This window comes from Pannus brasiliensis CCIBt3594 (assembly GCF_036688125.1).
GTDB lineage: Bacteria > Cyanobacteriota > Cyanobacteriia > Cyanobacteriales > Microcystaceae > Pannus > Pannus brasiliensis.
The window spans coordinates 1-115343 of record NZ_JBAFSM010000004.1; the positions used below are offsets into that span (position 1 = coordinate 1).

The window sequence follows — 115343 nt, forward strand, 5'->3', positions numbered from 1 at the left end:
TCTCCTGTCTCCTGTCTCCTGTCTCCTGTCTCCTGTCTCCTGTCTCCTGTCTCCTATCTCCCTGACCGAAGATCAGCGTCTTCGATTCCCCCTCGCGAAACCGCTCCATCGCATCGGTCGCGATCGCGACTGGGCGGATCTGGTCGTTCCCGATACCGGCTGGGAGGTGATATCGGGCCGTCACGCGGTTGTCCGTCGCGAGGGCGATCGCTATGTTTTGTACGATGGGGACGGCGAGGGAAATCCCAGTCGGAACGGGATCTTTACCGGACACACCCGCGTCAAAACGAACCTCGGCCACGAACTGAACCCGCGAGAGATCTTGAAAATCGGACAAGATCCGAAGAATTTAATCTATCTCATGTATCGAAACGGTTCCGAGTCGCCGAATTCCCCTCTTCCGAGTCGATACCGCCTCGATCTATCCAGTTTGAGCGAGTGGCCGGTGACGATCGGCCGGGAGCGAAGCGAGAGGTACGGTTCTTTCCTTCTCGACGCGCCGACGGTTTCCCGTCTCCACGCGACGATCGAGCGGGAGGGAAACGATTACCTACTCCACGATCGCGGTACGAACGGAACCTTCATTAACAAACAACGCCAGACCCACCCGCACCGTCTGCGAGAGGGCGATATCGTGCAGATCGGGCCGTTCACCCTGTTATTCCGTCAGAACGGCTTAGAACTCTTCGATAGTGGTGATTCGATCCGTCTGGACGTTCAGAACCTCGTCCGCGAGGTGCGGTACGCGTCGGCGAAACGAACGATTCTCAATAATGTCTCGCTGGCGATCGAACCGGGGCAGTTAGTGGCGATCGTCGGCGGCAGTGGCGCGGGCAAATCCACGCTCTTAAAAACCCTCGTCGGGATAGAACCGCTCACGAACGGCGCGGTTTTCCTCAACGGGGATAATCTACGGCAGAATTTCGCGCTATACCGCTCGGAAATCGGCTACGTTCCCCAAGACGACATCGTACACGAACAGTTAACGATCGAGGAAGTGCTGACCCAGGCGATCCGACTGCGGCTTCCCCCGGACGCGGACATCGCGACCACGATCGAGCGCGCGTTAGAACAGGTGAAGTTAACCCACGTCCAGAAAACGCGGGTACAGAACCTGAGCGGCGGCCAGCGTAAGCGAGTGAGTATCGCGGTCGAACTCATCGCCGATCCCAAGTTATTTTTCCTCGATGAACCGACTTCCGGACTCGATCCCGGTTTGGATCGAAAGATGATGCAACTTCTCCGGGAACTGGCCGACCGGGGACGGACGGTGATTCTCGTGACCCACGCGACCTCGAATCTGGATGTGTGCGATCGACTGGTGTTCATGGCGGCCGGCGGGAGGTTATGTTATTTCGGTCCCCCGCGGGAGGCGATGACTTTCTTCGCGATGCCCTCGTCGGATTTTCAATATTTCGCCGATATCTATATCGAACTCGATCGGGGGGAGACGGATAGCGAGAGACAGCGGAATGTCTCGGAGTGGGCGGAAAAATTCGAGCGATCGGATGTCTATCGCGCCTATATCACCAACGCTTTGGGTAAAGGGGTATCTTTCGTCCGTCCGACGGGAAAAAAGCCTCTTCGCGGATTCTCTTCGATCGCCCGGCAATGGTGGGTTCTAACGAGACGGGCGCTAACGCTAACGCTGAGGGATCGTTTCAATCTAGCCTTAATGTTATTGACCGCCCCGATCGGCATCGCCCTGATCGCCTTCGCGGTACAGGCAGAAACTCCCCTGGCGAAACTAGAAACCCCCGACCTAGCCCAGCCCCGATTGGCGTTGAGTGTTTTATTCGTCTTTACCTGCGCTCAATTGTGGGTGGGACTCTCGGAAACGGCGCAATCGATCGTCAAAGAAAGTAGTATTTACGCGCGCGAACGGCTGGCGGATCTAGGGCTTTTGCCCTATCTCGCCTCGAAATTCTCGCTCTACTCGGGTCTCGCCCTGATTCAATCCCTGTTAATTACCGTGGCGATCGTCCTCGGCTTCGCGCCACCACCCGAAAATTTAATCGCTTGGGATCTCGGAGTGACGATCACGAATTTTCTCACCGTAACGGCGAGTTTTTGTTGGGGATTAATGCTCTCCTCTTTCGCTCGCAACTCGAATCAGGCGAATAGCGCTTTACCGCTCATCCTGATCCCGCAAATTATTTTTTCCGGGGTTCTCTTCGAGTTAACGGGAGTGGCTAAATATCTCTCTTGGTTAACGATCGGTCGGTGGTCGATCGGCGCTTACGGGTCCCTCGTCAACATTAATAACATGATCCCCGCAGGACAGGGGGTGGAAGGAATGTTTACCTCGAACCCCAGTTATACGGCATCCTGGCAGAATTTAAGCTTGAACTGGCAAATACTATGCCTACACGGTCTTGTTTACCTGATCGTGACTTTCTGCCAACAGAAGCGTAAAGATCCCGTGTGATTTCGAGAGTCACGTCCGGCGATCGAGGGAGATACATTCTCGACAATCCGCTCCCTCGATCGAGTCCCCTTACCCCGGCGATAACCCGTCCCGCCATCTCGAAAATCGGCCGGACGAGAGACGAGATTCCCGCGCCGACCCGATAGCATGATCGCGAGGGATTCCCCCGGTAATCACCCATTGAAAAACCCCAGGAGGCTCGATCGATGGAAGCGCGCGAACGGTACTTACGGATCGCCCTGATCGTTGTCGGAATCGCTTTTCTCCTGATCTATCCGTTGATGAAGATCTGGCCGTCGGGTTGGGTATGGCTACCCCGTCAACCCGAATACGAACTGATGATCGTCGGCGTTTACGCGACACTCGGAATCTTCCTACTACTCGCCTCCCGAAACCCGTCCGCTCACACCAGCCTGATCGGGTTCACCGTCTGGTCGAGTGTCGTTCACGGCCTGATCATGGCGGTACAAGCCCTACTCGATCCCACCGAAAGCGGACATTTTCTCGGTGATATTCCCGCTTTACTCTTGGCGGCGATCGCTCTCGGTGTACTAGCCCCCCGAGAAACCGTACCCGACGCGGGAACGAGCGCGGTAGAAACCCCCGCTATCTCTAGCCGTTAACCGCGTCCCGGACTCGAAAGCTCGCTCGATCGGGGGTTCCTACGAGGTCGGTTTTTCCTCTTCCCGTAGAAGAAGGTTTCCCAAAGAAAACCGGAAGAGAATCGGGAAACTCTCTTCCGGTTTTCATCGTTGATTTTTTGGTAGCGATCGGGGCGGGTTTCAACCCTTCCAGATCAGATTTCGTCCCATCCCGTCAGCCCGGAGGACATGACATAACTCGTCACCGTCGCCTCGAAGAAATTCGCTTTCGTGTGTCCTTCTTTCTTGGTGTCCGAGAAGCGTTCTAGATGGGTGTAGGGACTCTTATTATACCGATCTTCGGGATAGAGGGGTTCGAGTCCGATCGCCTTCAGACGGATATTCGCGAGATATTTGGTGTACTGTTCCGTACTCCCCTCGGTAATACCGAGAATGTTGTTACCGACAATATGATCCGTCCAGCGACACTCGTGCTTCACCGCGGTATCGAACATTTCATAGATCTGTTCGACGGAATGGGGGAAGGTTTGCATCGCTTCCGGAATCAATTTCTGATACAAGCGAACGTGGCTTAACTCGTCGCGATTGATCATTTTGAAAATATCCGCGGAACCCGGCATGAGCATTCGCGAGGCGAGATTATAGAAGTAGATAACGCTGATACCCATCCTTTCAGTAGGGGCTAGAACATACCATCATCTTTGTGCCGCTTTGCGCCCTTTACGAGAGTCAACCGATCGGATCGGGTAACACTCTTTAGGCAGTGGGCTAACAGAATAAGTCCCGTTATTAATTTTTCTCAAAACAGCCTCACTAGACCATCCTAGTTTTTGGGCCATCTCACTAAAAGATAGAGAGGGATCGCGAAGCATCTTGTAAATTTCGTGAATATCATCCGTGGAAAGCTGTTTTCTTTTAACGGTTTGCTTTCTCAGAGGATATTCAAGAGATTCATCTAACCAAGATCTTCCTAGGTTTATATCGGCGATCGCATCAGAGGAGACACCGTACAGATTGGCTATTTCCGCGAATTTAAGTCTAGTTGTCATAAGCAAATCTCTGATTTCCCAGACAATCGACTCTGTTAGTTTTTCATTCCCGCTGACGATGACTTGATTGTATCCGATCATCGAAGAATTAAAATACCGAATCCAATAAGACTCACGTTCTCTTAAATTAGATATCGGAATTTCATTTTCAATTATTTGGAAAGAAAAACTTTTGATGTCCAAATTCATCTCATCGTATAAAGGAGATCTGACGACTCCTACACTACGAAGATGCTGTGATATTCTTACACCAAAATTTGCCGCCGTACAGCCGATATAAACTTTACTGTTTTTGAGGTTTTTAATCTGATAGACTAATCCTACTTTGTCCATTGTCAAGGCTGATTCCGTTTTGGACATTCCGATTATAGAACAAAAAAACTTACTTGACAATGTGGTCGTAGTCAAAGATGCCCCCCGTCTGTTCGTTGAACGTTTCTCTCGATGGCTGAAAGCGAGCCGAAGGCGATCGAGAGACTTCGATGCTGATGACCCATTGTAAAGAGCGACTGCCTTACGGCTTTCACTCAATCCTTTAACTTTTTTCCGCTCTCGCTCCTTTACGTTTGTCATTTCTAACTCCGCTTTGGCATAAAGGCTTTAGGGCTTTCCAGCAATTTGAGGGGTGTTCGCTGACATCTCACGATGCCAGAGGGCTATCAGTTTAACCCGTTATAAAAATACAGTCCTTCTAGCAAATAATCCGCCAATAACGCCACGAAATAATTCTCGACGCTATCGTTATCGATATACTGTTGATACAGTCCCGCGATAAATTCACAGCGATCTTTCAGCACTTTATCGGTACGCCAGAAGTCATAAACCTCGCTTCTTTTTTCGGGTGGAATAATCGTTTCGATCAGGTATTGATAACTTTGATTGTGCATCGCTTCCTGAGAGATCTGTTCCGCCATACAGAGGCTGATTTCCGGGGCGGTTACGCTCGTTTTCAGGTGGGGAATATTACAGGTCTGGACAGAATCTAGGAAGGTAAGATAGGAAAGAATGCCATCGTAGGCGTATCTTTCTTCGTCGGTAAGGTTCCAGTAATCGGTTACATCCTGGGTAACATCCAGACGCTCCGGAATCCAGAAGTTTTCCCGCATCTGTTTATACAAACCTACCGCCCAAGTGTAGCGAACGTCGTTGAGTTGCATTAGGTTGGTGGTATTGCCGAACCAGATGGAACGGTTTTCGATGGTGTCGTCTCCCGCGGGATTGAAGATCGGGGAAACGGGCATCGATCGAGCTTTGTCAGTAAAGTTTAAGACCATAGGAATGGCTCTAATCAATAGAAAATTGCGTGACTATCTAGTTTAACGTATTTTCCGAAAGATTTCAATTTAAACTTTATTCTTTAATATTTTTAGGATAATGAAATTCTCGCCTCTTGAAAACAATTGTCAAAAATTTCGATGAGGTAAGATTTTAAGCTCGGGCTATCCGCCAGAAGTCTTTTGATCGATCGACGGCAATTCCGAACTTCATTTCTCCATCCTCTTTCATTATACGCTAACTCGAATTTCCAGTATTGTAGCTTTAATAAACGCTCGAAAAGCTTGAGCGAATAGCTTTCTAAACTTCGTCGATCGCTTTTGCCGATACTCCCGATCTCTTCAATTAAATTTTCGATATCCAAATCGGAAAATTGACGTTTTTCTAAAAGGGAAACGTTTTTTTCTATCCAGAGATTAAAATCTCGATCGTATAAGCTTTGATTAGTCATAGAATACCTCGTGACGATCGCTCGCGTCGGAACCGATATTTTCATCGGGAAAATATTCAGCGTCTAATACTTCTTCCTCCGTGAAAAGAGAATTAATCGAAAAAGTTTCTATTTCTAAATTCGTTTCCGCTGTCGCTAATTCTCTAGCATCTTGATAGGATAGGGAAAAAATCTCCCGATAATAATTTTTAAGACTGGGGCTATCCTCGAAACTGTCGCGGATTTGCTTTCTAGGTTCGATCATCGAGGAACGCCAACTCTTCGATCGCTTATTCGCTCGATATTTCCATTTCAGTAAATACAGTAATAAAACCCTAAGATTACTTTTTAACGCCTGACGTTGCGTTCTAAACATTCCTTGGGATTCTGCCAATAAATTCTCGATATCGAGTTCGCTAACCTTCCCCTTTTCTAAAAGATCGGCGGTTTCCTGTAACCAAAGATAATAGTCCTTCTCGTATAAAGCACTATTCATAAGCGAGGACTTTACAATAGAAACGCTACCGTCTATTCTAAAGCCCTCGCCGGGAAAAAACAATTACACTTCTAATTCGCGCAACTGGAACAAGCGTCGTCGGACTCTTTAAAATTGTCCTTCTGGACGGTACGGATATAATAAATCGCCTTACAGCCCGATTCCCACGCCAGGATCAGGGTATCGAAGATATCCTTGGCGGTTAAAGCGCGATTCGGTTGTTCGGGATAGTACACGCCCTCGTTGAGGTTGAATAGCAGTTCCATCGAGATACCGGTATCGATCCATTCTTGCATCGTCGCGATCGCTTTCACCACTTTCTTCTGATCGAGGTTCTTATTCTCCGGGTAGTACCAGAAAGCCTCGTTAATGAAAGGAGGAGCGATCGGAACCGTCCCTTTCGCCCATTTATCGTAGAAAAAGCGGCTATACACCGGCAGAACGCTGGCGGTACACCCTTGAACGAGACTGGAGGAGGTATTCGGGGCGATCGCTGTAATATGGGAGTTACGGATACCGTAGCGTTGAATATCTTCGGCTAACGTCACCCAGCGTTCTTTTTCCCGCGCGTTCTCTAAAAACCACTCCACCGGTTTCGCGCCGATCAATTTTCCCCGACTCCACTCGCTCCCGGGGAAAGCCTCGTAAGCGCCCCGATCCTTGGCGAGATCCATCGAGGCGTAGGTACACCAGTAGCCGATTTCCTCGAATAAATGACCGATTTCCGTTAAATTTTCGTAGGATAGCTGATGCTTCGCCAACCAGTCCGCCAATCCCATACAGCCCACGCCGATCGTCCGGTATCTATCATTATGGGCTTTCGCGTTCTCGAAGGGCGGGAAGGTAATATCGATCGTGTTGTCGAGAATTCTCACCGCGATTCGACTGTTGACCTCGATTTCATCAAGGTCGAGATTCGCCAGGTTCAGCGAGACGAGATTACAGCAATGCGCGGTTTGATTGGGGGTAACGTTGCTAAAAGACTCCGTGCAAAGGTTCACACCCGGAATGTATCCATCGTGTTGGTTGGGATTGGCGCGGTTAATCGTGTCCTTGAAAGCGAGGTAGGGCATTCCCGTTTCTACTTGGGAACGCATGATCGTTTTAAATAATTCTCGCGCGTTGACTCGCTTGTACAGGACGATGCGCTTATCTAAATTCTCTTCTACCAGTTTATAGGCCCGATCGAACTCCTCGCCCCAGAGTTCCGCGAGTTCGATGCCCAGTTTCTCCCGGATTTCGTAGGGATCTACTAGCGTCCAGTCCGATTTACTCACCACGCGCCGCATGAATTCATCGGTAATCACGAGTTGTGGGAAAATATCGTAAGCTTTACGACGTTGATCGCCGTTTTCCGTCTGCATTTCCAGAAATTCGGGAACATCCAAATGCCAAACGTCCACCCCGACGGTAACGGCGCCGGCGCGTCTCCCGCCCTGATTGACGGCGATCGCTGTATCATTGAGGAGTTTAATCCAGGGAATCACGCCGCCGGACGCGTTCGCTTTGCCCATCACCCAGCTACCGGTAGCCCGAATCCGGCTAACATTCACGCCGACACCGCCACCGTTTTTAGAAATCCGCGCCGCGTTGGTGAGTTCGCCGAATATACTCTCTAGACTGTCATCGATCGAAAGGATGAAACAACTGGTTAACGAACCGTTGGGAACGCGTAAATTCGCCAGAATCGGCGTTGCTAGAGAGATTTTCCGCCGCGCGATCGCCTCGTAGAACTTTCTCGCCCAATACAGCCGGTTTTCTGGTTTTTCCACCGACGCGAGCAGGAGGGAACAGGTTAACAGCGCCTCCTGGGGTAACTCGTCGCGCAGTAGGTAGCGGCTGGTGAGTAACACCGCGCCCGCGTAATCGTAATCGGTATCCCAGTCGGAATTTATCCACGAACCCGCTTCTTTGAGTTCCTCCGGGGAGTAAGTCAGAATTCTCTCGTCGTATTGTCCGGACTCTACTTTTGTTTTTACCGCTCTCTCGTATTCTCCGTACTGATAGCCGCGAGCAACGAGGGTATCTTTCCACAAGCTCCAAATATGTAGTCTTCCCGCCACGTAGCGCCAATCCGGTTCTTCCGGACTACACATTTCTAGGGCGCAATTGATCAGGTTGTCTTGAATCTCCCGCGTGGTGATGCCGTCGCGCAGACGAGTGGTTAAGCCCGCTTCCAGGGCGATCGGGTTGACTTCCTTTCCCTCGCAAGCCCAATCGACAACCGCCCGAATCTTGCCGATATTTAAAGAGGTGGGCGATCCGTCGCGCCGGATAACCTTGATCGTGTGACTGCCCATCGCGGTTAAAGGGGTGGATCGAAACGGGGAGATCCCGCTATTTTTGCGAGTTGGTAGAGCTTGAGTCATGGAGAAAATTCTGGCGTTTTTACGAGTACAAATGTTTGACAAACTGACACTTTTGTACTAAGGCAATGTACCATATTTTTCCGTTCAGCACAAGATGTAGTGTGAAGGATTTTGATAACTCTATATATAGTCAGAGAGACGCGCCGTCGTCGGATCGATGCTGTCATGGAGACTACAGAAATCGCCCCCTATCCAATCTCAAGATAAAAGATTTTTTTAAGAACGATCGCTTCGGAGATCGGGACAAAATAGTTCAGGTGAATGCTTGACAGGGACCGCGAGGATTAAGCGGGTCGTTAACTGTTTGATAACCCGAGAGCGGGTTAGGTTCCCGCGGGATTTCCGGACGCGATCCCGCTTCGCCGGAGAAATTGACTTTTCTCTATTTAGCGTTCTAGAGCTAGAATGAATGGTCTAAAACGCTATATATAGTGTCTAGCGTCCGGGAGGAAGAGATGGATTATCTGGGAGAATGGCGGGAGAGCAAGGTGGACGATCGACTGATCGGCCTGAATGTCATTCCTTTGCGGGGATCTTCCCCCACGGAGTACCTACTGTACTCGGACGAACTGCCGCGACGCAACGACGGACGGGTGAAAGGCGATATTCTGAAGCGGTACGAACACACGACGCTAGGGGGCTGGTGGTGTTCGGGAATCGACCTGTTAACGGGCGATAATGACCTTTGGGGCTGTTTTAAACCGAATTTCCCGCGTTCGAGCGCCGAGAGAGGGAAACCGATTAAATACGAGCATCCGCCGAAAGCGCCGACGGGGGTTTTCGCGTTGCGCGTCCCGCGGGTTCTCTGGGAGAAGATCGCCGAGCGCCTGAAGACTCCCATTGTACCGCGCCCGATCGAGACGGATCAAACGACGGAAACGCCCGGCGATGACGGTTTTTGGCAGTGGGTGATCGATAATCCCTCGATTCCGGTCTGTATCACGGAGGGAGCGAAAAAAGCCGGCGCGTTACTCACCGCGGGCTACGTGGCGATCGCCCTTCCGGGGATTCATAACGGTTATCGTACCCCGAAGGATGAATCGGGACAACGGATCGGGAAATCTCGACTGATCCCGCAACTACAAAAATTAGCGGTTCCCGGACGGGAGATCTATTTCGTGTTCGATCGGGAAACGCGACCGAAAACCCTACAAGCGGTGAATCTCGCTATCCAGAAAACGGGGCCTTTATTCGCCCGATCGGGATGTACGGTAAAGGTGGTCACTTGGAATCCCCGCGACGGTAAGGGAGTCGATGATTTTATCGCCAATAAAGGAACGGGGGAATTCGAGATCGCCTATCAACAGGCGGTATCGTTAGAAGTGTGGAAAGCGCGGGAATTAACCCGATTAACCCACGCGCCGGCGATCGAGATCTATCTTCGCTATCTGGGCGCTCTGGAAATTCCCGAAACGGCGCGATTGATCGGTATTAAATCCCCCAAGGGAACGGGGAAAAGTGAATTTCTCGCGAAAGTGGTACGACGGGCGATCGAGAACGGGCAGGAAGTTTTAGTCATCGGCCACCGGGTAAAATTGGTCGAGGAGTTATGTCAGCGTTTCGGGTTGAAATATATCACCGAAGTAATCGGCGATGCGAGCGAAGAAGTGATCGGCTACGGGCTATGTATCGATTCTCTCCACGAGCGATCGAGGGCGAAATTCAACCCCGATCGATGGAGTAATGCCCTCGTCATTATCGATGAAGTGGAACAGGTTCTCTGGCACGCGTTGAACGGCGATACCTGTAAGACGAATCGGGTAGCGATTTTAAAGTCCTTAAAAACCCTCGTACAGAACGCGATCGAGGGCGAGGGAAAAATCTATATTTCCGATGCCGACTTAAGCGATATTTCCCTAAATTACTTAATCTCTCTTTCGGGGATCGATCTGAATCCCTATATCATCGTTAACAACTGGAAACCAACTTACCAAGAGGCTTGGCGAGTTTATAGTTATTCCGAGAACACCCCGAAAGAACTGGTAAACGATCTCGTTAAACATATCCAAGAAGGCGGTAAACCTTTCGTCTGTCTCTCCGCGCAAAAGCTAAAAAGTCAGTGGGGAACCCGTACCCTGGAGAGTTATCTAAAGAGACAATTTCCGCTCGCGAGAATCCTGCGACTCGACTCGGAATCGTTAAACGAAGTAGGACATCCCGCCTATCAATGTATCGGGAATTTAAATTCGTTATTACGGAATTACGATATCGTTCTCGCGAGTCCGGCGATCGAGACGGGAGTGAGTATCGATATTAAAGGACATTTCTCCTCGGTCTGGTGTATCGCCCAAGGCGTTCAAACTCCCACGTCTATCTGTCAATTTCTCGGCAGAATTCGCGATAATGTTCCCCGCTATCTTTGGGCGGCCGGGTACGGATTCAATCAGATCGGTAACGGTTCGACTTCCATTCCCGATCTCCTAACTTCCGGGCATCGATTAACCGAAGTCAATATCCGTTTACTGCAACAATCCGATCTGGAATCGCTCGACGATCTCGATACGGGATTTCAAGCGGAATCGCTGTTATGTTGGGCGAGAATGGCGGTTCGGGTGAACGCTTCCATGTTGAACTATCGCGATTCTATTCTCGGAATTCTCTTAGAGGAAGGACATCGGATCAAGGATCGGAAAGATTCGGGAGAGGACGAAAATAGCGATCGATTAACCGAAGCGATCGAGGAAATCCGGGAGGAGAATTATCGGGGTGAGTGCGAGGCGATCGCCACCGCGAGAGACATCACCGATGAAGAATACCGCTATCTGAAAAAACAGATTATCAAATCCGTTACCGAAAAGCGAATTCTACGGAAATACGACCTACAAAAACGCTACGGGATCGAAGTAACCCCGCGGTTAGTCGTGAAAGATGATGAGGGTTGGTATCAAGAATTACGCTTACATTATTTCCTAACGATCGGACGACAATTTTTATGCGATCGAGACGCGTTAATCGCCCGAAAACTAATCGAATCCGGTCACGGTAGTTTATTTATTCCCGACTTTAACGGCAGTCAGTTAGGGATCATTATCGGCACGATGGAAGTGTTAGGAATCCCGGTGCTTTTAGCGCATCCCGATCGAGAATTACGCAATACCGACACCGATCTGCGAAAGATGGCCGAAATCGCCATCGCCAACCGTTCCGAGATTAAAACGATCGCGCGGATCGGTATCGCGGCCAACTCCAGCCCCATCACCATCGTCCGACGTTTTCTCGATTTACTCGGTTACGGTTTACAGGGCGATCGAAGCGAGAGAATTAATAAAAAAACCGTCAAGGTCTATCGAATAATACCCCCGATAGATGACCGAGATCGAGTTTTCCAGCAATGGTTATTTAGAGACGAACGACAGGCCGGAAGTTCGGAAGTCTGGTACGAGGATTATCTCCTCGCGGTCAATCCGAAACCGAACCCCGAAACCGAGAACGATTCGTACATCCAGTTAAGTTTGGAATTCGGCAATTAAAGCGAGCGAGACAATGCGGATCGGGATTCTCCCGATCGATCGCTCACCGAACCGCCTCGGGAGACTCGACAATTACCTCGCCCGATCGAACCCGAGAGAACGTGATCTGTTGATAGAGAAATATCTTTCGCCGCAGTTGTTCCGGTGTGGTGATCCCGCGCTGAAAAACCGTGTATTGAATCATTTCCCACTCGATCCGGCTCAAAACGCCATCTTCTAACACCTTCTCGATGATCCCGCGGAGATGCGCGAGTTCGGCCGCTTCTTCCCGCGTCGGTTCGCGTTCATTCGGATATTCGGCTTGCATAATTTATCCCTCCCTAGAGAGGCTTATTTCATTCTAGAAATACCTCGATCGAGAGAGGATTTTTTTCGTAAACTTTAACAGTCAGTAAATGTTCAACGCGCTTACTGGGGCGGTTCGGCGAAAATTTCTCCCGTCCCCAGTTTGTCCGCGACCAACTGCCGGTATAGCGAGATCTCCCGGTTCAGTTGGGATGCCGAGATGATTCCCTGACGGAAAATACTCCCTTTAATCGTCTCGAATTCCGCGCGGGTGATCACGCCATCCTCGATCGCTCTCTCGATCGTTTTTTTCAAATGTTCCAGTTCCTTGGCTTCCGCCTCGGTAATCGGTAGTTCGTTCGGGTGTTCCACTTTCATCGTCCTTTTCTCCTAAAAATGACCCCTTTTATTTTATAAACCCATCTCCGAGAAGGGGATTTTTTTTGTCAAACTTTAACACTCGACTCTGATGGAGGACACAGAGGCTGAAAGCTTTGCAAAATAACGGAAGATAATGGTGCGAGGGGTCAAAGGAAGGCAATACGACCCGGGAACGGGAGCTTTATCGATCGCTTTCGCGGATCAGATCGTGTAGAGAAATTAATAGCTCCCCCGCGGTATAAGGCTTGGATAAAAACACGTTCGCACCGGCCGAGATCGCCGGCTCTCGATTGGTGGACAAGCCACTAACGGCAATCATCAACAGCCGGGGATCGAGGGTTCCGAGGGTTTGTAGGGTCGTTAAACCGTCCGGCCCGGGCATCATCATATCGACGAGCGCGACCCGAATTTCCGAGCGGTATCGTTCGTAAAGAGCGAGCGCCTCGTCGCCATCCCTCGCGACCAGAGTTTTATAGTTATGGGATTCGAGGATGATTTTCATCGCTTGTAGGACAGAGGGTTCGTCATCGACGATCATCACGGATTCCCCGTGACCGAAAGGTAGTTTTTCGATCGTTCCGCCCCCGGTCGCGCTCTCTTCAACGGCCGGTAAATACACCTGAAATCGAGATCCCTCGCCTATCTTACTATCCACTTCGATAAAGCCACCGTGATTTTTGACCACGCTAAAAACGGTTGAAAGTCCGAGTCCGGTTCCCCGTCCGGGTTCTTTCGCGCTAAAGAACGGCTCGAAGATCCGCTCGATCAGATCGGGAGGAATCCCGTTTCCGGTATCGGCAACCGCGATCGCGACGTAGTTACCGGCGGGCGCGTACGAGTTCATCCGGGACGGGCTCGGGTCGAGATAGCGATTTTCCAGTGAAAAAGTCAGCTTTCCGCCGTCGGGCATCGCGTCGCGGGCGTTGACGCAGAGGTTCATCAACACCTGATGGAGTCCGGAGGGGTCGGCGGAAACCCAAAATTGGGTTCGGCTCGGAATTTCGGTTCGGATCTCGATCGATTTCGGGAATGTCTGTTGTAGGATGCGGGCGACTTCCGCTATCACCGGCCCTACCGCTAGGGGGACACGCTCGCCACTAGAGCCGCGGGCGAAGGTCACGACCTGTTTCACTAGCTCGGCGCCGCGTTTGGCACTATCGACGATTACCGGTAATATCTCCCGCGATGCCTCGTTTAAACCGTTGGAACGATCGAACAGGAGCAGTTGAGCGATCGCCAGAATCGGGGTTAAAACGTTATTGAGATCGTGAGCGATGCCGCTGGCGAGGGTTCCCAAGCTTTCCATCCGTTGGGCGCGATAGAATCGCGCCTCTAACTGTTTTCTCTCGGTAATATCGGTATTGACCACTAAAATCGACTTCGGTTCGCCCGATCCGTCGCGGATCGATGTCCAACGGCTGGCGACGACGATCGCTCTGCCGGAGCGCGTCACCTGCGTTAATTCATCCTGCCAGTAGCCCCGCTCGATCGTTTGCCGGAAAGCCTCTTCCAATAGAGAAGGCTCCCCGTACAGGAGATCCCCGACTCTCGCGCCCGGTACCTCCTCCGCCGTCCAACCGTATAACCGCTCCGCCCCCTTACTCCAGAATCGAAGGCGATGGTCTAAATCCTGTACGAAAATCGCGTCCGTGGCGATGTCGATCAGTTCGGCTTGCTCGCGGATCTTCTGTTCCGCTCGTTGATGTTCCTCGATCTTGTTCCGTAGCCGCTCGGTGGTCGCGGACAACTCGAGGGTACGTTCTTCCACCCGTTCTTCTAGTCGCTCGTTGGCCGAGCGCAACTCTTGTTCCATCTGTACGCGTCCGGTGATATCCTTCAGCGACCACAGAAGCGCTTTCTCCCCCGCGCGTTCCCCCTCGATCTCGGTAACGGCGATCGCCACCACTCGCGTCTCTCCCGCGCGGGTCACGAGGGACATTTCCCATTCTCGCTCCCGGTGCAAATTCGCCAGTCGAGCCGGGAAGAACGCCCGATCGGGTTCATCGATCAAGACCAGTAAAGGTTTGTCGATCAGATATTCTCCGGGGATCGAGAACAGGCACTCGACGGCTCGATTCGCCTCGCGGATTTTTCCCGCTCGATCGGTCACGAGATACCCGTCCGGTGCCAGTTCAAATAAAGCTCGATACCGTTGACGCTCCCGTTCGACGGTCCCTCGGGTCGCGCTCAGTTCTCGATTCTGGCGGCGTAGCTCTTCTTGAGAGAGTTGCAATTCTTCGAGAACGAAGAGCAGTTCTTTCAACGCGTCTTCTAGCAAATCCGCTCGCGCCGGCGACTCGGTGGCGCGCCCGCGCAGGATCAAAGATCGTTGATAGACGGCTTCGATTTCTAAAGATAGATCCATTTTTTTTTCTCTCACCGCCCGGATGAATCGGGCCGTATCAACTATCGCTCGCTGAAATACTCGATCGGTCTCTCCCCGCCGCTACCCGATCGTTAGAAAACGGGAGAGATGAATGTTCCCCTCTATTATCATTCAAAAATTCGCGAAAAAAAAAATATTATTGATGCCCCGATCTTTCCCTCGGTCAAAACTTCAAAAATCGCGGGATAATACAGACTTATACCAAATCCAGTTATCACGGTATAGTTCTCGGGGGTCTCTAATCCCCCTATAGCGGGAAAGCCATAAATTTGTTAAAAGCGGATTTGGTATTATAACCCTAGGAGGGATGATTTTCGAGATACGAAAGCCCCACCCTCCGGGCGATCCGCTTGTCGCCTTGAAGAGAGTTAGCCCCGATCGATCCCGTCCGCGATCGCGGGTCGGTCGCGGATCTCCTCGATCGCCAGTAAGATCAATTGTCTCCCTTCTACTAGGGGCATCCCGCGGGCGTTGAGCGACATCTTTTTCCGTCCGACACGCTCGAAATCGTACTCGACTTCAAAATTTTGAATCTGGCCGTTTCGCGCCAGGAGATCCTCGAAAAGCGATCGCAGGGCGGGAAGATTCCATTGACCGTTCCCCAGGTCAAAAAAACGGCAATGTTCGGTTTCGAGCGGCGATACCCGAAAAGTTTCATAAAACGCGCGATTCGCCGTCACCACCTCGAAATTCGCGTTCAGCACCACCAGCGATTCCCGTACCGTTTCGACGATCGCCTCCGCGTAGTCCCGCGCGTCCCTCAACTGTTCGCTAACTCGTTTAAGGATATCGATATCGACGAGCACCACCACGGCTCCATCGATCAGGTTATCCAGGGTGCGATAGGGGCGAATCCGCAAATCGTACCAGTGTCCGTCTAGAGTTTGAATTTCCCGACTGTTCGGTTCGAGGGTATCGATGACCGCTAAAATCTGTTGTTCTAAATTATCGATCTGCAAATTATGTTTGATATCGCTGAGGGGACGACCGATATCGGTGGAAATCAGGTTAAAGAGGGGGGCGGCGGTGGCGGTAAAGCGGCGAATTCGCAGATCGCCCTCGAGCATCAAGATCGGAATATGGATACTTCCCAGTAAATTTTGAAAATCGTTACTGATTTTCGAGGTTTCGGCATTCCGGCGGTATAGCTCGTCGTTAATCGTCCCCAACTCTTCATTAGTGGCTTGAATCTCTTCTTTAGCGGTTTGCAGTTCCTCGTTGGTACTTTGGAGTTCTTCATTGCTCGACAGGATCTCCTCGTTGGCGGCCCGGAGATCTTGATTGGTCGATCGCTGTTCCTCGATAATCGACTGGAGATAGGCTTTCGTCGTGCCGAGTTCCCGCTGGAGTTGTTGAATTCTCGATCGATCCGCGTCGGTTCGCTCTTTCGCGGGGCGACGGCGGCGATCGCCCGCGGTTTCATCCGCGGCCGTTACCGGCGAGGACAGATCGGCGAACAAGACCAGAAAGTAATCTTCCCCGGTCTCGGTCGGCTTGAAGGGAATCACATCGATGCGAACCCGACGCGGGGGAACCGATCGCTCGGGGTGGGTAGAATTCGAGTTTCCCGTCGCGATCACCTCCCGGTGAACGACTTGCCCTTCTTGTTTAGCCTGGTGAAAAGCGGTCAGCAATTCCATCCGCAATTCTTCCCGGGCCATATTGAGCAGGTTCAAACTGGCCCGTCCGGGGGATGGCTCTAGATAAGCTCCCGTTTGTCCCCGGAATTGCAGGATTTCCATGTCCGCGTTGACGATCGCGCCGACAGGAGCGTACTGCTGTAAAACAATTCGATCGGCCGCGGTGTGGAGTTCTAATTCGTCATGGCTCACCTCGCCAGCCACGGACCGATCGCCGGCGATCGGCGCGGGATAATTACCCGCGAGTAGATCTAGATTCAATCGCCCGGAGACGGGGTTTTTACTGTAGATCTTGTATTTTCGATCGATCGGGGTAAATAGATCGGGGGTTTCTCCCGCGCTCTCGGAAGTCCCCAAGAGCAAAAACCCCTCCGGAACCAAACCGTAATGAAACAGGGACAATACCTTTTTCTGCAAGGAAGCGCCGAAATAGATAAAAACATTGCGGCAACTAATCAGATCCAGCCGGGAGAAAGGGGGATCGCCGATCAGGTTCTGACGCGCGAAAATACACAACTCGCGCACGGACTTGTTGATCTGGTAATTGCCATCGACCCGGGTGAAAAAACGCTGGAGTCGGCCGGGGGAAACATCCGCGACTTGATTCGGGGAATAGATGCCCAGACGGGCTTTCTCGATCGCGTCCTCGCTCACATCGGTAGCGAAAATCTGGATCGGGGGTTTGCGGGGTTGACGGGCCAGAAACTCTAACAGACAGATAGCGATCGAGTAGGCTTCTTCCCCCGTCGAGCAACCGGCCACCCAGATCCGGAGCGGGAATTCCGGGGAGCGCCCGCGGGTGAGCGCGGGAAAGACTTTCTGTTTTAACGCGCTAAAGGCTCCGGCATCCCGGAAAAAACTGGTAACGTTAATCAGGATCTCTTGATAGAGGGCCCGTACTTCCGCCGGATTTTCTTGTAGGTAGCGAACGTAATCCTCCAATCGTTCTTGGCGATACAGTGCCATGCGCCGGAAAATCCGCCGCTTGAGCGTGGTGTGTTTATAGTGGGTAAAATCGACTCTCGTGGCCGCCCTCAGCAGGCCGAAAATGGTCGCGAGGGGATCTTTGCCATCCGGGGACTCGGCGGGCGGAACGGCCGAGATCGGGCTGGTGACATAGGGATGGCGGCTAATAATAGCTAGTTTTTCGGCGATTTCGGCGGGAGGGAGAATAAAATCCACATGACCCGTGGCGATCGCCGTATTGGGCATACTACTGACTCGCGCCGAGTCTTCCGATTGGGCGAAGGTGATCCCCCCCGCGGCCTTGATCGCGTCCAGTCCTCTCGATCCATCGCTGTCCGCGCCGGACAGGATCACCCCGATCGCCCGATCCCCGCGATCGGCCGCCAACGAACTCAGAAATATATCGACGCTCATGCTGATCCGACGGTTCTCGCGGGGTCTGAGGTGTAGTACCCCGGACTCGATCGTCATGACGGTATTGGAGGGGATCGCGTAAACCCGATCGGGTTCTACGGTCATGCCGTCTTCTACCTCTCGGACGGGTAATCGGGTCGATCGGGACAGGATTTCGCTTAATAGACTTTTCTGGTCGGGATCTAGATGCTGGACGAGGACGAAGGCCATTCCCGTATCGAGCGGTAGGTGACTCAACAATTCGGTAAAGGCTTCCAACCCTCCCGCCGACGCGCCGATCCCCACGATCGGGAATAGTTTATCCCGCTCGGGAGTCCGGGATGGATGTCGTTTAGAAGTCCGCTTCGAGTTCATATAGGGATCGATCGAGAGTCGGGGGAGAGGATCGCGAGAAATTTCGCGGATTTCAGTCTATCCCCCTATTTATACTTATAGCGGTTCTCGATCGATCTCGTTCGCTCACACCTTAACCGCCGGCGGTTTCAGCGATTCGATCGACTTCGACGGAAAATCGAGATCCATATTGGGCAGACTTTCCCCGGTGATCAAACGGGCGCCGCGGCCGCGGGTGAAATAATTCCATCCCCACTGCACCATGACCACCAATTTATTATCGAACTCGATCAGATAGTAAATATGCGCCCAGATCCAGATAAACCAAGCCAATAAACCCGATAATTTCAGGAATTTCAGATCCACCACCGCCGAATTCTGGCCGATCACCGCCAGACTCCCCCGATCGATATACTGGAAAGGTTCGATCGATCCCCCGTTCAACCGGGAAACGATCGCTTTCGCCAGATATTCCCCCTCCTGCATCGCCACCGGCGCGACTCCGGGTAACGGTTTATCCCCCTGGTGGGAGAAATTAGCCAGATCGCCGATGACGAAAATATCCCGGTATCCGGCGATACTCAGATCCGGTTCGACCATAACCCGGCCGACTCGATCGAGTTCTACCCCCGTTCGATCCGAGAGAATCCGCCCCATTTTCGACGCTTTCACCCCGGCCGCCCATAAAACCGTTCTCGTCTCGATCTGATTCGTATTCTCTCCCTGCCGCACGCTCACGCGACCCTCTTCGATATTCGTAACGATACTTTTCGTCTGTACCGTCACCCCCAACCGCGTTAACGATTCCTCCGCTTTCGCCGACAGGGAAGGATCGTAGGGAGGCAAAACGCGATCGAGACCTTCTAAAAGGATAATTTTCGCCTCGGACGGGTCGATACGCTGGAATTCGCCCTTTAACGCGGTATGGGCGATCTCGGCGATCGCTCCCGCGAGTTCCACCCCCGTCGGCCCACCCCCGACAATCACGAAAGTTAACCAGGCTTTCCGTTTTTCCGGATCGGTTTCCTTCTCCGCTTCCTCGAACGCGAGAAAGATACGGCGACGGGTTTCCAGCGCGTCCTCGATCGTTTTCAGCCCCGGCGCGTGGGGTTTCCAGTGATCGTTACCGAAATAGTGGTGACTGACTCCCGTGGCGATGACCAGCGTATCGTACTCGATCGGTTCGTGGTCGATCAAGCTCACCTGTTTGGCGATCGGATCGATATCCACCACTTCATCGAGAAAAACCCGCGTGTTCCGATGTCCCCGCAGTACCAAGCGCAGGGGAGACGAAATATCGGCCGGAGATAACGCCCCCGTGGCCACCTGATAGAGTAAAGGCTGGAAAAGATGGAAATTCCGTTTATCGATTAGCGTTACCTCGACGGGCGCGTTTTTCAGGGCTTTAGCGGTATATAACCCCGCGAACCCCCCACCGACGATCACGACACGCGGTTTCTGCTGACTCATCGCTTAACAATTCTTCATACATTTTTTATTAGTGTAAACTGGATCTCCCTCCGGAAGTGGTGGCGATCGTTACATAAGGGGAGATGGGGAGATGATAAATGTTATTACTTTCCTGCTCTCAACTTCCAAAAATAGTTTTTTCCAGCCTTTTAAAGCAATATTTCAATTATTTACGGGATTACGCCGTATCTCTTGAATTTTGACAGTAAAAGCACAGCCCCATTCATGGCTGAATAGGGCTATAATAAATCAGCCCCCTTGCATTAACAAACAGGAGGTGAAGAGAGAATGATGACTATGCACAACATAGTGGTAGTTGTAGGAATCATCTACCACATCTTAGAGATCGTCGAACTTCTAAGTCGGTCTCTATAATTGCCACTTTTTTTTACCTCGTGACCATGCTGTCAACATGGTCTTTTTTTGCTATAGGCGTATTTGCCACCATCAATCGAGTTTCCAAAATTAAGGATTCTCTAATCCTGATGTGCGTCGCACGTTATTCTCGCCTACGCATAAACATACTAACATATTTGGCAAAAGTTATAGTGCGGTTTTGCGAACTTTTGATATTTCTGGTGGTAGGTGCCACGATCCTTGCCCTGTAAGGCTTCTAATCCAAGAACCCGCTCGTCCACCACCGCTCCGCCCCGCGAAAATTATTTCCCCCCGACAAAGTTATTGTTTTTTTGGCGAACGATTTTTGTATTTCGCAAAATTTTTGTATATCTGTCGGCAAATATCACGATCCTTGCCCTATAAGGCTTCTAGCCCAAGACCCCGCCCGCGTACCACCGCTCCGCCCCGCGAAAATTATTTTTTTCCCGACAAGTTATTGTTGTATTTCGCAAAATTTTTGTATACCTGTCGGCAAATATCACGATCCTTGCCCTGTAAGGCTTCTAGCCTAAGACCCCGCTCGCGTACCACCGCTCCACCCCGAAAAAATTATTTTTCCCCCGACAAAGTTTTCGTTTTTGAGGATTTAAAAACCTTAAAAACTATAATCATACAATATAAATGGCTTTTCTTGTCGATTTTTGAATACAATACTTTGTATAAGTCTTCTTATCTCCTGAATTTTACTTCCTGCCCTCCACGATGAACTTCACCTACTCCAGCCTGATTAACGCCCCGATCGAGAAAGTCTGGCAATTTCACGAACGCGAGGACATCTTGCAGATCCTCACCCCCCCGTGGCAACCTGTCGAGATCGTCCGGCGCGAGGGGGGATTAGAAGTCGGCGCGGTGTCGGAATTCCGGATCTGGATCGGGGTGATTCCCGTGACCTGGATCGCCCGTCATATCGAGTGTGAACCCTATCATGTTTTCGTCGATCGCCAGGAAAGCGGCCCCCTCCACTCCTGGATTCATCGCCACGAATTCCGCTCGGAATCCGAAAAAACACGGTTGACAGATTCCATTGAATATGCAGTAACGGATAACGAGAGCGTGAATTCCCTCTTGAACGGGTGGGTGAACGCTCGGTTAACCGATATGTTTCGCTATCGTCATCGAGTCACCGAACAAGCTCTCGAAAGGTGAGCGTTGCCTTATTTTACATTTTGCTCCCCGTCGCCCACAGATGTCCCCCGCGACTGATATAAGTAGAGAAACGGATGTATTTCCCGATCGCTTCATCGGTCAGTGATAGCTTTTCGTTTCTCTAGGAGGGTAGATATGGAGACAGGAACGGAGATAGGAACTCAATTAATCTGGGAAGGACTCGGTTTAAGCGCGTTGTTCGGCACTTTATTAATTTGGTCGCGGAGCGGACAGGCCAAGAAAAACGCGACCCTATTAGCCGAACGGGAAGATTTGAACCAAGCCAGAGAAGAGATAACGAAGAAACTGACCGAGAGCGAGAAGACACGGGATAGTTTAACGGCGGAAAACCAAGAATTAAGGGGGAAAAAAGTTAATTTAGAGCAGGATAACGCCCGCTTACAGTCCAGAATTAGCGAGATCGAGAATTCCGTCCGATCGGGCCAACAGCAGTTACAGACCCGTCAGGGAGAGATCGATCGCCTGCAAGAACGGGTGAGAACGTTAGAAACGGAGCGATCGAACGCCGAGGAAGAAGCGAAACGGGAACGGGAACAATTAACCCCCCTACAAGCCCGTATCCAGGAACTAGAACAGAAAAACGGCGAGATCGATCGACAGTTCGAGCTAACCAAAAAACAATCCGTCAGCCAGCAAGCGCGGGTTCAAGAACTAGAGCGGGAAAAAGCCTCTCTCCAGCAACAGATCGAGAGCTATCGGGAGTTAGAAGCGAAAATCGCCGGCTTAGAGCGGAGTAATCAAGAACTGACCGCCCGAGTAAACGAGATCCCCGCACTGCAAACCCGGATCGATAGTCTGGAGAAACAGAAGGAAGAGCTTACCGAACAATATAATCGGGCCGGACAGGAAGCGATCGCTCTCGGCACCCGCATTAGCGAACTAGAGCGGGAAAAAAAGTCCTTGAGCGAGGAACTAGCGGAAATTCAAGCCACGGCGACCGCTCTAGCCACCGAACGGGAAACCCTCCGCGGGCAACTGCAAGACGCGCTCGATCGGGCCGCGGCGTTAGAATCCGAGAAAGAAACCCTCGACACGAGACTCGCGGAAACCGACACCCTCGCGCGGACGCTAGAACGGGAAAAAATCGCGCTCGATCGACAGCTAGACACCGCGACCGCGACCGCTTCTAACCTAGAAACCCGATTACAGGAAGTTAACAGCGAGAAAGAAGCGTTAGAAGGCTTGATTCAAAGCCAGAACGAACGGATCGCCGGTTTAGAAGCCTCGATCGCCGCTAACGAGGGAGTAGCCGAACGGAACCAACAGTTAGCGCGGGAACTGGAAAACCAGAACCAACGGATCGCGGGACTGGAAACCGAAAAAGCGCGTCTGGAAGAATCGATCGCCAAGAGCGCGCTGGCCGCGAACGATCGGGACGAAGAGTTATCCGGACGAAATCAACAACTATCGCGAGAGTTAGAAAGTCAAGCCGAACGACTCGCCGCTTTGGAACAGGAAAATTCCGGGCTTAAAGAGCGATCGGAAAGCGATCGCGCGGAAAATGCCCGACTAGAAAGCCAGATTAACGCCTTACAACAGGAAAAAGAAGCTCTCGCGCGGCAGTTAGCCGAAAATGCCCGACTAGAAAGCCAGATTAACGCCTTACAGCAGGAGAAAGAAGCTCTCGCGCGACAGTTAACGGAAGCCCGATCGATTCCCGCGACCCCCCCCGAACCGGAACCGATCGAGACCCCGGCCGCTACCTTAGAAACTCCCGAACCGGAACCGATCGAGACTCCGGCCGCTACCGTAGAAACCCCTGCGCCCGAACCCGAACCCGTCATCCCCCCGGCGACAGAGATAGAATCGCCCGCGCCCGAACCGGTAACGGCGATCGAACCGAAAGAAGAAACCGGGGCGCTCGACAATCCCTTTACGGGAAAAAGCTTCGTGATTCTCGGAACCTTCGGGAAATTTAACCGGGATGAGGCGAAATCGCGGATTACCGACGCGGGAGGTACGGTAAGCGGTTCCCCCAGCGCCAAAACCGACTATATCCTACTGGGCAAATCCCCCGGCGATAAATACAAAAAAGCCCAAAAACTCGGCATAAAAACGCTTTCCGAAGCCCAATTCCTACAAATGATAGAATCGATCGGGATTACCCCGTAAATCGTTCCATGAGTAAACAGATCGCCTTTCTCGGATTGGGAGTGATGGGAGCGCCCATGACCGCCAATCTCGTCCGTCACGGATTCGCCGTTCGCGCTTGGAATCGTACCCCCACCGCGCCGGGAGTAGCGATCGCCCGAACGGCCGGCGCGACCATTACCGACACCCTACAGGACGCGGTAGCCAACGCCGACATCATATTCACCTGTGTCGGCGATGTCCCGGACGTGGAAACGGTGATCCTCGGGGACACCGGCGCGATCCGGTACGCTCGATCGAACGCCCTGATCGTCGATATGAGTACCATCGGTTCGGTAGCCGCGCGGGCGATCGCCACCGAACTCCGCGAACGCGATCTGCGTTTCCTCGACGCGCCGGTATCCGGGGGAGATATCGGCGCGAAAAACGGAACCCTAACCATTATGGTCGGGGGTGAGGAACAGGATTTCGCCGAATGTCTACCCTGTTTCGAGGCGATGGGGAAAACGATCCGACTCTGCGGGCCCGCCGGCAGTGGTCAGGCGGTGAAACTCTGTAATCAAGTCCTCGGCGCGATTCACATGGTCGCGCTGTGCGAGGCGTTGAAAATGGCCGAAATTCAGGGACTAGACCCGAATCTCGTCATCGAAGTCTGTAAAACGGGAGCGGCTGGCTCGTGGGCGCTGGAAAATCTCGGGCCGAAAATTCTCGCGGGACGATTAGAACCCGCCTTCATGATCGAGCATATCCTGAAGGATTTACGTCTGGTGAAAGAAACCGCGACCCCATCGGAAATAACTTTACCCGGAACCGATCTCGCGGAACGTCTCTTTCAAGTCGTCGCCGAACTCGACGGCGGAGAGGGCGGAAAGCAGGGAACGCAAGCGATGATCCGGGCTTACTCGCCGTAGCGATCGAATCCGGCGCGTCGGTAGAGCAAACTTCCCGTCAAAATTGCCGATCTCTCGTCTAATACGACCCGTGAACGTCAAAAGACAATTACTGATCTTCACCCGCTATCCCGAACCGGGAAAGACGAAAACCCGGATGATCCCCGCGCTGGGAGAAAAAGGAGCGGCCGAATTACATCGACTCCTCGCGGAACACGCCATCCGCACCGTCAAAGATTGCCTCGATTTTCTCTCTCCCGTTATCTACTATCGCGGGGGAACCGAGGAAAAAATCCGCTCGTGGTTGGGCGATCGATTCTCCTATCGATCGCAGAGAGGAAGCGACCTCGGCGAAATTATGCGAAACGCGTTCGAGGAGGGATTCGCCACCGGGGCCGGGGAAATCGTCGCCATCGGTACGGATTGCCCCGATCTCACCCCCCCTCTCCTCCAAGAAGCGTTCGATCGATTACGAGGCCGCGATCTCGTTCTCGGCCCCGCGGGGGATGGCGGATATTATTTAATCGGACTGAAACGGGTATACCCGGAACTGTTCGAGTCGATCGATTGGGGAACCGCGACGGTTCTAGCGACGACTAAGGAAAAAGCGACGCGACTCGGTTTATCGGTAGCCTACCTCGCCGAATTGAACGATATCGATCGACCGGAAGATCTGCCCGAGATCGATCGATTCCCCGACTTACGGTTGCACGATTACCGGGGTTCCCATCTGGACGAGATCGAATAATACTTTCACGTCGCTGTTCCGCATCCGCACACAACCGTGGGACGCGGCCTTACCCAAAGAATTAACGGTCGGGGTTCCGTGAAACCCGATCGAGTTTTTGCCGTCCGTCCAGAAGCCGATCCAACGTTCTCCCAAGGCGCTATTCGGCCCCGGCGGGGTTGTCTGACCCGTCCACGGGTTTGTCCACACGGGATTCCGGACCAACTCCCGCACTTGAAATTTTCCCGTCGGCGTTTCCCAACCTTTTTTACCGACCGCGACCGTGAATTTGTGCAGAACTTTATCGTCCCGATACACGTAAACTTTTCGCTCTTTCAGTTTCAAGATGAGATGGGTGGCCAGATTGTTCGTCTCGGCCGGTGTCGGAGCAATCGTCGTCATCTCGTCGGCCGTTCCCGCGAGCGGTACGGCGAAGATCGGCAGAACACATCCCCAACCCACCGCTAACAACGTGAAAACCCGTTTCGACAGCATAAATTCCCGTCACTCCTAACACTCGAAATACGTCTTTAAGCATAGCGAATTTAAGAGCGATCGGGAGCGTGGACGGATAAAAACGCGGCCACCCGACTCGCCCGATTCTCGTATCGCGAGCAAGATTCGCAGGGGCCGTCCGGATTGACGGCACAACGCAGGTAGGGGGAAAGAGCGTTATAAAAACAGGTTCGATCGCCGATAAAGGGAGGTCTCTCCGAACTATCGAGCGCCATCGACAACGAATCGCCGACGGCTACCGGATCGAACCTCGATCGCTCGCGTATCCTCGTTAATCTCTCCTGAAATCTCCGCCGTGATGCTTGAATCAGCCAGAGACCGATCAGGGAAGGCACGACGGCGAGGAAAGCAATAACGGCTATCGCGAACACGAGTTTAGATCCGGTAATCGTCAGCGATCGAAGTAAGATATTGACGATTTTAGCTCGTTTTTTTCGGGCGTGGCTAAACGAATCCCTACGCCAGCGCCAGAGCGGGAGTGTTCAATTCCTCTACTTCCTGGCCCGAGGGGAATCCGCGGGTGAGTTCCCGAACTTGTATCTTCCCGGCCTGTAGAGAAGTCGTTAAAATTTCCATCGCGACGGCCGGTTTCCCGCTACCGCAGAAGAAAAGATCGGCGGCGAAATAGCCGTGTTCAGGCCAGGTGTGGATCGCGATGTGGGATTCAGCTAAAGTCGCCGTCGCGGTAACTCCGTGGGGACTGAACTGGTGGACACACAAATCGATTAGCGTTGCTTCTCCCGCCGTGATCCCGTCTAAAAGAGCGCGACGAATGCGATCGGGATCGTTAAGAAGATCGGCGGGGACTTGCCAAGCATCGACAATCAAATGGGTTCCCAGTTTGGTCATTTCTTTCTTACTACTCCGTAATTGAAAACCTTCACAGACTTCTAAGCATAACACGATCCTCCCGATCTTTGCCAAGAAAATCGGGATATCGGCTAGAAGCCTTGGTAAATCTACCGACGGGAATCGCTAGGGGATCGGGTGACCGAGACTGCCGTTCGGTAGGATGGTTTCGTCGAGGGAGGCGGAGAAAAGATTGGTTTCCGCCAGGATCGCCCCGATCAGGTTAGCCTGTTTCAGATTCGCCCGTTTTAAGTTAGTCCCGATCAGGTGGCTCAGTAATAATCCCGCCTGATGCAGATCCGCCCCGGACAGATTCGCGTCGGAGAGATCCGCGCCGAGCAGATTACAGCCGGAGAGGTTCGCCCGGTGGAAATTCGCCCCCCGCGCGTCGGCTTTGCTCAGGTTGGCTCCCGTTAAATTCGCCCCTTCTAAATCGGCGTTCTGCAAATTCGCCCCCGTTAGATCGGCTCCTTCCAGGTTAACGTCGCGCAGGCTCGCCCCCCGCCAGTCGGTCGATCGAGCGTCGGTATAACTCAGATCCGCGCCCTCCCAATTCCCGCCCGCGAGGTTCGCCCCGTTGAGGTACGCCCCGATCCCGATCGCCCCCTTGCCGTTCGCGTCCGTTAGATCGGCGGAACCGAGGATGGCGCGGGTGAACACGGCCCGTTTCAGGCTCGCTTTCCCGAGATCGGCGCTCGCTAACGTCGCCCCGGTGAGGTTCGCCCCGTCTAAACAGGCTTTGAACAGTCGGGCGCCGGGTAAACTGCTTTGAATCAGGCTGGCCCGACTCAAATCGGCTTTTTTCAAGTTCGCGCCCGTTAACATCGCCCCGCTCAAGTCACTATCGTTGAGGAAGGCGCGGGAGAGGTCGGCCCGCGAAAAGATCGCGCCGATCGAACGAGCTTTCGTCAAGTCCGCTTCTCGAAGGTCGGCAGAACTAAAATTCGCGTTAATTAAGGAAGATTCCGAGAGATTGACCCGATATAATTGCCCGTGGCTTAGGTTCACCCGATTCAGTAGGGCTTTTTTGAAGTTAACTCTCGCGAGCGAGACTTCGGGAAAGTTCCGTTCTCCCTGAAGATAGCGATGCAGAAAAAGATCTCGATTTAATACGACATTTGTACTCATAAAAAGGGGGAATAAATCCGAGAAATCACTTTCCGGTGTTGTCGTGTCGATCGTTCCGAGTCAGTGGGGGGGAGGGAATCCGGCGAATCCCGCGGTTCGCGATCGACGCGGCGCTCGCGGTTGGATTTCCGAGAATAAACGTTAATTATCCCGATCGTGGATGGGATTCAAAAATATAGGTCGATCGAGCGTCTTTTAGCGAACGCCCGTTTCCAGACCCGCGTTTATCCGCCAACCAGGTCTGGGCATCATATTCGAGAAATCTAACGCGTCAGTTTGCCTGACGGAATCTACTGCCTCGCCGATGTCTTTGCTCGGTATCATACAGTTAGGGTTGCGATCGGTTTTTGGGGCCGGAAGGTGGCGATCGGTTCTCGCGACCAGATTTCAGTGGCTTTTAACCTAGATCGACGCGAAACTTTAAAAAAGTTAATCCCTACAGGGAGATTAATTTCCCAAGTCTATCAGCCTGAAATCTTGGTACTTACCGTTATCATAAGGGGTTCGTCGGGGATTTGGCAAGGGGAACCCGAACCGAACGCGACGTGACGAACGGGAAGGATATCCGGTCGCGATCGACCCCGGACGGCGTACACTAGAACGATCGATTGTTATTTATCCCGCCGGAGAGTTCGCGACGTGACCGGAGAGACCGCCAGACTAGAAACCACCCTACCGCGCCCCTGGCTCGATCGACTGCGGGCGATCGCCCGAGAGCGGGGACAATCCATCGAGGAGGTCACACGGCAAGCGATCGCCGCCTATCTCGGTATCTCGCCGATCGAGATGGAAATCGCCACTCTCCGACTGGAAATCGGTGAAATCTCGAAATTATCCACCCAGATCGCCGCTCTACACGCGCGATTATCCCTGTTAGAAGGTCGAGCCTTAATGCGAACGCCATCGACAGCGGTAGAGAGCGGGGAAGAAGACGACTACGAGGACGAACCCGACGAGATTTTAAACGATTTCCTGCCGGGTTAACTTCCTGGGCGCTCCATAACCCGGCGGAGTAGGTCGGCGAGTCGATCGGCGCTGTCGATAACCGCCAGTTTGCCCGCGTTGTCGGCCATTTCCGCCAGTCGATCGGGCGATCGCAGTAATTCCGCCACCGCGTCGATCAACTGCTCCGGGGTTAACTTCTCCTGACGGTAGAGATAGGCCGCGTCCGCGAGCGCGAAAACTTTGGCGTTATAAAACTGATGGTCTTCCGCGGCGTGGGGATAGGGGACGAGAATCGAGGGGGTACGGGTGATCGCCAACTCGGTCAAGGTTCCCGCGCCCGATCGACTGACCGCCAGATCCGCCCTCTGCCAGAGTCCCGCCATATTGTCGGAGAAGGGTAGGGGGAAATAATGCGGGTGCTGTAAACGGTCGGCGTGGCGATCATTCTCCCCCGTTAGATGGATGACATAAGCTCCCATCTCCATCCAACGCGGCGCGGCGGCGCGGACTAACTCGTTCAAAGCCACCGCGCCCTGGGAGCCACCGGCCACGACGATCAACGGTACGGAATCGGGAATCGGTAGATCGATCGGCCGCGGCGAGTGAAACTGTTCCCGCACCGGGGTACTCACCCAGAGGGTGCGCGCGCCTTTGAGGTAATCGGCCGTTCCTGCGAAGCCGAGAGCTACCGTATCGCAGAAACGACTCAAAAAACGGGTGACTTTGCCCGGAATGTAATTCGATTCGTGGAGGATGACCGGGATTCCCCGCAGACGGGCGGCGAGAATGGCCGGCCCCGCGATATAGCCTCCCGTGGTAAAAACCGCCCCGATCTGGCGTTGTTTCAGGAGATTGTAAACTTGAAAGATCGCCCGGATCTGGCGGAAGAAAATTTTTAGGGTTGTCAGCCCGGGACGGCCTTGAAATCCCTCGATCCGGACGGTGTGGAGCGGGTAGGTCTTGGGAACCAAGGTCTGCTCCAGGCGGTCTGGAACCCCTAACCATTCGATCTCGCGATCCGGCAGACGTTCGGCCACCGCTAGGGCGGGGAACAAATGACCGCCGGTTCCACTAGCGGCGATCAAGAGGCGGTTCGAGGTTCGTGTCATGGGTCGGGAGAGGGGAGTTTCAGCCCTAGAATGGAGTAATCTACGGAAGTCATCGATCGATTCTTATTCAACCTATCACTGATGCGTAACTTCATAACACTCCGAGCTACTTTTTTCCGTCCCTCGCTCGCTTTTCTGTTGGGGATCGGTTTAACGCTGGGGACGGCCGCCGCTCTCCGGGCCGAGAAACCCGAAACGGCTCCCGCCGCTTTAAAAACGACGATCGCGGCGATCGAGACCGCGGCGAACCAGCGCGATCTCCCAAAAGTAATGACTTTTTATAGTCCCGATTTCACCAATTCCGACGGCTTGAACCGGGCGACGATGGAAAAGGCGTTAACGCGTCTGTGGGAACGTTATAACAATCTCCGGTACACGACCACTTTACTCTCGTGGAATCGATCGGGCGGGAAACTGGTCGCGGAAACGATGACCAAAATCGAGGGAACGGGCAAAGTAAAAGGCCGGGCGGTGAGAATCAACGCCGCGATCCGTTCCCGCCAGCAATTTCAAGGCAATAAACTGATCGCCCAAGAAATTCTGAGCGAGCGGGTCGAACTTAGCGCGGGCAAAACCCCCCCGAGTATTCAGGTCAAAATTCCCGATCGGGTGAAGGTGGGTCAGGAATTCGATTTCGACGTGATTGTCAGCGAACCGTTAGGGGACGATCTTCTCGCCGGGGTGGCGATCGATGAGAAAGTGGATATCGATCGCTATCTCAACACGAAAGCGCTCGATTTAGAGTTACTTCAGGCGGGAGGGCTTTTCAAACGGGTTAAAGCCCCTGCTAATCCTGAAAATCGCTGGTTATCGGCGGTCTTGATTCAAGGGGACGGCATGACCGTCGTTACTCAACGGGTACGAGTGGAAAAATAAGGGGACGGATCGGGGGAACCGTCTCTAGGCAACGTTTCTAGCGCGGTCTCGCTTTCAAGGCCAGGCCCGCTACACCGCCAAAAAGGAGACTCAGAATGTTAAAGCCCCGCTCGGGAATTTCTAACGGCGTGTCGGAGGTTTCATAGATCACGGTTAGCCGGGTGGTAGCGGAAAGAAGAATACTCTGAGTGTTACGGATCGGGGGAATGAAACTCGCGTTCGAGTTCAACACTAGAGCGGCGTTGATCGGAAAATCGAGCGTTCCCGTTCCTTGGTAGAGAGAGAAATCCGAGGTCGGGATAGATAATTGTTTGTTGTCACTTCCGTCTAATAATAAAACTCGGAAATTATTGGGTTGCACGACGATTCCCGAGAAGTTCGTCACGGGAACCGGGGTTAACTCGATCGTCGTGGGCGAGGTAGAGGGAACCGAGATCGGCGTGCTCGCCCCGATTTGCAAGCTGTTAAAGGTGATCCTTCCTCCCTGATTGATAATGCTAAAGCTCCCCGTCGTGATTCCCTCGGCCTGGAGGGTGATCGATTTCAGCGGAAGCCATCCACTAGCGGCGAGATTATATTTCGGTAACTGGATAACGTCCGAGTCGGGCGCGGGTTGGTTACTGTTGAGTACGAATTCCACCTCTTGCGAATATCTAAAGATCGCGGCGTTTGCGGCCGACGCGTACAGCGCCAGGATTCCCGTTGCTAGAACGACGCGAGATAACATTTTTTTCATAGCCAGGATTCCGAAGGTGTTCGAGAACGAAAAGAAAAGGCCTTTTCCCTATAACTTCTAACGCTCTTACTCGTAGCTAGAACCCTATTTTTGACAAAAACCAACGAATCGAAATCAATCTCCATCGATACCTGGAGATTTTTAAAGTCTTTTATTCGAGTTTTACAAAATCCTTCTTTCTGTATCGTTCTTCCGGTTGTTTTGTGGCGATATTTTACGTTTTTTTGAGAAAATAATAAATATTCGCGAACGGAAAACTATCTTTACATTGGACGCGTTAGACCTCGGGGCGCGATTCCTGTCTGACGCTCTAAAAATCTAGAAAATTAGGGTTTTCGAGGATAAACAGTCTTTTTTCGCGAGAAGATTTTAGCCTCGATCGCCCTACGAGGTAAGGTTAGGACGATTCCGAGAGCGGGAAACCGACTCACGGCTTACTATCGTCTATCGTCTATCGCCTTCTGCCTAGGCGTGAAGCTACACTCGAAAAATTCTGTTTCCCGCGAGAGTTCTCGGTCTCCTGCCGGCACGAAAAAAGGAGAAGCGATCGCCTCTCCTTCGGACATCTTTACCTTGACTTTTCCTCTCTAGCTGGCCACGATGTATTCCTTAACGTTCGCGCGCCGTCTCCGCAGTTGGGTGAGCGCTTGATGCTCTAGCTGTCGGACGCGCTCGCGGCTGATATTCATTCTCTGCCCGATCTTGGCTAGAGATAACTCTTTACCGTCCCGGAGACCGAAGCGCAGGGAAATCACCTCGCGCTGTTGGGGGGTCAATTCCGCCATGAGATTTTCGAGATCCTGACGGAGTAATTCCTGGGTGATGAAGGTGTCGGGAGAGGTTCCGTCGTCTTCGAGGAGTTCCGACAGTTCCGTGTCCTGGTTATCCCCCACGCGCACGTCCAGGGAGATGGGTTGACGCGCCATGCTGAGATATTCCCGGATCTGCGCCGGTTCGATCTCTAGTTCGCGGGCGATCTCGGCGGGGGTGGCACTTCGTCCCAGTTGTTGGGCGAGTTCCCGCTGGGTTTTCTTGATCTTGTTCAGTTTTTCGGTGATGTGGATGGGTAGGCGGATCGTTCGCGCTTGCTGGGCGATCGCTCGGGTGATCGCCTGGCGAATCCACCAGTAGGCGTAGGTCGAGAATTTATACCCTTTGGTGGGGTCGAATTTCTCCACGCCCCGTTCTAGTCCTAAGCTTCCTTCCTGGATTAGGTCGAGGAATTCCATGTTGCGCTTTTGATATTTCTTGGCGATGGCGACTACCAAGCGCAGGTTCGCCTCGATCATTTTTCGTTTCGCCCGATTGCCGAGTTGGATGGCTCGATCGAGTTCTTCCCCGGTTAGGTTCACCGAGGTCGCCCACTCCGCCCGATCGGGTTCCCGTCCCAGTTTGGCCGCTAGTGCTTCTTTTTTCTCTAACAGCGTCATCATTTTTTGGACTTGTTTCCCGTAAACAATTTCTTGTTCGTGGGTTAACAAGGGAACTCGCCCGATCTCGTGCAGATAGGTACGAACCATATCGGCTGAGAGCGTGGGTTGTTGCTGGATTTCGTTGAGTTTAGCGGTGGGCATTTGCTTGGTCGTGACTCCTTACGCACGCAGAAATTCTGTCGCTACTCCGATTCGAGGGATTTTCGAGTCGGCTTTATGTGAAGTCGGTACGAGTTTGATCGGAATATCTTGATTGTATCCCGAGCGTTTAGACGAAGCCAATCGCCTAAAGGTTCAGAAATAATTCATTCTTTGGTATGATGTTAGGTTAATCAATTCGCCGACCCCGTTCGATCTCTATCATGACCGATCGCTCGGCAAACGAAAAGAGTCTCCGGTGGGGGATCGCCGTATTCGATCGGGGTAGTAATCGCTACCGTTGGTCGGGGAGGCAGGAGACAGGAGGCAGGAATCTGGAATCTGGAGCCGGTCGCGCGAATACAGCGGGAAGGTTCGATCGATACCCGGCTGGTTGACACTTTTTCCGAGTTTCCCCGAGCGGGAACGCGAATAGAAAAACATTCTTATAAAAACCGGGATCTCGACTCGCGGGGTATTTATCATAGACACGGGAGGACGCGCCCCGGCGAAGATTCTCGCGTGGAAAACTCCCTTGCCGCTCTACAGTATCCCTTATTCGTGGGCGCGTGAGGTCGCGGGTCATCCCCTCGATCGCACTCCGAAAAAATTAGAGGAATCACCATGTCTAAAACCGTCGTTATCGATCCCGTCACCCGGATCGAGGGTCACGCGAAAATCTCCATCTTCCTAGACGATGCCGGAGAGGTGGACGACGTGCGCTTTCACGTTGTCGAGTATCGCGGTTTCGAGAAATTCTGCGAGGGAAGACCGATGTGGGAGATGGCGGGAATCACCGCCCGCATCTGTGGCATCTGTCCGGTCAGTCACCTCCTCTGCGCGGCCAAAACCGGCGATAAAATCCTCGCGGTACAGATTCCCCCCGCGGGCGAAAAACTGCGAAGATTGATGAATTTGGGACAGATCACCCAATCCCACGCCCTCAGTTTTTTCCATCTCAGCAGTCCGGATTTTCTCCTCGGTTGGGATAGCGATCCCGCCAAGCGGAACGTTTTCGGACTGATCGCCGCCGATCCCGATCTGGCTAAGGCCGGTATCCGTTTACGCCAATTCGGTCAGAAAATTATCGAACTGTTGGGGGCGAAAAAAATTCACCCGGCTTGGTCGGTTCCCGGTGGAGTCCGTTCGCCGCTGTCGGAAGAGGGACGGCAATGGATTAAAGACCGTCTGCCGGAATCGAAGGAGACTATCTACCTCGCGCTGAATCTCTTTAAACAACTGCTCGACAACCTGACTACCGAGGTACGAGAGTTCGGTAATTTTCCCTCGTTATTTATGGGGTTGGTAGGAAAACACGACGAGTGGGAACATTACGGCGGACATATCCGCTTTACCGATAGCGCGGGAAATATTGTCGCCGATAATTTGAGCGAGGATAATTATCGCGATTATATCGGTGAATCCGTCGAGAAATGGTCGTATTTGAAGTTTCCCTACTATAAACCGTTCGGGTATCCCGACGGCATCTATCGCGTCGGCCCGCTGGCGCGGTTGAATGTCTGCTCGCACTTCGGGACGGAAGGCGCGGACGTGGAGTTACGGGAGTATCGCGATCGGGTCGGTGGGGTGGCTACTTCGTCGTTTTACTATCACTACGCCCGTTTAGTGGAGATTTTAGGGTGTTTAGAACAGATCGAGCGGCTGATCGACGATCCGGATATCGTTTCTAAACGCTGTCGCGCCGAGGCGGGAATTAACGCGCTCGAAGGGGTGGGAGTGAGTGAAGCACCGCGGGGGACGTTATTCCACCATTACAAGGTGGACGAGAACGGACTGATCGAGAAGGTGAATCTGATTATCGCCACGGGAAATAATAATCTGGCGATGAATCGGACGGTCAAACAGATCGCGCGACACTATATTCACGGTTCGGAGATCCCGGAGGAGATGTTAAACCGGGTGGAGGCGGGAATTCGCTGTTACGATCCCTGTTTGAGTTGCTCGACCCACGCGATGGGACAGATGCCGTTACATCTGGAGTTGGTGAACGCGGCCGGAGAGGTGGTTAGCCAGAAATGGCGCGATTAAACGCGGGAGGGCTGAAGTGGTTTCAGCCCTTTTCGGTTAATTATTTAAGAATCGGGTGGCGTTTTCGTAGAGAGATTCGATCGGACCGGAAAAGTTGATACTCGATAGTTCGATCGAATCTCCCGATCGATAGATGCTAGGAATCCACAGACCATCGGGGCGACGCTGAAATCGCTCGACTAAAATTTGTTTTTGATGGACGAGTAGGTATTCCTCGAAGGATTCGATCGATTATTGTAGCCGAATCCCTGTCGGGGAGATTTAGGACGGTTCGGACAGTATTCTCGCTTCTAAATGCCGAAACCAACGGGAACGTATCGTCCAAACGAGTAAGAAGATCGGGAGTAAGATGGTTTTGAACACGAGGGGGAGAAAAACATTACTCCTCTCGATCGCTTCGGCTAATAAGCCGTCTTGAATTCTCATGATCACGATAATTGTTAAGATAACGCCTAAACATCCTAGAATTATCGCTTCTTTGCCCGTGGGAATCGTGAATCCCCATCGGAAAGGTTGACGTAACCAATGCACGATACCGCTCCCTACCCATTCTAAAAAATTGACGATTTTTCGCGGGTACAGGGTTTCCACGATGACGGGTATCCAAAACCACGGGCTAATCGTTAAATTCATCCTGTAGGTCGGGGTTAATATCAGTCGAATTTTTAAAATCACGTTGTAAATGACGAAGAAAATAAACTGAAGGAAAAATTTCGGTAAATAAAGGAGATAATCGGGGCGATCGAGGAGTTCCCGGATATTCGAGAAGAAGGTAGCGATAAATAAAATTGTCAATCCCGCTCCGATATATAAGAGCGAGATAATTATCTTTTTCGCCCAAGTACGGGGATTCCGCGCCGCGTAGTCGCTCAAGAATAGCAAGAAAAACAAAAAACAGAGGAGAAAACTACTTCGATCGGGAGAGGCGATCGATAGTTTATTGAATAACCATATCCCGATCGCCACGACTCCAATTCCCTTAGTCCAGATCGGATGGTTTTGGAGACAGTATACACTGATGATTAAACTCCCGATAAAAATTAAAGTTTGAGCGACAATAAAAAGGTGAATTTTGAATCCAGTAATTTCTCGATCGGGTAGATTGAAAGATTTACGAGTCCAGTCGATCGCTTCTCGAATCAGATCGGGATCGAAGGGGGCGATAATGTGATCGGACGTGGGAGAAAGGAAAAATTTACGGGCTGTTCCCGTGGCGAAATCACCGCAAATCTCGTTAGTATTATAAGGTTTTGATTCGGGTAGAGCCGAGTGAAGAAATATTTCTCGGAGTTTGTGAATCGGGTTTAATTGCTCGTAGATGCCTAACGCGAATAGTAAATTTTTCGGAGCGGTGGGAGTGACTTCACTGCCGTAACTCATGGTAACGGTCGATCGGATATCGGGGTATTTTCTGGCGAATTCTAGGGCTGTATTGCCTCCCATCGAGTGACCGAGAATCCCGATTTTTTGAGAATCGAATCGTTGGGGGGGTGTTTTGAATATAATCGTAGATCTCTTTCGTGTCTTCTAGGGTTGTTACGGTCAACTGATCGAAGAGGTTTTCCGATTTCGTAAGGGGGGAAGATTCCCCGAACCCTCGATAGTCAAAAGCGATAGCGGCGATTCCATTTCGGGCGAATTCTACTGCCAACAGGTGAGCGTGTTGTTTCGAGTTATTAATCCCGTGACCGAGAATCACGACCGGGAAAGGAGTTTTTTTCGAGTCGGGCAGATACAGTTTACCGGCTATGGTTTCTCGATTTTTATTGAGGATGGTGAAAGGTTGTACCTGTAAATTCACGTAGGGATTCGAGAGAATACTGAAAACGATTCCCGCGATGAGTAGGATTATCCCTAACCGAATGCCTCGATGAATTTTGGTTTGTAACCATTTCAGCATAGCGAATACTAGACGGCGAAAAGGACACGGAAGCTAATTTTTAATAAATCTCATAAACGATTTGTTTTAGATAGTTTAAAAAAATTTAAAACTAAAAAACTATACAATAATTTTTTAACAAGAATATTCTTCTTTCTTATGAAACCTGAATCGGGATTCCTTTCCCACGCGACAATTTTTCAATTCCGCGCGTAGGTCTATTGATGTATACGCTTATTGTACCCGAATTCCTATCGGAGTAATCGGACGGTTAAAAATTCTCAAACTATCGTTTCTTTGTCCGAGGGTTTTCTGGATGATCTTCTGAATTCTTACCGCATCTCCCGGTCTAGTCGATAGGGGAACGCGTTTCGATCGCTCGCGGGCCGATCGAGCGAAACAGGGGAAAATAAACGAGAAAAAGACTTCCCCGGCCCGGTTCACTTTTAACCGAGATCGTTCCCCGATGGGCGCGCGCGATCGCCAGCGCGATCGCCAATCCTAAGCCGGCTCCCCCCGTGTGACGGGATCGATCGCTCTCGACGCGGTAAAAGCGATCGAAAATCCGCCCGAATTCCGCGGACGGAATGCCGATGCCGGTATCTTCCACCTCTATAACGGCCTGTTCCGAAGTCGCGAGCGATCGCAGGGTAATTGTCCCACCCTCGGGAGTGTAGCGGATCGCGTTGGTGACGAGATTGGCGACGAGACGATATAGTTGTTCTTCATCCCCGAGAATCGCGATCGATCGATCGGCCGCGATTTCCGTCCGTAGTTGTAAACCCGCGGCGATCGCCAACGCCTCGAACTCATCGGCGATATCGGCGACGAGAGTATTTAAATTCACCGGCCGGGCTTTCAGCGGTCGGGTTTGTAAATCCACGCGCGAGAGCAGTAGGAGATCCTGGACGAGTTGAATCAGTCGATCGTTCTGTCGCTCGATCGTTTCTAGCGTGTTCCTGGCTTCGGAATCCGTCCATCGATCGCTTTCCAGGGCGGATTCAACGGTCGCGCGCACCGCGGCGAGGGGGGTGCGTAACTCGTGCGCGACATCCCCGGTGAACTGTCGGATCTGGAGATAAGACCGATAGACCGGACGCATAGCGAGGCCCGCCAGCCACCAACTCGCGCCGGTGATAAATAGCATCGTCACGGGCAGACCGATCAGCAATAACCGGCGGGTGGTAGCTAGATTTTCATCGAATTCGTCGAGCGATCGCCCGACTTGCAGATAGCCCCAGGGTCGATGATCGGCCGCGTGTAACAGTAGGGAGAGGTGATGATAGCGCGTTCCCCGGCGATCTTTTAGGGTTTGCCAGACTTCATCGCCACCGAGCCACGGGAGCGCGTCCGGTTGCCGTCCGACGGTGGCGACTAACCGCCCGGAGCGCGTCAGGAAACGGGCGTAATATCCTTCCTGTTGTACCGTCCCGAGAACGCGCCGCCGCGTTTTCTCCTTGGCGCAAATTTCCCCGACGATACAGAGATCGGGGATCAGTTCGCTCGCGCCCGGCTCGATCTCGCCGGGTCGATCGAGATTCGGTTCCAGGCCGTCGTGTAACGTTCCCGCGACCGATTCTAGTTCGCGATGGAGAGCGTGCCAGCGAGTACCGGTTATCATTCGATCGAACGCGATCGCGCCGGAACCCAGAATCAGCGCCATCACCGCGACATAATAGCCGGTCAGACGCGAGCGGGTGAGATGGAAAAGTTTACGTTCGTTCATGGGGGGAATTGAGACGATAACCCAACCCGTAGACGGTTTCTAACAGTCCATCGCAACCGTGATCGGCTAATTTCCGACGTAGGAGACGGATCTGGGCGGGGACGACATTACTGGTCGGGTCGGCTTCCATGTCCCACACCTGATTCATCAACCGATCGCGCGTCAGGAGTCGATCGGGATGTTTCATGAAATACTCTAGAAGCTGAAATTCTTTGGCGGTGAGCGGGATAACCCGATCGACCCCCCCGATCCGCGCCGAAACGGTCGCGGTTCCGTAGTCGAGTTGAAGTATACCGAGTTGGAGTTTTTGCGGGGAGAGGGAGGGCGATCGACGGTGTAACGCTCTCACTCGCGCCTTTAATTCCGCCATTCCGAAAGGTTTTATTAGATAATCGTCCGCTCCCGCGTCTAATCCGGTGACTTTATCTTCCATGCGGTCTTTCGCGGTGAGGAGAAGGATCGGGAGCGGGTTATTTTTCGATCGAACCCGCTGACAGAGTTCTAATCCCGACAATCCGGGCAGTAACCAATCCAGGATCGCCACCGTGTACTGCACCTGATGATTCTCCAAATATCCCCAGGCTTCCGTACCGTTTTGCACCCAATCCACGATATATTTTTCGCGCTGTAAACTGGCTTCGATCGCCCGTCCTAGATCCGGTTCATCTTCTACCAAAAGAATTCGCATACAGTCTTCGAGAGCGTGTCGGATGGCTTGATTTTGCCCTTTCTCTTTATGATAGAAACTCTCGCGGGATCTCTCAACCGGCGTTACCGGTTACATGGAATGTCCTGGCATCCCTCCAGATAGGAGAGCCGGATCGAGCATCCCGAAAATCATGGCGACGTGCGCGACAACGAGAAACATGGCCACGAAGGCGGCGTGAACTCCTAATTTCCATTCGTCACTTCTAAAACGCCAGATCGCCCCGATCTCTAGTAACGCGATTCCCAAAAGAGGAACGACCCCGAGCAGGTAAAAACCCACGGCGATCACGTCGATAATCGTTCGCCAACCACCGGAGGCGGTCAGGGGAATCACCGCGTTAGAGAGCAGGTATAGGAAGATCACGAGAAAGTAGAAACCCGCGATAATTCCCGCGATTTTATTAATTTGTCTGACCGTTCCTTTCCAGTCCCTAGTATATAAAATATATAATTCCGTGATGGCGATCGTTTCCGCTAGAATGACCGGAATCGCCATAAAAATCAACAGGTTCCAAGGTTGATTCGTGGCGAGAAGTTCCATGTAGTGAGTCATGTTCATCGGAGTAAACCTGAAGGTAGAAGGTGTTTCGATCGATAGTCACGTCGAACCGTTTACCGGGGTTCTCACCGAAGCGAAAGCTCACCGATCCCTTACCACGAGAACTTTTTCGCTTGTCGGAAAAACCGCCGTCCGGGTAGCCCCTCTATTTATCTCTAGGAATTTCCCGTTTCGCGGGGGCTAACTTGTCAACGAACTATCTTTCCCTATTTCTCATAATGGCAGGGAATTATAAAACCAAGATGAAATACTCGCGCGCCCGATCGATTCTCTCCCGTCGATCGATCAACGCGAAATGACAACAAATTGTAACCGGATGTAACAATCGATCGCCGAACGTTATCGAGCGATCGAAAAAATAATTCCCGCGAACGGGTGCGGATACCCTTACCCGAACACGCGATGCTGGAGGGAGGGCATCTGTCGGCGGACCTGTTCGATACGGTTGGGATTGATTTCCGCGATGGCAACGCCCGGCGTTTCGCCCGCGTCGGCGAGGATCGCGCCCCAGGGGTCGATAATCATCGCGTGGCCGTGGGTGTAACGTCGTTCGTAATTATTGCCGGTTTGCGCGGGGGCGATGACGTAACAGGTATTCTCGATCGCCCGCGCCTGTAATAATACTTTCCAATGATCTTTGCCGGTGAAAGCGGTAAAAGCGGCGGGAATAAACAGAATATCGGCTCCCTGGCGCGATAAATGGCGGTACAGTTCGGGAAAGCGGACATCGTAGCAGATAGAGAGGCCGATTTTGCCCAGACTGTCCGAGGTATAGAGAGGGGGTAACACCTTTCCCGCGACTACCGTACTCGATTCGCGATAGGTATTGCCGTCGGGGACGTTGACATCGAATAGGTGAATTTTCTGGTAGCGCGCCAGTTCTAAACCGTTGGGGTCGATGAGTAAGGCGGTATTGAAAGCTTTATCGGGATTGTTCGACTCCGGGACGGGAAAACCCCCACCTAACAGGGTTACTTGAAAGCGTCGGGCCATCGTGCGGAGAAATTTATCGGCTTTTAGGGCGATCGAGTCGGCGAGGGCGATTTTTTCCTGTTCCGTCCCCATAAAGGCGAAATTTTCCGGTAAACCGATCAGTTCCGCGCCGCGACGGACGGCGAGTTCGATCAATTCTTCCGCCTCGACGAGATTTTTGTCGAGATCGGACTGGCTCATCATTTGAATAGCGGCGGCGAGATAGGATTTCATGTCAAAATCAAACGTCTAACGTCGAGAGGCGAGATCGCGAACGGGTCGGGGGATAGAATCTAGATCCTGTACTGTAATAGAATCGATCGACAACGCGCCCGTCGATGGCGATCTTCCATTGTATCCAAATCCCCGATCCGCGTAACCGATGAAAAGTATTGTTTTTTGTGACTTTGACGGGACGATCACCGCGGTGGAAACCTTCGCGGGAATGCTCAAGGAATTCGCGCCCGAACTGTCCGCCCGTTTGATGCCGCGGATGTACGATCGCTCTCTCACCTTACGCGAGGGAGTCCGACAGCTTCTAGAGTCGATCCTGGCGAAACAGTACGACGATATTCTCGCTTACGCCGAAAATAAGCCGATTCGGGAGGGATTACCCGAATTATTGGACTTGTTGCAAGAGCGATCGATCCCCTTCGTCATCCTGTCCGGGGGACTGCGGGACATGGTGGAGACGGTGTTAAAGCGACACAATTTGTTAGAAAAAGTAACGGCGATCTACGCGGTGGAGATCGATCGAGCGGGAGAATATCTACAGGTTCGTTCCGATTTCGAGGACGGGACGGAATTAGTCGCCAAGGCGCGGATCATGGAACGATATCCGGGGTATTTCCCGATCGCCATCGGCGATTCCGTCACCGATATCACGATGGCGCGGCGGGCCTCGATCGTGTTCGCGCGCGATCGTCTGATCGATTACCTGAAAGCGGAAAACAAGCCCTATATCGAATGGGAGAACTTTTTCGACATCCGGCGACAGCTAATCGATATCGAGGAGAATTAGAAAATGGGAAGATGGGGTGTCGGGTGTTGGGTATCGGGAGATGGGGAGCGGGAAATAAGTAGATAATTTCGGGACAAAATCGAGAGTTTCGAGAAAGTTATTCCCTACACCCTACATCCTACACCCCACACCCCTCCTTCCTGCCTCCTGACTCCTGACTCCTGACTCCTGACTCCCTAGCTACCCGAAAACTGTTGAATTCTGCAAGAGGACTTATGAACGATCCCCGTCTCGCCTTGATCGACGCGTCGCGCCGGTTCCATCAACTCGGTTGGATGCTGGGAACCGCGGGGAATCTCTCCGCGAAAGCGATCGAGGATGAGGGTAGTTTCTGGATTACCGCCAGTGGCAAAAGTAAAGGACGGTTAGAAAAAAAGGATTTCGTGCGGATCGATCGCTCCGGAAACGTGGTAGAAACCGGACACCCGGAGAATCGTCCTTCCGCGGAAACCAGTATCCATCAAGCGATTTACTCGTTATTTCCCGACGCGCGCGCCTGTTATCACGTTCACTCGATCGAGGCGAATCTCGCTTCTCGTTTTACCGACGGGGAAAATCTGCCATTACCCCCGTTGGAGATGATCAAGGGGTTAGGGGTTTGGGTGGAGAATCCGCGGGTATCGATGCCGGTGTTCCGCAACCATCTCGACGTACCGAAAATCGCCCGCGAGATAGAGGCGCGTTTTCAAGTCTCGCCGCCGGAGGTTCCCGCGTTATTAATCGTCGATCACGGGGTCACGGTTTGGGGGAAATCGACGGAAATTGCCGAGAATTATCTAGAATTGGTCGAGTATATTTTTCGCTACACGGTCGCCGAACGTCAGTTAGCGCGGAAGGGATAGGGAAAGCTCTTGTTCCCTTGATTTCCCTATCCGTTTCGATTTCGATTATCGCGCGGGGAGTCCGGGCAGGCGTTTCTTACAGCCGCGGTTGAGGAAGCCGTCGAGACCCCAAGCCGCGCACTCGATCGTCTGGACTTGGTTCGGGGCGGTGGCGGTGGTAAAGTCACAGGAAACGTAGCCGTTGCCGTCCGTGTCCACCGACTGGCAGGTAACTCCGTTAATATCCTGCCGGAGAACACTGGCCACGTAGTCTTTCAGTTGTCCCTCGGCGAAACCCCTACCGAAAAGAGACTGACCGATGGTTTTTCCCGCGGTTAAGAGAAATCCCCCGATAGCGGCGAGGACGATGCCCACGACGGCGATTATCACGAAAATTTTGATTTTTTGCATAAAGCGCGGATCTCCGAAAACCGTATTGATGAGTTTTTGGAATCATTGTATCGGTTCTCGGTACACCTGCCGAGAAAATCGCGGTTTTTTTCCCGATCGCTCCCCGCGAGAGCCTATACTGATAGAGAAAGATCACCTAACCGCTCTCACTGCATGAACACGACTATCGCGCTCTCGTGGACACTGGGCATCGTTCTCGGGGTAATGACGCTCCTGTTTATCTTGCGGATCGTGCTGACGTGGAACCCGCGGATCGATGTGAACCGTTTTCCGTTCAATCTCGTCGCCTGGCCGACGGAACCTTTTTTAATTCCCGTCCGGAAAATCATTCCTCCCCTCGGTGGGGTGGATATCTCGCCGATTATCTGGGTGGGCATCTGTACGCTCGCGCGCGAAATTCTCCTCGGACAACAAGGCTTGATCGTGATGGCGACGCGCTGAACTTTCTCCGGTTAGCGCGTCACGGGGAGTCGATCAATCTAAGAATCGATCGACGCGGGGATGATCGGTTTGTTTTTTCAGTTGACTCCGGAAATTCCGCACGATCGAGCTACAGGCGTGAGCGAATCGATCCATCCATTGACGGTATTCCTGTAGTTGCAAATTATCGATCGGTTCCGAACGATCGCCCGCGAACGTTATTCCGTCCTTGGGAGTCACCGGAAATCGCTCTAACCAAATTAATCGGGGACAGGTCGCTTCCCAGTATTTATGAGCGATCGTCGCGCCTAAATATTTACATCCGAATTGATAAATACAAGTTAAAATAGCGGTCATATCCTCGACCGTCATCGAGTCTATCAGGAGCATTCGAGCGGTAATCGGGTCGAAATCATCGCTGAAACGAGTGCGATCGTCATAAAAAGCCCCCGCGAGATTCGCTCTCTCTAAATCGGCCCCCGCCAACCAAGTTTCGCGGAGATTCGCGTGTTCTAATCTCGCTTCTTGTAAACACGCGTCCTTGAGAATCGAAGCGTGTAAATTCGCGTGTTCTAAAATCGCCCGCGCGAAATTCGCGTCCTTACAGTACGCTTTCTCTAGATCCGAGCGGGTGAGATCGGCTTCTGACAGTTCGACACGCGTTAAATAAGCTTGTTGGAGATTCGTCTCCCGCAAACACGCTTTTTTTAGATTCGCCCCGCACAAATTCGCGCCCTGAAGGTTCACGGATTGTAGGTTCGCCCCCTCTAGATCGCTCTCCTGTAAATCCGCTCCGGCCAAGTTCGCCCCCGTCAAGTCAATACCGCTTAGAGTCAGCCCTCGCAAATCCGCCCCCGGAAGTTGCGCGCCGGGAAACTGTCTTTTCCCTAACGCGTAAGCCGCTCTAATCTCGACCTTCGCTAACTTGATTTTCGTCGTTACCATCATTAGCTTCTCACTCTTGAATCAAACAAACGATCGTGCGATCGGATAACATAGTTATCACTATGGCTGACAATACTGGTAAAAAAATCGCTCCGAGATGAGTTGACACGATCATTTATATATGGTAGCATCGTCTCACGATTTCCCTGGCGTTCCGAGCGGTTACTTCCCTCCGAAGCTGAAGTCAGTGCGCGTTCGGCAAATTTATCCGCTATTTCGCGGGAGAAATTAGGAATTTAGCCGGGGACAAAAACAGGAGTCGGCTGACAACCGATCCGGGACTCGCGTTAAAACTGACCGTAAAGGAATTCCGCGACTTTCAAACCACGGTAGGGATCGATAGTATACCCGATCGAACCGACGGAAAAAACGGGAAATAGAGCGATTCGCGTGTTTGCCGTCGATACCCCTTTCTCCTCTGTTAATCAAGCTATATCGGGAGAGAGAGCGATAATTTATCGAATAATAGTTAGTTCGCGAGGATTTTCCCGCTTTTTTTTCCGATCGAGAGCGGACTTCCTGCAAAAGTAACCATCGAAAGTTAAATTCAACTAGAAACTTACGATTTCAAGAATAAAAGAGCGAAAAATTCATACCGTATCCTTTTACGCTCTCTCTAGTCCTCCTTTCTCCTTCTGACTCCTGGCTCCCGTCCCCACTGGAAATTTTGGATTTTTGCCGGAGGTCTAGCGTCTACACTCCCGATTATCGTTTCGGACGGGCTAACTAGGATTGATAAACCGCGGTTAGCCCGGAGATCCGGATTTCGCGCGAGGGAGCGGGAACCCGATCGGAGAGCTTGGAAAGATTAGAATAATGAGGTTATCCCTTTCCCTCGAATCGCCTATCGACTCCGGGAAGTGCGACCTTTAAAGTTTAGCTCGTTTAATGATGATATCGTCTCCCGGTCAAAATCCCCCGCGTCAACCCCCGAAAGAAAACGACTGGCGGTTATTACTGCGATTACTGCCCTACGCGCGACAACAGAAAAAGCTTCTCGCGTTGTCTCTCGTCCTGCTGTTGCCGCTATCCCTCACCGGCGCGATCCAGCCCCTGATTATCGGTCAGGCGGTCTCTGTCCTACGAAAAGAGACGGTATGGGGCTTTCTCTCGGAGATGTCCGTATCCGCGGCGTTAAATACGCTGATCTGGCTATTATTGGCGACGATTGTTTTCCGGCTAATTTTCGCCACGCTACAGGGGTATCTGGTGCAGAGGGTGGGGCAGGAAATTACCGCGACGGTACGGGAGGCTCTGTTCGTCCATGTTACCGCGCTCTCGTCGAGCTTTTTCGATCGCACTCCCGTGGGCCGCCTGGTGACGCGGTTAACCAGTGACGTGGAAGCGTTGGGGGAGGTATTCGCGAGCGGGGCGATCGGTGTGTTGAGCGATCTGGTGTATATTTTAGTGATCATCGCCACCATGTTCACCCTGCAATGGCAGTTAGCGTTATTGCTGGTGTTGATGTTACTGCCAGTGACGGTGCTGATTATCTACTTCCAACAGCAGTATCGGAAAGCGAACTATCAGGTACGCGAGGAGTTATCGACACTCAATTCCCAATTGCAAGAGAATGTTGTCGGGATGAATATCGTGCAGATGTTCCGACGGGAAAAGTTTAACGCGGAGATGTTCCGCGTCACCAACCTACACTATCGTCAAGCGATCGATAAAACGATTTTCAACGATTCCGCGGTCTCCGCGACGCTGGAATGGGTGGGATTGGTAGCCGTGGCGGGGGTTTTGTGGTTGGGTGGGCTTTTGATTTTGCGAAAAACGATCGATTTCGGGGTTCTATCGGCGTTTATTTTGTTTTCCCAGCGACTTTTTAACCCCTTGCGTCAGTTCGCCGAGAAATTCACCATGTTCCAGTCGGGATTTACGGCGATCGAGCGGATTAACGAGTTGATGGCTATCCCGATCGAGATCCGCGATCCCGGCGCGGAAAAAGGGCTTTCTCTGGTCGATACCCGCGGGGGTGGCGAGATCCGCTTTGAAAATGTCTGGTTCGGCTATAAACCCGATGAATTCGTCCTGAAAGATCTCGATTTTACCATCCCGCCGGGGCAGAAAGTGGCGTTAGTCGGGCCGACGGGCGCGGGAAAAAGTTCGATCATCCGGCTTCTCTGCCGTCTCTACGAACCGACGCGGGGACGGATTCTCGTCGATGGGATCGATATCCGGGATCTTCCCCAAGCGGAATTACGGCGTTATATCGGCGTGATTTTACAGGAAAGTTTTCTATTCGCGGGGGACGTGAAACGGAATATTACGTTAGGGGAAAATTACGATCTCGATCGGGTAAAAGCGGCCGCGAGGCTGACGAATATCGATCGATTTATAGAGGAATTACCCGACGGTTATAACACGTTACTACGGGAGAGGGGAACGAATCTTTCTTCCGGACAGAAACAGTTACTCGCGTTCGCGAGGGTAGCGATTCGCGATCCGAAGGTGTTGGTTCTCGATGAAGCGACGGCGAGTTTGGACGTGGGAACGGAGGTGTTAATTCAGGAGGCGCTCTCGAAGATTTTAGTCGATCGAACCGCGATTATTATCGCCCACCGTCTCTCGACGATCCGCGACGTGGATAGGATTCTCGTCCTCAAACGCGGGGAGTTAGTCGAGTCGGGTTCTCACGAGGAGTTATTAGCGGAAAACGGACTCTATGCCAGTTTGTACAAGTTGCAGATGTTGGGAACTGACGCGTGATCGATTCTCTCTCTCATCGCTTTCTAGCGTTAAAAATCCCCGTGGATCATTCACGATCGAGCGTCGGGATTATCAATTAACGCGAGAGGGCGCGAGGCTCGCGTCCCTACAGATCGCGCGATTCCCGCTCCGGTAGCGGTAGGGTGAAATAGAACGTACTCCCCTCGCCGAGAACACTTTCGGCCCAGATTTTCCCCCCGTGTCGGGTGACGATATTCTGACAGATCGCCAATCCTAATCCGGCCCCTCCCTTCTGACGGGCATCGCTAATATCCACCTGCTGGAAACGCCCGAAAATCGACTCTAATTTATCGGCCGGGATGCCGCGGCCGCGATCTTCTACCGAAAGGAGGATGCGGGGGGTGGGGAAGTCTGTATCCGGTTCCGGGTCTATCGCTCGCGCCCTTACCCGGATCGTACTGCCCGCGGGGGAGAATTTGATGGCGTTGCCGATGAGATTGACGAGGGTTTGCTCGATCGCCGCCCGATCGACATTTACGGTCGCGTTCAGGGGAACACTTTCGAGGGTGATCCCGGCATTTTTCGCCAGCATAGCCACGGAATCGAGGGATTTTTCGATAATTTCGCCTACCGAACAGGGTTCTTTTTCTAATTCCATGTTTCCCGATTTCAAGCGTTCGAGATCGAGGATATCGTCCACTAAACTCCCGAGGCGATCGCAGTTCCGCGAGGCGATCGCCAGCATTTCCCGCGCCGTGTCCGCTTGACTATCGAGAACCCCCGCGGCCAGCAAACCGATCGCGCCGCGGATCGCCGTCAGGGGGGTGCGGAGTTCGTGACTGACGACGGAGATAAATTCGTCTTTCATCCGTTCGATCGCGTGGCGCTCGCTGATATCGGAGGATACATTCGTCACGATCCAGCAGTCGTTTTCCGCGTCGTAGCGGGGACTGCTGATCTGGGAGATCCACAGTTGGCTTCCGTCCTTACAGTGGAAACGATACTCGTAAGTTGCCGGACGACAGGCGAAAATATTGTCAAAAACGTTCGGTAACATCGCGTTCCAGTCCTCCGGATCGATCCGACTCGTCCAGAGATTCGGATCGACCGTCAATTCCTCGGCGGTAAAGCCCGTGATCCGCTCGCTGGTCGGGGAAACGTGGTCGATCGCCCAGCCACCATCGCGAAAAACCCTGAAACTGCTTAAAATCACGTTCACATTGCTTTGAATATCGTTTAATCGCGCTTCGGAGGCTTGTAGGGCGAGTTCGAGATATTTGCGATCGGTGATATCCTGTACGAACCCGTGCCAGACGATCTCGCCATTCTCGCGGCGTTCCGGCTGGGAATTGGCCTGAAGCCATTTAATCTTGCCCGAGGGAACGATAATCCGCCACTCGTACCGGAAGGGTTTCAGGTTATCGAGACTTTCGACTACAGCCTGTAAATAACCCGCGCGATCCTCCGGGTGGATCGCGTCGAATACGGGTGTGGCATCGACCAAGACATCGGCAATGGGAATTTCATGAATCTCCTCGAACGTGGGATTCACGTACTCGAAGCGTCGCGGCCCGTTCAGTCCTTCCACGACGGTGTAGAGTACCCCCGGCAGGGCCGTCGCTAGAGCCTGGAAGCGGTTTTCTTTCTCCTGTAACTCGTCGCGCGATCGACTCAGTTCCAGTTCGACCTGTTTGCGTTGCGTGATATCGAGTACCGTTCCCACGAAACGGATCGGTTTCCCGTTCGAGTCGAGGATCGCCTCTCCGGTCGCGGTAATATAGCGGAGCGAACCGTCGGCGCGGACGACGCGGAGATCCCGTTCCACGGTTTCTCCCCGATCTAATCGCTCCGCGAAATCCTCGTAAATGTCCCGATCGTCGGGATGGATGATTCGGGAAACCATCGCCTCGGGGGAAGGGGGAATACCGAGGGGATCGAGGCCGTGAATCCGATAGAGTTGTTCCGACCAGAAAACCGTTCCCGTGGCGAGATCGAATTCCCAACTGCCGATATGCGCGACGCGTTCGGCTTCTCGGAGGATACTTTCGGCGCGTTGACGATCGGTGTAGTCGCGAAAAACCGAGAGTAGACAGGGATGACCGTCTAGTTCGATCGACTCGCCAGAAACCGACCCGATCCGGATCTCGCCCGATCGAGCGCGCCATTGAATCTCGATATCGCGAAAACTACCGTTTAACTGTAATTGTCGCTGGATCTCGCACTCTCGATCGGGGTGGGCGAGTAATCCTAGGTCTCGCGCGGTACAGCCGATCGCCTCCTCGCGACTGTATCCGGTCTGGACGGCGAAGCGATCGTTGACCGCGATATAGGCGCCCGTTTCCAGACTGACGATGGCGATCGCGTCGGGAGAGGCGCGGAAAATCTTGGCGAATTTGTCCTCGGATTCGTCGAGGGCGCTTTTCGTGCGATCGAGCGATTCCTGTAATTTCGCCGCCATACTCTCGAAGGAGCGGGTGAGCGTTTCCAGTTCGTCGATGGCGATCTCCCGTCGCGGTTGTTGTCCCCATTCCCCGCGCTCTAGGTTTTGACTGGCGCGGTTGAGATCGAGGATCGGTTTGGCGATCGCCCGCGCGGTGAGCAGTCCCAATCCCGTCGCCACCAACAACGTCAACCCGCACAGAACGATCGTCCTTCGGTTATTTTCCTCGATCGCCTCCATGAAATCGCTTTCCGGGATCGTCACGATCCGAATCCAATCTAGACCGTTTTTATCCCGGTAAGAATTCACGCTGGTGAAATGCCTCTGCCCGTTCACGAACAGATCGAGGATCTTGCCATCGGGGATTTTGGGAAAACCGCCGTAGCGATCGAGCAATTGTCGGGCGATCGAGCGGGTGGTTTCGTCCCGACTGTCGATCGCCGCTAATTGTCGCGCGTGACCGTTTTTCGGCGTAATAAACGGGGTTTCCCCGCTAGAGGTGGCGATGAGATTCCCGGTTCGATCGACGATAAACACCTGCCCCGACGGGGAAAAATCGAGCGTTTGTAAATAGGCCCCGATGTCCGAGAGTTGGAAAGAACTGATGAACAAACCTTGAAACGTTCCTCGCGCGTCGCGAACCGGGGCGATCCCGGCCAGCGCTAACGAGGGTACGATCCGAAATAAGTACACGGGCGACCAGCCGAGCCTATCCATTTTCCCGCCGTACTGAAACCACGGGGTCATTCGATTATCGATCTTGAAGGTATAGAGTAACCTCCTCGGCTCTCCCCGCTCGTTGACGAGATAGTATTTCCGAATTTCCGGTTCCGCGCTTTCGGCCTCGGCGTAAATCAGGGTATCGGGGGATAGGTTTTCCCCGGTTAACCGGCGCGCCTGTTCAAGAAGCGCCCGATTGTTGAGACGTAGGTAGGTAATTTCCTCGCCGCGGGCGTTGAAAAATTGGGTGGCGGTCAAACCGGTGGAGAGTTCGATCTGTTGCCAGAGATAGTCTTGTAGGGCCGCTCGATTCTCGATGTCGAGCCTTCCCTGTTTGACGGCCCGATCGTTGATCTCGATCGCCCGGAAGGTTTCCCGTAGATAGCTGTCGAGGTGATCGCGAACGCGCCCGTCCGCCTCGGAAACCAATCGATCGGCCAGGATGCGAACCGAGGTCTGTCCGCTTCGATAGGAGAGATACCCCACCAGAGAGACCGCCCCGACAATCTGTAGGACGAAGGGAACGACCAGAACCCATCGTAGGGGGATTTTCGGGAGCGGTTCGGCGAGTAATTTGCGGAGCGGCGACAGGAACATCTATCGAGAGGAGTATTTATCGATATGTATCCCTATCTTAATCGCTCGCGATCGCCTCGCGTTTGTCACGGTCTTTGCAGGATAATAAATTCCCCGTCCGGCAGGAAGTCGCGGAATTGCCCCCGATCGGCGAGAACCGCGACCAAGTGCGCCCGATAATCCGGTTCTACGTGCAATCCCTCCCAGGGGACGGAGATTTCCAGGCATTGGTTAAAAGCGACCTTGGCGTGGGTGGGGATTCGGTGCCAATTGCCGTACTCGTGGGCCACTTCCAACCAGGTGAACTCGGTGAGGAGATTGATGCCGAGGTGATGGTGGTAGCCGAAATTCAGGGGCGATCGCGCGGGGAGGTCGTGCAGGGCGATCGGACTCTGGAGACGGTGTACCCCGTCGTAGTACCAGTAAAAATGCAGTTCGTGGGGGATCTCCCGGCCTAACTCCGCTCCCGCTTTAAAATCGAAACGGAGATAGAAATTCAGGTGATCCCAGCCGAAAAAGACTCTTTGAACGAGGGAAGCCCGGTGCATGGTTCCGCTCGCTCCCCCGATCTCGATCCGTCCGGCGCTCTCCCAATCCTCCTCGTCCCCGAAACCGTCGATAATCGGGTGGATAAAGGTTTCCGGGCGATCGGTCCGTCGCTCGCGGCGATCCTCGATCGGTTCGAGGAGATAGGGAGGAACCGATTCGTCGAGCGCCTGATAGATGGCGATCAGGTGTTCGCGGAAAAGGCGATCGTAAAACTCGTCGTGACTGGAAGAATGACCGTGGCCGAACCACCAGAACCAATCGGAACCCTCGGCCGCGTACAGGGCCGACCACGCTTCGGGGTTATTTTCCTCGGTGGCTTCCGGGTGTTTGGCGAGGGTTTGTCGGGCCAGACAGAGATAATCCCACGCTTTATTTTTCGCGGGATCGCCGATCCAGGTGGTGAAGTTGGCATCGATCCAGGAACCGCTATGGAGTTGATGCGCGGGGATGGTATGAGTCGGGGGGAATCGATCGAGGTATTCGGAGACGGTGACGAGTTGAATATCCTCCCGCTCGCTCAAGCGTTGGTAGAGGGTTTCCAAAAAGGGTAAACCGTCGAGATGATAGTGTTCCCAGCAGTTCTCGCCATCGAGGGCGATCGTTACCAACCACGGTCGATCGAGCGTTTCGCTCTCCTCGTCGGCTTTGAGTCGATCCGCGATCGCGTCCAGATGCCCGATCAGATCGTCGGCGGCCTCGTTCGCGTTCATCGAACCGTAACAGAAACCGATCAGATCGGAGAGACGGTGATCGCGGAAAACGATCGCCAGATCCCCCTCGTTGGTGTGCAAACGGTAGGGACGGTAGAGTAATTCCGGTTCGCTAATATTTCCCGTCTCGTCGCGATGGAAATAATGCCCCAACGACCAACCTAACACTCCCTCGTCGGAACAGAGCCATTGAAAGCCCTGTTTCGCGACGTGGGGTAAGATCGCGGGACTGACGGATTGTTCCGAGGGCCAGAGGCCGCGGGGCGCGCGATCGAAGCGATCGGTGTACATATCCCACGCTTTCCGGAGATGGCGGGGGATATCTTCCGGATAGTGGAAATGATGGCGCGGTAGGGTCATTTTCGGCACGGCCACCCGTCCGGCATTGGAATCCGCGAGCAGGGGAAGGATCGGGTGGGTGTAGGGACTGGTGATGATCTCCAATTGCCCGTACTCCTGCATTAAACGGTGTTGGGGCAGGATTCGCCGGATAATCTGCCGGTGTTTGGCGATAATCCGCTGTCGATCGCTTAACTCGAAATCCCGTCCCCGTTCCAACCAATCCGCGATTTCCGGGTCCTCGTGGAAGAGGGGATCGATCCAGGCCAGATTATGCCACGCGAGCAGATCGCTATAGTCCTGTAAAGTCCAGTTCGCCAAACACCAAGCTTGACCCTTATCGTGGCGTTGTTCGTAGAGTTCCGCGTAACGGGGATGGGGGGCGATCAGCGTGGGATAGTGGGCATCGAAAAAGCGATCGAGGATGAAATGTTTTTGCGAGAGGGTTAATCGGGATTCGGGGGTGACGGTGAGCGCGAGATAGGGATCGATCGCCTCCCCGTTCACGTAATCTTCTAGTTGGAGAATCAGCGAGGGAACGAGATTGACGGTCTGGTGCAGGAGCGGATAACGTTCTAGGATTAAAATCAGGTCGAGATAGTCTTTTACCCCGTGTAATCGTACCCAGGGAAGGCGGTACTGACCGGAAGCGTCCTCGATCGCCTGACGGGATTTGTAGAGGGGTTGGTGTTGATGCCAGATGAAAGCGACGTGAAGAGGATAAGGCATGAGAGAAGATCCCGCGCGCGACTCTCTCATCCTACCAACCGTTCCGGGAAAGGGATTAAGGATTTTCCCGATTCGGTAGGGTTCGCCCCGCGGGAAATCGGCCGATCGACCGCGGGCGCGAAAATTCCGACCGGTTTTCGGGTACGTTAACAGGGAACGGGTAGGGTAGTGAACGCATGGCTTGGCATTCGAGCGTCGATCCGGCGCTGACGGGAGAGGAGACGGGAGCGATCGATCGGGCGATCCGCTTTTACGAGGAAATTATCGAGGCGGAACCGGAAGAAATCGCTCATTATTGGTATCTGGGATTAGCCTACCTGTTGGCAGAACGGGAAGAGGAAGCGCGGGCGACCTGGTTGTTCGTTCTCGGGCAATTGGAAGAAACGGAAATCGACACTCGGACGGCGGAATTGGTCGCGATTTTAGAAGAAGAGGCGAACCGACAGGCGGCCTTGGAAAAGCTCGATCGGGCCTGGTTTATCCGACAGCAAATTCTGGAAATCTTTCCCGACGATCTTGTAAATATTCTCCGCTCGATCGAGTTAGAGTTAATTCTGCAATATTTCACGATCGAGCGGATCGAGGAATGGCGGGCGATCGAGCGATTGGAAACGAGTTCGATCGATCTTCTTCCCGTTCCTTTACTGCTATCGATTTTAGAGAGAATTTTTGCCTATCCCGACGATAGAATCGTGTTGTTCGCGCGAGCGATCTTGTCCCGTCTCCCGGACAAGGAGAGCTTTGTCCAAAAATCTTTTGAGGCTATTTTCATCTATAAATATAAAGATACAAATCCATCCTTCGCGATAAAATTAATAGAGATCTGTCTGGAAAATTTTCCCGAAAATTCCTCCCTATATTACGCGCTATTCGTCTTGTGCAAATACGATGAGAATTTATCGAGATGCCTGGAATTAGCTGACAAGCTTTATCAAAATTCTAGAAACGAAATAGAAAAAATTTATAGTCAACATTTACGAATTTATATTCTGCAATTGATGGGGGATTGGCTAAATATTACCTCTCCAATTAAATCCTTAAAAAAATCTATTTTCGATCTAGTCGAAAACGAGGAATTTACGGCCGAAAAATTTATCGAAGATTCTCTATTAGATATTACTAGCTGTTTACGTTACTACGAGGATAATCCCGTAGAAAATTTCACGTTACAAAAGCGATTGGCTAGATTCTTTCAAGAAAAAGCTCGACAGAAGTATGTAATTCCTAGAACGGCGATCGAGAGAATCCCCGATAAAAACTTAAAAATCGGTTATCTCGCCCACACGCTACGAAGACATTCGGTAGGCTGGTTGAGCCGGTGGTTATTTCACTATCACGATCGCCGGAGTTTCGATGTCGCGATTTATTTAGTGAATCAACCCGAAGACGATCTCACCCGCGATTGGTTTCGTTCCCGCGTGGAGCGGGTATATAACCTAGAACCTTACCCTGAAAATATCGCGCGAAAAATCAGTGAAGACGGGATCGATATCTTGATCGATCTAGATAGTACCACGAACAACACTAGCTCGCTCGTGATGGCGTTAAAACCCGCCCCGGTACAGGTGACTTGGTTGGGATTGGACGCGTCGGGAATCCCCGCGATCGATTATTTCATCGCCGATCCTTACGTCTTACCGGAGGGAGCGGAAGAATATTATTCGGAAAAAATTATCCGACTGCCGAACTCCTACCTATCGATCGACGGTTTTGAAGTGGGAATTCCGACCTTACGACGGGAAATGTTGGGAATCGAAGAGGAAGCGATCGTCTATTTAACCGCTCAATCGGGATTCAAAAGAAATCCCGACACGGTTCGTTTACAGATGGAGATTTTGCGGGCGGTTCCCGATAGTTACCTATTGATTAAAGGGCCGAGCGATCGACAGACGATCCGGGATCTCTTTCACGAGATCGCCACCGAGGAAGGAATCGATCGAGAACGTTTACGTTTCCTCGACAACGATCCGAGCGAGGAAATCCATCGGGCGAATTTAAACATCGCGGACGTGGTATTAGATACCTACCCTTATAATGGAGCGACCACCACCCTAGAGGTCTTATGGATGGGCATCCCTCTAGTCACCCGAGTCGGCCAACAGTTCGCCGCTCGTAATAGCTATACGTTCCTGATCAACGCGGGAATTACCGAGGGGATCGCGGGGAGCGATCGGGAGTACGTGGACTGGGGAATAAAATTAGGAAAAGATTCCAGATTACGCCGGGAAATCCGGGAGAAACTACACCGTTCCCGTCAGATCGCGCCCCTGTGGAACGCGCGGGAGTTCACGAAAGAGATGGAAAACGCCTATCGCCGGATGTGGGAAGATTACTGTCAACAAGAAGAGCGGGAGGGGACAAATTCATGAGTTGGAGACCGGAAGTTCAAAATTGGCGAGAAAGCGATCGTCACGATCTCGTGGCGGAATTTTACGAGGAACTGATCGAAACGGAACCGGAAGCGATCGAGCATTATTGGTATTTGGGATTAGCCTACCTTCTCGCGGGACGGGAAGAGGAAGCGCGGGCGACGTGGTTATTCGTTCTCGGTCAGTTGGAAGAAACAGAAATCGACGTGCGGACGGCGGAGTTAGTCGCGATTTTAGACGAGGAGGCAAACCGACAAGCGGCGCTGGAAAAAGGAGAGACGAGCGCGCTAATTCGCGATTATATTCGAGAGTTAAATCCTGATTTTTTGGCCAATCAGCTACAACTGATCTGTTTAGAAATTCAACAGAATCGATTCTCGCCCGAAATCTTACAGGAGCGTTCGATAATCGAACTCATCGACGATAGCTCTAGCGAGGGAATCCCCTTAGAGTTATGGCTGGATTGTATCGATAAAATTATTCAGTATCCTTCCTCGGAAACGCTTCTTTTTGTCAAGAGGATCTTCTCGAAATATTTTACGGAAGAGATGGTGGATTGTGTGGCGAGCCGAGTTCACGCGCTCTCTCAAAAAAATATCGAGTTCGCCATCGAGTTATTAAAAAATATTCTAGAAATCTATCCGAATCATCTTTTTTATTTACGGCAGATATCTCTTTATTTGCTCAAAACAAAAGAGTATCGATCGTCCATAGAATTCGCATTAAAAATGCGGGAAAACTATCGGGATTTTCCCGAATCCATGAAAGCGTATATCGAGTCCCATATTCTGTACACGCGAATGTTTAGTTCGAATTGGGAAAAGATCGACTCGATCGCCAGTCAGTACAAACAAGCTTTACGGGCAACGATCGAGGCCGGGCAATGCCCTCGATTTGTCCGGGACGCGACGAACTCCAGCAATTTTCCGCTAGTTTATCTAGAAGATAATCTCGTGGAAACTCGTTTTCTCTTTAATCGAACGGGCGAACTATTTCAAGATTGGACTAGAAAAAAATTTTCCCGTCTTTCTAAACCTCGGCTCTCGCTCGCCCCTCGACAGGAAAAGTTAAAAATCGGCTACATAGCCCATACTCTTAACAACCACACGATCGGTTTAATCACGCGCTGGCTAATTCACTACCACGATCGGGAGAAATTTCAGATCGCCCTCTATCTCGTGAATCAAACCGAAGACGAGATCACGCGAATCTGGTTCCGCGAAAAAGTGGGGAATTGTCAGAATTTTCCCGATGACGCGAGCGTTATCGCCGAGCGGATCGAGGCGGATAATCTCGATATTTTAGTAGATCTCGATAGTATTACCGGCCACACGACCTGTCAGGTAATGGCCCTGAAACCCGCTCCGGTACAAGTCACTTGGTTGGGATTCGACGGTTCGGGAATCCCCGCGATCGATTATTTATTGGTCGATCATTATGTCCTACCGGAAAACGCGGGACAATACTACCGCGAAAAACTCTGGCGCTTACCGGATTGTTATATCGCCGTCGATGGGGTCGAGGTAGCTTATCCGACTTTACGACGGGAAGATTTGCATCTACCAGACGACGCGATCGCCTATTTAAGCGTACAGACCGGCTTAAAACGCCATCCCGAACAGATGCGTCTCCAGATCCGGATTCTGCGGGAGGTTTCTAATAGTTATTTACTCGTACAGGGATTGGGAGATATTCGATCGATGCGCGAATTATTTACCGATATCGCGAGCGAAGAGGGGGTGAATCCCGATCGATTACGCTTTTTACCTTCCTACCCGACGGGGATCTATCGCGCCAATTTACCGGTCGCGGACGTGGTGCTAGACACCTATCCTTTTACGGGGGGGACGACAACTCTCGACGTGTTATGGATGGGAATTCCCGTTGTCACCAAGGTCGGTCAACAATGGGCCTCCCGCAATAGTTATACCCTGATGATCAACGCGGGAATCACCGAGGGGATCGCGTGGAACGACGCGGAGTATATCGAATGGGGAATCCGATTCGGAACCGATGAGAAATTAAGAAGGACAGTCATCGCGAAGTTGGAAGCCTCGCGGCGAACTTCTCCGATCTGGAACGCGCGGCGGTTCACTCGGAACGTGGAAGACGCTTACCGACAGATGTGGGCGAATTATCTGGAAAAATAAACGTTATAGACGAGGATCTAAATTATGCCCTGGAACGTGGAAGTGAATCGATGGATCGAGTCCGGAGAATACGATCGAGCCGTCCGATTTTACGAGGAACTGATCGAGACCGAACCGGAAGAAATTCGCCATTATTGGTATTTGGGATTAGCCTACCTTCTGGTGGGACGGGAGGAAGAGGCGCGGACCACTTGGTTTTTCGTTCTCTCCGGGATGGAGGAAACGGAACTCGACACCCGTACCGCGGAGTTAGTGGCGGTTTTGGAGGAAGAGGCGAACCGACAAACGGAGTTAGACACTCTTGATCGAGTTTGGTTAATCCGGGGATATATCCGCGAGATCGTCCCCGATTACCTCGATAATTTATTACGGTTAATTCTCGTGGAAGCGCGCCTCGATCGATTCCATCCCGATCGATTACAAGAGTGGGATATTATCGATTTGGTCGCGACGCGGGAAATCGACCCACGGCTACTAGAACAAGGGTTAGAGATGGCGATCGGCTACCCTCACACCCACTCGATCGAATTCGCGAGAGCCGGTTTATCCCACTTTCCCGAACCTCCCGAATGTCTGGCAAGAATTTTGATCAAGACCAAGCAGATCGCCTACCAGAGAAAGCTACCTCATTTTTCGTCCGATTTATTAGAGGTTTTCCGAGAACAATATCCCGACGATTTGCAGATAGCGGTGAATTTGTTCTGGTTTTACATCAGTACCCCGAATTTCGATAAATCCTATCGATTAGCCCGACAATTATACGAACAAAGTACGAGTTTAGATTTACAACTCTTGAGTAAATCCTTGCTCTTTAATGGAATGCTGAGAGGCTCGCGATGGAACGAGATACCGGCCGTCTGTCAGGAGTATAAAGCGCTCGTGGAACGATGGGTACGGGAACAACCCGAATCGATTCACCCGCTAGTACGGGATAACTTGTTAACCGTGATGAATCCGATCTCTTACTACGAGGATAATCCCGAGGCAAACCGTCCCCTGTTGGAGCGGATCGGTACTTATTTTGTCACTAAGTATCGGGAATCGATCGCTCGATCGGAAATCGCCTATTCCCGCCCAAAAGAGCGGGCTAGTCAGAAAATTAAACTCGGTTATATCGCCCAAACCTTTAGACGGCATCCCGTGGGTTTGTTAAGTCGTTGGGTCATGCAATATCACGATCGCGAGCGATTTCATCTCACGTTCTATCTAATCGATCAACCCGTGGACGAAATTACCCGACAATGGTTTTTCGGACCCGAAGATACAACGCGTTTATTTCCGGGCGATCCTCTCGCGATCGCCCGACAGATTCGAGAGGATGAAATCGATATTTTAATCGATCTCGATAGCGGGACAACCGTGAGCGTCTCGCGGGTGATGGCCCTCAAACCCGCTCCCGTTCAGGTAAACTGGTTAGGGTTCGATAGTTCCGGTTTACCGACGATCGATTATCTCCTCGCCGATCCCTACGTTCTTCCCGAAAAGGCACAGGATTATTATTTTGAAAAAATCTGGCGGCTCCCCCACGCGTTTGTCGCCGTGGACGGCTTTGAAGTCGCGGTTCCCACCTTACGACGGGAGGATCTAGGCATCACTGCCGAAGCGGTAATTTATTTGAGTTCTCAAACCGCGCTCAAACGAAATCCCCCGATGATACAGTTACAAATGCGAATTCTCAAGGCGGTTCCCAATAGTTATTTTCTAATTCAAGGTATCTCCAACGAGATGGCCTTACGGGAATTATTACTATCGATCGCCGAAAAAGAAGGCGTGAGCGGGGAGAGAATCAAAATGATGCCTTTATACCAGCCGACAGAACTCTATCGGGCCAATTTAACGATCGCCGACGTGATTCTCGATACCTATCCTTTTAACGGGGGAACCACGACACTAGAAGCGCTCTGGATGGGCATTCCGGTCGTCACGAAAGTCGGCCGACAGTGGTCATCCCGTAACGGTTACACCCTGCTCACCAACGCGGGAATCACCGAGGGTATCGCCTGGAATGACGCGGAATACGTCGAGTGGGGCATCCGTTTGGGAACCGACGCGCGATTACGCGAAGAGGTTCGCTGGAAGTTACGGCGATCGCGTCGTACCTCTCCCCTCTGGAACACGAGACAATTCACGAAAGATTTAGAAGAGGCTTACCGACAAATGCGGGAAATTTATCGGGAGAGCGCGGAATAGAGAGATGGGGGGATGGGGAGATGGGGAAGTTTTTCGGGAAATAAGGAAAAGAGTTTTTTGAATCCTTTCCTCCCTCACCTCCCGTCAAAATGATTAGAGATCCGGTAGCTCGCCGGGACTAGAACGAGCGGATTCAAGAAGGAATTCTAGAATAGAAGAGATTGATAATTGCCCCCCTCCGGGAGATAGGGGGGTTAAAATTCCCGAGAATATCTAAAATGGAAAAACGTTACGCGCTCGATCGTGAGGAGAGCTATCGAATGACTACCGGGTTACTCGAAAAGAATCAAAGTAAAACCGCCTACATTCCCCGGAATCACCGTCGGATTCTCTGCGTTTTCCCGAAATACGCCCGTTCGTTCGGTACATTTCACCACGCTTACCCCTTGATGCGAAAGGTGCGGGCTTTCATGCCCCCCCAGGGTCTTCTCGTTGTCGCCGCCTACCTACCACAACAATGGGAAATCCGCTTTATCGATGAGAATAACCGTCCCGCCACGCAACAGGATTTTCAGTGGGCCGATATCGTCATCGTCAGCGGGATGCACATCCAGCGTCCTAGGATTAACGAGATTAACGATCTCGCCCATCGAGAGGGCAAAATAACCGTGATCGGCGGGCCTTCCGTCTCGGGATGCCCGGAATATTACCCGGACTTCGATATTCTCCACCTCGGCGAGCTAGGAGACGCGACCGACGAGATGATCCGCTATCTCGACGAGAACCCGAATCGCCCCCCGCGACAGGTTCGCTTCGAGACGAAGGAACGTCTACCCCTACACGAGTTCCCGGTTCCCGCCTATCATCTATTGAATCTGAGCCAGTATTTTATCGCCAGCGTGCAATTTTCTAGCGGTTGTCCCTATAATTGCGAGTTTTGCGATATTCCCGCCCTTTACGGTAACAATCCCCGCACGAAAACCCCGCAACAGGTACTCGCCGAACTCGACGCTATGTTAGCGTCCGGCAATCCGGGGGCGGTGTATTTCGTCGATGATAATTTCGTCGGCAACCGCCGCGCGGTGATGGATCTCCTGCCCCACCTGATCGAGTGGCAGAAAGCGAACGGCTATCCCGTTCAATTCGCGTGCGAGGCGACGCTAAACCTCGCGGGAAGTCCGAAACTGCTGGAAATGATGCGAGAAGCCTATTTCTGTACGGTATTCTGCGGCATCGAAACCCCGGAAACCGACGCGCTCAAGGCGATCTCGAAAGGACATAATTTAAGTTTACCGATCCTGGACGCGATAAAAACCCTCAATAGCTACGGTATGGAAGTGGTTTCGGGAATTATCATCGGTCTGGATACGGATACTCCCGATACGGCGGATAGAATCCTCGAATTTATCCGTTTATCGAATATTCCCATGTTGACAATTAACCTTCTTTATGCTTTGCCGAAAACCCCGCTCTGGGATCGCCTGCAAAAAGAAGGAAGGTTGAATTTTTCCGAGGATCGCGAGTCGAACGTGGAGTTTCTCCTACCCTACGAGGAAGTGGTGGAAATGTGGCGACGCTGTATCTCGAAAGCCTACGAACCGGAGTTCCTGTACGATCGCTTCGCCTATAATGTTCGCAATACCTACCCCAACCGTATCCAGGTTCCCAACAGTCCGGCGCGGCTATCGCGGGAAAACGTACTCAAGGGATTGACGATTTTAGGGAATTTATTGACGAAAGTGGGGTTATTCGGGGATTATCGCCGTACTTTCTGGAACATGGCACTACCGAGTCTGAAAACGGGAGCGATCGAGAGTTTAATCCACGTCGGACTGGTAAGCCATCACCTGATCGAGTTCACGAAAGAATGCACGCGGGGAGAGGAATCGGCTTCTTTCTACTCGCAGAAATTACAGAGAACGAAGGTAGGACGATAAAAAGGGATGGCTCACGCGTTTTCTTCCCGCGAACGAGCCACCTCTAGCACCTGTTCGAGAGATAACCCTAAAGATCTCGCGATCTGTTCGAGAGGCAAGCCCGCATCCAATAATAAGGGAACCGAGGCTAATTTTCCCGCGATTTCTCCCTCTCGCCGGCCTTCCTGACGGCCTTCCTGACGGCCTTCCTGACGGCCTTCTTCTAGGGCTTCTTGAAACACTCGCGTCTGTCTCAACTCGCTTAAACTGAACATAGCTTCTATCTCCCGCCGATCGAACCGCGGCAATTTATAGATCAGGATCGTCTCTATCAATTTTAAAAGTTCTCGCTGTTGATTTTCATCCTCGATCGCCCGGATTCTCGCGATCAGGTCTCTCCCTTTGTCGATCGCGCGTGACTCTTCGAGAACCACTAACTCCACTGTAGCCAATCCTACCGATTCATTCGATATTTCCCCCAATTCATTTAAATAAATTCTTTTTACCCGTTCCTCGTTCAATAAATCTCGATAGCGTTGTTGCTTACTGCTTTCTACCCTTCGATCCCGATAGAGGATAACCCCTCGCCAATCATTGTCCAAATCGGTTTGTTTGAGATACAGAAAGATTTCGGCGAAAAAACGGGCGTAAAATTCGGGATCGCTCTGAAACTGAACTTCTGTAAAGTAAATCGGTAAATCCGGGGTAGCGGGTAAAAAAACTCCATCGATGCGAAAGGCTAACTGTTTGACTTCCACCGAGGAGAATCGATAAACATCGGCGGATTCAACGGGTACATCGATTAACTCGAAGAGCAATCGGGGAAAGGTTTGGAATAGTTGATAGAAAAGAGTATCGGTTTTCATAGAAAGGTTCGCTCGATCGAAACGGTTCGCGCTCCTCAACTCGATTCTAGGAGAAGATACACCCGATCGACACTTTATACTTTAATTCCTAATACCTGCGTGTGGGTTCCCCGCGCTTGGGTTACGCCGATCGTTCGTTCCGATGCCTCGATCATCGGGCGACGCAAGCTAACGACAATAAACTGGGCTTGTTGCGCCTGTTTTTGAATCATTTTCGATAACTTTTCCACGTTCGCCCCGTCGAGAAACATATCGACTTCATCGAACGCGTAAAAAGGCGAGGGACGGTATCTTTGCAGGGAGAAAATAAAACTCAACGCGGTTAGAGATTTTTCGCCTCCCGACATGGAACTTAATCGCTGTACGGGTTTTCCTTTCGGGTGGGCGATGAGATTTAATCCCCCGCTAAAGGGATCTTCCTCGTTCTCTAGTTGTAAATATCCATCGCCATCGGAGAGGGTGGCGAAGATACTTTTAAAGTTCTCGTTAACCGCGTCGAAAGCTTCTTTGAACGCGTTGAAGCGCAGGGTGGTAAAGTTCTCGATCCGGAGAAGTAATTCGGTTCTTTCCGCTTCTAAAGTAGTTAACTTTTCCGAGAGTTCATCGAGTCTTTCTTTCGTTTTTTCGTACTCTTCTAGTGCCAACATATTGACCGGTTCGAGCGCTTCGATCTTTTTCTGTAACTGACGGATCTCGTTCTGGATCTGCTCGATATCGGTTTCGCCCTCGGGGATTTCGGGGAGAGGATCGGGTAATTCCGTTTGTTGGATACGAGTTTGTAATTCCGTAAGTAACTGTTGTCTTTCCTGTTGGGTGACGAGGAGTTTTTCCGCTTGCCAGGTAATCTGTTGTTGTTGGTTTTGCAGGGAACGGAAATCGGCTTCTAGACGATCGCGTTGTTGTTTGGTTTCGCCCAATCTGGCCGATAATTGTTGTAGGGCTGTGTTGGTTTCCGCGAGCGATCGATCGAGCGTTTCGATTTCCGTTCCTAACTCGCTCTGTTGTTGCCCTCCCTCGTCAAGAGAACGTTGAATTTCCGCGACTCTCCCGCGCGAGTCGGTGATTTTTTCCTCGATTCGCTGTTTCTGATTTTGCAGATCTTTCCCCTGTTCCCGAACGCGATCGCGGGTGTTTTCTTTCTCCTGTAAAACGGCTTCCCGCGCGCGGATGGCGCTTTGCAGTTGTTGCCACTCGCTGTGAGTGCGGCTCTGTTCTAACTGTTGTAATTTCTGTTGTTCCCCTTGCAGTCGGGTTTCTAGTTCGGGAATCTCGATCGCCAGTATATCCAATCTCTCCCGCGCCGTAACGATTTCCGTTTCACCGCTCGTAATCTGCCGGGTTAACTCGTCCCTTTCTTGAATTAACCGTTGTAGATCTTTTTCTAATTGTTGTTGGTGTAATTGGTTTTCCCGGTGGGTTTGACGGGTTTCGGTAAGCGTCGCGGTTAGCTGGCTGATGCGGGTGGTCGCGTCGTTTAATTTCTCGTCGTTACGAACGAGAATTCGATCGATCTCCGCCAATCTTTCCCGCAGAGTCTCCACTTCCGACGATTCTTTACCCGATATCCTACCGAAACGGAGGCCCGATCGATTCGGTTGACTCCCCCCCGTCATCGCGCCGCTCATTTCCAATAACTCGCCCTCTAGCGTGACGATGCGATATTGCCCCAGATAGGAACGCGCGAGGTCGATATCCTCGAAAACCACCGTCGAACCGAAAATATAGGCGAAAATATCGTCATAGCGTCGATCGCACCGCACCAGATTCACCGCGAGATCCAGATAGCCACGAGCGAACCGAAGAGAGGAAATGTCCTGCGGACGAGGGGGACGGATTTTATTGAGGGGTAAAAAAGTCGCCCGGCCGACGCGGCGCTGTTTGAGGAGGGCGATTCCCGCGGCCGCGACACTATCATCTTCCACCACGACATGACCCAAACGACCCCCGGCCGCGATCTCTAGCGCCAGTTGGAAACGGGGTTCCACTTCCCCTAATCCGGCGACTAACCCGCAAATTCCCGGTAAATCCGACTGTAACAGCACCTGCGTGGCGTAGGTTCCTTGGGCTTCCTGTTGCGCTTGTTTGGTGGCTTCCAGTTTATCGAGTTCCCGCTGTTTGTCCCGTTGTTCTTTGAGGAGGCGTTTCCCGGTATCCTGACCGATGAGACGGTTCTGTTCGGCGATCGCTAATTTTTCCGCCAGTCCCTGAATCTCGGTCTCGGAAAGCGCGATTTTTTGCAATAAATCTTGACTTTCTACGCTTTTTGTGCTAATTTCTTCCTCTACTTGAGCGAGACGGGGTTTCTGTTCGGCGATCGAGGTTTGCAGTCGATCGAAGCGTTCCGTCAATCGCGCGCGTTCGGTTTGCAGGGGATTCAATTTCTCCTGAATCGCCGCGATTTCCCGCGAGAGTTCCGTTTGTTCCTGTACCCAAGCTTCGGATGCTTCCGCGAGCGAATTGGCTCGTTCCCGTTCCGTTTCTAACTCCGATCGCCCGTTCTGACACTCTTGGGTTAAATTGGGTAATATTTCCGTTTCTAAACGGGTTTTCTCGCTTTCTATCCGTTCTAGTTCCCGATGATAGCCTTCTATCTCCGCGGAAATGCGATCGAGTCGCGCGCGATAATCTCGATCGAGGGTTTCCAGTTCCGTTCGCCGTTGTTGCAGTTGTTGGCGTTTGGCCTGTTGGGTAGCCAGTCGCGAGGTCAGCGAGAGATGTTCCTCTTCCCCTAACGCTTTTACCTGACGGTTGAGATCTTCCAATTCCCGACCGGTTTGACCGATACGGGCGGTTAAATCGGTCGATTGTGCCGTTAAGCGTTCCGATTCCGCCTCTCCCTCCCGAATTTGGGTCTGTACCTGTTGTAATTTCGTCTGGAGGGCGCGCCATTGGACGACGATCTCGCGTTGTTGCAGTTCTTGAACTCTCGCTTTCAATTTCTGGTATTTTTCGGCTTTAACGCGGTCTAGAGCGAGTCTTTCTAGCGATCGCTCTAACTCTCCCGCGATAATCTGACATCTCTCCTCGCGTTCTTTCACCGATTCGATATTTTCCTTGGTTTTCTCGATTTTTCGATCGAATTCCGCGACCCCGGCTAACTCGTCGATAATTTCCCGTCTCTCCTTCGGGTTCATGGTGATAATCCGCGTCACGTCCCCCTGTAAGACCACGTTGTACCCTTCCGGGTAAATTCGCAAACGGTTTAACTGTTCGTGGAGTTCGGTGACGGTCGAGGTTTCCCCGTTGATGTAATAGGTCGAGGTGTAATTTCCTCCTTTAGACACTTTCAAACGACGGCTGACCGTCCACTCGCTATCGGTCGCGTCGGGGAGGTCGGAAATATCGAAGGTGACGGAAACGCTGGCTTCGGCACTACCGCGCTGACTGCTGTAGGTATGGTTGACGAGATCCGGTAATCGTTCCGCCCGCATTCCCTTGGAGGTCGCCAATCCCAGACAGAATAACAGCGCGTCGAGAATGTTCGATTTTCCCGAACCGTTGGGGCCGGAAACCACCGTGAAACCGGGTAGGAGGGGAATCGCGGTCGTGCCACCGAAAGATTTGAAGTGAGAGAGTTCAACCCGCTTGATATAGACCATGAAAACCGGCGAGAGAGGGAATTCGGGTACGTTTGACCTAATTCTATCAGGTAACGATCTTGACCGCGCGGGCGATCGATGGGTTCCGGGAGCGATCGGGTTTTCTCGAACCTAGGGCGCGCGATTCATTCATAATAAAAGATGAGTCACGTCTCGACGGCTAGGTTCTTAGGGTGCTACCGGTCAATTTTCACGAGTCCCGAAAACCGAACGTTACCGAGAGCGATCGAGATTGGTTAGATAGCGATATCTCGCGCTTGGAAGAATACGAATCTTATGATCGCGGAGAAATCGATCCTTTAACGTTAGGTAAACCTGTTAAATATATTCCGAATGTCGGTTTGGTGGTCGAGGGTGGCAAAGAGAATGTCTAACTCGATCGCTGTCCGAGACGTTATTATCGCTCTTATTTCCCGTACAAAATCCGACCGGATACGAACAAGAAGGAATCCGTCCCGCTTTAGTCATCGGGATTCCTCAAAGATTGGGAACCCCTCGCTTTCCTCTCATTATCGTCGCGCCGATGACTAGCGATCGCGGACAATCTTGGGCGGACGTTTCACCGGATTTATATCCCCGATTGGCGGCCGGTGAAGCGGGTTGATGCGAGGATTCGATCGTTCTTCTCGATCGGATTCGTTCGATCGATGTGAATCGAATCATACGCTATTTAGAATCACTCCCGAGCGAGCGTTACGGGGCGATCCTCGCTAACCTTCCAATCCTGTTTCACGAGGATTGAGCGATTTCCAGAACTCGCTTCTCCCGATCGCGCGATCTCCCGCGACATTTTCACCCGAATCTCTCGACCGTTCCCGTGATACGTCGAGTAAGTTTAATAATAGAATGGCAAGATGCACTCGCTAATCTCTCGAACCGCTACGTTCGCGAGAGAATAGCCGCCCATTGTCCCCAGATCTCGCCGATCATGAACAATTCTTGACTCGTGACCGCTTGAGCGGCTTGTTCCGCTTTTTGAGGGGAAACGCCCGCTTTAATCAATTCTTCCCGATAGGAATAACGAAGATGGTTGACATCAACGGTCGGCTTCATGTCCGCGCCCTCCTGTTGATAGGTTGTTATAGTGAATTACATTATGCGAGTTGGGTGAGGACTAGGGAATTATCCTTACGTTAGAGATCTGTAAAACTGGAGAAATAACTTCCCGATCGCCAGAATAGAGTCCTTCATCTTTCATGATTCCCTAGATTTCCGAAAAACCCCTCCCTTTTAAGGAAAGTTTTAGAGTCATTCCCATGCGTGATCTTACTGAAATCGCCGAACTCTGCCAGATTAGCCCCGTGGGGAAACTGCTTCCGAGCGCGCTCTACATTCACCGCTCGGCATTGCAGGCTCTCGATCGAGTTCTCCAAGAGTATGAACGATCGGCGAGGATCGGCGATGTATCGGAGGCTACTTTAATCAAGTTCAGCACCGATAAACCGACGATTTCTTACCTTTTTTATCCCGATTTCGATACCGATCCCCATCCCGCGTTAACGAGAAGTGTCATCGTCGATACCAAGACGCTTCAGGTTAGCGATCGGGACTACCGGGATTCGGGCAATCCTCCCATCCTGCACCGTAAGGAAACTTTCGTCACTCCCGACTATCCCCTGCACGCGGAATTCGCCTCTCTCACCGCGATGGAGGAAGCGTTAGGACTGCTGGATCGATCGAGATATATCGGCACGCGGTACGAGTGGCAACAGCGATTACAACAGTATCGGATCGATTTCGAGGGACATCGTTTGATCTGCCCGCTCGGGGGCGATCGCGGGCGCTCTCTGGTGATCGATCGGCATAAAGCGGCGCTCGCCCGAAAATCCCTCTCCCGACCCGCCCGATTAGCGATGGAAATGGGCTTATTTCCCGAAGGAACGACGTTTTTCGATTACGGGTGCGGTTATGGGGGGGATATCGATCGGATCGCCGAAAAAGGCTACGAGAGCGCGGGATGGGACCCCTATTACCGTCCCGATAGTCCCCGCGTCGGTGCCGATGTCGTCAATCTCGGCTACGTGATCAACGTCATCGAGGATCGCCGGGAACGTCAGGAAGCCCTAACAAAAGCCTGGGAGTTAACCCGTCAGGTGTTGATCGTTTCCGCGCAGGTGTTGATCGACGACAGCGAGCGCGGCTTAGTCGCCTACGAGGACGGCATTATTACCCGTCGTAACACGTTCCAGAAATACTATCAACAGGAAGAGTTAAAACAATATATCGATACGATTTTAGGGGTGGATTCGATCCCGATCGCTTTGGGAATCTATGTCGTTTTTCGCGATCCGGAACGCGCGGAAGCGTTTCGTCTCTCCCGGTTCCGTTCCCGCGCCACCACCCCGCGGATTAAAACCCACCTGAAACGGTTCGAGGATTACGAGGAATTACTAGCCCCGTTGATGGAATTCTACACGCGTCGGGGACGTTTACCGGCGACGGGGGAATTAGCGATCGAGGGGGAAATCAAGGCGGAATTCGGCACGTTCCGACGAGCTTTTCAGGTGATTTTACAGGTGACGGAAGCGGCGGAATGGGAAGCGATCGCCGATAAACGTCGGCAGGATCTGATTCTTTATCTGGCTTTAAGTCATTTTAGCGGCTGTCCCGCGGTTCAGGAATTATCGCGGGTAATGCGGGAGGATCTCAAGGCACTTTTCGGCAGTTATCGTAACGCGCGGGCGATCGCGGGGGAAGCGTTAATGACCGCGGGGGATATGGACTCGATCGATCTGGCCTGTCGGAATAGTCCGGTGGGGAAATATTCCCGTCGATCGCTGACGGTACATATTAGCGCGCTCGATCGATTGCCGATGTTATTACGGTTATATGAAGGATGCGCGAGTCAAGTAATCGGGCGACTAGATGACGCTAATGTGATTCGTTTATCGTCCCGCAAACCGAGAATTTCTTATCTCTATTTTCCCGATTTCGACACTAATCCCCATCCCGTTTTACAGACCGCGATGGATATCTATCTCGGTTCGGTTGGAGTCGGTTATCGAGATTACGCGGAGGACGATAATCCGCCGATCCTACACGAGAAAGATCGGTTAGTGACGAGCGATTATCCTCTCTATGAAAAATTCGCGAGATTAAGTAAACAGGAACGGGAGTGGGGGTTATTGGAGGATGAAAAAGCGATCGATCGCTTAAAAGGTTGGGAGAAATGTCTGGCGGATCATTGCGCGACACTCAAAGGCTATCATTTACGTTGGCGGGAGGATGCCGATCCCTATCGGGTGAAAATTTTAAAGTCACAGATCTACGCGCGGAGAAATCGGGAGAAGTCAGAGAAGGCAGGAGGCAGAAGCCAGGAGGCAGAAGGCGGTTTCGGGGAAGGAGAGAGCTAGGAGTCTAGGCGAAAATTTTTCCCGTCCTGATTTTACGCGGTCGGGAAATCGATCGAGATGTGCTATAAATAATTTATTTTTCGTTTTCCCTATCGATCGAACCCGAATTCGCCGTAAGTCCGGACAAGAGAATATGAATTCCTATAACCTTTTAAAAGAAAGTCAACGTCAACGGGTGAGCGACGGCTCGATCACCCCGATTTTCGACGGTTGTGAAGGGGCGAAACGTTTGTTGATACTTTTATGGCCGCAGTTGGGAGATTTTGATAGTCTCGAATACGCTTGGTGGTTGAAAAAAGAGGCGCGATGGTTGGAATCGATCGAGATTACCATCCGGGCGATCGGGATCGGCGATCGAGATTCCGGGCTTCGATTTTGCGAGTATAGCGGATTTCCTCCCGCGTGGCTTTTCATCGATCCGAGGGGGGAATTACACGAACAATTAGGATTATATCCGGGCTTATCGGCAAAAATTCCAGGCTTTTCTGCTCCCGCGAACGCTTACTTGAATTTGCTGTTAATGTGCGCGGGAATCGGTAGTCCAGGGACGTTGGCGGAGGTATTTCGCGGCTATCGGGGCGATCGAAGCGCGCCACAATTAATCGGGGACGAGGAAGCGATCGAGGCTTTCCCGTTACCCCCGATGAAAGGATCGTTTTTCCGACTCGCGGGGGGGAGTGGATTCCAGCGACCTTTTGAACTGGCAACCCTCCGATTACGCAATATGAGCGAGGTATTAGGACGTTGGAAAACTTACGTCCCCGATCCTAGTTATATAACGCGACGGGGAGGTACTTTTCTCTTCGATTTCGCGGGAAACACGCTTTACGAATATCGCGATCGCGGGATTCTCGGTTTCGCGGAAAATATGAGCCGTCCCCTCTCTTTTCTGGAACGATTTACGGAGCGTTAAGGGAATCGATTTTATCCCGAATTACTGGGATAAACAACCTCGACCGAATTTATCCGATCGGATCTCGAACTCTAAACGATCGACCGATCGCTTCTAGGTCTTCCGTTTCTTGGTTTTTTAATCTCGATCGAATCCGTGCGAACTGTCGAACGACATCGGGTTTATAGAGTCGATCGCCACAGTGTAAGCAAATTTCAGCCTCTACTTGAACGATTGCGGTATTCACGCCACCTTTGAAGATTTTCTCGACTCGCTTCGTGGTTAACTCCTCTTGGCAGTTCGGACATTTTTTCGGCTTCATTACTACTCTATAACCGTATTGCTATTTCATTCTAAATTGGATTCTAATACCAAAGAATATAGTGAAAGCCGATTTCTAAGATCTCTCGCCAATTGATCGAAGGTTATACAAATTATTTTTCGAGAGTCCACCACAACCTTATTTAACCTCCAGTTAAGCCTAGATTTATCTATATCGGTAAGAAAAGAGTCTCTCCCTATAATTAACATTCCATAAACTTCAATCGTCTCGCTACCGAAAACGCTCCGAAATTGCACGGTATTTTTAAAATCGTCAATTTTCCAAAACCAATCAACAATTTGACTAAATCCCTGCTCGAATCTAGGAGACCACGCTGGTGTACTCCTATTCTTCTTATTTATGAAAATACTCGTTCTAGTAGCGTCTTCAAATTCTATAAAGCAGTAAACTTTTTTGTCCGAATCTCCGACCACAAGATCGGCGCGGAAATCACCAAAAAATGTAAATTCATGTTTGATACGATCAATTCGAGCGATTTGAGGCACATAAGAGGCGAGAAACGCTGACAAATGCAGATTTTCCCTAAAAAAAGGCAATATATCGCTAGATTCTTTCAGTTCGGCTTCGCTCAAAAGTAGATCGAATTGATTAAGCTCGAAAAGATACCTGTTTAAATCGAGAGTAAAGAGATCGAGACTATTCATCGATTATTCCTTTGAATCACATTGCTTTCAATGCGTGTAGGGTATCACGATGAATTATATCGGTGATGATAACTTCAGGTTCTTGATAACGAAAAAAAACTCTATATTGATTTCCCGCTCTCGCCATAAAATAATCATTCAAATTCTTGAGTTTGGCAATGTTCTTGTCGAGGAGACAAGAAGGATCAGGGAAGTTCACGAGACTATAAATTACGTCTGAAACCTTTTTTCGCTCTTCGGGCTGTAAAGTGTCAAGAGCTATCCGCGCTTTATTATCGAATACGATTTGATTTGCCATAGTAACCCTATCACTCGCGCGATCGAAAATATTTTGTCTGTCCTCGACTATTCTAGCAAAGGTTCTGGTGTCGCGATCGATCGCCCGTGATACGATGAGAGATTGAGTTAACTAGAGAATTCCCCCAAAGAACATGACGACGGTAAAAATTGGCATAATCGGCGGTAGCGGCCTGTATAAAATGGATGCCCTCAAGGACACCCGCGAGGTGGTTCTCGAAACCCCCTTCGGTTCCCCTTCCGACGCGTTGATCGTCGGGACGCTGGAGGGAACCCCGGTCGCGTTTCTGGCGCGTCACGGTAGAAATCACCAGTTTTTACCCACCGAATTACCCTATCGGGCGAATATTCACGCCATGAAACAGTTAGGGGTCGAGTATATTATCTCCGCGTCCGCGGTGGGGTCGTTAAAAGAGGAAGTGAAACCCCTCGATCTCGTCGTCCCGGATCAATTTATCGATCGCACGAAAACCCGTCCCTCTACTTTTTTCGGGGAGGGAATCGTCGCGCATATCGCGTTCGGCGATCCCGTCTGTCCGGAACTGGCGAGAATTTTGGGAGAATCGATCGAGAGTCTGCATTTACCCGATGTCACCCTCCATCGCGGCGGAACCTATATCTGCATGGAAGGCCCCGCTTTTTCCACGAAAGCCGAATCGAATCTCTACCGGAGTTGGGACGCGACGATTATCGGGATGACGAATCTTACCGAGGCGAAATTAGCGAGAGAAGCGGAAATCGCCTACGCTACCCTCGCCCTCGTTACCGATTACGATTGTTGGCATCCGGATCACGATCACGTTACCGTCGAGATGGTGATCGAGTACCTTCACCGCAACGCGATCAGCGCCCAGAAAGTTATTCAAGAAACCGTTCGCCGTCTCGCGGAGAATCCCCCGGTCTCGATCGCCCATTCCGCCCTCAAATACGCGATTCTCACCCCACTGGAACACGCGCCCGCCGCGACGAAAGAAAAACTCGCTCTCTTACTGAAAAAATATCTATGAAAAAGTTCGATCGATTCTGGAAAACGCTCACCTTAACCCTCTGTCTGTGGGGATTGATTTTCCTGCCGAATGCCCTCGCTGAAAACACGCCGATCGAGGTAAAAGTTACCCTAGGAAATTCACGGGGAGAGTTAAAATTCTTTCCCGATAAACTAAACTTTATCGCGGGACAGAAATACAAAATCATCCTCGATAATCCCAGCCCCAGCAAACACTATTTCACCGCGAAAGACTTCGCCGATGCCAGTTGGACGCAGAAAGTGGAAGCGGGAAAAGTGGAGATTAAAGGCGCGATTCACGAACTGGAATTAAAACCCGGCTCGGAAGCGGAATGGGTCATCCTTCCCCTAAAATCGGGTAAGTACGAACTTCACTGTTCGGTTCCCGGCCATACCGAAGCGGGAATGATCGGGGAAATTACGATTAATAACCCATGACCTTACGAAAAATCGTTTCTTTCGTCTTCCTGCTGTTTATTCCCCTCTCCGTGGCCGCCAGTCGCTTGCAATGGGGGGAAACGGCGATTTTTCTCACGTCCGCGCTCTCGATTATCCCCCTATCTATCTGGTTGAGTACCGCGGTGGAACGCGTCGCGGTGGTGACGGGGCCGATTTTGGGGGGATTGGTGAACGCGGTTTTCGGCAACACGACGACGCTGATTATCGCGCTCATCGCCCTGAAAAAAGGGTTAGTAGATATCGTGCAAGCGAGCATCACGGGGAGTATTCTCAGCGATTTATTACTCTTCATGGGAATCGGGATGCTGACCGGCGGAATTCGCTACAAAGAGCAATCTTTTAAGCCGATTCTGGCGCGGGTGAACGGTTCCTCGATGACGCTCGCGGTGATAGCGATCGCCCTACCCACCCTCGTCATCTATACTTCTAACGTGGTCTTAGAATCGGCGATTCTCAATCTCTCCCTCGTGGTCGCCACGATTTTACTCGTCGTTTACGGGTTAACGTTATTATTTTCCCTCGGAACCCATAGTTATCTCTACGAGGTGGGATTAAGTAACGAAGAAGTAGTGGATGACGGGGTTAGCGAGGAGGAAAAAGCGCGGGTTTGGAGATGGCTACTCGTCCTCCTTTTGTCCACGATCGCTGTCGCCTACGAATCGGATTTATTCGTGAACGTTGTCGAGACGGTGATGGAGGGATTTCATCTGACCCCGCTCTTTATCGGGGTGATTTTTATTCCCTTGATTAGCGATGTTTCCGGGGTCGTTACCGTCACCCAACTCGCGTTGAAAAATCAGATGGATCTGACGGTTTCCGTGGCGATGGGGGATAGTTTACTGGTGGCTTTATTCGTCGCGCCGTTATTGGTTTTCATCGGTCAATTCCTCCATCAACCGATGGATCTGAATTTCAATCCCTTTAACGTTGTCGCGTTAATCGTCGCGGTTATCGTTACGAATTTAATCAGTTTCACGGGTCGATCGAACTGGCTAGACGGTACATTTTTACTGGCGACCTATCTGATTCTAGGCGTGGCGTTTTACTATCATCCCGCTTGAAAGGCAGAGAGCCGTTTTACTCCCGACTCCCCGATCGTTTCTCGTTCAATTGAGAGGCGATAAAAGGATCTCGGGGCGATAGGAAAAACCCGACGATACTGGCGAAGAGAATCGGCGCGAAGGTACTGAAACCGGTTAATTTCGCGAGTAAGAGCGTGGTACTGAGGGGAGTTCGGGTGACGGAGGCGTTGAGACCGGCCATCACGCCGATCGTGGCGAGGGTTTCATTGAATCCGGGGTTCAGCAGGGAAAGTACCCGGCCTAAACAGGCTCCCGTGAAAAAAAGCGGGATAATAATTCCCCCTCGCCAACCTCCCGTTACCGTGACGCTAATGGCGACCATTTTGGCGATCGCTAAAACGAGCAGGAAGGAAACACTAAAATTACCCTCGATCACCGTTTCTAGTTGATGTTCCCCGAAAAAGCGGGTCAGAGGCGAGAAAACCGCCAGAATTCCCAATCCTAAGCCCGCCACAGTGGTTTTCCAGACGATATTGGGTAGGGACTCGAACCAGCGATCGCAAGCCCGAAATAAAGCGATAAACAGCCAACCGGCGATCGCCCCGACCACCCCGTAAACGATCGCCTCGGCGAAATCGAACAGACTCTCGACGTTATAGTGGGGGAAATGCCAGACGGGGCCAATTCCCAGGCGCGTGATCGCCACGAAGATCGCGTAACCCGCGCAACTGGCCACCACCGCGGGCATGAAAGCCTCCGCGTACAGCGCGACCTGCTGGTGGTGCAGGATTTCCAGGGCGAAAAAAGCGCCTCCCAGGGGTGCGCCGAACAGCACGGTAAACCCGGAGGCCATCCCCGCGATACTTAGCGATCGCAACGCCTCCCCGCGCGCGCCGAACCGATCGGCGAACCACGTCCCGATCGAACCCGTCACCTGTACCATCGGCGCTTCCGGCCCCGCGCTCCCCCCGCTGGCAATACTGAGCAGGGACGAGAGAATCATCGAGGGATTCTCCCGTAGGCGCAACCGACCGCCGTTGAGGTGAATATTATCGATAATCAGACCGATCTCGCCCGGATTTCCCAGCCAGCGAATGACGAGACCGATCGCTAAACCCACCAGGGGCATGACGAGTAAGAGGGAAAGTCCGGTAAAGCGATCGAACCATTCCATCACCCGCGCCAAAACGATCCAATAGATAGCGGCGAACAGACCGCAGACAATTCCCAGCGTCGCCCATAACAAAACCGATCGGGTCAGAGTAATCGGGTTTTCCCTCATTCGTTGTCGGGTAAGTTTCTATATTTTCTGTATATTTTTATACGATTCGCTATCAAAACCTGTCAATCTATCGGAAAGAAGATTTTCCATTTTTCGATCGGGAGCGGTAAGTAGCCCGCCACGTCCACAGACTTTTTGCTAAACGATGAGGTACGGATTTCCCGGTTTTAGGCGAGGGGAACCTACTACCGAATTCCTTGATTCCTAGCCCGGATACGGGTGGAGAAAAAGGGAAAGGCAAATCCCGTCCACCTTTTCCCTTTCCCCTTTAACCTTTTCAGCGAACCTAGAAGTCTGTCTTGTTTTTTGACAAATGGTATTATTGTCCTTCTTGGCTCTGACTCTCGCTCGCTCCCTCGTTCGGAGGGGAATTTGGTAAAAGAAAATTGGGAAGTTGAATTTTACTCGAATCGAAGTTAATTAGCAGTTTATTATAGGTACTTAAGAGATTGTTATTATCGGTAATCAGGGTTTGCAATTGTTGGGCGATCGTGAGTTTTTGCGATTCCGATGGAGGCGATAGGGTTGCCAATCTCGTTAAAATTTGCTGGTATAAATTTTCGTAGGTAACGAAAGCTTCGGTATGTCTCGTGGCGTTTTCTTGCATTTTAAAAACCACGCTCATAGAACCGTTCAGTAAAGCGATCGTCGAGGAGGTGATAAACACGTTAATCATATAAGAATTGGCTTCTTTCCATCCTTCCTTACTGATATAAAAAAGACTGATTCCCGAAACGATCGCCGCGCTGGAAGTGAGAGGTAGAACGACAAATAACCAGTTATAATAATCTACGGCAATGGTTTTATTTTGTTCTTGTTTGGTTAAAATGTAGGAAAGTTGTTCTTTAATTCTGTGTTTTTCTATCTCAATATTTGAGTATTTTTTTAAATAGCTATTGAGGTTCGATTCCAGATTGTTCGTATTCTCTTCTAAAGACCTTTCCGCGGGTTTTGACCATCGATCGCCGATCGGTTTCGCACCCAAATAATACAATCCCGCCGCCAGAATTATCGTCGCCCCTACTAAACATCCCGATACGATCGCGTGGGCGATCATCGCGGGAGTGTTTTGTCCGCTCAAGAAACTTTTGAAAGAGGGTAGGGGATTTTCCGGGGTTTCCGGATCTGGTTTTTCGGGAGACATTTCTTTTCCGTGGCTTCGATGGCGTACAGACTTTTTCCTAAAAGACGGGATACGGGTTGACCAATTTTAGGCAAAAGGCAAGAGAATAATGTACCGCTCGTTTTCGAGAAACGAAGTATAACCTAAAAATAGCTTATTTTTTCGAGTTTAGAGAAGATCTATAGAAAAAATTAACCCGATCGCCCGATCGAGGCAAACTGTTACCCGTGATATAGATCTCGCCCGCTCGATCGTGTTACCATTCATCACTAAACAGAGTAAGTCAGCCTAATCCAGCTTCGCGCTGGAGCGGAGGAACCGAGTACCGGGGCGCATTTCAGCCATTGAAAGGGACATCTTCCAGTCCTAGCCCGTCAGCTAACTTCGTCGGCATTGGGAGAAGACTGAAAAGAGGCGGAATTTTAGCGATTCATGCCCCTTTCAGGATTCTTAGTCGGTACTGCTCTTCGTTCGTACCTAATCCTCACACGGGGTAAATCCAAATGAATATAGCGGCTATTCTAGTCGCCGGGCGCGTCGCGTGGAACCGAGCGAAACCTTTGCTCGTTCGGGACGCGGTAATCTATCCGGCGATCGGTTTTCTCGGTCTCATACTGCTGTGGTGGGCGATCGCCCTCGTCCGGCACGAACTCATGCCCACGCCTTTAGAAGCGTTAACCGCCAATTTAGACTATATTTTCCATCCTTTCTACCGGCGCGGGCCCGGCGATCTCGGCATCGGTTGGTTATTACTGGCCAGTTTACGACGCGTCTCGATCGGTTTTCTCCTCGGCGCGGCCGTAGCCATTCCCACGGGTTTTCTCATCGGCCTCTCGCGACCGGCCATGCTAATCCTCAACCCTATCATCCAGATTTTACGCCCCGTCTCGCCCCTCGCCTGGCTTCCGATCGCCCTAGCCATGTTCGGAGTCGCGGAACCCTCGGCGATTTTCGTCATCTTCATCACCTCTCTCTGGTCAACGATGATTAATACGGCCTTGGGAGTCGCCAGCGTACCGAAAGACTATATAGACGTGGCCAGAGTCCTAGAAATGCCCGCCTATCGCCGAATTTATAAGATTATTCTGCCCGCGAGTCTGCCCTACATTTTCACGGGTTTACGGTTGAGTCTGGGTATCGCCTGGCTGGTAATCGTCGCGGTGGAGATGTTAACCGGGGGAGTCGGTATCGGTTTCTTCCTCTGGGACGAATGGAACCGTTTAAATCTGAGTTCGGTATTTCTCGCGGTGATCGTCATCGGCCTCACCGGTTTAATCCTCGACTATCTCATCGGTCGCCTACAGGTTCTCGTTACCCACCGTCCCGCGAAAACGGGCGGTTAACCAACCACCATGAATCAAAATTCTATTTCTCGACGCGCCTTTTTAGGGGGATTAGGGGCGACGGTGGTTAGTGGTAGCCTATCTTCCTGCGCTATCAACGCCAGCCGTAACCCGACGGCACTTTCCGAAGCCGCCCTCGCCGTCGCACCGATTATCGATCCGAAAACCCTCGAAAAACCGAACCTAACCATCGGGTACGTTCCCGTCAACGATTGCGCGCCCTTCGCCGTCGCCTGGGAAAAGGGATTTTTCCGAAAATACGGCTTGAATGTCAAACTCAGCAGGGAATCCAGTTGGGCGAACTCCCGCGACGGAATTATCTTCGGGCGGTTGGACGCGTCGCCGGTGGTTTCCGGGGCGGTGACGAACGCGCGGACGGGCGCGGAAGGGGCGAGAAAAGCGCCGCTATGCGCCGCGATGACGATTCACCGCCACGGCAACGCGATGACGATGGATCGCGGGATGTGGGACTACGGTATCCGTCCTTTACGGGAGTATAACGGCGATCTAGACCGATTCGGTAAGGATTTACGGGGATATTTCGACAGTATCCCGATCGAGAATCGGATCTGGGCGGTGGTGTTAAGTTCGTCGATCTACGAGTATTTCGTCCGCTATCTCGCCGCGTCGATGGGCATTAATCCTACTGAAGAGTTCCGTTTACTGATTATCCCGCCGCCGCAGATGGTGAACAACGTGCGGATGGGTACGATGCAAGCCTATATGGTGGCGGAACCGTGGAACACGCGGGCGATCTCGGGTAACGAGGGAGTCGGTTTCACGTTCGCGCAGGGACGGGAGATCTGGCAGGGACACCCCGATCGAGTGCTTGCCGTGATGGAGTCTTTTATCGAGAGATATCCCAAAACCTATCGATCGCTGGTGAAAGCGATGATCGAAGCCTGTCAGTATTGCGATAAACCCGAAAATCGGGCGGAAGTGGCGGAAATTATCTCCGGGCGATCGTTCACCGGGGCGAAACCGAAAGTCACCCGGCCCGCGATCGTCGGCGATTACAACTACGGCGGGTTCGACGGGCGAGAACGGGTGGTAAATAGTCCAGAAACGACGATTTTCTTTAAAATGCCCGAAGATATCGCCAAAGCGCCCGGCGATCACTCTACATTCCTCTGGCAGTCGGAAAGTCTCTGGCTGATGACGCAGGCGGCGCGCTGGGGGCAGATCGCGGAGATCCCGAAAAAAGCGGAGGAAATCGCCCGAAAAGCCTGGCGAACCGATTTATACCGGGAAATCGCGGGGGAAATGGGTGTCATCTGTCCCGCGGAGGATCATTACATCGCGCCCGCGTCGGCTTTTGTCGATCGAAAGGCTTTCGATCCGGGCGATCCGATCGGTTATCTAAAAAGTTTTGAAATTCGCGCCAACGCGCCGAAATCCTTTTATCAATACGGGTGAATATTATGGCTCAATTTTCTTCGGTTCCCGCGTCTATCCGCGATTCTTCCGCGAACGAGGAATTTTTAACGGTGAAAAATCTCGTGAAAGCCTATCCGAAATCCGATGGGAGTCAGTCCGTGATTCTCGACGGGGTGAATCTCTCGATCGGCGCGGAGGAATATATCTCGGTGATCGGTCATTCCGGGTGCGGGAAATCCACGTTATTAAAAATTATCGCGGGTTTGGAAGAACCGACCTCGGGACAGGTGACGTTAGAGGGAAAGTTAATCCGGAAACCGGGGTCCGATCGCATGATGGTTTTCCAGCATTATTCGCTTCTTCCCTGGTTAACGGTGCGGGAAAATATCCGATTAGCGATCGATGAAGTTCTCAAAAATGCCAGTCGATCGGAGAAAGCGAGTATCGTCAACGAACATCTCGCGATGGTTCATCTTACCGCGGCGGCCGATAAATATCCCGAGGAAATTTCCGGGGGAATGAAACAACGCGTCGGGATCGCCCGCGCCCTCGCCACCCGTCCGAAAATGTTGTTAATGGATGAACCTTTCGGCGCGTTGGACGCGTTGACGAAGCGGAAATTACAACAGGAAGTTTTGAAGATTTGGGAGAGTCACCGTCAGGCGGTTATGATGATCACGCACGATGTAGACGAGGCGATTTTTATGTCCGATCGCATCGTTTTAATGACCAACGGACCGCGGGCGAATATCGGCGAGATCCTGAAAGTTCCCTTCCCCCACCCGCGCGATCGACACGCCATGCGCGAGACACAGGAATACTACGATCTCCGCAATCACGCGCTCGATTTTCTAGAGCGTTATTTCACCGCGGACGAGTAGCGATCGAGAGGGGAAAACGCTCTTATTTCCCCTCGAAAAACCCGGTTAATAACTCTTTCAGTGCCGGGGGAAGTTGACGGGTAATCTTGCCTTTCTCTCGATCGATCCCCACCAGTGTCACCCGCGCGGTGACGTACAACTCGCTCCCGTCCTCGGATTCGATGCGGTAATCCCAGTTAATTCTCACTCCCTCGATGCGATCCATCCGCGTTTTGACGATCGCCGACTGTCCCATCGAGATCGAGCGATGATACCGTATAGAAAGCTCGACCACCGGTAGATCGCAACCGATCTTAACTAACTCGGCGAAATCCATCCCCAAGGAACGCAAACATTCCACCCGCGCTTCTTCCATCCAGGTGAGATAGGAACCGTGCCAGACGATGCCGGAATAGTCGGTATGATGGGGTTGCGCTCGTACCGGATACTCGAACCAGTGTTCCGTTTTCGCTTCTAGTTCGGATTTGGCGAGCGCGGTGGTTGTCGGTAGCGCGGGTGTCTCTCGATCGTTCATGGCAAAAGATATTGATAGCCTCTACGGGTTCTCGCGATTTTTCCCTATCGATATTACTCGATCTCGTCGTTGTCTATCTCGGAACACAATTTATTGAAATTGTCAAGAAAATTCTTTTCCCCCGACTCTTTTCAAATCGAACAGCACCGGTTAGGATGGAATAAACTTGTAATTTACCGATTTTATCGAAAGATGGTGCCGAATAAAACGATATTGCATCGCCTCTCCTGCCCTCACTGCGAGGGAAAAGGATACTACGTTATTCGAGACTGTACCGGGGAGATCCAGCGCGAGGAAACCTGTTCTTTCTGTCGCGGGACGGGGGTTTTACCGGACAAGGATGAGGAAGAGTAGACCTTTCGCGGAATTGATTCTCGCGCTCTAAAAGCTTGAGAATCACGCGGATCGGCAAATCGATCGCTTTTTTATCGGAATTTTAGCTCTTTGGTGGATTAAGCTTCGCTAATCCACCCTACGGTCTTGAAAATCGCGTGAATCAGAAAATCGATCGCTCTTTTATCGGAGTTCTCGATAAATACTTATTTATTATTCCTCCTGACTCCTGACTCCTGACTCCTGACTCCTGCCTCCTTCACCCGCGATCGTGCAGAAATCGATCGATCTTCTCGGCGATCGCTCGCGAGCCGCCGGCTAATCCCACCCGTTCCCGCCCGTTTTCCCGACATATCCGCGAGCGATCGCTATCTTGGAGAATTTCCACCACCTTTCTCGCCGCGGTCGCGAATAACTCCGGTTCGGTCGGTTTTTTACCCACCGTGATCACCGATTCGCCTAACAGTCTCATCTGTGCTTCGGCGAAGGGATAGGTAAATTGCGGGCCGCGGCCGGGAATTTGAATCACCGGTTTGCCCAATCCTACCGCTTGTTCTACCGCCGTTCCCGCCATACCGATCGCCACGTCACAACGGTGTAAAATATCCGCGAACGCGTCCCGGTGGCAATGCACGATCGCGCTATCCCCGCGTAACTTTCCTTCCCCCAAATACTCCCACCCCCGTTGTCGCGCCAGTTTTTCTAACTCGGTTTCCGTGATCCCGGAAACGATCGCCGCGATAAACTGCATCGGCTGAATTTTGGCGATTTCCCGACAGATAGCCAGTTCTAGGCTTAAATTATGCAATGCCTCCGGCAGACGGCTTCCGGGGAGTAACGCGATCGTCGGTACGCGGGAATCTAACCCGAGATCCTTTCCCGTCGGCGCGATCGCGTCCATGATCGGGTATCCCGCGTGAATCGCCTTTTTCATTCCCCGACTTTGTAGATCTTCGGCGGTAAAGCGATCTCTAGTGAATACCTGTAAACAACGCGGGGAACCTAGACAGAATTCGGTGAGCGCGGGGAGTCGTAAACGTCCCTCGTAATAACTAGAGGTAGAGACGATAAACGCGATAAACGGACGACCGGTGAGCCAGGCGACGGTTATCGGAAAAATATCCCCCACGGCGATTAATAAGTCATAATCTTGACCCGATCGTAGGATCGATCGCACCTGTCGAACCGTTAAACCGATCAACCCCGCGAGGATATCCCGCGCGCAATTCATCGGATCGGTATAGATAATCCCCCCCGACGGCAGGTTAGAAGTCGGCCCGATAATGGGAACCCCCAAGCGTCGATACGCGTTCCCTTCCCCCACCAACGGCATGGCCGAGATCGATACGTCCGGATTCCTATCGATCAATTCCCGGAGGATCAAACTCGCGTTCAAATCCTCGCCATGACCGTTACTGAGGAACAAAACCCGTTTACTCATTAGATTTCTCGCGGAAAATAGAACTTCTCCTTGAGAAAGGAGGTAAGAAACAGGAAATAGGGTAGAGGAGGTGGAAGAGAAGAGTTTTTAGCGATCGATCCCGCGGGAGATCGATCGAGTGGTCGGGAAAAATACGGCGATCGTTCGAGACAGACTCCCGTTAATCGGCAACGAGGAAAATTTTACCGGAAACCAACGGGTTACAAGCCTCCCTGTTTAAAGGGAAAACCCACCTCCTGCCTCCTGCCTCCTGCCTCCTGCCTCCTCTGACCCCATTTTCCTAGCCGATCTCGTACCCGCGCGGGGTGATCAGCCAGTCCGCGTGTTGTCGGGTTCGACTGTTGCCGATGAGAATCACGGTTAACATATCGATCGCCCCGTTCAACATCTCCCCTAGGGTAGTGATCGCGATTTCCTCGTCCTCTCGGTAAACGTCGCGTCCGATCGCCACCGGGGTCGCCGGATCGCGATATTTCAGGAAAATTTCCCGCGCTGTAACGATTAGCTCGGTACGGGTGTTCGATCGGGGGTTATATAATGCCGTCACGAAATCCCCCATCGCGGCCGCTTCCAAACGTTTGATAATCACCTCGCGGGGAGTTAATAAATCGCTGAGACTGATAGCGCAAAAATCGTGCATTAACGGCGCGCCAATCCGAGAAGCTAACCCCTGCATCGCGGTTATTCCGGGGAAAACCCGCACTTTCGGGCTTTTTCCGTCCCATCCCGTCCCCTGTAACTGTTCCATCACCAATCCGGCCATCCCGTAGATGCCGGAGTCTCCCGACGAGATCACGGCTACCGTTAATCCCCATCGTGCCAGATCGATCGCCCGGATCGCCCGTTCTTTCTCCTTGGTAATCGGTAGCGCTTCCAAGATCTGGCCCGCGCGCGTCAGGGGACGGATCAGGTCAACGTAGAGGGAATAGCCGATAATGACATCCGCTTCCCGTAAGGCCGCTTTCGCCGCCGAGGTCATCTGATCGAGTCTGCCGGGGCCGGTTCCCACCAGCCAGATCTGTCCCTCTCGATCGAGATATTCGCGTTCGGAGACAGAAACGGCGATCGTGACCGCTTCCGATTCGATCTGCTTGGGAACGAGTAATTTTTCGCCCATTTTCAAGGCGGAGGCTTCCGCTACGCTGGGGGTTCCCACTTCCTTCGCGACGACTTCCGAGGGATTGGGAACCTCGATCGCCTGCAATTCTTCAGCCGTAAAGGTTTTCAGGGGTAAATTCTTTTCCCGACAGTATTCTAGTAATCCAACCTCATCGGCTTTAAGGTCGATCGAAACCAGTCCGGCGATCGATTCGGTGGCGAGATGGTAGCGTTGAAAGACCGTCTCGATCGCGGTCTCGATCGCTTCCCGCGTCGTCCCGCGAATACAGCCGATTCCCACCCATAAAACCCGCGGATGCCACTGGACTTTCGACAGGGAGGAATCGGGGGAAAATTGCCGTCGCGTGAAGCCGATCCAGACCCGACCTTTATACTCTCCCCCTTCCGGATCGAAATGAAAGGAATGATCCCGCGGTAAATGTTCCTGCCAGAGAGGCGATCCGGCTTCCTGGATCACCTGTACCGGTTCGCGACGGACGATCGCCGCGCTAACTCCCGTCCAATCCCCCGCGCCTTTTTTCCAGCCGAAGGGAATTCCCATTCGATCGATCTCCGGCAATTTTAAAGCGGTGGACGCGCTGGTAATAATCGCGGTCGCGTCGAGTTGGCTGGCGATGAGTGCGGTTAATCGATCGCCGTTTCCCCCGTGTCCCCCGCACAAACTGATCGCGAATTGCAGGGTAGGATCGAGGACGATCACCGCGGGATCGCTGGCTTTATCGCGTAAAAGCGGTGCGATTAAACGAATTACCGCCCCCGTTGCCAGTAGGAAGACAAAAGCTCGATATTTATCCCAATTTTCCTCTAATAACTCTTTTAGGGTAAGGCGATCGTTCGTCAAAATCGAGATGGAATTTTCTTGACAAAACGATGCAAATGCTGTATCAGGGATGGGACAGATCGCGGCGATCGGTTGGAAAGAGTCGAAAACAGTCAAAGTCGATCGGGAAAAAACGCCTTTTTTATCTTACGGGAGCGCGATCGATCGGGCAAATGTATCGTTCCCTCGATCGGGGTCGTCCGTAGTTTCCGAATCATAACGGCAGATATTGAACGCGATCCGCTAAATCTTCGGGGTCGCTGGCTTTGGCGATAATTTCTAGGTCGCGGATACAATCGCCGAGAGTGATACACTTTTGAATATCTTTATATTCGGTGGTCGTGAGTGTCATGGGTTATTGTAGAGACTGAATTTTTATCTCGATCGTTTCTTCCCATTTCTCGCTGACGGTAATATAAACCGGTTGCGAGCGATCTAATTGATCGAATATTTTTGAAAGGCGATCGTGTACTGTGTTGAGTCAATCATTTTCGCAATTCTTGATCATTTTATGTTTGAATTTATTTGAATTAATGATTTTCAATTTTCATGATTAATCAAAAATAAAAAATTTCCAAAAAACCTTACAAAAGAAACTCCAAACAACGACCAACATGATTGTAATAATCTAGATATTCTTCTTTCGTGACTTCCCATGCAATACTTTCGTCAGAACCTGGATGGGAAACACTATTAGAGTTTCTACGATCAAATAAATTTCTGATTTTTATACATACCTCATGTTGAATTCCTTTTGATTGTAAAAACGTAACTACACTATTAACATCATAAGTTTTTTTGTCCGCTTTTTCTTGTTTAATACATACAGCGTGAATTTCATTGACTAAATGGTTAAGCGCGACTGAATATGATGTATTTCTCTCACTTAAAATTCGTAGTCTAGTTTGTTCTAACACGTCGGGCATTTCTGATATTTTTTTCATTTGCATACAAGCAAGATTATAATATCCTGGCTTATCGCAATTCAGATTTCCATCTTGAATTAAATCAATGATACCGCTCATGTGAGTATTTTGCCTAAGCTTTTTTAGGAGGTCTGTATCATTAAAATTAGTTTGACATAACAATTTTACGATTAAATCGGCATCTCCTGTGGTAATAATCTTTTTATTCAAGCAAAACTCTCTAAATCGCAATATTTCGCTCTCATCTTTTAGTAAGATAATAAGTATTTCGAGAGGACTCACCTTGACTAGATCAAAATTAAAATTTTTAAATACTCTCTTGATCTTTTTTTTGTTTTCTGGCTTTTCGAGAATTTGTTCGACACTCTTGTCAAATATTTCTTGGAGGATTTCTTTTCGTGCTAGATTATCTCTGATATAATAATCTTCAACGCTAGTTTTTTTTATTTTTCTTAATTCTTTTAAAATTTTTTCTAATTTTTCTTGAGGAGTTTCAATGACTGACTCTACTTCTTTTTCGTCATCATTATCATCATCTTCTTGAATAGCACTAAAATATTCATCGCTTGGAGACAAGTTTTTTATGTTTTTAATAAGCTCTTCTTTCTCTTTTTTCTTTGATAGTCGATAAAGCCTAGTTTTTAAATTTAGTTTAAGACCAAGCTGAATATATAAAACTTCAGCAATTTGAGATGAAATCGAATGAACGAGTAAACCTTGAGATTTCTGATCCGTGTTATGCTTAAATGTTATAGATATATATATATCATCAGTATATCTAATAATCTTGTGTGATTCAATAAAATTCCTGTTATTGATGAGTATGTCATCAATAAATAAATCTCCAAAAACTAAATATAAATATCCAATAAAACTAGAAATAATATTGTTATCAGACTGAGGGATGCCAGATTTTTCATTAGAGATAAACTGAAAAAAACAAAAAATTTGTTCTCTTGTAAAAACATCGTAAGCTAGATTAGCCTGTACGCTCGGCTTTATAAAACGACTTAGCAGGCTTAGTAATTTTGGCATTGACAATTCATTAAAATAATTCTCAATATCAAGTCTAAGAACTACTTTGTCTTGTTCTCCAGATTTGATTTCTTGTTTAATTTTTGATTCAAAATCTTTGTAAAAACTGCGATAATAAATATTTGTAGAAGTAAGTTGTATTTTCCCAGATTTATAATGAAGATTGCCACCGTAGAAAGATTCAATTCTCGGTATTTTTTTATAAGTCTCGTTCAAAAATTCCTGTGATAGCTTAAGTAAATAAAGACCGACAGCATAGTAAACCACTCTCATGGGATAGGTAAAAAATTTATACTCTCTCAACCCCAGCCCTAGCTTGGGTATAACATAAGATAGAACGGCAAATTCTTTTTTTAAACCATAAAAAAGACCCGTGGATATTTTGACATCAAAATATTTTCCTGCATCATCTTCTAAGCAGTTAACGTCTAGATTTTCATAATAAAACATACTAAGAGTATTAAAATGTCTATTGCTTTTCTTTTGTTTGATCTGAAACTTCAGAAGTTTTAGAGCATCCTGCCATAGATTATACGTGATAAAGTATCCGAGTTGTGTTTTGTTGCTGTTAGTCATTATTATTCTACTTAAACTAAATTATTTAATCACTCATTTGTGTTCTTCAACTTATTTGCTGTTCAACGTTATGTAAGCCGTGAAAGAGATGGTACAAACTTATCCACCATGAGGTATTGGGAAATGGCTCATCTTAGCTTTTGCCATAATACTGTCTTTTTGGTATCCGCTCTACACCTTGATCGAACTCGGTTCGTCTACCGCCGCGATAATGCGGTGACAGCCGGAATTAGGTTTCGCCCACTGGTATTGGTGTTCGAGGGGGTTGCCCCAACAGAGACCTAAATATAACTCCGTCCGCGCAACATCCAGTTCCGCCCATTCCGCCCCCTCGATGAACTCCTCTAGGGAATCCGGGGAAATCCGACGACGGGAATCGATCGATAGCCAGAAATTCATCCCCCGCGTCGCCTCCCACCAGAACTCCAGTACCGAGGCTTTCGCGTTGACGAGAGTTTCCTTATCCCCCTCGATCGCCACCAATTGATTGTGAATTTCCGGGTAGCGGATCGATCGCTCCCCGAAGGTGCAAACTCGCCAGATAATCCCCGAAACCCCGTATTCCCGTTGATACTCGTGGATCTGGCGGCGGAAATCCCGATAGGCGAACACCTTACCCGCCTTTTCCAGATCGATCGCTTTCGCGAGTACGGGATTACCGACCCGATCGGCACTGGAAAGTAGGACGCGTTCCCCCTTCCAAGTGGCGTGCATCTCTCGATCGAGGATTTCAATCAACTGCTGTGTCGAGTAGGTCATTCTTCGGCGATCGCTATCGGCAAAGGTTTTCTCTTAAATGATAAACCCATCTCCCGATTCGGGGGTTGACTCGATCGCCGGAAAACGCGTTTCTCACCCCGGGGAATTCTCGATCGAATGCCGCTCCAACAGCACCTCGCCCGCGATCAAGCGTCGCGCCGCGTCGATCAGCACGTCCTCGATATAGGGCTTGACAAAATACCCCTTCGCCCCTTTCTCCGCCGCCATCGCCTGCATTTTCTGCGCGCCGCGGGACGTGATCATCGCCACCGGGATCGAGTTTAGGTTTTCATCCTCCTGGAGACGGGAGAGCAATTCCAGACCGTTCATCCTCGGCATCTCGATATCGCAGAGAATCAACTGGCACGGGAGACCGGCACTTAATTTTTCCCAGGCTTCCTGACCGTCGCGAGCCGTATCGATGCGATAACCCGCCTTGGTGAACGATAGGGATAACATTTCCCGCACCATCACCGAATCATCGACGATCAGCACCAGCGGACTCTCGCCGGAATCTCCGGCCTCGTCCCCGTCTCCGTCCGAGTAACCGTCGATCGACACCGAACCGAGTTGATAGTGCCGGTTACTGTTGGCTAATAAGACCTCGCCCGCGATCATCCGTCCGGCCGCGTCCAGTAGATCGCGTTCGGTGTAGGGTTTGGTAAAGTAGCCACTGGCTCCCAACTGGGCGGCCACCTTGCGGTGACGTTCCGCGCCGCGGGACGTGAGGAGGGCGATCGGTATCCGGGATAATCGGGGATCTTTCTGAATATTCGACAGTAATTCCAACCCGTTCATCCGCGGCATCTCGATATCGCAGAAAACGATATCGCAGGGTAGACCGCCGCGCAATTTCTCCCAGGCTTCCTGACCGTCTCTCGCCTGTTCCACGCGATAGCCCGCTTTGTTAAAGCTTAACGAGAGCAGTTCGCGCACCGTGATCGAGTCATCGACGATCAGGACCATCGGTTCCGCCTCGCTCTCCGGCTCGATATCGATCGGGGGACGTTTCCGCCACGGGCCGGCGCTATCGGTTCGCAGACGGCCGGCGGCGATATCGATCAGTTCGAGAACGTCGCCGATCGGTAGGATCGTTCCATCGCCCATCACCGTCGCCCCCGCGATCCCCGACGGTCGGGGAATCGGCCCCTCGATCTGTTTGATCACGATCTCCTGTTCGCCGAGTACCTGATCCACCTGTACCGCCAGAAGATTATTCCCGCCGCGCAGGATAATGATCGGGATCGTGTCTTCCTCCGACTTACCCCCGTAGATCGTCCCCCGACTGATCTGCCGGTTGTAGGAGAGAAGATCGCTTAACGGTTGGAAGGGCAGGAAAGAATTATTCCAGGGAATACAGGGCCGTCCTTCCGCGTCCACCCGGATATCGGTTTTCGGGAAATCTTTCGTTTCCTCCACCCCGTCCATCGAGAAGCCGATCCGGGCCCGATCGCTCACGCAACAGAGCGCTTTACAGATACTCAGGGTGAGCGGTAAACGGATGGTAAAGGTGGTTCCCTTACCCAGGATCGAATCGATCGTCACCGTCCCGCGTACATCGATCAGACTCGTACGCACCACATCGAGACCGACCCCCCGCCCGGCGAAGTCATCGGCTTTATCCTTGGTGCTGAAACCGGGGTGGAAAAGAAGTTCGTAGACCTCTTGACGGGTCAGGATGCGGGATTCTTCCTCGGTGATCAGGCCCTTCTCGATCGCCTTGCGTTTTACCCGATCGGCATCGATCCCGGCCCCGTCATCGATCACGGTGATCACGGTCTGGTTCCCCTGTAGGAACGCCCGGACGGAAATCGTCCCCTCCGGGGGTTTCCCTTTTTCCTGACGCTCCCGCGGGGACTCGATCCCGTGGGTGATCGCGTTGTTGACGAGGTGGGTCATCGGGCTGTTGAGATGTTCGAGGATCATCTTATCGATGAGAACATCCCGGCCCTCGACCTCTAGTTTCGCCTGTTTATTCAGTTTGAAAGAAATATCGCGGATGGCGCGCGGGAGTCGATCGGCGGTTTGGGCGAAGGGAACCATCCTCGATTTCGTCATCCCCTCTTGCAGTTGCGTGGTCGCCTGTCGCAGGGAACGCGTGACCTGATCGGTTTCATCGATGACGAATTGAATATCGGAAGCGGACTCCCGAACCCGAACGATCAACTCGATCATCTCCTGGGAGAGCAGGTGGAAATCGGTAAATCGATCCATCTCCAACGCGTCTAGATCGGTGAGCGCGGACTCACCAGGCGGTTCCTCCGGCGATACCGCCTCGCTCTCCCCGGTCGTCCTACCGAAAACCGGTTTCCGACTAGCCAGTAACGCCCCTTCTAAAAGAGTCCGTTCGTGGAGGTCTTGCATCCGTCCCCCCACGTCGCTGAGGTTCTGGACTTGATTGAGCAAATTATCGAGAAAGAGACGGAGACGTTCCTGATCCTGCTCCAAACGGTTCCGTTTAACCACCAGTTCCCCGATCAGGTTACTCAGGTTATCGAGTTGCTTGATCGGTACCCGCATCGACTGTTCGATAATTTTGTTGTTGGGGCGAGGACGCGAGAGCGGTCGCTGGGTGGGGCCGGTGATGTTGTTGGGCGCGTCCAGGATGTGGGGATCGAGTAAGGCCACGAGATCTTGAAAGTCATCCTCTACCGGGGTGACGGTTAGAGCGGGTTCCGGCTGGATTTCTACCGTTTCCGGGACGGGTTTCGGCGTGGGAGAACCTGCCGGGACGATCGGCACGACGGGAATCGAGACGGGTTCCGCGAGGAGGGCTTCTAAAGCGGTGAAAATCGAGGGATCGGCCGGGAGGGTATCGCTCGGTTGTTGGAGAAAAGCCTCGAGATCTCCGATCGCCTCGTAAAAGACCGGGGGAAAGGAAAAGTCGCTCGACTCCGGCGGGTCCTCCGGGAACGAGAGCTCTTCTTCCGAAGAGGCAAAAAACGCGGGGGATCCCTCTCGATCGATCTCCCGACTCGCCTTGGCTTCCCTCGCGGGCGCCCGGTCCGGAAGCTTGAACGGGGACTCTCGCGACCAGGGTTCGCTCTCCCCGAAAAGTTCCTGAAGTTCCCGATCCGAGGGTAAGGTACTGAACGGGAGCAGACTCGATTCTCCCGCCCCGGCGATCTCGCTAAAACTCGCCTCGAACAAGCTCTCGAAGTCATCCTTCCCGCCGATCTCGTCGGGATTCATCTCTTCTAAGCTCTCTAACAACCGATCGATATCTTCGGTAAAGAGATTGTCCGAATCGGGCTGTGTCATGATGTCTTTCCTGCCAAGTCGTCACGAATCGCGTTAACCGACGCTCTATTTACTGTCAGAATACCCGGATCTCGCCCGATAACTTCTATCGTACCGCGAGAATTTTTCCCGTACCGTTCACCGACCTTCGGTCGAGGGAGCGGGGAACGGGCAACCGTAAAGATTTCGGGTGGCCCCGGGAAATGGTTGCGGGTTTCCCGGGGCCACCCAACGGGTCAGAAGCCTCGCCCCCTTGGAGCGCTCGCGTCTTCTCGGGGTTTACATCCCCTTACTCCGCCTTCCCTATATTCTGTTGCCCGTTGCCTGTAACCGCCTCACCCGGCCTGACGTTGAATTCGGACCCGTTCCAATCGCGGCCCCTCGGTGGAGACGATCGTGAATTCTAGATCGTCGTACCGTAAGGTTTCGCCGGCACGCGGGATTTTCTGCCAGCAATGCAGGAGGAAACCGCCCAGGGTTTGGTACTCGTCGGCGAGCGGCAAATCGAGGCGGAGAATCTCGTTGACATCCGCTAGATTCATCTGCGCCTGCACGAGATAGGTGCGCTCGTCGAGTTCTTGCAGTTCGATCGTTTCCGCGTCGGGACCGAGCGAGCGCTTTCCCAGAATTTCGGCGATCAGATCCTCTAGCGTCACCACTCCCGCCAGACTCCCGAACTCATCGACGATCGCCACCATTTTCAACTCGTCTTTCTGCATGATCGCCAGTAATTCGCTCGACCGGGTGGATTCGGGAAAAAAACGCGCCGGTTTCACCCGCTCCCGGATCGGGGTCGATCGGCCGAACTCCCCGGCCGCGAGGGGAACCGCCAGATCCTTGAAATCGAGTACGCCGCGGATATCGTCGAGGGAATCCCCTTTCACCGGGTACCGCGAATAGCCGCTCCGGGCGATCTCGTCGAGAAATTCCCCGAAAGTCGCCTCGATCGAGATCGCCGCCAAGCGATTGCGGGGAACCATGATTTCCGCCGCGCTCACCTCGCCGAACTCGAAAATATTCTGGATAATTTCCCGTTCCCCGGCTTTCAATTCCGTCAGTTCTTCCGATCGACCGAGCAGTAACTGCAATTCCTCCAGGGTGACGCGATTGTACGGCCGGAACTCCCCGTCTTCGATCCGGGTGCTTTTTAGGAGAAATCGGGTGGATTGGTTTAAAATCCAGATAAAAGGCGTGAAAATACGGGAGATAACCCCGATCGGCGGCGCGAGAATCCGGGCCATCGGTTCCGCGTAGGCGAGGGCGAGGGATTTCGGACAGAGTTCCCCCAGGACGATCTGGAGGTAGACGATCGCGAAAAAGGCGAGCGCCAGCGATACCCCGTGGGCCAGGAAATTCCGCCACCCGGAAGGAACCGGGAGGAGCGCCAGCGATCGGGCGACGAACACGGCCATCGTACTCTCGCCGATCCAGCCCAGGGCGAGACTGGAGAGGGTGATCCCTAACTGGGTGGTGGAGAGCAATCGATCGAGGCTTCTTTGCAGGGATTGCACCGTTCGCGCCCCCGCGTCCCCGGATTCCACTAGCTGACTGATGCGGGTACGGCGTACCGAGACGATCGAGAACTCTGCCGCCACGAAAAAAGCGTTGAGAGCGATAAGCGGGAAGACGAGTAATAGTCGAAGCAGGATATCGTTACTATTCATAGAAAAAAGGCAAAAAATCGCCTTTTCAACGGCTTATCCCCGAGAAATTCGAGAACGTTCCAGAAAACTTTGTTTCTCGTCTTTTTTCGGGGAATCTTTCGGGGATTGTCCCGATTTTGCCTTTTTTTCCTGTTGTTGGATATAAACTTTAACTTTTTTAATAACGTCCGCCTCTTTGACCGGGATGAACGTTTGATTCCGTCCGTAGTTGGTGCGATCGTTGCTGAATTTTTTGGCGGGATTGATATCCGGTTGGCTGACCCCTTTTAAAGAAGCGTAACCGAGTTGATAGGCGGCCATGCCGCTGGCGATCCCGGCGAGTAACATCGGTCCCAGCAGAAGAAGCCCTAATCCGATCGGATGACTGATCTTGATTTTTTTCATATTTAGCGGGCGGAACGCTCCCCGACCGTAACGACCGAATATATAATAAATTAATAGTATAACCCAGGGTTGGCCGAGCGGTTGAGGCAACGAACTCATAATTCGTCTAAGGCAGGTTCAACTCCTGCACCCTGGATGGCAGAAGTCGAACCGATTCCCGCCGTTAAAAACTTCCCGGACTTAGATAACTGGGATTTTCCAACAGGGAAGTATCGAAGGGATTTTCCAGATCCGCCGTCCGGACGAGCCGGCCCGCCTGTTGCGCCTGCATGACCTCGTAGTAGAGTGTCTCTACCAATTTCCCCTCCCGGTCGATCATGTTGTCCATGTAGGAGCCTTCGGGGAAAGTGCGCCAACCGAATAGGGTGTTCAGTTGTCCGGAGATCGTCGCCATATCGTAAAAACGTCCGGTCTCGTTGTAAAACGCCCGGTTGAACAGTCCGGGGATCGGGTTAAAGCGGACGGTGGTATCGGTCACGGGAACGAGTTGTCGTTCCTGGGCGATCGCGGGGGCCTCGGCGTTCGCCATCAGCGCGCCGAATACTAACAGGGAAGACAGTAGGGCTGTACGGGACATGATAATAAAGATCTCCTCACGAGGTAGGCAATGATAACGATAGTCGCGAGTAAGGGATGAGAAGGGGATCTGATATGCTGGGAAAGCAGAAAAACTGAAACCTTTTGGCTTAATTGTAACCGATCGTTCCCCGCCCGGCCGGGCGCGAGGATAGAAAACTTATGGCTAATCTCTCCGTGGCGACGCTCGATACTCCCGCGCTCCGTCAATTCCTGCTCGATTCTCTCGTCCGTCTCGCCTATCGCGAGGGCGATTTCACGCTCTCCTCCGGACAATCGAGTAGTTACTACATCAACGGCAAACAAGTTACCCTCACCGCGGACGGCGCTCTAGCGGTCGGTCGCCTGTTGCTATCCCTCCTCCCGGAAGACACGAAAGCCGTGGCGGGTTTAACGTTAGGGGCCGATCCGATCGTCACCGCGGTCAGCGTGGTTTCCGCCTACGCGAATCGCCCGATTCCCGCTCTCATCGTCCGAAAAGAAGCGAAAGGACACGGCACGCGGGCTTATATCGAGGGGCCGACGTTACCGGACGGATCTCCGGTGGTGGTGTTGGAAGACGTGGTGACGACGGGCAAAAGCGCGATGTTAGCGGTAGAAAGATTACGGGACGCGGGGTATCAGGTCGATCGGGTGATCGCCCTAGTCGATCGAGAGCAGGGAGGCGCGGAATTCTATCGATCGAGAGATTTACAGTTTCAAGCCCTCTTCTCGATCGGCGAACTCCAACAGGCTTATCGTCAGCGTTAGGAGGAGGTAGGAGTCAGGAGTCAGGAGTCAGGAGTCAGGAGGCAGGAGGCAGGAGTCAGGAGTCAGGAGAGAATGACAATATAATAATATTGCCTCCCCTATCTCCCTCACCTCCCCCATCTCTCTGATATTCTCCATCTCCCTCACCTCCTCCATCTCCCTCATCTCCCTCGCCTCCCCACTCCCCAATCGCGGCCGGATGTACCATTTCTCCTATCGGGTGTATCAGCGTCCCTTTCGGCGACCTTTGCGAACCCATCATGGATGGTGGGAGTGTCGCGAGGGGATTATTCTCCGCTTGGCAGGGGAAAGCGGACGGGTAGGATGGGGGGAGATCGCGCCGATCGCTTGGTTCGGTTCGGAAACTCTCGAAGAAGCGGTATCCTTCTGTCGGGAAATCGGGAATTCGATCGCGGAAGCGGCGATTCTCTCGATTCCCGACAGTTTACCCGCGTGTCAGTTCGGTTTCGAGTCCGCGTTAGAAGACACCCGATCGAACGGAGCGCTCGACGAGAGTTCCCCGAACTATAGTTATTTACTCCCCAACGGACAGGAAGCCCTAGATACCTTACCGGAAGTCCTGAAAAATACCTCTATAGATACTTTTAAATGGAAAATCGGCGTTTCCCCGCTCGAAACGGAATCGGCGATCGCCGAGAAATTAACGCGACAGTTACCGGACGGGGCGAAATTGCGTTTGGACGCGAACGGGGGGTTAACTCTCTCCGACGCACGCGTTTGGTTAACTCTAGCCGATGAATTATCGAATCTCGAATTTATCGAACAACCGTTACCCCCGCGTCAATTCGGGGAAATGTTATCTTTAGGCGAATCGTTTCGTACCCCGATCGCTCTCGATGAATCCGTTTGTAATCTCCAACAGGTAGAAAGCTGTTATCGGGAGGGATGGCGCGGGGTATTCGTAATTAAACCGTCGATAATGGGTTCGATCCGGCGTTTTCGCGAGGTATGGAATCGATACCCTGTAGACGCGGTATTTTCCTCGGCTCTAGAAAGTTCGATCGGGCGGCGATCGGCCCTACGTTTGGCGGTAGAATGTTCGAGGAATGACCGGGCGTTGGGTTTCGGCGTGGGACAGTGGTTCGCGGACGGCATCGATCGGGAGACGGAGTGGTTAGAAACGCTGTGGAAGACATCTTAACGCTACTCGATCGACGGAAAGATAGCGACTGGTTACACGATCGGAACGGACGGGAATTTTATCAAAAGGTCGCGTTTTATCACGATCGATTTCGAGAGCGATCGCTACACATTCTCCTAGCCGAATCCGATCCTTTTGAATTTCTAGCGATTTTTCTCGCGGGAATCGCTTCCGAATGTTCGATTTTTCTGGGAAATCCCGATTGGAAACGAGGGGAGTGGGAACAGGTTTTCGCGCTAGTTCGACCGGATCTCGTGTTCGGTGCTACCGTTCCTTCGATCGAGAATTCGAGCGTTTCTAAACTTGATTTTCCTCCCTCTATCCTGATTCCCACCGGGGGAACCTCGGGAAAGATCCGGTTCGCGATCCATACTCGGGAAACTCTCGGCGCGTCGGTCGCGGGATTTCGGGAGTATTTCGGGGTCGATCGGGTGAACTCTTTCTGTATTCTTCCCCTCTATCATGTGAGCGGTTTAATGCAGTTTTTACGATGTTTTTGGACGGAGGGATATTTTTTAAATATTCCTTACTCGGAACTGAAAAAAGAACGAATTAAAAATTTAGATTTCAGTGAATATTTTATCTCTCTAGTTCCCACACAATTACAGTTTTTTCTCGATAAAGATCCGGGGTGGTTAACTCGATTTAAAGCGGTTTTACTGGGTGGCGCACCCGCTTGGCTTTCACTTTTGGAAAAAGCGAGACAGTATAAAATTCCTTTGTCTCCTACATACGGAATGACCGAAACCGCCTCGCAAGTGGTAACAGTAAAACCCGAAGAATTTTTAGCGGGAAATAATAGTAACGGACGGGTATTACCTCACGCGAGAATCAGGATTGACGAATTCGATCGAACGGTAAAGATTGAAGCGAAATCCCTCTTTCTCGGTTATTATCCCCATCGAGAGCGATCGAGCGTTTTCCAGACGGATGATGTCGGCTATTTTGACGGAGATAATTATTTATATATTATCGGCAGAAATAGTCAGAAGATTATCACGGGAGGGGAGAATGTTTTCCCGCTAGAAGTGGAAACCGCGATTCGGGAAACGGGGTTAGTAAAGGACGTGGTGGTGAGGGGAGTGAGCGATCGGGGGTGGGGACAGGCGATCGTCGCTTTTTACGTTTCGATCGATGACGGGATCGTTCCTTCGCTTATCCAAGAAAAAATCAAGGATAAAATCGCCAGATACAAACATCCGAAACACTGGATAAAACTCGATCGAATCCCGAAGAATCCTCAAGGGAAAATCAATCAAAAATTCTTAGACGAACTCTGGAACGAAACGATAGCGAAGGGAAGAATCCCGCGGAACTCGTGAATCCGGATCGGGCCGATCGAACGAATCTCAATACTTCCCGGATAACGTCATTCGCGGGTTCACAAGGAGACCGGAAACCTTATTCGCCGTGGCGAGAAGCCCTAAAAAATCCTTAACCCGCGAGGTATTGGATCGAGTCCTGGAGGGGTGGCTCAATCAACGAGACTTCAAGGGATCGGGCGGCTTAAAAAAGCGTGATATCTTTTTAAGCCCTCCTCGGAGAAATTGGGGTTAAACCAGACAAGCGTCACTTCGGAGTCAAAATTTCCTCGGGGTTTTCTGATCTTTTGGGAGGCTATACTCTCGCGAGCGAAACCATGTCTTTCATAAAACTCGATCGCCCTTGGATTGCTCTGATGGGGCAACAATTCAAATCGGAGGATGTGGGGCATATTAGCTGTAATCTCTCTCAGATAGGCATCGATCAGTTGGCCGCCATATCCTTTCCCCTGCCACTCGGGATGAACCATCATGGTCGCGTTCGTGAGGACATGAGCCAGACACTTAAATCGTGAAGTGAAGGCTTTCAAGTAACCAACGATTTCCCCCCCCTCTTCGATGACTAGAACCAGCCCGCGCTCTAATCCCTCGTTCAGCATCTCGCTGACATACTCCAGGGTAATTTCCTCTTCTTCTTGCGTTAAATTCCCTCGGTTGAACCGCGCCACAATTTTGTAGAGTTTGTAGAGCGGGCGGAGATCGTTCAAGGTCGCCTCGCGGATGATTGCCGGACTGCATCCTCGTGAGAACTGGAGCGATTTCGGTAGAAGTTTTGGTTGGAAGTTATCTTTCTCTCGCCAAGCCGATCGGGTTTCGCCCGAGGCGGCTTCAGGGAGTGGATGGCTCTCGGTCGGGAACTGAAAACCTTTCATGGCCGCTTCTCCTCCTCTCTCGACTCTCTCTATTTCTATTATCATTCATCGATCGAGTTCTCAGGATGTTTTTCGATCGATACCCCGAAATCCAATACCTCGCGGGTTTGGGATTTTTTAGGGCTTCTCGCCTACGGTGAATAAGGGTTCCGGTCTCCTTGTGAACGCGCGAATGACGTTATCCGCGAAGTATTGGAACGAATCCTAACGATCGTTTAATTCTCGATTCCCTCGATCGGGGCGACAATAAGGATATACCGCCTCTACCTTCCGATGATAACCCTCTCCTGCTTTGAACACGAGTTCGTCGAGTATACGTGGGAAAACCGGCTCTAGTGCTTGTGAACTGTCCGCACCTAACCGCCCAGAAGTATAACGATCCGTTCATCGATTGGGGTACATTAATTTATAGAAGTATATTTTCATTGCCACATGAGCGCCTCCTCCTTCGACTATAGAACGATAAAACCGATCTCCGGGCCGATCGAACCCAAAAAGCAAGGGAAGAAACGCCATTGGGGAAGTCATCCCTACTTTACCCGACGCGCTTGGAACGTCGTACAGGCGTATATTAAGCGTTTCAGTCAGGAGGGAGATGTGGTCTTAGATCCCTTCGGAGGGTCGGGAGTGACCGCGGTAGAAGCGTTGGTTTTAAAGCGAAAGGCGATCTACTCGGATATTAACCCGATGGCGAGTTTTATCTGTCGTAATATCGCGGTGAGTCCCGTTAAAATTGATGATTTTCGCGCCGCTTTCGATGAAATCGCTAGAAATTGTCAAGAGAGAATCAACGAAGTTTATCAAATGTCGATCGAGGAGGTAGAGGCTTTAGAAATTCCCTATTGGTATCCGCGGGGAATTCGTTTACCTCAAAATGCGGACGCGGAGTACGTGGAAAATTTATTTACCAAGCGTCAATTATTTTCCCTTTCCTTACTCTTGAATCATATTAATTCCATCGCCGATCCGATCGTTAAAGATTTAATGCGCTTCGCTTTTTCTGCGACTTTGAATACAACCAATTTAACATTTAGTTCCACGAAAGGACGAATAGACAGTCGAGGGAATAGCGGCATTATGCACCGATATCGCTATTGGATTCCTCCTCGAACTATCGAGCTTAACGTCTGGAAACAATTCGCCCAGAAATTCAAAAATACGGCAATATTCAAAATTGAAACCAATAAAGAGATCGGTGATTTCTATCGAGATAATTGTTCTATTTTCAATTTTTCTGCGACCGATTTAAGCGGGATTGCGTCCGAATCTGTCGATTATATCTATACCGATCCTCCCTACGGCCAACATATCGCCTATCTAGATCTCTCGACTATGTGGAACGCTTGGCTAGAATTTGATGTGAGCGATAGCGCGAGAGAATTAGAAGCGATTGAAGGAGGAGATTTAAAGAAGTCGAAACAAACTTACATCGACTTACTATCGGATTCGATTCGGGAAATGTTTCGAGTTTTGAAATTTGATCGCTGGATGAGTATCGTTTTCGCTCATAAAGATCCCGCGTATTGGGACGCGATCGTAAAATCCGCTCAAGACGCTGGATTCGAGTATGTAAATTCTTCCGTACAACATTCTACCACTCCCTCGTTACACAAAAAGAAAAACCCGCTCACGGTACTATCGGGAGAATTGGTTTTAAACTTTCGTAAGGTGAGTAACCCGAAAACTATCGCCATTAGCCAAGTTGGTATCGATATCGTGCAGATCATTAAAGAAGTTGCCGAGATGACGATCGTTAAAAATTCCGGTGCTTCCACAGAAGATATTTACAACGCTCTCATTCCTAAGTTACTGGAAAACGGCTTATTAACGCAAGTAACCAAACAGATGAACGATATTACACCTTTGTTAAAAGAAGAATTTAATTTTTCCGAGTTAGATAATTTATGGAGAATTCGGCCGAATACGAAAATTGGCTGTTTTATTCCTTTAGAAGATAGAATTCGCTTCTATCTATTAGACTTTTTGACCGCGAGGGAAAGACAAGGAAAACTCACAACTTTCGATGAAATAATTTTTGCGGTAATGCCCAATCTCATTAACGGAACGACACCAGATAATCAGTCAATTTTAACGATTTTAGAACAATTAGCTTATTCTCCAGATGGTCGGCATTGGCAACTAGGTCAAGCGGAAGGTCTTCAATTAGCTCTCGATCTTAAAATAGAGCGTCCTTCCTCTATACTACCCACGTTAGAGTTCCCCAAACAAGCGGACAAAATTCCCCACGATCAAATTATCTACGCGCTCGCAAAAATAGCGATTGCCGTTGGATTAACTCCCTATATCGGGAAAAAAGAACAAGCCACAAGCCATTGGAATGGAGAAGCTTTTAAAGATATTTCCCTAGAAAAATTACCGATCGCTAAATTGGGAGATTGGGATAAAAACAAGATCGAACAAATAGATCTGATCTGGTTTGATAGTTTAGGGGATGCGGTTTTCGCTTTTGAAGTAGAAACCAGTACCCCGATAACCACGGGAATCGATCGCTTTATGGAATTACTAAAAATATTTCCTGAATTGGCGAAAAGACTGGTACTAATTATACCTCCAAAACGTGTAAATAAAATCGAAAAAATACTGAAAGATTCTCATTATATAGGTCATCCTCTATACATGGAGAATAAATTAGTTTATAGCCTATCCAAGAACATCGCTGAAGTTTATCAAAGACTTTCGCAAAAAACGAGAGTGGAATTGTCAGAGGTCTTTGCTTCGATTGAGGCTATTCTCAAAAGCCCCAATATTTCCTAGAAGATTATTGAGAACTTATCGCCCCTAGCAAAATAATTGAGAATTCAGGGCAATCCGTGTAGGAGGTCTTTGAATCAAGTTCATTCATCGCGAGGATCGATCGCCTATCATTTAAATACCCGTCCCCTCGCGATATCAACGACATGAGCCAACCCGAAACCCTCTCCAATCCCGACACGCGCTCTCTCCCAGCCGATGGCTGGCAAGTTCTCGAAACAACCGCCAGAGACCTCGGACTGAACCTAGCCGAACTATGGCAGAAAATCGCCTCCAAAGAAATCCGTTTAATCGAAGCCGATGAACTAGAAGACCTTCTCGATACGATTAGCGGACTGGAAGGCTTATTATCCGCTAAAGAAGAAGGAACCATCCCCTGGGAACAAGTGAAAGCCGAATTAAAAAGTGACGAATAATCGTGTACTCGATCGAATTCTCCAGAAAAGCGCGAAAACAATTCAAAGCCTTACCCGAATTAGTTCGAGATAGGCTAATTCCCAAAATCGATTCCCTGACGGAAAATCCCCGACCCTCGGACTGTAAAGCCCTTCAAGGCACAAAGGGCTTATATCGAGTCCGGGTGGGCGATTATAGAATACTTTACTCGATCGAGGATCGACGCTTATTCATTCTCATCGTAGAAATCGGTCATCGAAGAGAAATCTATCGGGACAGATAAAGTCCATTCAAGGATGTACACTCCGGGTTCTGTATCCCCGCGATTCACCGACATCGATAACGATTCGGAAAATCTCCCCCCGATCGCCTCCCCCAAGACCCACCGATCGAGCTAGGGTAATAGAAGATACAGAACCGATCGCCCACACACGAACCGCGATGACGAATACCACCAATCCCCTGCTTATCGGTCAAGGATTACCGCCTTTCGACAAAATCGAGCCGAGTCATATCGTACCCGCGATGACCCAACTTCTCGGCGAACTGGACCGCGAATTAACCGAACTAGAAACCCGCGTCACCCCCACCTGGGAAAAATTAGTCGAACCCCTCACCCGTATCGAGGAACGTTTAAGCTGGAGTTGGGGAATCATCGGTCATCTCATGGGGGTGAAAAATAGCCCCGAATTGCGCGAGGCTTACGAGAAAATACAGCCGGATGTCGTCCGCTTTATCAACCGCCTCAGCCAGAGTAAACCCGTGTACGAGGCATTTGTCGCCCTGCGCGAGAGTGACGGGTGGGAGAAACTGGACACCGCGCAGAAACGCGTCGTCGAGGCGGCTATCCGCGACGCGAAACTGTCCGGGGTCGGCTTAGAAGGCGAGGAAAAAGAAAGATTCAACGCCATTCAACTGGAACTCGCCGAAATTACCACGAAATTTTCTAATAACGTCCTCGACGCGACCAAAGCTTTTAAACTCAAACTGACAAAACCCGAAGAAGTCGCCGGTTTACCCGATAGCGCCCTCAGCCTCGCGGCCCAAACCGCGCGCGCGGAAGGGGAGGAAAACGCCACCCCGTCCGGCGGCCCCTGGATTATTACCCTCGACTTTCCCAGCTACTTCCCCTTCATGAAATACAGCGAGAATCGGGAATTACGGGAAAAACTCTATAAAGCCTACGTGAGCCGCGCCAATTCGGGCGAATATGACAATAAACCGCTGATCGATCGCATTCTCCGACTCCGGCAGGAACAGGCGGGACTTCTCGGATACAGCACCTACGCCGAAATAAGTCTAGCCCGAAAAATGGCAGATTCCGTGGAAGAAATCGAGAAATTACTGGAAGAACTCCGCCAAGTAAGCTATACCGCCGCGAAAGGGGAATTAGAAGACTTGAAAATCTTCGCGGGAACCGACGACCTCAAACACTGGGACATCGCGTACTGGTCGGAAAAACAACGGGAAGCCAAGTTTAACTTCACCGCCGAGGAATTACGCCCCTATTTCCCCCTACCGCGGGTATTAGACGGTTTATTCCGCCTCGCGGAACGAATTTTCGGTGTCAGCATCACCCCCGCGGACGGGAAAGCGCCCGCCTGGAACCCGGATGTCCGCTATTTCCAGATTAACGACGAAAACGGGGCGGAAATCGCCTATTTTTACCTCGATCCCTATAGCCGTCCCGCGGAGAAACGGGGGGGCGCGTGGATGGATATCTGTATCGGCCGCGCGAGAATCGACGGGGAAACCCGCTTACCGGTAGCCTATCTCGTCTGTAATCAAACGCCGCCCGTGGACGGAAAACCGAGTTTGATGACCTTCGACGAAGTGACCACGCTCTTTCACGAGTTCGGCCACGGATTACAGCATATGCTGACGAAAGTGGACTATTCTGGCGTTGCGGGAATTAATAACGTGGAGTGGGACGCGGTAGAACTGCCCAGCCAATTCATGGAAAACTGGTGTTACGATCGCCCTACCCTGATGAGTATGGCCAAACACTACGAGACCGGCGAAACCCTCCCCGAACATTACTACCGGAAACTGCTCGCCGCGCGCAATTACATGAGCGGTTCCGCCATGTTGCGCCAGTTACACTTCTCCCTCGTCGATATCGAACTGCACCACCGCTATCAACCCGGCGGGACGGAAACCCCCAACCAAGTTCGCCAACGCCTCGCTACCACAACCACCGTTATTCCGCCTCTACCTGAAGACGCATTTTTATGCTCCTTCGGACATATTTTCGCCGGGGGATACGCCGCCGGTTACTACAGTTACAAATGGGCGGAAGTCCTCAGCGCCGACGCGTTCGCCGCGTTCGAGGAGGAGGGACTGGAAAACGAGGAAGCCGTCCGCTCGATCGGGCGACGTTTCCGCGATACCGTACTGGCATTAGGGGGCGGATTGCACCCGATGGAGGTATTTAAAGCCTTCCGCGGTCGCGAACCCAGCACCGAACCCCTCTTACGTCATAGCGGGCTGTTACAGACCGTGTAACGCGCGATCTCTCCGGGGCGAGTAGCGATCGCCCCGAAACCGTCAAATCTCGAAATTCATGATTAAAAGCGCGGTTCGGTGGGTTAGCACCGCGGAACCCACCTTACGGTCTCTATCGCCCGTCGTTTCTCGCCTCTTGCCTCTTGTCTCTCGCCCGGCGCTCTAGCCGATAGCTAACCGAAAAAAGCGTCATATTACCCCGCTAGACAGAGCGGGAACATAGGTTATCGTAGTATTGAGAGTTACTTACCGGGACTATATTCTGTCATTTTACAAGCATGAAAAAATTGCCTCTAGTCCTATCCGCGGGGAGTATAGCCTTATTGTTGGGGGGATGTCCCTCGTCGCCGACGAACCAATCCCAACCCCTCACCCAAGAAAGCCCGGCGGCCGCGCCGAGTCCGCAAGCCTCCCCTCCCGCCTTCGCCGGCGCGACCCAACCCGCGACCCGTCCCCCGTCGGTGAACGCGATCACCGGATTGGTTCCCCCGACCGACCCCGACCAGAAGCGCAAGCAACTGGATAAAGATAAAGGTCGCGTCGATCCCACCAGTCTTTTTTCCATCACGCCGGAGGTAGAGATTGTCGTCGAGAAAAAACCGGGTGTTCCGGCCCCGCGTCCGAGGGCTACCGTCTCTCGTCCGCCCGTAGCCGTCTTGCCCAACTCCGTCGCGCCCGCCCTCGCGCCCCGGCCCGTAATTCCCAGAACGCCCGCGGCCCCGCTTTCGCCTCCGCCGCCACCGACTCCCTCCGAAGCGATGGGAATACTGGTATCGGGAATCTTTCAACTCCCGACCAAACCGGCGGCGATTATCAAAGTGCCGGGCGAGAGAACGGAACGGCGCGTGATCCCGGGCGATCGACTGGCTAACGGCGCGATCTTGGTCAAATCGATCGACACGAATCCGGCCAATCCCTCGGTCACTCTAGAACAATACGGTCAAACGGTGATTAGAAGACTGGGCGAGGGAATACAAGCCGCCGCCGACGGAACGCCGGTCTCGGGGTCGGCGATGGTCTATACTATTCCCGCTAAAGGAGAATTGTAATGGCCCGATCGACCGCTCTCGAACCGCGACAGCAGACGATTATCTATCCGGATCTCCCCCTCGCTATCTATCGCGAGATCGCCGCGCATCTAGAGCAGGTGAACGGAGTCCGCGCCACCCTCACCCCGGCCCCGCCCGATCGATTCGATTACCGCCACAGTCAGATCGGTAGTTTACAGATCGAGTACACCGAGGATTTTATCGATCGAGATGGCGAGCGGGTCCGATCGATTCTCGATTACTACGCGAACCGTCACGGTTCCTACCGGCTTTCTTAACTATTCCTTTCTCCTCACCCTCGGGAACCGATTCTTTCACTCCTCCCGTACCCCGCGCGAAGTCTTCTTGTAGTCTCGGTATCCCCCGTCCTACAATGATCGGAGAGATCCCCTTACCGTTCGATTCCATGACCCTTCCCAATTCCCTCGAAGAAGCGATCCTTCAAGCCAAAGAAGCTACCCGACTCGCGTTATCGGAAGGCTTGACCCGTTTACAGGTCGAGCTAATCATTCCCGAGATCGCTCTAGAAGCGCAAGCCTTAGCCCTGGATTTTACCTCGCTGTTCGAGTCGCGCGGATCGGGTCTTCGGGTTGTTTTTCCCGATACGGGCGCGGCCATGTTAGCCCGTCGGGATTGGGGAGAAACCGTTTTTCAAATCGGCGATCTCGGCAGTCGTTTTATCCCCGTCGATCAGAAGATTTCCGAAGAAGATACCGCCTATCTGGTCGTTTGCCCCTCCTCGGTGGAGATTAACGCCGTCGAAAAGCTGTGTCAGTTAGCGGGCGATCGACCGGTCGTTCTTTTGATTCCCCAGTTAGAGGATATAGCGATCGTCGGCATCGGTTACGCGGCCCGACAATTACGCGAAAGATTTTTAAGTACCCTCGAAAGCTGTTATTATTTCCGTCCCCTGGAGGGCGCGACCGTTTTTCGTTCCTATCCCTCGTCGTGGGAAGTCTGGTTGGAAAAAGAGGACGATTACGAGTTAATCGCGCGAGAATCGAGCAAACCGATGGGCGAGAGACTGGACACGCTGATCCTTCAGGCGACGGCCAAAACCCCGGACGGCGCGGAACCTTCCCCGACCCCCGCGGCCCGGAAAACCGGCTTATTTTCCAGCGTGGGTAAATTATTAAAAGCATTACGGCAGTAATCGCTTGAGAATTTCCGAGAAAACCGAGATTCTCGGATTCTCCCGATTCGCGATGCCGTAGGGCCCGAAAAACGGGCAATTCCCTTCCTAAATCTTAATCCCACGATCGATCGCCCGGAGCGCCGGAACCGGCATTTCCGGCCACGAAATCGATAATGTTTCCCGCCACATCGACCCCGGTGGTCGCCTCGATGCCTTCCAATCCGGGGGAGGAATTGACCTCGATCGCCACCGGCCCGCGCTTCGATCGCAGTAAATCCACGCCCGCCACCCGTAAACCCATCGCGTTCGCCGCCCGAACCGCGATATCGCCTTCTTCCGGGGATAAGGTCACTTTCTCCGCCCTGCCGCCGCGATGCAGGTTCGATCGGAAATCCCCGTCCACCCCCCGCCGTTTCATCGCCGCCACCACCTTCCCATCGACGACCAAACAGCGGAGATCCTCCCCCGCCGCCTCCTCGATAAACTCCTGTACCAGAATATTCGCGTCTAACAGCCGGAAAGCCTCGATCGCCGATCGGGCCGCGGGATGGGTTTCCGCCAACACCACGCCGATCCCCCGCGATCCCTCTAAAAATTTAATCACCAGGGGCGCGCCGCCCACCGTCTCGATCAATCCGTCGCTATCCTCGATCGCGTGGGCGAATCCCGTCACCGGTAAACCGATCCCCTCGCGCGCGAGGATCTGGAGACAGCATAATTTATCGCGCGAGCGGGAGATCGATCGGGAGTCGTTCGCGGTAAACACCCCCATCATCTCGAACTGTCGCACTACCGCCGTCCCGTACAACGTCCTCGACGGGGCGATCCGGGGGATCACCGCGTCGAAACTCTCTAGATTTTTCCCGTTGTAGAGAATGGTGGCTTCCCGCGAGGCGATATTCAGGTAACAGCGCAGGTAATTGATCACCCGGATCTCGTGTCCCCGCCGTTCTCCCGCCTCCTGTAGTCGCTTCGTCGAGAAAATAGAAGCGTCTTGAGACAATATCGCGATTTTCATAGAGTTTTACTTAAATCTTGTCTTTCCGAAGCGAGGGGGCGAGTCGATCGCCGATCGGGTTTCCGTCCGAACGCGCCATAAATATAGATCTCTTGGGAAATTCAAAAATTGTCGTGTGGTTAGGGAGTCAGGAGTCAGGAGTCAGGAGGAAGAATAAAGAATACTATAGCTAAAAATTTCAAAAAATACCTATTTATCTTGTATAATTCCAGCTTTTGAAGTTTTTAGTCCCTCAAAAACGAATTGTGCAAGAGGTCTAATCTCGTTCTCGTATAGCGGGGCATAGATCATTTTGCCATACTCCCGTCATCCCTCTTTTCGGAAAATTCCCCGGAGGATGGGAAAGCGACAATCCATGCAATTTTCGCAGGAAAAGTTGCCGAAACAGCAACACCCGAAATAAATCGTATCAATCGCTACATTATAAACCCGAAAATCTCCCGACCATCTACATAAGACCGACAAAAAAACGATCGAACTCCCAACAAAAATAATTCGATGTCAACAAAACCGTTCAAAATCCCGACTTTATCCCGATCGATAAAATCATTCCTTTAATTATTCGAGAAAGAGGCGATTTTTCTTTCTTCTCTCCTGCCTCCTGCCTCCTGCCTCCTGCCTCCTGACTCCTGACTCCTGACCTACACGAGAAATTTTCTATTCCGCGAGAGACCCGATCTATGACAGACCCCGTGAGAACGCAGTGTCCCTATTGTGGTGTGGGTTGTGGGTTAACCGTTACCGCGAGTCCGAACCGACTCGGAAACCCCGCGCCGAAAGTCACCGGCGATCGATCCCATCCCTCCAGTCAGGGTATGATCTGCGTCAAGGGGGCGACCGTCGCCGAATCGATCGACACCAATCGATTAAAAACGCCGATGATCCGCGAATCCCTCGACGGGAATTTCCGTCCCTGTAGCTGGGAGGAAGCGTTCGATCGGATCGTCCAAGAAATCCGTACCCTGATCGAGAAAAACGAAACCGATAGCATCTGTCTCTACGGTTCCGGGCAATTCCAGACCGAAGATTACTACATCGCCCAAAAACTCATCAAAGGCTGTCTGGGAACCAACAACTTCGACGCGAACTCCCGTCTCTGTATGTCCACCGCGGTCGCCGCGTACCTACAGAGTTTCGGTTCCGACGGCCCGCCCTGCTGTTACGAAGATCTCGAACTCACCGACCTCGCCTTTCTAATCGGGACGAATACCGCCGAATGTCACCCGATTATCTTCAACCGTCTCCATAAATACCTCAAACGTACCCCGAACGCTAAACTTATCGTTGTCGATCCCCGCGCTACCAAAACCGCCGAAGCCGCCGATCTTCACCTCGCCATCCACCCCGGAACCGATATCGATCTCCTCAATGGCATCGCTTATTTATTGCAACTTTGGGGGAAATTAGACAGGGATTTTATCGACAACCATACCCGCGATTTCTCCCGCTACGAGGAAGTTATCCGGCATTACCCCCCCGAAGTCGTCACCCGAAAATGCGGGATCAATAGCGAAGATCTCGAAAAAGCCGCGCGCTACTGGGCCGAATCGAACCGGGTTCTATCCCTGTGGTCGATGGGCATCAATCAATCCAGCGAGGGAACCGCCAAAGCCCGCACCATCATTAACCTACACCTAATGACCGGCAATATCGGCAAACCGGGGGCCGGCCCCTTCTCCCTCACCGGACAACCGAACGCGATGGGCGGCCGGGAAGCTGGCGGACTCTGCCACCTGTTACCCGGCTATCGTTCCGTGAAAAATCCCGATCATCGCGCCGAGGTCGAGGCCGCGTGGGGTTTACCTCCCGGAAGAATTTCCCCCGTCCCCGGTCGCGACGCGTGGAGTATGATCACTGGGTTGGAAACGGGCGAGGTAAAATTTCTCTGGATTGCGGCGACGAATCCCGCGGTCAGTATGCCGGATCTCGAACGTACCAAGGCCGCCCTCCGGAAATCTCCCTTCACCGTTTACCAGGACGCGTACTATCCCACGGAAACCAGCGCCTACGCCCATTTACTCCTTCCCGCCGCGCAGTGGGGCGAGAAAACGGGAACGATGACCAATTCCGAGCGGATGGTGACGTTAACCACCGCTTTCCGTCCGCCGGTGGGTCAGGCGCGCGCGGATTGGGAAATTTTCGCCGAGGTCGGCCGCCGTCTGGGATTCCCGGAAATGTTCGATTTCGCCGATCCCGCGGCGGTACATCGGGAATTTGTCGGCCTCACCCGCGGCCGTCCCTGCGATATGTCGGGGATGGGTCACGATCGCCTCGCGAAAGAACCTTTACAATGGCCCTATCCGGAGGGTAACGAGGATAAATCCACCGATAAACGCCTGTATACCGATAAAAAATTTTATACGCCCGACGGGAAAGCCGTATTCGCCGCCTATCACTCGCGGGGATTAGCGGAACCGCCCGACGGGGATTATCCCCTGGTACTGACGATCGGGCGCTTGTACGGTCACTGGCACACGCGAACCAGGACAGCACATATCGAGAAAATTGTCAAGATGCACCCGAAACCGTTTATCGAGATCCACCCGCGGGACGCGGCGAAATTCGGTATCGAGGACGGGCAAACGGTGGAAGTTAGTTCCCGTCGGGGTTTCGCTTATTTTCCCGCGCGGGTGACGATGGCGATCGCCCCCGGTTGTGTCTTCGTGCCGATGCACTGGGGCGCGCTGTGGGAGGACAACGCGGAGGCCAACAATCTCACCCATTCCGCCGCGTGTCCGATCTCCCTGGAACCGGAGTTAAAAGCCTGCGCGGTGACGTTGGTTCCGGTTAGCCTGAAATCCTCGCGTTTTCTGGTGGAATCCGGTCAATTGACTTCTACTCGCTAGAAATGGGGAATTCGATCGGATTTTTCCAATCTCGGAAGATTTACCGAAGACATCGGGTAAAAGTCTCCCGATTGGCGGGGAAAAGTTTTTAGAGGGAGTCCAAGACAATACTTCTCGGATAAGCGTCGTTTACCCTCCCCCCCGCAACCCCTAGGTTCGATCCCCCCTAGCCCCCCTTTTTAAGGGGGGAACCGGAGCGAAAGCCCCCCTTAAAAAGGGGGGTTGGGGGGATCTTTTCGCTAACCGAGAAGTATTGGAGTCCAAGATCCCGGACAAAACCCGCCTCCTGCCTCCTGCCTCCTCTGACGGTAGGGCGATCGCCCTCGGACGAACTAATCGGAATTCCCGCTTTTAGAACCGAAGTAAAAGCCGATGGCTGTACCGATCAAACCGGTTTGCGCGGTCCAAATCAACGCGATCAAGTCTTTGACTAAAGAGATAGTTTTTTCAAATTGCTCCGCTTTTTCCCGATCGATAATATCCAGAATGAAACTCGACACGGTAAGAACAGCGATCGCGCTAAAACTAGCGATTAGAGTCGTCCACAAAAGTCTAATTAAAGAGGTAGCTATTGGTGGGCGAGTGTTGTCTTTTTTATCCGCGATGGTTTTCTCGGAGGGAATATCCGGGGAAGTCGGATCTGGTTGAATGGGAAGCTCTCTCCGCTCGGGTATATCTTCCCGTGACTCATGGTTAAGTTCTGGGTTTTCAGGATTTGTAAGCATCGCTCCAATATCCAATAATTGAGATGTTTATTTCAAAATTTGTTCTAGAAATCTATATAATTAATTTCAGTATATCATCTTTCGTATAAAATGAGCGAGATCGCGTAAAATCGTGTAAGATAAAACTTTTTAAGATTTTTAATCTAATCCTCGGGAAGTCGATCGAGTTTCAAAAACCATGTCTAACGATTCTGGCGTTGTATTTCCCGTCGTTGGCGGGATGACGGGGGCGGGAATTTCCGCGAATCTGGGCGGTATCGGATTGGTGGGCGCTTTCGGGGGCGCGAGTGTGGGGATTGTCGGACTTACGGGCATCGGGATCGTCACGGGATCGGCGGTTTACGGTGCGCTGAAAGGATTACAGGAGGACGATCCCGCGGTTTGGTTGGCTTGCGGGACGGGTGGACTGGGAGGAATCGGAATTTGGGCGAATTTGGGGGGGATCGGCGTGGGAGTGAAGGGAATCGCCCTCGGTTTCGGCGCGGGTTCGATGGCGATCGCCGGCGGGATCGCGGGTTTGGGCGCTTACGGTTTTTATAAAATACTCGCGCGTTCCTCTCCCGAAAACCGACTCTATGAAAATCTGGAGTTTTTCGATCGAATTACCCGAGAGTACCAGGAGGAATTATTCTGGCGGGAGTTAGCTGGGGAAGAAAGGAGTATCGAAGAGGAGTTCGCCACTTTACAGGAGGAAATCGCGACGGCGGCGGAAAATCGCGAAGATTCTACAGAGATCGCGATGACAAATAAATTATCCTGGCAATGTTGGAATTTTCTCAAAGGACATAACGCGTCGGTGAATGCCGTGGCGATCGATCCGGACGGGGAGACGATCGCGACCACGGGGGACGATCGATCGATTAAACTCTGGAATGTGAGAACGGGGAAACGCGTGTATAGTTTCGCTGGGATTTCTGAAGAAATTCGGGCGATCGCGATTAGTTCCGACGGGAAAAGTATCGTCGCCGGCGGGTTCGATCGAAGGATTAGTTATTGGAGTTTAGAAAGTAAGAAATACACGAGCGTTTTTTTCGCTCGATCGAGTTCTCCCCATAGTCACGATAGTGTGATTTCGGCTTTCGCGTTTAGTCCCGACGGGAGATTTATCGTCAGCGCGAGCGCGGATAAAACCCTACGGGTGTGGGGAAAGTACACGGGAGAGTTAAAACGAATTCTCAACGGACATCTCGACTCGATAAATACCGTGGCGATTAGTCCCGATAGTCAGATTATTGCCAGTGGTAGCGAGGATAAAACGATTCGATTATGGACATTCGATAATAGTTATCGCCATCGGGTTTTCGAGGGGCATCTCGCGGGAGTTACCGCAGTAGTTTTTACGAGGGACGGGAAATATCTTATCAGCGCAGATCGGGATCGATCGATTCATATCCGCGATAGTAACACGAGAGAGTGTATTAAAAGTTGGATCGGACACGATCGGGGGATTTTGGGTTTAGCGATTCACCCCGCAAAAGATCTGCTCGCCAGCGCGTGCGATCGAGAGATTAAACTCTGGAATTTGCGATCGGGAGAATCGATCAAAACGCTCTTAGGAACCGCTCCAATAGTCTTTAGTCGGGATGGTCGATTTTTAGTCTCTGGTAGTTACGGGAACACGGTAAAAATCTGGTGTGAAATGGTCGATACTTCGGAAGAAATTTTCCTAGATTCCTTCCTAGATTCCGAGGATTGGTGGGATATTTTAGGAGTTTCTAAAAATGCCACACCGCCGGAGGTAAAGCGCATCTATCGAACCCTAGCCCGTCAATATCACCCCGATGTAAACCCCTCGAAAAAAGCGATTATAATCATGCAAAAAATTAATCGAGCCTACGAAAACTTTCTGCGATACATATCGCTACAATAATGAACGCTTTATCAGCGAATAAAATTTCAATCATCTTGTTTGATTATCTTTTTGAAGGTAATGGAATATCCTTCTTTCCGCTATGATAAACCGTCTCTATCCATAATTCTCTAGCCTCTTCAATATTCGCGATCACCTCTTCTAAAGTTTCACCCTGACTAATACAGCCCAGTAAATCTGGAATTAACGCCGTGTATCCTCCCTCTTGTTCGGGATGAATCTCGATCGAATACTTTAGGGATAAAAAGTATTCTAATGGGGGTCGTTCCATCGATCTTCATCCTCATTGTTTCGTTCCTAAGTCTAAATAGGTCTAACCGAGTCGCCAATTTGAGGATTTTCAAAAGGTAACGTTTCGGATAATTCCCGTAGAAGTAATTTATTTAACAATTCACGATCGATTAATTCAGCGATCGGCTTTTTATCTTCCTCGCGATTCGAGCCTAGAACAATTTTTTGCATATATTTTGCCAAGGGGGGCGCAGTAGGGGTCGATTGTTCATCAATCAATAACTCCAACAATCTAGATTTTCTATTATTGGTTTTATCTGATTGTAAAATCGATATCTTTTCTTGAACAAAAGTAATGGTTCCCGTTCCTCTAACCAATTCGAGATAGCCTAAAGATTCACCGGTCTGAGGGTCTGTAATTTCCTCTTCGCTCGTATTGTAAACTAACATTCTTTGCCCTTCCGCGATCCCATTGCTCTCGCCTCTATTGATCACTAAGCGATAATCATCGATCACCTTGACAACCTGGGCGGGAAAGGTGCCTTTAGGAGATAAAAGAGGTTTCTCTGTTACATTTTCCATATTTTCCTCTAAGGTGGACTATGTTTTCTAAGAACGCCCGGTCTAACTCTGGTTTCTTGAATAACCTTTACATCATTACTCGCCAATCGATCGAGAATTGCTTGATAGGTTATCTGAGGTTTGTCGATAACCGCTTGTATCCTACCGTCATTCGGATTAATATATTCAACAAAACCTTCTCCTATTAATCTTTCAAATCCATCCTCGTCGGTATAGTAAAAAGAAATCAGTAGTTCGATAGAAAATGAATTAGATGACTCAAGAAGACATACAATATTGTTATTGCCATCCTTTTGAACGCGTAGAATGTTAGGAATTACGCTTTGTTTAACTTTTTGATATTCTTCAAATGCCGTTCGTAACGCTCTAATTAAGGTGGCGATCGCTAACACGGCTACCGTGATTATAACAAACACCACAACGAGAGGAATCGGCGTTTGTCCAGCGTAAGCCCACGCGAGAATACTAGCGACAAAACCCAGTAATCCAAGCCATAATGTTTGAATTACCGAAAAACTAGACCAGATTAACCCCCAGAAATTATTTTTCATCTTTTTTAAAAACTCAAGAGACCGGTGATTAGCCAGTCTCTCAAGTTTTCTGTTCCTATTCTACTCGATCCCTTCGATGCGGTCTTCCACTTCCTGGTACAACTCCTGTAGACGGTCTAAGTTCTCTTGACTCGTCTCCCAGTAGCCGCGTCCGTTGACTTCGAGAAGCGTTCCCACCATCTTGCGGAACGAGTTGGGATTGAGGTTCATCAGACGTTTACACATTTCCTCGTCTTGAATGAAGGTCGTGTTCACGTCCTCGTACACCCAGTTATCCACCGCGTCGGCCGTGGCCGACCAACCCATCGTATTCACCAGACGCTTCGATAACTCCCGTACTCCCTCGTAGCCGTGGCTTAACATTCCCTCGTACCATTTCGGGTTGAGTAATTTGGTACGGGCATCGAGGCGAACCGTTTCCGATAGCGTCCGGACTTGGGCGTTAGCGGTCGTGGTGTCGGCGATGTAGGCCGCGGGTTTCTTGCCGTCCGTCCGTAAACTCGCTACTACTTTCGTCGGGTCGGAGTCGAAGTAGTGGGAAACGTCGGTGAGGCTGATTTCCGAAGAATCGAGGTTCTGGAAAGTAGCCTCGGCGGTTTTCAGGGACGCTTCAAATAACTGGCGATTCTCAGCCATCATGCCGGGGTTATCGGAGTCGAACGCGAACCCTTTCCGGTTGAGGTACATATCCTGTAACTCTTTTTCCTCTTCCCAACTGCTGTTCTCGACGGCGAGGTTGATATTCGAGGAGTAGGAACCGCTGGCGTTGGAGAAGACGCGGGTGGCGGCCTGACGGACGGTTAAGCCCATTTCTCGCGCCTGTTCGATGGCGTGTTTGCGGACGAAGTTCATCTCTACGGGTTCATCGGCCTCGGCGGCCATTTTCACCGCTTGATCCAGCAGGTTCATCTGGTTTATGAAGAGGTCGCGGAATACGCCGGAACAGTTTACCACCACGTCGATGCGGGGTCGTCCCAATTCTTCGAGGGGGATCATTTCCAGTTTATTCACCCGTCCTAGCGCGTCGGGTACGGGTTTGACTCCCACCATCCACATGATCTGCGCGAGGGATTCGCCGTAGGTTTTGATGTTGTCGGTTCCCCAGAGGACGCAGGCGATCGTCTCGGGGTAATTTCCGCCATTATCGAGTTTTTGACGCTCGATCAGTCGATCGACCACGATTTTGGCCGATTTTACCGCCGCGAGGGTCGGGATCGACTGGGGATCGAGGGCGTGGATGTTTTTACCGGTGGGGAGTACGCCGGGGTTACGGATCGGGTCGCCACCAGGGCCGGGCAGGACGTACTCGCCTTCGAGGGCTTTCAGTAACGCGCCCAGTTCGTTATCCGCGCAAACCTGTTCGAGACAGAATTCTAGGTACTCGAAAAGGGGTTTCAACGCGTCCTGATCGACTTTGGTATAGCCGGATTGATGCAGGGAATCGATCCAGGGGGCTTTTTTGCCGATATTGAAGAAGTTGAGTTTGGAAATCATCGAAACCCGTCCTTCCGCGTCGATCTGCGCCCGGACTAACGCGCCGACGGCTTCGCGGGTGGCGAGGGTGATGTTTTGGAGTAACTCCACATCTTCTAACACGCCCCGATCGCTATTCCGGTACACTTCCTCGATATCCCGGCCGACGCTGTTGGCGATAATTCGGGGGAGAGAGAGTAAATCGTCTTCCTCGCGGTCGAGACTGGCAATATTGACGAGGGTGGCGATCGCTTCTTCCGCCGACGGGGGTTTGCCGATAACGTGTAAGCCGCAGGGAAGCAGGCGCGATTCGATCTCCATCAGTTTCCGGTAAACGGAACCGACGATTTTATCGCGTTCATCCTGGCTTAAACCGGAGGTATCGCCATCGGGAAGCGCG

The 115343-nt window shown here is 51.6% G+C and carries 92 protein-coding genes, 1 tRNA gene, 4 pseudogenes and 1 riboswitch (1 of these 98 running past the window's edge); of the genes and pseudogenes, 44 read left to right on the forward strand and 53 right to left on the reverse strand.

The features are described 5' to 3' along the window. On the forward strand, positions 1-2428 hold a 2428-nt coding region (locus V0288_RS03110), incomplete at its 5' end, for an ATP-binding cassette domain-containing protein (RefSeq protein ID WP_332863554.1). Positions 2429-2634: 206 nt separating this feature from the next. Then, on the forward strand, positions 2635-3051 hold the full coding sequence (locus tag V0288_RS03115; RefSeq protein ID WP_332863555.1) for a DUF6632 domain-containing protein: 417 nt from the start codon (positions 2635-2637) through the stop codon (positions 3049-3051). A 173-nt stretch (positions 3052-3224) separates the two neighbouring features. Here V0288_RS03115 and V0288_RS03120 read toward each other — a convergent pair. The 6 genes and pseudogenes from V0288_RS03120 to V0288_RS03145 form a co-directional block, all read right to left on the reverse strand. After that, positions 3225-3683, reverse strand: a pseudogene (locus tag V0288_RS03120) (ribonucleotide-diphosphate reductase subunit beta); the annotation flags it as partial. Positions 3684-3725: 42 nt separating this feature from the next. After that, positions 3726-4439, reverse strand: coding sequence for a GIY-YIG nuclease family protein (locus V0288_RS03125; protein WP_332863557.1), 714 nt, complete (start codon positions 4437-4439; stop codon positions 3726-3728). A 308-nt stretch (positions 4440-4747) separates the two neighbouring features. Next, a pseudogene (locus V0288_RS03130) lies at positions 4748-5320 on the reverse strand (ribonucleotide-diphosphate reductase subunit beta); the annotation flags it as partial. Between the two features lie 134 nt (positions 5321-5454). Then, positions 5455-5805 (reverse strand): annotated as a pseudogene (locus V0288_RS03135) (DUF29 domain-containing protein); the annotation flags it as partial. Beyond that, the gene (locus V0288_RS03140; RefSeq protein WP_332863560.1) at positions 5798-6280 is read right to left on the reverse strand and encodes a DUF29 domain-containing protein; all 483 of its coding nucleotides are present in this window, start codon (positions 6278-6280) and stop codon (positions 5798-5800) included. The gene V0288_RS03140 and the pseudogene V0288_RS03135, both read right to left, overlap by 8 nt. 71 nt (positions 6281-6351) lie before the next feature. Beyond that, positions 6352-8580 (reverse strand): ribonucleoside-diphosphate reductase subunit alpha, encoded by a 2229-nt coding sequence (locus V0288_RS03145; RefSeq protein WP_479687452.1) that lies wholly within the window; start codon positions 8578-8580, stop codon positions 6352-6354. A 524-nt stretch (positions 8581-9104) separates the two neighbouring features. Between V0288_RS03145 and V0288_RS03150 the strand changes: the two genes are divergently transcribed. Further along, complete coding sequence (locus tag V0288_RS03150) at positions 9105-12119, forward strand: plasmid replication protein, CyRepA1 family (RefSeq protein ID WP_422661885.1); 3015 nt, start codon at positions 9105-9107, stop codon at positions 12117-12119. A gap of 43 nt (positions 12120-12162) precedes the next feature. On the opposite strand, the gene V0288_RS03155 is transcribed toward V0288_RS03150, so the two are convergent. From V0288_RS03155 to V0288_RS03175, 5 genes are all read right to left on the reverse strand, one after another. Then, entirely contained in the window at positions 12163-12426 is a 264-nt protein-coding gene (locus V0288_RS03155) for a hypothetical protein (RefSeq protein ID WP_332863563.1), read from the reverse strand. A 101-nt stretch (positions 12427-12527) separates the two neighbouring features. Then, complete coding sequence (locus tag V0288_RS03160; RefSeq protein ID WP_332863564.1) at positions 12528-12782, reverse strand: hypothetical protein; 255 nt, start codon at positions 12780-12782, stop codon at positions 12528-12530. A 184-nt stretch (positions 12783-12966) separates the two neighbouring features. Beyond that, positions 12967-15150 carry a PAS domain-containing hybrid sensor histidine kinase/response regulator gene (locus V0288_RS03165; RefSeq protein ID WP_332863565.1) on the reverse strand — a complete coding sequence of 728 codons (2184 nt, stop codon included), beginning with the start codon at positions 15148-15150 and terminating at the stop codon, positions 12967-12969. Between the two features lie 389 nt (positions 15151-15539). Continuing rightward, the gene (locus V0288_RS03170) at positions 15540-18545 is read right to left on the reverse strand and encodes a chemotaxis protein CheB (RefSeq protein ID WP_332863566.1); all 3006 of its coding nucleotides are present in this window, start codon (positions 18543-18545) and stop codon (positions 15540-15542) included. 105 nt (positions 18546-18650) lie between these two features. Then, positions 18651-19994: an NAD(P)/FAD-dependent oxidoreductase gene (locus V0288_RS03175; protein ID WP_332863567.1), complete on the reverse strand. Its 1344-nt coding sequence runs from the start codon at positions 19992-19994 to the stop codon at positions 18651-18653. A 1101-nt stretch (positions 19995-21095) separates the two neighbouring features. Between V0288_RS03175 and V0288_RS03180 the strand changes: the two genes are divergently transcribed. The 4 genes from V0288_RS03180 (at position 21096) to V0288_RS03195 (ending at position 25289) form a co-directional block, all read left to right on the forward strand. Further along, a complete protein-coding gene (locus V0288_RS03180) occupies positions 21096-21539 on the forward strand; it encodes an SRPBCC family protein (RefSeq protein ID WP_332863568.1) in 444 nt (147 codons plus the stop codon). 135 nt (positions 21540-21674) lie between these two features. Next, positions 21675-23672: a BRCT domain-containing protein gene (locus V0288_RS03185; protein WP_332863569.1), complete on the forward strand. Its 1998-nt coding sequence runs from the start codon at positions 21675-21677 to the stop codon at positions 23670-23672. An 8-nt stretch (positions 23673-23680) separates the two neighbouring features. Next, entirely contained in the window at positions 23681-24562 is an 882-nt protein-coding gene (locus V0288_RS03190; protein ID WP_332863570.1) for an NAD(P)-dependent oxidoreductase, read from the forward strand. A 70-nt stretch (positions 24563-24632) separates the two neighbouring features. Continuing rightward, positions 24633-25289, forward strand: a complete 657-nt coding sequence (locus V0288_RS03195) for a TIGR04282 family arsenosugar biosynthesis glycosyltransferase (RefSeq protein ID WP_332863571.1) — start codon at positions 24633-24635, stop codon at positions 25287-25289. Here V0288_RS03195 and V0288_RS03200 read toward each other — a convergent pair. From V0288_RS03200 to V0288_RS03215, 4 genes are all read right to left on the reverse strand, one after another. Next, entirely contained in the window at positions 25242-25763 is a 522-nt protein-coding gene (locus tag V0288_RS03200; protein WP_332863572.1) for a L,D-transpeptidase, read from the reverse strand. The two genes, V0288_RS03195 and V0288_RS03200, sit on opposite strands and share 48 nt — an antisense overlap. 50 nt (positions 25764-25813) lie before the next feature. Beyond that, positions 25814-26155 carry a DUF6464 family protein gene (locus V0288_RS03205; RefSeq protein ID WP_332863573.1) on the reverse strand — a complete coding sequence of 114 codons (342 nt, stop codon included), beginning with the start codon at positions 26153-26155 and terminating at the stop codon, positions 25814-25816. Positions 26156-26240: 85 nt separating this feature from the next. Further along, positions 26241-26633: an adenosylmethionine decarboxylase gene (speD, locus tag V0288_RS03210; protein WP_422661886.1), complete on the reverse strand. Its 393-nt coding sequence runs from the start codon at positions 26631-26633 to the stop codon at positions 26241-26243. A 126-nt stretch (positions 26634-26759) separates the two neighbouring features. Next, entirely contained in the window at positions 26760-27761 is a 1002-nt protein-coding gene (locus tag V0288_RS03215) for a pentapeptide repeat-containing protein (protein WP_332863575.1), read from the reverse strand. 639 nt (positions 27762-28400) lie between these two features. Here V0288_RS03215 and V0288_RS03220 point away from each other — a divergent pair. Then, positions 28401-28745 (forward strand): ribbon-helix-helix protein, CopG family, encoded by a 345-nt coding sequence (locus tag V0288_RS03220; RefSeq protein ID WP_332863576.1) that lies wholly within the window; start codon positions 28401-28403, stop codon positions 28743-28745. Here V0288_RS03220 and murG read toward each other — a convergent pair. Beyond that, the gene (gene murG, locus V0288_RS03225) at positions 28742-29815 is read right to left on the reverse strand and encodes an undecaprenyldiphospho-muramoylpentapeptide beta-N-acetylglucosaminyltransferase (protein WP_332863577.1); all 1074 of its coding nucleotides are present in this window, start codon (positions 29813-29815) and stop codon (positions 28742-28744) included. The genes V0288_RS03220 and murG overlap by 4 nt on opposite strands. Before the next feature lie 81 nt (positions 29816-29896). On the opposite strand from murG, the gene V0288_RS03230 reads away from it, so the two are divergent. Further along, on the forward strand, positions 29897-30691 hold the full coding sequence (locus V0288_RS03230; RefSeq protein WP_332863578.1) for a Cif family virulence factor: 795 nt from the start codon (positions 29897-29899) through the stop codon (positions 30689-30691). A gap of 37 nt (positions 30692-30728) precedes the next feature. Here the strand turns inward: V0288_RS03230 and V0288_RS03235 are convergent, their stop codons facing one another. Then, positions 30729-31427 carry a choice-of-anchor E domain-containing protein gene (locus V0288_RS03235; RefSeq protein ID WP_332863579.1) on the reverse strand — a complete coding sequence of 233 codons (699 nt, stop codon included), beginning with the start codon at positions 31425-31427 and terminating at the stop codon, positions 30729-30731. A gap of 587 nt (positions 31428-32014) precedes the next feature. Next, positions 32015-33001, reverse strand: coding sequence for an RNA polymerase sigma factor, RpoD/SigA family (locus V0288_RS03240; protein WP_332863580.1), 987 nt, complete (start codon positions 32999-33001; stop codon positions 32015-32017). Positions 33002-33222: 221 nt separating this feature from the next. Between V0288_RS03240 and V0288_RS03245 the strand changes: the two genes are divergently transcribed. Both V0288_RS03245 and V0288_RS03250 read left to right on the forward strand, forming a co-directional pair. Beyond that, on the forward strand, positions 33223-33396 hold the full coding sequence (locus V0288_RS03245) for a hypothetical protein (RefSeq protein WP_332863581.1): 174 nt from the start codon (positions 33223-33225) through the stop codon (positions 33394-33396). A 226-nt stretch (positions 33397-33622) separates the two neighbouring features. Continuing rightward, complete coding sequence (locus V0288_RS03250) at positions 33623-35047, forward strand: Ni/Fe hydrogenase subunit alpha (RefSeq protein WP_332863582.1); 1425 nt, start codon at positions 33623-33625, stop codon at positions 35045-35047. A 261-nt stretch (positions 35048-35308) separates the two neighbouring features. On the opposite strand, the gene V0288_RS03255 is transcribed toward V0288_RS03250, so the two are convergent. From V0288_RS03255 to V0288_RS03280, 6 genes are all read right to left on the reverse strand, one after another. Beyond that, a complete protein-coding gene (locus tag V0288_RS03255) occupies positions 35309-36490 on the reverse strand; it encodes a hypothetical protein (RefSeq protein ID WP_332863583.1) in 1182 nt (393 codons plus the stop codon). Further along, complete coding sequence (locus V0288_RS03260) at positions 36411-36947, reverse strand: alpha/beta hydrolase (protein ID WP_332863584.1); 537 nt, start codon at positions 36945-36947, stop codon at positions 36411-36413. Before V0288_RS03260 ends, V0288_RS03255 begins: the two co-directional genes overlap by 80 nt. Positions 36948-37275: 328 nt before the next feature. After that, positions 37276-38652, reverse strand: coding sequence for a two-component system sensor histidine kinase RppB (rppB, locus tag V0288_RS03265; protein WP_332863586.1), 1377 nt, complete (start codon positions 38650-38652; stop codon positions 37276-37278). After that, positions 38639-39340: a two-component system response regulator RppA gene (gene rppA / locus V0288_RS03270; RefSeq protein ID WP_332863588.1), complete on the reverse strand. Its 702-nt coding sequence runs from the start codon at positions 39338-39340 to the stop codon at positions 38639-38641. Before rppA ends, rppB begins: the two co-directional genes overlap by 14 nt. A gap of 90 nt (positions 39341-39430) precedes the next feature. Continuing rightward, positions 39431-39913, reverse strand: coding sequence for a DUF6803 family protein (locus V0288_RS03275; protein ID WP_332863589.1), 483 nt, complete (start codon positions 39911-39913; stop codon positions 39431-39433). A 393-nt stretch (positions 39914-40306) separates the two neighbouring features. Continuing rightward, entirely contained in the window at positions 40307-41125 is an 819-nt protein-coding gene (locus tag V0288_RS03280) for a carbon-nitrogen hydrolase family protein (protein ID WP_332863590.1), read from the reverse strand. A gap of 148 nt (positions 41126-41273) precedes the next feature. Between V0288_RS03280 and V0288_RS03285 the strand changes: the two genes are divergently transcribed. Next, positions 41274-41912, forward strand: coding sequence for an HAD-IB family phosphatase (locus V0288_RS03285; RefSeq protein WP_332863591.1), 639 nt, complete (start codon positions 41274-41276; stop codon positions 41910-41912). Positions 41913-42127: 215 nt separating this feature from the next. Continuing rightward, complete coding sequence (gene mtnB / locus V0288_RS03290) at positions 42128-42754, forward strand: methylthioribulose 1-phosphate dehydratase (RefSeq protein WP_332863592.1); 627 nt, start codon at positions 42128-42130, stop codon at positions 42752-42754. Positions 42755-42799: 45 nt separating this feature from the next. Here the strand turns inward: mtnB and V0288_RS03295 are convergent, their stop codons facing one another. Further along, complete coding sequence (locus V0288_RS03295) at positions 42800-43144, reverse strand: hypothetical protein (protein ID WP_332863593.1); 345 nt, start codon at positions 43142-43144, stop codon at positions 42800-42802. Between the two features lie 153 nt (positions 43145-43297). Here V0288_RS03295 and V0288_RS03300 point away from each other — a divergent pair, with 153 nt between their 5' ends. After that, positions 43298-43585 carry a YggT family protein gene (locus V0288_RS03300; protein ID WP_332863594.1) on the forward strand — a complete coding sequence of 96 codons (288 nt, stop codon included), beginning with the start codon at positions 43298-43300 and terminating at the stop codon, positions 43583-43585. A gap of 33 nt (positions 43586-43618) precedes the next feature. On the opposite strand, the gene V0288_RS03305 is transcribed toward V0288_RS03300, so the two are convergent. Beyond that, entirely contained in the window at positions 43619-44512 is an 894-nt protein-coding gene (locus V0288_RS03305) for a pentapeptide repeat-containing protein (protein WP_332863595.1), read from the reverse strand. Positions 44513-45397: 885 nt separating this feature from the next. Here V0288_RS03305 and V0288_RS03310 point away from each other — a divergent pair. After that, a complete protein-coding gene (locus V0288_RS03310; RefSeq protein ID WP_332863596.1) occupies positions 45398-47221 on the forward strand; it encodes an ABC transporter ATP-binding protein in 1824 nt (607 codons plus the stop codon). 106 nt (positions 47222-47327) lie between these two features. Here V0288_RS03310 and V0288_RS03315 read toward each other — a convergent pair whose 3' ends face one another. After that, entirely contained in the window at positions 47328-50939 is a 3612-nt protein-coding gene (locus V0288_RS03315) for a PAS domain-containing protein (protein WP_332863597.1), read from the reverse strand. Positions 50940-51004: 65 nt separating this feature from the next. Beyond that, positions 51005-53245 (reverse strand): glycoside hydrolase, encoded by a 2241-nt coding sequence (locus V0288_RS03320; RefSeq protein WP_332863598.1) that lies wholly within the window; start codon positions 53243-53245, stop codon positions 51005-51007. Between the two features lie 176 nt (positions 53246-53421). Between V0288_RS03320 and V0288_RS03325 the strand changes: the two genes are divergently transcribed. The 4 genes from V0288_RS03325 to V0288_RS03340 all read left to right on the forward strand — a co-directional run bounded on the left by V0288_RS03325 (position 53422) and on the right by V0288_RS03340 (position 61831). Further along, positions 53422-55614, forward strand: coding sequence for an O-linked N-acetylglucosamine transferase, SPINDLY family protein (locus V0288_RS03325; RefSeq protein WP_332863600.1), 2193 nt, complete (start codon positions 53422-53424; stop codon positions 55612-55614). Then, the gene (locus V0288_RS03330; RefSeq protein WP_332863601.1) at positions 55611-57764 is read left to right on the forward strand and encodes an O-linked N-acetylglucosamine transferase, SPINDLY family protein; all 2154 of its coding nucleotides are present in this window, start codon (positions 55611-55613) and stop codon (positions 57762-57764) included. The genes V0288_RS03325 and V0288_RS03330 overlap by 4 nt, the downstream gene beginning before the upstream one ends. Positions 57765-57788: 24 nt before the next feature. Beyond that, complete coding sequence (locus V0288_RS03335; protein ID WP_332863602.1) at positions 57789-59954, forward strand: O-linked N-acetylglucosamine transferase, SPINDLY family protein; 2166 nt, start codon at positions 57789-57791, stop codon at positions 59952-59954. 218 nt (positions 59955-60172) lie between these two features. Continuing rightward, positions 60173-61831: a B12-binding domain-containing radical SAM protein gene (locus V0288_RS03340; RefSeq protein WP_332863603.1), complete on the forward strand. Its 1659-nt coding sequence runs from the start codon at positions 60173-60175 to the stop codon at positions 61829-61831. Positions 61832-61842: 11 nt separating this feature from the next. On the opposite strand, the gene V0288_RS03345 is transcribed toward V0288_RS03340, so the two are convergent. Together V0288_RS03345 and smc are read right to left on the reverse strand one after the other, a co-directional pair. Further along, positions 61843-62676: an Rpn family recombination-promoting nuclease/putative transposase gene (locus V0288_RS03345; protein WP_332863604.1), complete on the reverse strand. Its 834-nt coding sequence runs from the start codon at positions 62674-62676 to the stop codon at positions 61843-61845. A gap of 74 nt (positions 62677-62750) precedes the next feature. After that, complete coding sequence (smc, locus tag V0288_RS03350; protein WP_332863605.1) at positions 62751-66275, reverse strand: chromosome segregation protein SMC; 3525 nt, start codon at positions 66273-66275, stop codon at positions 62751-62753. A 173-nt stretch (positions 66276-66448) separates the two neighbouring features. Between smc and V0288_RS03355 the strand changes: the two genes are divergently transcribed. Continuing rightward, on the forward strand, positions 66449-66649 hold the full coding sequence (locus V0288_RS03355; protein ID WP_332863606.1) for a hypothetical protein: 201 nt from the start codon (positions 66449-66451) through the stop codon (positions 66647-66649). Positions 66650-66747: 98 nt separating this feature from the next. Further along, positions 66748-67017: pseudogene (locus V0288_RS25050) on the forward strand (type II toxin-antitoxin system PemK/MazF family toxin). A 137-nt stretch (positions 67018-67154) separates the two neighbouring features. On the opposite strand, the gene V0288_RS03360 reads toward V0288_RS25050, so the two are convergent. Further along, positions 67155-67328 (reverse strand): hypothetical protein, encoded by a 174-nt coding sequence (locus V0288_RS03360; RefSeq protein WP_332863607.1) that lies wholly within the window; start codon positions 67326-67328, stop codon positions 67155-67157. 203 nt (positions 67329-67531) lie between these two features. Between V0288_RS03360 and V0288_RS03365 the strand changes: the two genes are divergently transcribed. After that, positions 67532-69628 (forward strand): DNA phosphorothioation-associated putative methyltransferase, encoded by a 2097-nt coding sequence (locus V0288_RS03365; protein ID WP_332863608.1) that lies wholly within the window; start codon positions 67532-67534, stop codon positions 69626-69628. Between the two features lie 133 nt (positions 69629-69761). Further along, positions 69762-70541, forward strand: coding sequence for an AhpC/TSA family protein (locus tag V0288_RS03370; RefSeq protein WP_332863609.1), 780 nt, complete (start codon positions 69762-69764; stop codon positions 70539-70541). A gap of 49 nt (positions 70542-70590) precedes the next feature. On the opposite strand, the gene V0288_RS03375 is transcribed toward V0288_RS03370, so the two are convergent. From V0288_RS03375 to V0288_RS03385, 3 genes are all read right to left on the reverse strand, one after another. Continuing rightward, positions 70591-70842, reverse strand: coding sequence for a YgiT-type zinc finger protein (locus V0288_RS03375; RefSeq protein ID WP_332863610.1), 252 nt, complete (start codon positions 70840-70842; stop codon positions 70591-70593). A gap of 26 nt (positions 70843-70868) precedes the next feature. Then, positions 70869-71435, reverse strand: coding sequence for a Shedu immune nuclease family protein (locus tag V0288_RS03380; protein ID WP_332863611.1), 567 nt, complete (start codon positions 71433-71435; stop codon positions 70869-70871). A gap of 88 nt (positions 71436-71523) precedes the next feature. After that, positions 71524-71805, reverse strand: coding sequence for a hypothetical protein (locus V0288_RS03385; RefSeq protein ID WP_332863612.1), 282 nt, complete (start codon positions 71803-71805; stop codon positions 71524-71526). A gap of 133 nt (positions 71806-71938) precedes the next feature. Between V0288_RS03385 and V0288_RS03390 the strand changes: the two genes are divergently transcribed. From V0288_RS03390 to cax, 3 genes are read left to right on the forward strand one after another with little or no spacing between them, the layout of a single operon-like run. Beyond that, on the forward strand, positions 71939-72811 hold the full coding sequence (locus tag V0288_RS03390) for an S-methyl-5'-thioadenosine phosphorylase (protein ID WP_332863613.1): 873 nt from the start codon (positions 71939-71941) through the stop codon (positions 72809-72811). Further along, positions 72808-73248, forward strand: coding sequence for a cupredoxin domain-containing protein (locus V0288_RS03395; protein ID WP_332863614.1), 441 nt, complete (start codon positions 72808-72810; stop codon positions 73246-73248). The genes V0288_RS03390 and V0288_RS03395 overlap by 4 nt, the downstream gene beginning before the upstream one ends. Then, on the forward strand, positions 73245-74330 hold the full coding sequence (gene cax, locus V0288_RS03400; RefSeq protein ID WP_332863615.1) for a calcium/proton exchanger: 1086 nt from the start codon (positions 73245-73247) through the stop codon (positions 74328-74330). Before V0288_RS03395 ends, cax begins: the two co-directional genes overlap by 4 nt. Before the next feature lie 16 nt (positions 74331-74346). Here the strand turns inward: cax and V0288_RS03405 are convergent, their stop codons facing one another. Both V0288_RS03405 and V0288_RS03410 read right to left on the reverse strand, forming a co-directional pair. Beyond that, positions 74347-75573: a chloride channel protein gene (locus V0288_RS03405; protein WP_332863616.1), complete on the reverse strand. Its 1227-nt coding sequence runs from the start codon at positions 75571-75573 to the stop codon at positions 74347-74349. A gap of 319 nt (positions 75574-75892) precedes the next feature. Beyond that, positions 75893-76717, reverse strand: coding sequence for a hypothetical protein (locus V0288_RS03410; protein ID WP_332863618.1), 825 nt, complete (start codon positions 76715-76717; stop codon positions 75893-75895). Positions 76718-76971: 254 nt separating this feature from the next. Next, positions 76972-77103, forward strand: a riboswitch (cyclic di-AMP (ydaO/yuaA leader). A 96-nt stretch (positions 77104-77199) separates the two neighbouring features. Here V0288_RS03410 and ntrB point away from each other — a divergent pair. The 3 genes from ntrB to V0288_RS03425 are packed head-to-tail and all read left to right on the forward strand — an operon-like array spanning position 77200 to position 80297. Continuing rightward, entirely contained in the window at positions 77200-78039 is an 840-nt protein-coding gene (gene ntrB / locus V0288_RS03415) for a nitrate ABC transporter permease (RefSeq protein ID WP_332863619.1), read from the forward strand. Positions 78040-78048: 9 nt separating this feature from the next. Beyond that, positions 78049-79455 carry a CmpA/NrtA family ABC transporter substrate-binding protein gene (locus V0288_RS03420; protein WP_332863620.1) on the forward strand — a complete coding sequence of 469 codons (1407 nt, stop codon included), beginning with the start codon at positions 78049-78051 and terminating at the stop codon, positions 79453-79455. A 5-nt stretch (positions 79456-79460) separates the two neighbouring features. Continuing rightward, entirely contained in the window at positions 79461-80297 is an 837-nt protein-coding gene (locus tag V0288_RS03425) for an ABC transporter ATP-binding protein (protein WP_332863621.1), read from the forward strand. Positions 80298-80319: 22 nt separating this feature from the next. Here the strand turns inward: V0288_RS03425 and V0288_RS03430 are convergent, their stop codons facing one another. After that, the gene (locus V0288_RS03430) at positions 80320-80811 is read right to left on the reverse strand and encodes an acyl-CoA thioesterase (RefSeq protein WP_332863622.1); all 492 of its coding nucleotides are present in this window, start codon (positions 80809-80811) and stop codon (positions 80320-80322) included. Between the two features lie 192 nt (positions 80812-81003). Here V0288_RS03430 and V0288_RS03435 point away from each other — a divergent pair, with 192 nt between their 5' ends. Beyond that, positions 81004-81165 carry a hypothetical protein gene (locus V0288_RS03435; RefSeq protein ID WP_332863623.1) on the forward strand — a complete coding sequence of 54 codons (162 nt, stop codon included), beginning with the start codon at positions 81004-81006 and terminating at the stop codon, positions 81163-81165. A gap of 238 nt (positions 81166-81403) precedes the next feature. Here the strand turns inward: V0288_RS03435 and V0288_RS03440 are convergent, their stop codons facing one another. The 8 genes from V0288_RS03440 to V0288_RS03475 form a co-directional block, all read right to left on the reverse strand. After that, a complete protein-coding gene (locus V0288_RS03440; protein ID WP_332863624.1) occupies positions 81404-82585 on the reverse strand; it encodes a lipid-A-disaccharide synthase-related protein in 1182 nt (393 codons plus the stop codon). Positions 82586-82865: 280 nt separating this feature from the next. Next, entirely contained in the window at positions 82866-84641 is a 1776-nt protein-coding gene (gene cobJ, locus V0288_RS03445) for a precorrin-3B C(17)-methyltransferase (RefSeq protein WP_332863625.1), read from the reverse strand. Positions 84642-84738: 97 nt separating this feature from the next. Continuing rightward, positions 84739-84876: a hypothetical protein gene (locus tag V0288_RS03450; RefSeq protein WP_332863626.1), complete on the reverse strand. Its 138-nt coding sequence runs from the start codon at positions 84874-84876 to the stop codon at positions 84739-84741. 232 nt (positions 84877-85108) lie between these two features. Then, entirely contained in the window at positions 85109-87061 is a 1953-nt protein-coding gene (locus tag V0288_RS03455) for an AbiA family abortive infection protein (protein ID WP_332863627.1), read from the reverse strand. 171 nt (positions 87062-87232) lie between these two features. Then, on the reverse strand, positions 87233-87820 hold the full coding sequence (locus tag V0288_RS03460) for a hypothetical protein (protein ID WP_332863628.1): 588 nt from the start codon (positions 87818-87820) through the stop codon (positions 87233-87235). A 93-nt stretch (positions 87821-87913) separates the two neighbouring features. Next, positions 87914-91081: a hybrid sensor histidine kinase/response regulator gene (locus tag V0288_RS03465; RefSeq protein WP_332863629.1), complete on the reverse strand. Its 3168-nt coding sequence runs from the start codon at positions 91079-91081 to the stop codon at positions 87914-87916. Between the two features lie 314 nt (positions 91082-91395). Beyond that, complete coding sequence (locus V0288_RS03470; RefSeq protein WP_332863630.1) at positions 91396-92724, reverse strand: hemolysin family protein; 1329 nt, start codon at positions 92722-92724, stop codon at positions 91396-91398. Between the two features lie 33 nt (positions 92725-92757). Further along, positions 92758-93108: a hypothetical protein gene (locus V0288_RS03475; RefSeq protein WP_332863631.1), complete on the reverse strand. Its 351-nt coding sequence runs from the start codon at positions 93106-93108 to the stop codon at positions 92758-92760. Between the two features lie 63 nt (positions 93109-93171). Between V0288_RS03475 and V0288_RS03480 the strand changes: the two genes are divergently transcribed. Next, a tRNA-Ile gene (locus V0288_RS03480) sits at positions 93172-93244 on the forward strand. A gap of 27 nt (positions 93245-93271) precedes the next feature. Here the strand turns inward: V0288_RS03480 and V0288_RS03485 are convergent. Beyond that, the gene (locus tag V0288_RS03485; RefSeq protein WP_332863633.1) at positions 93272-93685 is read right to left on the reverse strand and encodes a hypothetical protein; all 414 of its coding nucleotides are present in this window, start codon (positions 93683-93685) and stop codon (positions 93272-93274) included. A gap of 161 nt (positions 93686-93846) precedes the next feature. Here V0288_RS03485 and pyrE point away from each other — a divergent pair, with 161 nt between their 5' ends. From pyrE to V0288_RS03500, 3 genes are all read left to right on the forward strand, one after another. After that, positions 93847-94434 (forward strand): orotate phosphoribosyltransferase, encoded by a 588-nt coding sequence (pyrE, locus tag V0288_RS03490; RefSeq protein WP_332863634.1) that lies wholly within the window; start codon positions 93847-93849, stop codon positions 94432-94434. Between the two features lie 199 nt (positions 94435-94633). Continuing rightward, on the forward strand, positions 94634-95596 hold the full coding sequence (locus V0288_RS03495; protein ID WP_332863635.1) for an o-succinylbenzoate synthase: 963 nt from the start codon (positions 94634-94636) through the stop codon (positions 95594-95596). Then, a complete protein-coding gene (locus V0288_RS03500; RefSeq protein ID WP_422661887.1) occupies positions 95581-96918 on the forward strand; it encodes a 2-succinylbenzoate--CoA ligase in 1338 nt (445 codons plus the stop codon). Before V0288_RS03495 ends, V0288_RS03500 begins: the two co-directional genes overlap by 16 nt. Before the next feature lie 167 nt (positions 96919-97085). Here the strand turns inward: V0288_RS03500 and V0288_RS03505 are convergent, their stop codons facing one another. Continuing rightward, positions 97086-97790 carry a GNAT family N-acetyltransferase gene (locus V0288_RS03505; RefSeq protein ID WP_332863637.1) on the reverse strand — a complete coding sequence of 235 codons (705 nt, stop codon included), beginning with the start codon at positions 97788-97790 and terminating at the stop codon, positions 97086-97088. A 432-nt stretch (positions 97791-98222) separates the two neighbouring features. Between V0288_RS03505 and V0288_RS03510 the strand changes: the two genes are divergently transcribed. The 7 genes from V0288_RS03510 to V0288_RS03540 all read left to right on the forward strand — a co-directional run bounded on the left by V0288_RS03510 (position 98223) and on the right by V0288_RS03540 (position 105665). Continuing rightward, positions 98223-100565, forward strand: coding sequence for a DNA methyltransferase (locus V0288_RS03510; RefSeq protein WP_422661881.1), 2343 nt, complete (start codon positions 98223-98225; stop codon positions 100563-100565). A 143-nt stretch (positions 100566-100708) separates the two neighbouring features. Further along, a complete protein-coding gene (locus V0288_RS03515; RefSeq protein WP_332863639.1) occupies positions 100709-100978 on the forward strand; it encodes a hypothetical protein in 270 nt (89 codons plus the stop codon). Between the two features lie 2 nt (positions 100979-100980). After that, positions 100981-101241 (forward strand): type II toxin-antitoxin system RelE family toxin, encoded by a 261-nt coding sequence (locus tag V0288_RS03520; RefSeq protein WP_332863640.1) that lies wholly within the window; start codon positions 100981-100983, stop codon positions 101239-101241. 158 nt (positions 101242-101399) lie between these two features. Further along, a complete protein-coding gene (locus V0288_RS03525; protein WP_332863641.1) occupies positions 101400-103463 on the forward strand; it encodes a M3 family metallopeptidase in 2064 nt (687 codons plus the stop codon). Between the two features lie 278 nt (positions 103464-103741). Continuing rightward, positions 103742-104512, forward strand: coding sequence for a hypothetical protein (locus V0288_RS03530; RefSeq protein WP_422661882.1), 771 nt, complete (start codon positions 103742-103744; stop codon positions 104510-104512). Continuing rightward, a complete protein-coding gene (locus tag V0288_RS03535) occupies positions 104512-104790 on the forward strand; it encodes a BTB/POZ domain-containing protein (protein ID WP_332863643.1) in 279 nt (92 codons plus the stop codon). The genes V0288_RS03530 and V0288_RS03535 overlap by 1 nt, the downstream gene beginning before the upstream one ends. Positions 104791-104918: 128 nt before the next feature. Then, the gene (locus tag V0288_RS03540; protein ID WP_422661888.1) at positions 104919-105665 is read left to right on the forward strand and encodes a DUF1995 family protein; all 747 of its coding nucleotides are present in this window, start codon (positions 104919-104921) and stop codon (positions 105663-105665) included. 94 nt (positions 105666-105759) lie between these two features. Here V0288_RS03540 and rimK read toward each other — a convergent pair whose 3' ends face one another. Further along, complete coding sequence (rimK, locus tag V0288_RS03545; protein ID WP_332863645.1) at positions 105760-106665, reverse strand: 30S ribosomal protein S6--L-glutamate ligase; 906 nt, start codon at positions 106663-106665, stop codon at positions 105760-105762. A 17-nt stretch (positions 106666-106682) separates the two neighbouring features. On the opposite strand from rimK, the gene V0288_RS03550 reads away from it, so the two are divergent. Further along, positions 106683-106838: a hypothetical protein gene (locus V0288_RS03550; RefSeq protein WP_332863646.1), complete on the forward strand. Its 156-nt coding sequence runs from the start codon at positions 106683-106685 to the stop codon at positions 106836-106838. 507 nt (positions 106839-107345) lie between these two features. Further along, the gene (locus tag V0288_RS03555; protein WP_332863647.1) at positions 107346-109511 is read left to right on the forward strand and encodes a molybdopterin oxidoreductase family protein; all 2166 of its coding nucleotides are present in this window, start codon (positions 107346-107348) and stop codon (positions 109509-109511) included. Positions 109512-109843: 332 nt separating this feature from the next. Here the strand turns inward: V0288_RS03555 and V0288_RS03560 are convergent, their stop codons facing one another. Beyond that, positions 109844-110251, reverse strand: a complete 408-nt coding sequence (locus V0288_RS03560) for a hypothetical protein (protein WP_332863648.1) — start codon at positions 110249-110251, stop codon at positions 109844-109846. Between the two features lie 163 nt (positions 110252-110414). On the opposite strand from V0288_RS03560, the gene V0288_RS03565 reads away from it, so the two are divergent. After that, positions 110415-112106 carry a DnaJ domain-containing protein gene (locus tag V0288_RS03565; RefSeq protein ID WP_332863649.1) on the forward strand — a complete coding sequence of 564 codons (1692 nt, stop codon included), beginning with the start codon at positions 110415-110417 and terminating at the stop codon, positions 112104-112106. 43 nt (positions 112107-112149) lie between these two features. Here the strand turns inward: V0288_RS03565 and V0288_RS03570 are convergent, their stop codons facing one another. The 4 genes in view from V0288_RS03570 to V0288_RS03585 are tightly spaced (at most 60 nt apart) and all read right to left on the reverse strand, a layout consistent with a single transcriptional unit that may run on beyond the window. Continuing rightward, positions 112150-112377, reverse strand: a complete 228-nt coding sequence (locus tag V0288_RS03570; protein WP_332863650.1) for a type II toxin-antitoxin system HicB family antitoxin — start codon at positions 112375-112377, stop codon at positions 112150-112152. A 32-nt stretch (positions 112378-112409) separates the two neighbouring features. After that, positions 112410-112919, reverse strand: a complete 510-nt coding sequence (locus tag V0288_RS03575) for a hypothetical protein (RefSeq protein ID WP_332863651.1) — start codon at positions 112917-112919, stop codon at positions 112410-112412. An 8-nt stretch (positions 112920-112927) separates the two neighbouring features. Beyond that, positions 112928-113470, reverse strand: coding sequence for a hypothetical protein (locus V0288_RS03580; RefSeq protein ID WP_332863652.1), 543 nt, complete (start codon positions 113468-113470; stop codon positions 112928-112930). Between the two features lie 60 nt (positions 113471-113530). After that, positions 113531-115343, reverse strand: partial view of a magnesium chelatase subunit H gene (locus tag V0288_RS03585; protein ID WP_332863653.1) — the 3' end only. It continues 2174 nt past the right edge of the window; only the last 1813 of its 3987 coding nucleotides appear in the window; its start codon lies off the right edge, out of view; it ends in the stop codon at positions 113531-113533.

What these genes read in the sequence shown, in the direction of transcription:
- V0288_RS03185 (WP_332863569.1), top strand. Translation starts at nt 21,675, where the DNA reads ATGGAGACAGGAACGGAGATAGGAACTCAATTAATCTGGGAAGGACTC.
- V0288_RS03340 (WP_332863603.1), top strand. Translation starts at nt 60,173, where the DNA reads ATGGAAAAACGTTACGCGCTCGATCGTGAGGAGAGCTATCGAATGACT.
- V0288_RS03535 (WP_332863643.1), top strand. Translation starts at nt 104,512, where the DNA reads ATGGCCCGATCGACCGCTCTCGAACCGCGACAGCAGACGATTATCTAT.
- V0288_RS03240 (WP_332863580.1), bottom strand. Translation starts at nt 33,001, where the DNA reads ATGCCCACCGCTAAACTCAACGAAATCCAGCAACAACCCACGCTCTCA.
- V0288_RS03325 (WP_332863600.1), top strand. Translation starts at nt 53,422, where the DNA reads ATGGCTTGGCATTCGAGCGTCGATCCGGCGCTGACGGGAGAGGAGACG.
- V0288_RS03125 (WP_332863557.1), bottom strand. Translation starts at nt 4,439, where the DNA reads ATGTCCAAAACGGAATCAGCCTTGACAATGGACAAAGTAGGATTAGTC.
- V0288_RS03390 (WP_332863613.1), top strand. Translation starts at nt 71,939, where the DNA reads ATGACGACGGTAAAAATTGGCATAATCGGCGGTAGCGGCCTGTATAAA.
- V0288_RS03465 (WP_332863629.1), bottom strand. Translation starts at nt 91,081, where the DNA reads ATGACACAGCCCGATTCGGACAATCTCTTTACCGAAGATATCGATCGG.
- V0288_RS03425 (WP_332863621.1), top strand. Translation starts at nt 79,461, where the DNA reads ATGGCTCAATTTTCTTCGGTTCCCGCGTCTATCCGCGATTCTTCCGCG.
- V0288_RS03165 (WP_332863565.1), bottom strand. Translation starts at nt 15,150, where the DNA reads ATGGATCTATCTTTAGAAATCGAAGCCGTCTATCAACGATCTTTGATC.
- V0288_RS03515 (WP_332863639.1), top strand. Translation starts at nt 100,709, where the DNA reads ATGAGCCAACCCGAAACCCTCTCCAATCCCGACACGCGCTCTCTCCCA.
- V0288_RS03370 (WP_332863609.1), top strand. Translation starts at nt 69,762, where the DNA reads ATGAATTCCTATAACCTTTTAAAAGAAAGTCAACGTCAACGGGTGAGC.
- V0288_RS03365 (WP_332863608.1), top strand. Translation starts at nt 67,532, where the DNA reads ATGCGTGATCTTACTGAAATCGCCGAACTCTGCCAGATTAGCCCCGTG.
- V0288_RS03375 (WP_332863610.1), bottom strand. Translation starts at nt 70,842, where the DNA reads ATGAAGCCGAAAAAATGTCCGAACTGCCAAGAGGAGTTAACCACGAAG.
- V0288_RS03510 (WP_422661881.1), top strand. Translation starts at nt 98,223, where the DNA reads ATGAGCGCCTCCTCCTTCGACTATAGAACGATAAAACCGATCTCCGGG.
- V0288_RS03385 (WP_332863612.1), bottom strand. Translation starts at nt 71,805, where the DNA reads ATGGCAAATCAAATCGTATTCGATAATAAAGCGCGGATAGCTCTTGAC.
- V0288_RS03485 (WP_332863633.1), bottom strand. Translation starts at nt 93,685, where the DNA reads ATGTCCCGTACAGCCCTACTGTCTTCCCTGTTAGTATTCGGCGCGCTG.
- V0288_RS03305 (WP_332863595.1), bottom strand. Translation starts at nt 44,512, where the DNA reads ATGATGGTAACGACGAAAATCAAGTTAGCGAAGGTCGAGATTAGAGCG.
- V0288_RS03540 (WP_422661888.1), top strand. Translation starts at nt 104,919, where the DNA reads ATGACCCTTCCCAATTCCCTCGAAGAAGCGATCCTTCAAGCCAAAGAA.
- V0288_RS03455 (WP_332863627.1), bottom strand. Translation starts at nt 87,061, where the DNA reads ATGACTAACAGCAACAAAACACAACTCGGATACTTTATCACGTATAAT.
- V0288_RS03310 (WP_332863596.1), top strand. Translation starts at nt 45,398, where the DNA reads ATGATGATATCGTCTCCCGGTCAAAATCCCCCGCGTCAACCCCCGAAA.
- V0288_RS03405 (WP_332863616.1), bottom strand. Translation starts at nt 75,573, where the DNA reads ATGAGGGAAAACCCGATTACTCTGACCCGATCGGTTTTGTTATGGGCG.
- V0288_RS03575 (WP_332863651.1), bottom strand. Translation starts at nt 112,919, where the DNA reads ATGGAAAATGTAACAGAGAAACCTCTTTTATCTCCTAAAGGCACCTTT.
- V0288_RS03260 (WP_332863584.1), bottom strand. Translation starts at nt 36,947, where the DNA reads ATGCTGAAATGGTTACAAACCAAAATTCATCGAGGCATTCGGTTAGGG.
- V0288_RS03410 (WP_332863618.1), bottom strand. Translation starts at nt 76,717, where the DNA reads ATGTCTCCCGAAAAACCAGATCCGGAAACCCCGGAAAATCCCCTACCC.
- V0288_RS03160 (WP_332863564.1), bottom strand. Translation starts at nt 12,782, where the DNA reads ATGAAAGTGGAACACCCGAACGAACTACCGATTACCGAGGCGGAAGCC.
- V0288_RS03335 (WP_332863602.1), top strand. Translation starts at nt 57,789, where the DNA reads ATGCCCTGGAACGTGGAAGTGAATCGATGGATCGAGTCCGGAGAATAC.
- V0288_RS03420 (WP_332863620.1), top strand. Translation starts at nt 78,049, where the DNA reads ATGAATCAAAATTCTATTTCTCGACGCGCCTTTTTAGGGGGATTAGGG.
- V0288_RS03230 (WP_332863578.1), top strand. Translation starts at nt 29,897, where the DNA reads ATGCGTAACTTCATAACACTCCGAGCTACTTTTTTCCGTCCCTCGCTC.
- V0288_RS03460 (WP_332863628.1), bottom strand. Translation starts at nt 87,820, where the DNA reads ATGACCTACTCGACACAGCAGTTGATTGAAATCCTCGATCGAGAGATG.
- V0288_RS03295 (WP_332863593.1), bottom strand. Translation starts at nt 43,144, where the DNA reads ATGCAAAAAATCAAAATTTTCGTGATAATCGCCGTCGTGGGCATCGTC.
- V0288_RS03570 (WP_332863650.1), bottom strand. Translation starts at nt 112,377, where the DNA reads ATGGAACGACCCCCATTAGAATACTTTTTATCCCTAAAGTATTCGATC.
- V0288_RS03235 (WP_332863579.1), bottom strand. Translation starts at nt 31,427, where the DNA reads ATGAAAAAAATGTTATCTCGCGTCGTTCTAGCAACGGGAATCCTGGCG.
- rppB (WP_332863586.1), bottom strand. Translation starts at nt 38,652, where the DNA reads ATGAACGAACGTAAACTTTTCCATCTCACCCGCTCGCGTCTGACCGGC.
- V0288_RS03565 (WP_332863649.1), top strand. Translation starts at nt 110,415, where the DNA reads ATGTCTAACGATTCTGGCGTTGTATTTCCCGTCGTTGGCGGGATGACG.
- V0288_RS03275 (WP_332863589.1), bottom strand. Translation starts at nt 39,913, where the DNA reads ATGACTCACTACATGGAACTTCTCGCCACGAATCAACCTTGGAACCTG.
- V0288_RS03190 (WP_332863570.1), top strand. Translation starts at nt 23,681, where the DNA reads ATGAGTAAACAGATCGCCTTTCTCGGATTGGGAGTGATGGGAGCGCCC.
- V0288_RS03140 (WP_332863560.1), bottom strand. Translation starts at nt 6,280, where the DNA reads ATGAATAGTGCTTTATACGAGAAGGACTATTATCTTTGGTTACAGGAA.
- V0288_RS03300 (WP_332863594.1), top strand. Translation starts at nt 43,298, where the DNA reads ATGAACACGACTATCGCGCTCTCGTGGACACTGGGCATCGTTCTCGGG.
- V0288_RS03525 (WP_332863641.1), top strand. Translation starts at nt 101,400, where the DNA reads ATGACGAATACCACCAATCCCCTGCTTATCGGTCAAGGATTACCGCCT.
- rimK (WP_332863645.1), bottom strand. Translation starts at nt 106,665, where the DNA reads ATGAAAATCGCGATATTGTCTCAAGACGCTTCTATTTTCTCGACGAAG.
- V0288_RS03150 (WP_422661885.1), top strand. Translation starts at nt 9,105, where the DNA reads ATGGATTATCTGGGAGAATGGCGGGAGAGCAAGGTGGACGATCGACTG.
- V0288_RS03250 (WP_332863582.1), top strand. Translation starts at nt 33,623, where the DNA reads ATGTCTAAAACCGTCGTTATCGATCCCGTCACCCGGATCGAGGGTCAC.
- V0288_RS03145 (WP_479687452.1), bottom strand. Translation starts at nt 8,580, where the DNA reads ATGGGCAGTCACACGATCAAGGTTATCCGGCGCGACGGATCGCCCACC.
- cax (WP_332863615.1), top strand. Translation starts at nt 73,245, where the DNA reads ATGACCTTACGAAAAATCGTTTCTTTCGTCTTCCTGCTGTTTATTCCC.
- V0288_RS03475 (WP_332863631.1), bottom strand. Translation starts at nt 93,108, where the DNA reads ATGAAAAAAATCAAGATCAGTCATCCGATCGGATTAGGGCTTCTTCTG.
- V0288_RS03280 (WP_332863590.1), bottom strand. Translation starts at nt 41,125, where the DNA reads ATGAAATCCTATCTCGCCGCCGCTATTCAAATGATGAGCCAGTCCGAT.
- V0288_RS03285 (WP_332863591.1), top strand. Translation starts at nt 41,274, where the DNA reads ATGAAAAGTATTGTTTTTTGTGACTTTGACGGGACGATCACCGCGGTG.
- V0288_RS03450 (WP_332863626.1), bottom strand. Translation starts at nt 84,876, where the DNA reads ATGACACTCACGACCACCGAATATAAAGATATTCAAAAGTGTATCACT.
- V0288_RS03200 (WP_332863572.1), bottom strand. Translation starts at nt 25,763, where the DNA reads ATGCTGTCGAAACGGGTTTTCACGTTGTTAGCGGTGGGTTGGGGATGT.
- V0288_RS03505 (WP_332863637.1), bottom strand. Translation starts at nt 97,790, where the DNA reads ATGAAAGGTTTTCAGTTCCCGACCGAGAGCCATCCACTCCCTGAAGCC.
- V0288_RS03345 (WP_332863604.1), bottom strand. Translation starts at nt 62,676, where the DNA reads ATGAAAACCGATACTCTTTTCTATCAACTATTCCAAACCTTTCCCCGA.
- mtnB (WP_332863592.1), top strand. Translation starts at nt 42,128, where the DNA reads ATGAACGATCCCCGTCTCGCCTTGATCGACGCGTCGCGCCGGTTCCAT.
- V0288_RS03435 (WP_332863623.1), top strand. Translation starts at nt 81,004, where the DNA reads ATGGTGCCGAATAAAACGATATTGCATCGCCTCTCCTGCCCTCACTGC.
- V0288_RS03495 (WP_332863635.1), top strand. Translation starts at nt 94,634, where the DNA reads ATGTACCATTTCTCCTATCGGGTGTATCAGCGTCCCTTTCGGCGACCT.
- V0288_RS03430 (WP_332863622.1), bottom strand. Translation starts at nt 80,811, where the DNA reads ATGAACGATCGAGAGACACCCGCGCTACCGACAACCACCGCGCTCGCC.
- V0288_RS03395 (WP_332863614.1), top strand. Translation starts at nt 72,808, where the DNA reads ATGAAAAAGTTCGATCGATTCTGGAAAACGCTCACCTTAACCCTCTGT.
- speD (WP_422661886.1), bottom strand. Translation starts at nt 26,633, where the DNA reads ATGACCAAACTGGGAACCCATTTGATTGTCGATGCTTGGCAAGTCCCC.
- V0288_RS03315 (WP_332863597.1), bottom strand. Translation starts at nt 50,939, where the DNA reads ATGTTCCTGTCGCCGCTCCGCAAATTACTCGCCGAACCGCTCCCGAAA.
- V0288_RS03530 (WP_422661882.1), top strand. Translation starts at nt 103,742, where the DNA reads ATGAAAAAATTGCCTCTAGTCCTATCCGCGGGGAGTATAGCCTTATTG.
- V0288_RS03320 (WP_332863598.1), bottom strand. Translation starts at nt 53,245, where the DNA reads ATGCCTTATCCTCTTCACGTCGCTTTCATCTGGCATCAACACCAACCC.
- rppA (WP_332863588.1), bottom strand. Translation starts at nt 39,340, where the DNA reads ATGCGAATTCTTTTGGTAGAAGATGAACCGGATCTAGGACGGGCGATC.
- V0288_RS03155 (WP_332863563.1), bottom strand. Translation starts at nt 12,426, where the DNA reads ATGCAAGCCGAATATCCGAATGAACGCGAACCGACGCGGGAAGAAGCG.
- V0288_RS03580 (WP_332863652.1), bottom strand. Translation starts at nt 113,470, where the DNA reads ATGAAAAATAATTTCTGGGGGTTAATCTGGTCTAGTTTTTCGGTAATT.
- V0288_RS03180 (WP_332863568.1), top strand. Translation starts at nt 21,096, where the DNA reads ATGAACTTCACCTACTCCAGCCTGATTAACGCCCCGATCGAGAAAGTC.
- V0288_RS03555 (WP_332863647.1), top strand. Translation starts at nt 107,346, where the DNA reads ATGACAGACCCCGTGAGAACGCAGTGTCCCTATTGTGGTGTGGGTTGT.
- V0288_RS03245 (WP_332863581.1), top strand. Translation starts at nt 33,223, where the DNA reads ATGACCGATCGCTCGGCAAACGAAAAGAGTCTCCGGTGGGGGATCGCC.
- V0288_RS03440 (WP_332863624.1), bottom strand. Translation starts at nt 82,585, where the DNA reads ATGAGTAAACGGGTTTTGTTCCTCAGTAACGGTCATGGCGAGGATTTG.
- V0288_RS03470 (WP_332863630.1), bottom strand. Translation starts at nt 92,724, where the DNA reads ATGAATAGTAACGATATCCTGCTTCGACTATTACTCGTCTTCCCGCTT.
- V0288_RS03215 (WP_332863575.1), bottom strand. Translation starts at nt 27,761, where the DNA reads ATGAGTACAAATGTCGTATTAAATCGAGATCTTTTTCTGCATCGCTAT.
- smc (WP_332863605.1), bottom strand. Translation starts at nt 66,275, where the DNA reads ATGGTCTATATCAAGCGGGTTGAACTCTCTCACTTCAAATCTTTCGGT.
- V0288_RS03360 (WP_332863607.1), bottom strand. Translation starts at nt 67,328, where the DNA reads ATGAAGCCGACCGTTGATGTCAACCATCTTCGTTATTCCTATCGGGAA.
- murG (WP_332863577.1), bottom strand. Translation starts at nt 29,815, where the DNA reads ATGACACGAACCTCGAACCGCCTCTTGATCGCCGCTAGTGGAACCGGC.
- V0288_RS03115 (WP_332863555.1), top strand. Translation starts at nt 2,635, where the DNA reads ATGGAAGCGCGCGAACGGTACTTACGGATCGCCCTGATCGTTGTCGGA.
- V0288_RS03175 (WP_332863567.1), bottom strand. Translation starts at nt 19,994, where the DNA reads ATGAGTCAGCAGAAACCGCGTGTCGTGATCGTCGGTGGGGGGTTCGCG.
- V0288_RS03255 (WP_332863583.1), bottom strand. Translation starts at nt 36,490, where the DNA reads ATGGGAGGCAATACAGCCCTAGAATTCGCCAGAAAATACCCCGATATC.
- V0288_RS03330 (WP_332863601.1), top strand. Translation starts at nt 55,611, where the DNA reads ATGAGTTGGAGACCGGAAGTTCAAAATTGGCGAGAAAGCGATCGTCAC.
- V0288_RS03170 (WP_332863566.1), bottom strand. Translation starts at nt 18,545, where the DNA reads ATGAACTCGAAGCGGACTTCTAAACGACATCCATCCCGGACTCCCGAG.
- pyrE (WP_332863634.1), top strand. Translation starts at nt 93,847, where the DNA reads ATGGCTAATCTCTCCGTGGCGACGCTCGATACTCCCGCGCTCCGTCAA.
- ntrB (WP_332863619.1), top strand. Translation starts at nt 77,200, where the DNA reads ATGAATATAGCGGCTATTCTAGTCGCCGGGCGCGTCGCGTGGAACCGA.